Raw genomic sequence first — 113,007 nt, forward strand, 5'->3', positions numbered from 1 at the left:
GGAAAATGGGAGAAAGGCAGTAATGACAAGGGTTTGAGAGAAGGGGGAGAATACACTTTAATTTTGCGACTACATAGAAGGGCAGGGTTTTTTGAAATAAGAATCTAAGGTGATTTGGAACTTTGTAGGGGAAAGGGTTAAGGGATAGTGGAAAATCTAAATGGAAAATTGATACAATGTAAAAAGGTGGGTGAGGAAATGAAAGCCGATGAAAAATTGATTAGGGAAATTGAAGAGTTCGATGATGCATTTCCTGATGGAGTATTTGCAATCCCAAGAAATCATAATGACCCAAGAGTAAAAGTTAGAGCGTTATGGGATTACTGTAAAGAAAATAGTGTTGACCCAGAGGATTTAAATGAAGAAGAAATGAAACAATTCCTTCAATACTAAACAGAGAGTTTGATAAGTCTTTTATCGGATTTTCTTTTGAAGAGGGGGAATGTGGGATGAATCAAGTAATTGAGGCATTGCATCGCAATTTAGATTCCATTCGAGACTATAACGTTCAAAAGTTAGCAATTTTCGGCTCATACGCTCGTAATGAAGAAAGTGAAGATAGTGATATTGACATTTTAGTAGCCTTTAAAGAAGGACATACAACATTCCGCAACTTCATGGGATTAAAACTGTACCTTGAAAGTTTACTTGAAAAAGAAGTGGATTTAGTCTCTGAAAAAGCGGTCAAAAATGAACGACTCCTTTACATTATGTAGGATGCGATTTATCTTGAAGGACTATAATATTTTTTTGAAAGATATTTTAAAAGAAAATTTGAACTAAAATTCAATCTGAACAAAGTTGTGTCTAATAAGCATCAGTGTAGAAAAAGTGAAACGATTTCTTGCTTACTAAGTTAAATGCCTATAATATACTTAAAGAAACAGGGGGATAACATTCCTCCCTGTTGTAGTAGTAAGTCAGTTAATGAATATCCTTATGGATTCATTCAATTAACCTCTTGGTGGGTAAGGGTCATTTCCGTAGCTGTTTTTTTCTCGGATTCTTCCTTTTAGATTATGAATAACAAGTTCTGATTGCTGATTTTTTGCAATACCCCTACCATATGCGATAGCTTCACGCTGGGTATCGAAAATTTTTGTAGCTCTTGAATTTCCTGCACCCTTTACTTGAAATCCACCACCAGAATGCGGTGTAACATGCTGATTCTTCCTCATTTTTACATCACCTCATAAGTTGATATGGTGTGGGAGGCGAACGTAAGGTCCTCTTTTATGAAAATAAAATTTGTTGTAATATAAACTTGGATATATAACACTATGGCTCTTATTTGTTCTGCAAAACAAATAAGGGCTTTTCTATTTTAGCTTTCTCTTTAACTCTCGTTCGAGCTTCTGCATTTCTCTTTTTACTTGTTTATCTACTTCTCTATTTAGCTCTCTAATTGTTCTATTAACTTGTGAAGTATTGATTTTCACCCTTACCATATGGTTCACCTCCTCTTATGTAATCCTTTTTCGTTTGTTCCCCCACAATATAGAATTATAGCACCTTATCCCTTTGTTAACAATATATAGTTATTTGTAGGTTTAGTTAATACTATATGTTGTGTTTTGTTGGGTATTATTATAATTTATTAAACATGAAAATATTAGAATATTTAAGAATGCTCAAGAATAAGGAAGGAGATGATAGAGTTTCAATAATTTCTACTCAATTTCCTCATTTGCCATAGATGTTCCAATCATTTCAGCATAGCTCTATATTTTTGAACATCTCCTTAATCATTCATTTTTTGTATTTGTCATCTTTACTTACTTGTTTAACCCTGTTCTATCATCGAATATTCTTTCAAGAGAAATCTATAATATATCATTCTTAATAAAAACAAGGAATTCTATTAAGAAGAGTTAAAACAGGATGTTCTAATCTATTAAACGGATTAGGCAGATTAAACAGGAGGCACATATCATATGAGTAAAAATGGAGATGACCGTACAGTAAGTAATAATTTTGGGGCTACCCTTAAGTTCTGGAGAGAAAAAAAAGGATTAAGTCTCCAAGAACTATTTGAAAGAACAGGTGTATCAAATGGCTACATTTCTCGTTTGGAAAGAGGAGAACGTAAAGCTCCAAGTGTTCCTATTTCTGCTAAACTCGCAGATGCTCTTGGAATTCCACTTTCGTTGTTATTAGACATTTCAACGTCTGACACTCCGATTGATGAAGCTCCCTTAGTAGCGGAGTTGATTTTGTATAATGATTGTAAACGGGATGCTGATAATCTTTTTAGTAAAGACGAGAAGGAATCTTTTATTCAAATCATTGAATTTATTCTCGAAATGAGCTGGGATGAAGATAACCGAATTAAACAGTTATTCGACCTCTCAGAACTGATTGATGATTTTAAAGAGGTAAGTAAATAAATTTGGAAATTAGGGGACTCTTTTAGGGTCTCCTATTTTTAACAGGAGGAAGAAAAATATGAGTTTTAATGGGTCAGAGAAAGAGTTCTTAATGACGTTGTTTTTAGGTCGGAAGAGAATAATCGAAAAGGAACTTGGTTTGGAATTAGAAAGTGTCCAGTTTGAAAAACATTATGAAGGTCTTAAAATTGATATGTATGCTATAAGCAGTTTAGGGGTAGAAGTATTTGTGGAAAACCTATTGCTTAAGAGTAATAAGACACATCAAAACAAGATATTAAAAATTATTGAGATGATTGAAAGTGGCATTATCGTTTACATTGCTTCAGCATTTCATAGTAAACACCTAAAAGAATTACAAGATGTAGTCAAGAAGTCTGGTAAACCGATTACTCTATACTTTGCAGAACTAAATCCCGATATATTTGCACCCCTACAAAGATTGAACCATATGCACAAGCTAAAAGTTTACGAAAATCTAAACTTGTTAAATATAGAGAATCCTATTCGGCTTTTAAGAAAGGAAAGTATTGTACAACCGTTTGTTGCTAAAAGATTGGAACAACAGCAACAGGAAACCCTTAGTGACCTTGAAGCAATGAGAAAAAAGGAAAATGAATTTCTGTTAAATTCACTGAGAAGTCGTATCAAATACTTCTTGCCTTTTCATCGAGAGAAGGCACACTTACAAAAATTACGTATTATCAGTTTTGGAGCTGGTCGTAGTGATTGTAATTATTATGTATCGTTGAGTGATAGAAGAAATATCGCTTTTGTAGAGTTAAGATTTAGTGATAACAATAGAAAAATATACGATTCTATCAAGGAAAAAGAAAATGTTATTCAAGAGAGATTTGATGGAGCAGTTCGATTTAAGGATAACTGTATATCAGTGACGATTAAGCCTTCAGAAAGTATTGAGAAGACAGTTGAAAAATTGGTGGATATTTTTGAGAAAATGATTATCGCTTTCTCGAACTATACTTATTATTTCTATCAGGACAAAAAGGAGATGTGGCAATATCACGAGCAAGGGATATAAAAAATTGTTAAGGCATTGGGTAATCCAGTGCTTTTTTATATACCCTTAAATCTTTTGATAAATTCCCTACCAAATTCTCTCGTATTTAACTTAATGCGGTCATTGGGTTCATATTCAACCCCAAAAGAAAACTCTTCATTTAATCTTTTAAGCTCCCTGTACATGTTTTTCACAAGTATTTCATTTCCATCGGCTACCTGATAAATGACAAGTTTAGGTAGGGCGTTGCCATCATCATATTGAAAAATCTGATAAATTCCATTAATAGATTTTACCTCAATTACTTCCAGCAATTTATTCATGCAATAGCCTCCGAACGAATTCCATTTGTATCCATATTATATCATGTATTTTCTAAACTTTTCTTTAATTATGTAGGTTCAAATAGCGTTTGTTACATAAATATATCTGAAGATTTGCCAAAGAAGTACCTACCAATTTCATAATAGTGCTTAAATTCATCATACCTTTTCGGCAACAGTTCCGAATAATTTGCACAATAGTTATGAAAATGTTCATACCTTCCTTTATAGGGAGGGGGCTTTTATTTTCCTGAAATTATCTTTTTAGTAATTTGAGGTGTTATCCGTTCCACAATACAGGGATACAACAATGTCGGGTGTTATTAAACCAAGGATTTAGAATTAATTACGTTACATCCATCTATAATATAAGACTAATAATTGAAAGAGAGGGAATCGTAGCATGGACTTAAAATTAAAAGACAAAGACACTCTAATTGAAAGTGTTGGTCTTCCAATTCCTTTGCAAATTAGCTTGGAGAAAAGGGGAAAGACGGTTGTAAATCATAGATATGTAGAGGATACCAAGGAGCTTCAGATATACTGTTCTTCCTGTAATCGTTGGCATCCTGTTTACAGATTAGTGGATGGGTCATGGATTGATATAAACCTAACGTACAAGTTGTGCAACGCAGGGAAAGAACGAGCTTACTTTGATACCTACTGTAGCCATTGCTATTCTAATCGTCATATTAAAGGTGATACAAGTACAGTAGTGAAAGATGCAGGGGCGAAAGCAGTTGAAGTAAGTAAAGAAAAGGTTACTAAGTCAGTGGAAGAAGAACAGTATCTTCCCTGGAGCGAGAAGGCAGGAGGGATTCAGCAAACTATTTTTCTCGAACCTGGTCTGGATATGTACTTGAAGCTATACGGTGTTTATCACAACAAAAAGAAAAACCAACTACTCAATGAAATCATTGCTGAATTCAAAGCCAAGAACCCAATCAATCTATAAAACTGCACTGCAATCACCTTTCCTAAATTTGTCCGATTAAGGAAAACCTAATAGTTTCTATATCAAATTTTATATCAAAACCCTATCATATCTAAAAACAGGAAGGAGGAGAGAACTTTGAAACGTAAAGATGGGGGGCTTTACTACAAGGTTCAAGAAGTTGCTTATCTATTAAACCTTTCCCCTGCCACCTTGTTCAACCTTATCAGGAATGACCGCCAAATGAAGCAGGAAGGGAAGGAAGGCTTCTTACCAAATGTAACAAAGATAAACAATATCCAGCATTTTAAGAAATCGCAAGTAAAAGAGATTCGAGATGGTATTGCTAATCTAAAAAAGGGAGACTTGAAGCAATATCGAAAAGAAACCACTTATCAAAAGTTAAAGCAGGAAAACGAGAGCCTAAAGAAAAAACTGGCTCAATTAGAAGGGAGAGAGAAAAGGTGAGAATCATTGAAGGGCAAAAATACCTTACCACAGGTGATTTAGGGGCATATGTAAACCGTAGTCCAGCTACAATCGTAAAATGGTGTAAGTACAGCGATAGACTGTCTGACAGTGGAAATGAACGATTGATTCCGAAGCCCCTTGTGGTTAATGGTCAACGATTGTTTACAACAGAACAGGCATTAGCGGTTAAGGAGTTTTCTGAGTCAAAGAAATATGGAAAGATGGCTGAATTTAATCGAAAAAGTCTTGGTAAACGGGGTGCAGATATTGAGAAAAGGATGAAAGCAAGGGAAAAAGAGCAGGAGAAAATGCAGGAAGAAAAGAAAGAAAAGGAACTGGAAGTGACTCTGTCTAAGGTTAATCGAAGAGCGGTTGATTATACAAAACGATTTCAGCATATTAAAAAGAACTTGTAGCAATGATACAGGTTCTTTTGTGTTTTTTGGTTGAATATTAGATGAATTGAGATGAAAATAGAAAGTGGATTTTTAAGGCGAAAAGGGTAGTTAAACTTTGATACATAAGGCTTCACAGCATCTTACAACTTTCGGAAAACATAAACCTATATATAGCAAAGAAAAAAATGAAAAAACTGATTTGAAATGTCGCATACCTTTATCTAAAGTAGGAATAAAGTTTTTTAGGGCTTTACTGTTTTATTCATTTTTTCGGCTTTACAGCCTTCTATTGGAATTCAACAGTTTTTATTTGAAAGGTCGATGGTATTTTAAAAAAATCAAGAGTAACTTTTAACTAAAATCTGTTAGAGGGCAAAACACATACATGAAAATTGTCGTAGTTCCCTTTCCATGAATTGATTATATCTCTTGGGGTTGCTTCTATTGTAAATAATCTAAGTTATTTCAACACAATAATAAATAGGAGCCTCTACAGGCGGTATAATGGATATTTTTCGGTGACTCCCTTTAAAAAAGCAGTTTTTAAAGGTAATACATACGTTTAAAAAGCAAATATCATCCTTTACCTATAAGTCCCCTGATTACCTATAGAACCATTCTAAGACGTTGTAGAACCACTCTAAGCTATTTCTTGATTAAAGCAAAAGATATAATCAAATAGAATTTATTTGCGATAAACAAGCAACATGACATTGCTATATTAGAAATTTTAAGGAAGGAGTAGAGCGAAGTTGTACACAGTAGAAACTATTTTAAATAGAATTAACGATACAGGCTATAGAATCAATCCATTCTATGTCCAGGAAATGTTAAAGCATTCGGTAACGGAAAAGGAAAATATAAGGGTGGACCTTTTAAAATATGCGGAAATTGATTTTACAAGCAATCGTGATGTTATAGGATTTATTAATAACAAGTTATTGAGAAGAGAAGGTATTCAGGGAAAAACGATATCCAATAAAATCTTGGAGGAGTTATTTGAAGAAACAAATAATCTCTTTTTTCAAAAGCTAATTGCTTTCAGAAAATGTCATGATAGATATAAGAAGGGGGTTTCTTTTATCAAAGCTGTCATTGATTCGGAATTTAACAAAGATAATGATGACAGTGTTACTGCGTTTTTAAATAAAGATAAATTTGAAGTAATCTGGATTAGTCCAGAAGCCAAGCTAAATTCGGTTGGCGGAATTAGCCTATCAAATCCTCCTTTACCGTTTTCCACTGAGGATATTAAAAATATATTTGTTAGTGAATACATTGCTATTCCCTGTAATGAAATGGATGGAGTTCTATATATTCTAAATAAATACGGAAACCTTCTGAATGCGGATAATTATATTGTAATTGGAACTACCCTTTATGCTGATTTAAGGTATAGTAAATGGAACGACATTCCTTTTCCACCTTCAGACGAGGAAGAAACAAAGCATATGGAAGATTTCCGTAGGGAAATTGGCATAGATTATCACGGAGATAAAATAAAAGGGGAAACGGAACAGTAGGAATATTCATTCTTCCCAATCCGTCACTTATTGAAATAGGTTTTGAAAACAATCACTATTTATACAAGAATCTGATACGTTTTGCAAAAACATGACCGATAGAATATTCTATCGGTTTTTCCATGCAATCGTTCAATACGAATGATTGCTTATTCCAAAAAGTAAGAATAAAATAATGGTATGGTAAAAATAAAGTATTAGTTTGAGGTGGCACAATTGGAGCTTAAACTTTTTTATAAAACACAGAGGGAACTGGCTTCGGCATTGAACTCCATAATAGATGCATATTGGGAAAATTAAATAGATGAAAAGATTCTTATAAAAGAAGTAGAGGATATTTACAAAAATAATCCGAACAAGGTACTAAAGAACGGTGACTTTACAACTATTCTTAAGCAACAATGCGGAAAAAGGCGACTTGAGATTGTAGATAGAATTTTGGATATGAAAGGCTTTGATAGCAAGTAAGTTCGGTATTTAAAGCATTAGGAGTAAGTTAATATTGAATTATATGAACTGCTGGGGATTAACTTCTCCAGCATATTTTTTAAGGAAACGATGGGAAGTTGGGAGAGGGAACATGAATATCTTTTTAGATACGAATGCCATATATTATGACCCCTTCTTTAAAAAGGGGAAAAATAGAATTCTATTAAACTTTGCAAAACATGAAGACGTAAAAATCAACATATGTAAAACTGTATATATCGAACTTTTTAGAGCACATAAGGTTTTTATTGAGCAACAACTGAAAGCGGCCAATGAATCAATGGTTAAATTAAGCCCTTTTTTAGATAAGACAGCCCAAAATTTTATTATTGATATAAAACTTGATGACATTTTGGATGATTTCCATAAGCAGTTTAATTATTTCCAAGACGAAAGCCAAATCGAAATTATTGAGTACGATGGGGATGTATTAGAAGATATTATTGAAGCTGACATGTATGAGAAAAGTCCATTTATAAAGCAAGGGAACATTACTAATAATAAAGGTCAAAACGTAAAAACCGTAAATAAGGCGATAAGGGATGCGATTATTTGGTATTCGTATCAACGATTTGCAGAGAAAAATAAGTTAGAAGACTGCTATTTTATTTCTAATAATACAAAAGAATTTGGCGATATTGGCTCTAAAAGCAGTCCAAAGGAAATGCCATATCCCCTCCATCCTGAAATTAGTAAGAATAGCAAGATAACTGCATATAAAAATATACATGATTTTCTCGCCCATAATGACGAACAGATAAAGAGATTGTTTAAAGATTTACATACAAAAGTTTTATCGAGTGAGTTATTTGATAAGTTGGTAGAAGAATTAGAAGATGGCATCGGAGAAGAGTTGATTAATCAATATTTTGCAGAAGAAATTTCATCCGAAACTTATAGTTTTCTTTCCAATATGCAACCGAATGGGATACATGAGGATTATTTTATGCCAGGTTACGTTGACCCCTTATTATACGGAAATATTAGTGATATTCGCTTAAGTGAAGTAGATGTATTTGGTGACTCCATTTCCGTTTCAGTAGATGTTGACGTGGAAATGGAAGTAGATATCTATATATATAACCCTGTTCATGATGATTTAGATGAAAAATTTGAAAGTTATGCTACTGATATGGTAAAGGTTACGGAAAATATAGTCTTTTTGCTTCCAGTAGATATAGAAAAGGAATTGGATGTCGATAACTTCTCTTTAAGAAAGTATATTGAAGGGAATGAACCAGACTATCTTAGTATTGAAATAATCGAATGTGAAAATATAGACCATACGGATATGTTTCGTGAGGAAGAATATGAGGAATAAGGTGAGGGAAAAATGATTTTTAAATCGAATCCAGATATCTATAAGAATGCTTATCCAAATTGGCAAAAATCAATGAGAAAGTTTGATGAACAATTTGCTTTGTACTCCGTTCAATTTAAAGATTCTGCGGATAAGTTAATAAATGATGTTGGTGAGAACCGAGGGCATATTGCTGATAGTATTATCAATCCAGCTTTATTTCTTTACCGACATTCAATTGAGTTATGTTTAAAAGCAATTCTCTATAAAGTTTATCTTGATAATGGTGTCGATTACGAAAAACTCAAGGAAAAACTTGAAGGACATAGCTTAGATAGCTTATGGTCGAAGGTAAATAATGAGGTAAGGAATAAATATGGCTTTTTAGATAATCAACAAGCTAAGAACGAACTTAAGAAAATTGGTAAGTTAATAATGGAACTACATAATACTGATGACAGCTCCATGACTTTCAGATATCCCTTTGATAAAAATTTAGAAGAGTATCAGCAGGGGGATGGGAAAGAAAGTTTTGGGATTGACTTCAATCATATGCAGAAGGAAATAGATTACATTCATTCAAGATTGTATTATTGGATTTATGAAAGGATTGCAAATCGGGAGGAGTGGTAAATATGGAGGATACACAACTCTACTTTTGGAAGCCATTAATGGAGAGGTATAAAAAAGAGTTATCTATGGTTGCGGAATATTACAATCGAACGATACCATCATTTGGAGACATTGAGAAAGAGGCTACTGATTACGCTGATTCTATCTATAATAACTTTCCAGCAGACGAAAATAATGACCCCGCCACAGTTGCAGATTTTGCTAATGATGAAGGGATACAACTTTACGAACTTTTGAACACAATGAAAAAGAATCATCTGTTGATGACAATTTCAATGATGTGTCAGATTTGGGAACAGCAATTAATCAAGTTTACTGTAACAGAGATGCGTCACTTTTTATCATTTGATAATAATGCTTTATCTTTCGGTGATGCCAAAAAGATTTTTGAATTACATGGGGTTATATTTAAAGAGTTATTATCCTGGAATAAAATAAGGGAAATGAGGTTACTGGTCAATACAACCAAACATGGTGATGGGGAATCAGCCAGAAAACTTAGGAAGATTAGACCAGATTATTTTGAACTCGATATTATAAAAGGAACAGATACATTGGAACTTGCAGGAGCAGTATTGTTAGATTCATATTCCCTTATGGTGGCGGAACAAGATTTTAGAAGCTACGTAGAAGCAACAGAAACATTTTGGGATGAAATGCCTGAACGTGCTTATTCAAATGTAGATTCTATCATATCAGCATTCAACAAAAAGAGATGAACTAATTTGAGATTTTTGGTAAAGCTGAAATTTATAAAGTTGTATGCAATAAACGAGCCTTTAAGGCTCTTTTTATTTTGGCAAAAATTTAGGTGGATACATGGAAATAATCTATTTCATATCGTTTGGGTGACAAAATAGTCAACCGCCATAGAACAGTTCTACTATAGGCAATGATGAACCACAGAGGTAAAATTATATTATAAAAATAATAACATCTAAGAAGGAGGGTTTTTGATATGAAACCATTTACTGAAACTGAAAAGAATATGAGCAATATGGAGAGCAATAAAAACGATAAGATAAATCGAGAGAGAATAGAGCAAATGGCTTTTGACTACAATCATCAGGAAAGAGTTGAACATGTTAATAAAACGGTTGCACAGTTTGATGCTATGTTTGCAAGATTGAAAGCCTCTAAAAATGGTGAAGACAAGTAATGAACCAAGGGAATTCAAGAAATATAAAAGAAAGGCAGTACCGTAAACAACTTAGAATCGATAGGCTAAAAAACGGAATGAAGGCCAAGGGTGCAACTGGGAAGGAAATTAGAAATGCTGTTTTCAAGTTAAAACAAAACGAAGATAAAAAGATAGAAAATGGAGCACAAACGAAATACGTAAAGTCATCATCAAAAAAGGTAAAAGTCCTTTTGCGACAAGAACTTTTACAAAATAGAAATATTGAAATATTAACCACTACAAACAGTATAGCAGAGCACAAGATAACAATTCCAGAGAAGATTACCAAGCATAAAGAATTTATGGAGTACATGCAGACTTTGGATTTCCGATTTTACTTTGGCGGTTTTCAGAATTGGAATACAAATGAAACAAGAGCATGTATATTTTTTGAAGGAAATAAGGCATGGATAAAGCAAGATGATAAAGGTGTATATAGATACTATTCTAAAGATGCAGAAAAGCATACGGTTCATGGCTTGAATATTTTTGACTTGATTGAAATACGTGAAGGTGTTGAAATCGGCTCTGTATATAGTATGAATAATGCCAGAAGAAGATTGGCTTCCAATTTAGGTATCGTTTATTCAGAGAGACAGTGGGAAATCTTGCAAGAGAAAAAGTATGAAAAAAATATGGATATCATTCAACGAGCAGATATTGAAATACAAAGATATTTTCCAAATTTGTTTAACTTTATTCAAAGTTATTTGCCCTTACTGAAACATTTAAACGAATGGGGATTCAAGCATATCTTGGAAAAGGAACAAAGTTTTCAGGAAGAAAGTGTCTTCTTCCAATCTACTACGCATATGGAAAAGATTGTGGGCAGAGACCAAACAATATGTAGCCGAGCTGTTAATATGTTTGCAGTATTAGGATTAATTAAGAAGATTCGGGAAGAAGATACACCAGGTATCCTTATGAGTGTAGCCCAAGCTATTAAAGGAAGGCGAAATGAGTTTAAATTAGTTAATTTCTATACTGTTCCTGCCCTTAATCATCAAGTTCTTTTGAAAGCAGAAAAACGTGTAGAGCGATTAAATGAACATGGTATTACAAGCACGTGGCTTATTTCAAAAAAGAAAATAGAACAGTGCTTTAGTGAAGGATTTGCGGAGAAAGTATATGTAAAACCCATGTCTATTCGGGAACAATTATTGGAGGAATCCTTAAAAGAACATTTGTATTATGATATTGAACCTGCTGATTGATTGGCAGGTTTTTTGTGTTGGAGAATAGGGGATTCATTAAACACTATGTATATATCGCTGACTGCATAAATAAAACTACTATATTATGTTTTAAACTAAATCTCGGAATCTCTAAACGAACATCATATTTTATTATAGAAAAATTCCAAAAAAACATTCAAGATTTTATATTTATGTCATTCGGCTTCTTTTCGCCTTTAAAGGCTACTATTCGTCTTATTCAACTAAATCTAAGATAACTTAGAAAAGTCAAAAGACAAAAGAAGACTTTTATTCAAAACAGTTTTGGAAGGACAAACCAACAAACAAACTGCTCTATGTCATTAAATTGAAATCGGTTTGCCTCAAATCATATTTTGACAACAAGATTATTCTTATTAAATATTTTGAAGGAATCCCTTAAATCTCGTTAATAATAATTTGCAGTGTTTTGATGAATAACACCAAGTTACTGCTTATGTAACAGACTTTAGTTAATATCCCTTGATTCATTTGGAATTTGACAACTGCATTAAATGGTTTTTGTTGGAAGGTTCTTTTGGTAACAAAAGAACAGTATGTAGCATAAACGGATTATCGAATAGCGGAATTAATTCCATCCAAATAGTATTTAAAACATATTTATATGGAAGCTCAGACTATATAGAACAGCTATGCTATCGTTTTTCCCTTGTATATTTCTTATAATTTATTTATCAAGGAAAAGGTTAATAGCAAAAATATATAAATGAGACTTATCATTTTCAATGAAGGGAGCTTACAGAATTGACAACTGAACAAATTAAATTGGACATCGACCAATTGGAAAGAACGTTCTTTATTCATTCGCTTCAACCACTGGCGACAGAAGAGTTGGAGCAAATGCAGGAGAAAGTAAAGGGGTTAAAAGAAGCCTTTTTAGGAACTTGCTTTATAGGTAGTAGCGTTGAGGAACTGGAAGAAATGCGATTTAAGTTAGCGGAAATTAGTTGCAACATCATTATCACTTTAAAAGAACGGTTGCATCTGAACATAGTAGACGATATTAGAAATCTCGAAAACGTATATAGAACAGCTTAATGAAAAGAAGGAGGCAGAAATAGGTGAAAAAAGATATGAACGGACAGAACTTTTTTGCAAGAGACTTTAAACAATTAGAGGTTTGGAAAAAGGCGGTGTCATTAACAGAAAAGGTTTATAAATTAGCGAAAGGATTTCCGCAACATGAACAGTACGGTCTGAGGTCGCAAATCGAGCGTAGCTCCAGTTCGATTTCATGCAATTTGGCGGAAGGACAAGGATATGCAGGTATCTTTCCTAATCAAGAAATCCACTTCTACGCAATTGCGAACGGTTCTGCATACGAGGTAAGAGCACAGATAGAGCTAATTTATCGGGTCGGCTATGTGAATTTAGAAACCTATGAGGAGTTAGAGAATGAAGTTTGCCAGATTATCAAAATGCTTATTTCTTTAATTAAGAAGGTGAAAAGGGAGATTGCTTAAGTGCTATAAAATATGCTTCCCATGCCATCGCTAATTCACTGCAACTATCTATAGTAAATTGGATTATTAATATTTTTTTAGAAAAAGTATTGACGAATAACTATAATCTATGTATAGTATGTCCATAGGCAATGGAAATAGAGTTGTTGCCTAAAAAAGATTTTTTGAAACTAATTCATACATTTTTAAAAATGTATTATTATCTGATTTCGGTAAGAGGCCGAATCTATCTATTGTAACTTCATATAGGTTTTGAATATATCCTAAAGGATTTTCCTTTAAGGTTATTTATTCCTATGTGTTATTTACAATAAATAGATTCGGTCTTTTTGTCGTTCCTTGAAAAATTGATAATGGAAACTCTTTTATTGTATTGACCGCTATTGGTCAGGATTCAACAAGGAACAGGTCTTTATTTGATAACAACGTATGGAAACTACGGGAATTTTAAAATTGGAGGAATAAAAAATGGGATATCAAGAATCATTTATTAAATTCAAAGATGAAAAAACTTTGGTACAAGAATTGAGAAGATATGAGAAATATGAAAAGGATAGCGACCTTGTTCGCATTGTATGCGTAGATAGGGTTAAGAAACAAGTTTTCCCCTTTAATGAAGGTGAATTGGTAGCGGTGGTTGGAGGAGATAGAGGTCAACAAAGAGATAAGGAAAGATTACAAAAAGAATTAGGCATTAGAAATATTGTGGATATAGTATTTGTTGATAATCCGATTTATTGGGAAATGGCGGAGGATAAGGGCGTTAGATTTACAGATTTTTTGAAGGAGCACTTTATACAACTGTCAAAGGGTGAATATGAAGAAATCTTAAAATAATCTATGGGATTCAATAATAAAGAATTTTACTAATATGAGGAGGAAATAATTATGCAAAACCAAGTAATCACAAAAGGAAATGATTTTCAAACTTATTCAATTGGTGGGGGATTAGAATTCGATGAAAAACAGATGTCATTTTTCATCGGTAATCAATACGAAGCGGCCAAGTTAGAATTGCAAGGTCTTTTTACTACGAGTGAGTTATGGATTATTGTAGATAGTCTTAATGGAATTCCATATTCTCCTGAACAGTCGGCAAAATTCATTGTAAATGAGTTTGTTGAAGACTATATCCAACATGGTATTGCCGAAGGTTTATTAGATTTTGTTCATAGCCTATTACCAAATAAGTTGGAAAAGTTAACGGAATTTCAGGCATTTACCACTTTAAAAATGGTCTCTGAATTCCTTGAAACGGATTTGGATGAAAAGTTAAACCAAGATAGTGAGGAACTATTAAACGGAATCTTCCAGATATCTGATAGGGAAATGATTATTGATGAAGAAGAAGAGTGTTGCGATTGTGGTTGGGATAATTTTGAACTTAGTTGGGAATTAGGGTTTCAAAAACTCCATCATATTGGCACGATATTCGCACTTAAATTCGGTATAGTTATTGCTGTTAGATTTGATGAAGGGGAATTCACATTATATGAAGACTGTGAGAATTGTGGGGAACTTCACTTCTTAGAATCGTATTCAATCCATGAATTAATAGAATTAGATGTGATGGAAGAAGCCAAGTATTTGATTGAAGAAAATTTTACAGATGAAGATTAATAGCAAGAGCAAAGAGTTGGAGATTAACTATCCCCGACTTATAACTGAAACTTTAGTCATAAGTCGAAATGAATTTTAAGGAGGAATAAATTTATGCAAAATGTAGTAATTGAACACGAATTTACAATTGATTTTCTTGATGTTGAACCTGAGTGGTGGGGATTTAATCAATTCCCTATGGAAACAGAGCTTGACGATTATTCTTTCAAAGCTAAACAGATGGTGTATATGTTGAATGAAGTTTATCAAGGTACAAAAAGAGAACTAACAGGAGTTTTTGATTTAAATGAAGCAGGGCTTATAGTCAATGCGTTTAATGGACACTTATATTCTCCTGAATTGCCCAATAAAAAAGTGTTAGTTGCTAATGTAGCAGACGATATTCAAATTAATTTAGCAGATGAAATATTTGGTGTTGATGCCGATAAGCTATTGAAGAAATTGAATCAACTAACAGAGTTCCAGGCTTTTACGGTAATAAGAATGGCCTTTGAATTTTTGTATTCACGATACAGAGAAGCGATTGATACGGAAAATCAGAACGAAAAGCTATTAAGTGCAATTTTTAATGTTGGAGAAGGTGGGGACCTTTAATGGTCTCCAATGATTGAACTTTAATTAGAGAAAAAAAGATTGTTTAAATATTAAATTTAGATTGAAAAGGAGAATTTTGATATGAATAAAGTAAATAAGAAGGAAAACAACATGGGACTTGGGCAAATGAGACAACAATTAGCGTTAGAAAGAATAAATCATCTTTCAGCATTATTATGTTACAAATATGGTTTGGATACTGTAGTCTGCCAACATGTAAACAAAAAAGATTTTGCTATTTTTGTTATCTGTGAGTGTTGCGGTGAAATGGAGCATTTTGTTACGTATTCTTTGGAACAGCTTATAAAAATTAATGTACAAAGTGAAGTTATGAATCTATTAGAGAACTCCAATAAGGTTAAATTAGCTGTGGAATAAATCCCTTGAAAATTAAAGTAACTGAAATCCCCCGTTTATAAATTTGCTTCTGACCACTTGCAGTGATTTTAAATACACTGGGAATCATGATTTTTATTGCAATTCTAATAAATCAGCTATAACTTATAAATAAAGGTCTGATATTAGCAATTTTATAAAGGGCATCTTGTTATAGATATTTTTCACTTTTAAAAAAAGGGGAGAAATATTTTATAAACAAGATGCCTTTTGTTTTTGCCTATAAACAAGAAGGAACAGCGTTAAGAAGGTGCTGTATGCTATGTATTTGTGTTAGGGAAGCAAAGTTATTGTGTACACCAATAAAAAGGGAGAGAAGCTAATGGCATTCGAGAGGAATAAAAAGAGCAGTAATCCGAATTTCGGGAAAAAGATGTCCGTTGTTGATACGGGTCATCCCATTCTAAGGGAAAATGAAAAAGCCCTGGCATTATTAGACGAAATGGATAAAAAGAAGTGTGGATTTTTTAGAAGGAAAGGAGAGAAAAAGGTATGAGAGTAAAATCGATATTTACTGGCACATTTAAAATAATTTTGGCATTTGATAATGGGGAGTATCGACTCTTAAATATCAAGCAATTCTTACAAAATGATAATATGGGGAAGTTAGCAGAGATTCGTGATGATATAGATATGTTCCGAACAGCAACTATTAATAGAAATTCTGGTACGGTCACTTGGGAAAATGGGGTAGATTTTGACAATGAAATTTTATTTCAATCCAGTACCTACATAGGCAAAATAATAGGGCATGGAGCAGAAGGGACAATTGATAGTGTTGAAAGATATGAAGCGGAAAAGGGGTTACGAGATACTGAAGAATATAAAATAGGCTACTGCGAAGGGCATGAAAAAGATGCTGATTGCATATATAGAGGAGCAAGAAAAGGCAAGTAGCGAGGGTGAAGGAAAAGGAGAGATATAATAATGGGACAATATCTTCAAATGGGAATTTGTTATAGATTGGAAGTAGATAAAAAAAGATTGGACAAGTTAGAGGTTACATTAGAAAGATTGATAAAAGAGTTAAATAAACACTTGGATATTACCTTGTACGAAATAAATGAAACTCATGAAGAAGTCATTTTTGAGATTAAAGAATCGGTAGTATTAGAATTGCAGGGGTTTATGGAGTTTCAGTATTCGATGTATCCCCAAGAACAGCAATATATTGATTGTTTTAAATCGGCTGTGGAAACAATCGGTGGTTTATCGTCATTTCAAGAAATAGTACAAGTGGCAGAAGAGGGGAATTTCCCTTGCTTTCAATCGAATGTTATTATCGATGAAATTAAGATTTCAGCTTGGAATTGGTTGGAGATTGAAATAGCTATGTTCGTATTCTTTGTTGAAGGAAAGATATTTATGGAAGGATATAATTTCTTCTTGAGATATATTGAAAATAATGTAAGAGAATCAAGTAGAGAATGGGGAATTGCTGGAGCATTTAGATGTTACATAGATTGATACTTACTAAAGAGAATTCGTATATTTCTCAACTTGTTTTCGAGAGTAATTTTTGCAGTTTGTACAGGCTATCTATTTGTTAATTTTAGGTTAAGCAAAAGAATTGGAACAAGAATTGAGGTAAACTTGGATTAGAGTAACAGGTTATCCTTAGAAAGAACTTCATATCAAATGATGCGGTTCTTTTCTTTTTACCTGTTATTTGTATAGTTCTCATTTATAATATTGAGCTGGAATACCTAATTAGAAAATGTGGTTCAATTTGAAGAACCTGGATGTTGAATAGATTAACACAATTTTATAAAATATATAACACATATAATAGAAGAAACTAAGAAAAAGGATGAATATTAATGGAAAAGAATTGGGCAGTTGAAGTTTGGGGCGATTGGCCTCTTGAAGTGACAACGGAGACTTTTTATTCCAAATCCCTGGCTCAAAAATATTTCTTAGACATAAGACGTAAGCTCGATAGTAGTAAATATATCATTACCAGGGATTCTATTGTAGATGTAAATGATAGTAGTAATGCTGTTTACTTAACTAATCTGGATGAACTTGAGTGAATGGTAGACTAATCATCTAACATGTTTACCATTACAGAAATAGATTTTTGTTATACTCAAGCCGAACGGGAGTGTCAATGATGGTGATAAGTGCTTCATAATTCCAGTAATAATTAAGATATGAAATGATAAAGAACTTTTCAATTGAGCAAGATATTGAATCTTAAACTTATTAGGAAGCTGGAATCCAGCTTCCTAAGTTATAAAGTTTTTTGGTGGTCATAACAATAAACTTTTCCTTGGAATTTCTTATTAGATAAACAGAATGATTTTACTTTATCAGACACAGCTTTCTGACATACTGCACACTTGTTTTCGTCAGTTGTCTTATCAATATTATTCTTCTTTAATTGTATGCTCTCAATATGTTGTTTTCTAATTGATTCGTCTAAAATATTGGAATTAGAGAGAGAGTTATATATAAGTTCAATATCATCTTCCATTAAAATAGGATTTTTGTATTGTAATTTAAGGACAGCGACTTTTCTATTAATAAATTCAGTCAATTCCACATCATAAATTACTAATTGATTAGAATGTATCTTTCGTAATTCTTCTTCAATTTTAAAAGTACATCTCTTTGTAAAGGAAACCATTGAAACAAAGTATTGATGGTATTTCCCATCGATAAAATTTTTAAGTGCTTGAATGTGACCGTAATTTTGCATTAATGGATTCATCATTTTGAACTTGCCATTAATCAACCAGGCTTTTCTATCTTTTCCTCCATAAATAGTTCCCTGATAATTCTTTGTCTCGATTACAAATAATCCATACGGAGTAATGATAACGTGGTCAATTTGGGAGAATCCTGTTGATGATTTGGGATTTTTGATTAGTAAATCACTTAAATGCAAATACTCTTTGGGCAGTTGGGATAGCTGTATGTCGATTTTGTATTCTCCCAGTTCACCTTTTCTAATTGCAGTCCGTTCATTCTTTATTTTTTTTACCTCATCGTTTGTCCTTGTTACAGTGCCTGGGACTTCTTCCACAACATTACTTGTGCTGTTTTTCTTCTTATTTTTAAATAGAAAATCTAAAAACATGATTTGCCTCATTCCTACTGGAAATAAACTTCTATATTTTTATATCGGCATAAATAGAGCCATTTGAATAAGTATTTCCCTTATAAGAAACGTTAGTCAAATTTAAAATTCAATGTTAGTCGGATTAAGAATGAATATGACACAAAACATTAATTCATCGAAATTATCTACTTTTAGTTTACGAAACAATTTTTGGGTAGAAATGAAAATAAAAAAGGGCTTGAGTTATTTCCACTCTTAAGTTAAGATGCAAAATAAAGAGTTAAGAATATTCAACTCCCAGCCAATCAATTGTTCAATTTGTTAATTCATATTTTAAAAGCCAGTCAAAAATAGCATTTAGTTTCTATTCAAAAAAAATTTTGGATAGTGACTAAATGCTATTTTTTTGTCTGCAATTCATATTGTCAATGACCCATATTGCTTTTAGATAAAGGGGGTGATGCCGAACAGGATTTTGCAACTAACTAATGAGATGACCAATTCATTAATAAACGACTTTAAAAGCGACTGGACATTGATAGTCCTATATTTTTTCAGCTTTTAAGTCAGATGTTATGAATAATAATTGACTACATATAAGTGGGGGAAGAACAAGTTGGATGTTTTTGGATATATAAGGGTTAGTACAAAAACTCAAATGGATGGGTATGGGTTAAAAACGCAGGAATCAGCAATTATAGACTTTTGCCAAAAGAATGGATACGACTTAATTGAAGTATTTCGAGATGAGGGAATCTCTGGAACGATTGCAAACAGAGACGGATTAAATGATTTAATTAGTTCTTTTGGTGAAGTAAAGAAAGTTGTAGTATTAAACACCTCCCGACTTTGGAGAAGTGATACAGTCAAAGTTTTAGTTCACAGAGAATTTCAGAAGCATTCGGCTGACGTTATCAGCATTGAACAGCCTAATTACAGCGGAATTTACACGAAAAATCCAAATGACTTTTTGGTTAATGGGATGATGGAATTGCTCGACCAATATGAGAGAATGAGTATCGCTATGAAGCTCAACAAAGGCCGTAGAACAAAAATTAAAATGGGCGATAAAGCATGTGGGAATGCTCCTCTTGGCTATAAGTGGAATGATAAAGCAAAGATTATTGTTGATGAAGAAACAGCGGCCATTATCGAATTGATTTTCAAAAAGTATTTGGAGTTACGCAGTCTTGGGAAACTTAAAAAGTATTTAGACAACTCTGGGGTAAGAAGCAGTAGGGGGAACAGATTTAGCAAACAGGCCTTGGTTGGGATACTAAAGAATGATTTTTATAAAGGTGTTTTAAGACACAGTGATTTGATTATCGAGGGGAATCATAAACCGTTGATAAATAAGGTCGTATTTGGGAAAGTACAAGCTCTAATTAATAGAAACAGAAAAGCTGGTGTAAGAAATGAGAAGTGAGTGGAACGAGGAAAAATTACAAAGGTATATAAAGGAAGGTAGAGGACAGGGAGAATTTGAATCCTATAAAGGATTTATTCGAGTGCAGGACTTCGGCTCGGTTGGCAGAAGCAGTCGTTTAAGAACTTGGCGATGTAATCGGATTGTCCACCTACTGTCGGATATAGAAACACGATTCTTCTACCTAACTGAGTTTGACGATTCAATTTTACAAGTGAAAGAGCATGTGCCTTTATACGATTTTGAAGAAGTAGTTGGGGAGCAAGAAGATATAGATATAAGGAAATTTAAGGATAAACAATCGGGATTTCCCTACATTTTAACCACGACCTTTCTAATTACAGTTAGGGGAAATGACGGAAATACCTATGATGTTGCAAGGAGTGTTAAAGCAAGTCATGAATTGGAAAGAAAGGCAGTGATTGAACGCTTCGAGTTAATAAGACGTTATTTTTGGAAAAAAGGTATTGATTGGGCGTTATTAACCCAAAAGGAGCTTCCAATAGTTAAGGCGAAAAACATCGAGTGGATACATCCAGCGAGGTTTTTAGAGGAAACAACGGATTTTACTAAAGGTGATATTTCGTATATTTCAGGAATTCTTTTGGAATCACTCTATAAAAATAAAAGACCAGTTCGGGAGATAACAAGTTCAGTTGATTCTCAACTAAATCTTGAAGCTGGTTCAGGGTTGTTGTTATTTAAACATTTATTAACAACAAAACAGATAAAAATAGATATGAATAAGAAGATTGAATTAAACCAATCGGCAGAAGTTTTAGAGATAGTTCCGCAAGAAAGGCAGGGTGAAATAAAAATTGCTATTGACCGTTAATACGTTAATCGGTTATACGGGAGATTCGTTAAAGGATACCGTTGAAAGAATATTGTGGATTAGCAGTGATTATACAGTTGCAGTTTTGATTGATATTTATGCTAACAAGAGCACTCCAATATATAAAAATGTAGAAGACATTGTTAATGATATTGAGATTAAAGGTGCAACCGTTATTAAAGATGACCCTTTCCAAATTTTTAGAAATGATAATGAGATTAATGAAAAAGAGAAGGAGATTCGGAATAAAGCATGGGAGATAATAAAAGCCATTGCGGAGAAAGAAAATGAACCAGAAGTTTTTAATGCAAAGAAACGTGCAGAACTTGTTAAAAAGGCAAGTGGAAAATTTGGAGTAAGTAATAAAACAGTCTACAAGTATTTAAGGCGATATTGGCAAAGGGGAAAACACATGAATGCCCTTTTGCCAGATTACAAGAATATAGGGAGGTCTCAGGAAAAACAAGCAACAGGTAAAAAAAGGGGGAGACCAAAAAAATATAAAGATATTGTGGGTGAAGGTGTAAATGTCAATGAAGAAACGAAACGGATATTTAGGATAGCACTTAATAAATTTTACTATACAAAGTCTGGTAACTCCTTAAACACTGCATACCAGTTAATGAGGAAGGAATTTTATGCAGATGGTTACAGGATAGATGGAGGCATTAGGAAGCCAATATTAAAACCATCCAGTGAAGTTCCAACCTTTGGACAGTTTAAATACTTCTTTTATAAGGAGCGAAACTTGAAGAAGGAAATATACTCAAGGCAGGGGTCGAAAGAGTATTTGCAAAATCATAGAGCATTATTGGGTAACTCTACAGTAGAGGCTTATGGACCAGGTTATTACGAAATTGATGCCACCATTGCTGATGTTTACTTAGTCTCCAGATATAACAGAAATTGGATAATCGGAAGGCCCGTCATCTACCTCTGTGTGGACAAGTTTTCCATGATGATTACAGGACTATATGTGGGCTTAGAAGGACCTTCTTGGAATGGGGCTATGAGTGCTCTTGCTAATTCGGCAAGTAATAAAGTGGATTTTTGCAAAGAGTACGATATTGAGATTATAGAGGAGCAATGGCCATCCCGCCATCTTTGCGATACTTTGATAGCTGACCGAGAGTTGCAGGGTAAGATGGTTGAGACACTTGTTAGTTCCTTACATGTTAAAGTACAGAACACAAGTCCCTATAGAGCCGATATGAAACCTTTTGTAGAAAGAAAATTTCAAATTATTAATGAGAAATCCGTACAACCATTTTTACCTGGAACTGTGAAAACAGATTTCCGTAAGAGAGGAAGCCGAGATTATCGTCTTGATAGCGTTCTCGATTTGTTCCAATTTACCCAAGTTATGATTTATTCGATTCTCGAATATAACCAAAGTTGGCTTTCTAATTATAATCGTGAAGAAATGATGATTAGCGATGATATAGAGCCTATTCCAATAAAGTTATGGAATTGGGGAATGAAAAATCGTGCTGGTTTATTGCGTTCTGTTTCAGAAGATACTGTGAAATTGTGTCTGATGCCAACTGCAAATGCTTATATAACTGGTAAAGGAATTAAATTCAAAGGGTTATTTTACACTTCTTCAAATCTTATTAGAGAAGGTAGTTTTGAACGTGTTCGTATAAGTGGTAGTGGAGAAAAGATTCATATATCCTATGACCCAAGAAATTTAAACTTCATATATATAAAGAAGGAAGACGGAAAAGAATTTGAGAAATGCCACCTTCTGGATTACCAAGAAGTTCACATAAACAAGAGTATTGAAGAGTTTGAATACTTACAGGAATATGAAAAGTTACTGAAAAAGCAAAAAGAGGATGAACAGTTACAATCCAAAATTGATTTAATTTCAGAGATAGAAAATATCGTTCAAGAAGCAGAGAAAATGACGAGGGAACAGCAGGATGAAACTGAGAGCAAGACACAAAAACTAAAGGGAATTCGTAAAAATAGGCAAATAGAAAAGATGATTAACAAAGAAAATGAGGCATTTGAACTTGATAAGAAAGTGACGAACGAAAAGGGAGAAGTTCTTTCATTTAATAGAATGAATAATCAAGAACCTGAAGAGGGACCAGAAGAGTTTGAAAATGAAATGGCCCTATTAAGAAAGAAGCAGAAGGAGAGAACGTATGGAAAAACAGAATAAAGTAATAATTCCAAACGGTGGAGAAGCTGTAATGGCAAAATATAGAGACCAGGAAGTGATGGAATACAGAAACAATCCTTTTATCGAAGCTCTTCCTCCCATTCTTTCAAAGGAGGAGGTAGTTGATAAATTAGCCTATTATCCACCTTTTAATGAAAATGAACGTAACTTGGATAGTCATATAAGACTGCACCTTGTCCAGCGATTATTCCAATATTACCAGCCAATTTTTCAAACGCTTGATTTGGAGTCAAGGGTCTCCAGGATGATTCGTATGGGTTATGTTCATAAAAATCCTTTTAAACCAGAATTCGCTCAAGGATTGCACGAAAACTACAAGTCGATTCTAAACGCAAACATAGATATGTACAATGGCAATTTAAAAAGCACGTCTTCTGCAATGACGATTTTGGGACCATCAGGAATCGGTAAAAGCCGAATGATAAATGTGGTACTATCAGCTCTACCACAACTTATTGTTCATTCTCGCTATAAGAATAATGATTTTAATATGTATCAGTTGGTCTGGCTTAAATTAGATTGTTCATTCGATGGAAATATTAAAGGTGTTTGTATTGATGCATATAGGAGCTTGGATAGTTTATTGGGTACAAGCTATTATAAGCGGTTTGGTTCAGCAAGAATGCCCATAGCCTCCATGCAACCTGCTTTATCTCAAATGCTTAGGGTTCATGGGGTTGGACTACTGGTAATAGACGAGGTGCAGTCGCTGAGCGTTGCCAAATCTGGTGGAGCAGAAAAAATGATGAACTTCTTTCATTACTTATCTAATATGGGAACTCCTATTCTTTTGATAGGAACACCAAAGGCACTTCCTTATTTAAGAGGCGACCTCCGCCAAGCACGAAGAGGCAGTGGTCAGGGGGATATGGTGATAGAACGCATGAAAAAGGATTTTAATTGGGATTTAATTCTCGAAGGAATGTGGGATTATCAGTGGGTGAGAAAGCCAACTGCTCTTACACAAGAGTTTAAAGATATTTTATATGATGAATCTGGCGGAATAACAGATATTGCGATTAAACTTTTTGTCATGGCTCAAGTAAAGGCAATTTCCAGTGGTAAGGAACAAATAACTCCTGCATTAATAAGAAAAGTGGCAAGAGAGAATTTGCAACTAATTCAGCCGATGATTAATGCTATAAGAAGTGGCGACATTAAAGCTATTTCGAGATACGAAGATATCGCACCTATAGATGTAGAAGGGTTTATTAATCAGGAATTTTCTACTGTTTCTATGAACAATAAAATAAAAGAAATTCAAAAAGCGAAGAAAAAGCAGGAGAAAAATTGGAAGGAAAACGTGAGGGAACAGTCTATCTTAAAGTTAATTGAGTTGGATGTTGAACCAGGCAAGGCAAAAAAGTGTATTGATACTGTGATTGAAAAGCAAGGACAAGAATTTGATATAAAGGGGATTGTAAAAGAGGCGTTTAAGCTGTCTATAAATATAGAAGAAAGTAGCCCTATACCGACTAAATTACCAAAGAAAATGGAGTTGCAAAACAAGCAAGATTTAAGATTGATTGTTTCGGAAGGAAAAGCAAATGGTCTATCTGCCCATGAAGCACTTAAAGAAAAAGGAATTATTAAAGTGATAGAAAATGATTTCTTCAGTGTGGGGTGAGAATAATGGTTGGTTTTTTTCCAACACCGTATCCGAATGAGTTGTTATATAGTACATTAGCACGTTTCCATATAAGAAGTGGGAACATCAGCCCCAAGGCAACCATTGAAGAGTTATTTGGCTCTCGTTCTGTCACTACTGTTGTCGATTTACCAGCCAACATAGATAGCTTGATAAGCAATTTACCGATTGGAAGTGCATATACTGTGGAAAATTTGATAATGGAGAACACTTTATATCCATTTTATAGTGCCTTTCTTCCGCCAGAACGTGCCAAAAGCATCTTGCAATCTATGAAGGGTAACAGCGGTGGAAGCATCCATAATCGAATAGGTGTTATGGCAAGTACAATTGCAGAGAATAGATATATTAGGATGTGCAAAGAGTGTGCGACAGAGTCATTAAAGAAATATGGAGAAGTGTATTGGGTGAGAAGTCACCAAATTCCTGGGATTATTATTTGTTCAAAGCATAAGACCTTACTGTACAACAGCAAAGTATTAGTACATCACTTTAACAAAAATGAGTTTGTTCCAGCAACTGTAGACAATTGCAATTTAACCGAAGAACATACAACCTCAAAGAATATAGAAGATGCTATAGAATCTGAATTTATCCCCAATTATATTCAAGTTGTAGATAATGTGGATAAACTATTAAACAATCGTTATTCCAATAAGCCACCTGAATGGTTTTTCTCTCAATATATAGAGAGGTTAAAGTTGATGGGATTAGCAAATATAAATGGAAGTGTAAAGCAAAAAGAACTTCGAGAGCAGTTTCTTGAGTTTTATGGGGAGAATTTATTAACGATAGTCCAATCATCCGTTACTAATAATGAAAGTTGCTGGTTAAGTATGATGGTTAGAAAACCACGTAAAACTGTTCATCCAATTAGACATCTGCTGATGATTCAATTTTTAGGAATTATGTTGGAAGACTTATGGAATGAGGAAAATGAGTATTTACCTTTTGGCAAAAGTCCTTTTCCATGTTTAAATGCGGGAGCAGACCATTATTTACAGCCAGTAATTACTGAAGTGTCTATACGGTATGACAGTAAAATCAAGCGGCCAGTTGGGACATTTAGCTGTTCCTGTGGGTTTGTTTACGCACGAAAGGGACCCGATAGTAGTGAAGATGATAGGTACAAGGTTGGAAGAGTAAAAGAGTTTGGAGAAGTATGGAAATCAAAGCTAAAAGAACTTTTTCAAATGAATTTAAGTATGAGAGAAATCGCAAGAAGATTAAAGGTAGATGTAAATACGGTAAAGAAATATGGTCAGAATTTAGGAGAAACCGAAGTGGAACTCGGTTATAAAAGAAAAGACAATCTTATTAACAAGGATAGTTTTCGTAATGAATGGCTGGATTTGCAGAAGCGATATCCCGAAAAGAGTAAAACGGAACTGCGGAAGGTTAATAGTGGTCTTTATACTTGGCTATATCGCAATGATAGGGAGTGGTTAAATTCAAACTCTCCAAAAAAGAAGCAAATTACTATGGTAAATAATCGGGTGGATTGGGATAAAAGAGATGTGGAAACTCATGAGTCCGTAAAGGAAATTGTAGAAGAAATACTTAATTCCCCTAATAAGCCTGAAAGAGTAACGATAAGCAGAGTTGGGAAGAAAGTAGGCAAATTATCCTTGCTGGAAAAGCATCTATTCAAGTTGCCTCAAACCAATGAATACTTGCTACAACATATTGAATCGGTAAGAGATTTTCAAATTCGCAGAATCAAATGGGCGATTAAAGAATGCCAACGAGAAGGATATGATGTGCAATGGTGGAGAGTAGCGAGGGTAGCTGGTATTCGGGGTGAATGGATAGAGGAATTAGAAGTGGAGTTTGAAAGGATAAGTAGCATTATTTCATAAGATTAGTTTAGCAAGGTTTGGCTTGATATTGGGAAGAGCTGTAGGTATCATAAATTTATAGAAAATAATAATTATTTGAAATGAGGAAACAAAATGGCGACTTTTTATATTAATCGCAAAAGTCCATATTGCATAAATTAACGCTCAGTCATAGGACTGGGCGTTTTTAATTGTGTTTGTTTCCAAACTGTATCGAAAGGAGGAGAGAGAATGTTGTTGGAAAAGTTGAAAGGGTCTTTACAAAATCTTTCTATTGAATTAATTGGAGACGCACTTACTATTGCTGTTTCTTTAGTCATTGGCTACTATGTGAAAGTTTTCTTTCTTATGTAGTTAGCTTTATTAAAGACTGTAATCAAAAGGAGATGACTAATTTGTGAATGAAATGAGTTTCGTGGATGTTATAAACAGGTCAGATTACAACTTAAAGAACGATGATGAATAGGAACAAGGAGGATATAAGAATGAATAAGGGATTTAAGCAGGAAAAGGAAATTGATATTACCGAATTGATGGAGGTGTTATCATTTAATGCTGAATTAGAATTGGATAATGATATTCGAGAATGGTTACAAACACCGCCTGTTAAATTGCAGAATTATGGATATGAGGTGGAAAGGGAAGAGGAGTATTTTGCAACACTAAACGAGATTTCAGAATATCTATTGGAGAGATGATGAAATAAGAATCGCAAATAAAGGAGGGAAGTCTTAATGGAACAAGATTGGATGGAAAAGTTTAGAGCAGAACTTCTGGAGGATATGAAAAAGGAAGCAAGGCAAGAGATAGCGGAAGAAATGGCAAGAATTTATCTGGAGACCACTGATTATGATGATGAACCAATATCTGAAAGGTTTGGAGTGCCTATTTACAAAATAGAGCAATTTAGAGAAGACCATAAAAAGTGGCAGTTCGCAAAACAATTAGAGATAACAGAAGAACCAGCTTTTCTTGAGGACAATGTGATTTCATTGTGCTTACCAAAAGACATGTTTCTAAAGAAGGGAAAACTGGATGGGGCTGAAAATATGCTTTTGCTCGGTTTACATGCCACAGGATTAAAGCGATTTTTAGAACTCATCTCCGATGATACAAGGAAGACATTGCGAAAGATGCTAACTGAACAAGATTTAGACGTTAAAGAGGAGGGGGAAGAGTGAATTACTATCAAATGTTAGAGAATTTGCATGTTGTTTCCAATAATAAAGATAGAGATGATGAGAACTTCTGGTCACAAGAGGTATATAGCCAATCTGATTTTTCCAGTGCGTGTTTAGATGCCCATCTACTGGTAAGGAAAAATATTTGTAAACAAGTTGAGTGGGGAAAAGAACAAAATGAAGAATGAGCAAGAAATACCAAAAGAATATTGTCCGTATTGTGGCAAGAATTTGATAAGAATTCTTTCGGAACAAGAGCAAAAGAAATACAAACTTCGATACGTAAGTGAGAAAATTGGCGTTTCCAATTGGGATTCTATCTTTGCATGGAAATGTCCTTATTGTACTAAAACCTGGAGGAGGTAGTTATGACCTTATGTTAATCCCAAAGATAGAAGCTCAGCTTATTAATTATAAGATTTACGAAGAATATACTCCTACATTAAACAAGTTAGAATTCTTTCAAGGAGTTTTCCTCCCTTTTAACAATGAAAGACAAAAAATGTTGATGTTGTGCTTATTCAATATGGGCATCAGAGAATTTATCAGTATTCTTCCACAGGAATCAAAAGAAGAATTATTGTGTTTGCTTCAACAAGATTTGAAAGAATGATTTAATTTACACAACTTTCCTGCATTTACTTTCTGTTTGTTTAGAGTTTTGGTAAAATATGATAGCGGAGCTTTGGGTTTTCGTGCATCGAAAGGATATTTTTATGAGAACGAGCACCCTTTTTGCTTTACGAAACAACCACCTTTTTTGCGGAGCTTAAAGGTGGTTGTTTTCATTACTGTGTGTATTAATGCAGGAAGGCAAAAATTCCCTTTTTGACATAAAAATAGGGAGAAGTATTTATTTTACCAAATTGAGTAAAGTTGCTAAGGTAACTCTTTTCTTCGATAGTCTTAATTGAAATATGTAAAGAGTACGGTAAATGTCATTGACGAGATTACTAAACCATAATAAGCAGATAAAAGAACTTTTCAAGTCAATTCCAAATATGAAACAGTTTTTTCAGACACTTAATGAAGGTCCTGCCTTTCCTGTGAAAGCACCAATTATTGTGAAATCAGATGGTAGAGCAAACCCCATTGTAGGACACGCATATGATTATTGGTTAAGAGCGTTTATACAACGAATAAATAACCGCTTACAAGAAAATGATAATTTAGTTGCTTATCAGGGTCTATCCTTGCTTTTTACAGAGAAAAAATTTTTCGATAAAGATGCTTACAAATATCACCTTCCATTCATAAAAGAAGAAGAAAAAGAGTTCGGTAATTATTATTATGAGACCTATTTGAAATGAAAGAAGAGAATAAAACAACTGATGAATGGTTTGAAGCAGTCCTTGATTAAATACATGAAAAATACACGGATGAAATCCTTGAAAATATGGAGCTAAAGTTTTTTGGGGACTTTACAATAACTACCCATTATTCTGAAGGGGAAATTATTTATGATAATATTATTGAAAGAAGAAATTCTTACATTTTAGGGGAATCAGTTGATGATACTCAACTGATGGAAGATTGTATGATACTGGGGAATTTGGATGCTTTCTATCGTTCTAATTATATACATGAACAAGGTGTTTTTTATGTGTCAGAAAAGGATATCACAGACTTGTTAAATTTAACAAGAGAGACTCAAAAGTTTTCTTCTCTTTTCATAATGAACCATACTCTTATATGTAATCCTTCATTTGAAAAAGCATCTATTTTAGTAGGAGGAGCAGATGCTGATATTTTAATAGATAGCACGTTGATTGAGATAAAAACTGAGTCCCAGTTTGGATATAAAGCAGACCATATGAGGCAACTTATCGGATATTATATTTTATCTCTCTTTACACCTTCCTTTCCTAAAATAGATAAGTTGGCTATTTATAATTCAAGATTTTGTCGATATGTTTACATCAATATTGATGATATATTTGATTACTTTGATTTGATTGGTTTTGCTAAAGAATTTATTGAGATTCTCCTTGAAAGAAATTCGCTGTTAAACAAAGATAAAGACGTAATTCAGCAGTCTTTTGTAACCAAAACGAAAGATTTCCAGAAGTGAAAATAATATTATTTCATTTAAATATTTTTCAACAGGGATTTCAAAACTTCCTTAAAATAGGAAGTTTCTATAAATATTCAAGTAACTGGGAATGTTAAAAGGTTATTATTCATTAAATTGTTCAAGGGAGTGTTTATATTTGTTTTATACAATCGCATTATTTCTGTTTGCAGGAATTGCTGAGATTGGAGGAGGTTATCTTATTTGGCTGTGGCTAAGGGAAGGTAAGCCGTTTTATTGGGGTATATTTGGAGGTGTTGCATTAGCTTTATACGGTGTTATTGCTACATTTCAAACCTTTCCATCGTTTGGAAGAGTCTATGCGGCCTATGGAGGAGTATTTATAATACTTTCCGTATTATGGGGATGGGGTATTGATAAAAAGACACCAGATTTATATGACTGGGTGGGTGCAGGTATATGTTTAGTTGGTGTTTCAGTGATGTTGTTTGCACCACGCCAATAACAATTCCTTTAATAGAAGGGTATTGCTTTTTTAGTCTTAAGAAAAATGTATAACACTATCCTTGACCGTGTACTATAGTACACGGTTTATACTTTTATATGGGGTGAATAATTTGAGTTATCGTATTAGTGAATTTGCGGATAAGTGTAGGGTTAATAAAGAAACCATTAGATACTACGAACGAAAGAATTTATTACAAGAACCTTCTCGAACAAATTCAGGTTATCGGACATATTCAGAGGATGATGTTAAGCGTGTAGGGTTTATTAAACGAATGCAAGAGCTTGGTTTTTCTTTGAATGAAATTTATAAATTACTTGGGGTTGTAGATAAAGATGAAATTCGATGCCAGGACATGTTTGAATTTGTATCAAAAAAAGAAGAAGAAGTTAAAAAACAAATAGAAGATTTAAAGCGTATTGAACGCATGTTGAAAGATTTAAAGAAAAGATGTCCAGATGAAAAGGAGTTACATGAATGCCCCATTATTGAAGCGTTGATTGAGGACTAATAAGAAGGGAGATTTTTATGAAACATAAAAAGAGCTTTATTGTAGGAATGGTAGGGATATTTGTTGTTCTACTATGTTGTGCTACACCTATATTAGTTATTTTATTAAGTGCTATTGGATTAGGGGCGATAACTGGCTATTTAGATTATATTCTAATTCCAGTTTTAGCAATTTTTCTTGCCTTAACTCTCTACTCTTATAATAAGTTGAATAAATCGAATTCTAAGAATGATTCTTGTTGCTCTTAAGATATAGGTGGTGATAGTGATGAAAGAGAAAGTTTCACAAGTAGCAACACTATTTTCTGGATTTCTGATGGCAGGTTGTTGTTTAGGACCTGTAATTTTGATTCCTCTTGGTTTAACAGGTTTTGCTGGAGGATTAGCAATTTATGCAACGAAATATCAAACGATGCTAATAACGGTTACGTTGGTTTTATTAGCTTACTCATTTTATTTGATTTATGGGCGAAAGTGTAAAAAGAAAAGTTCTATTATTGGATTATGGATTACAACGGTTTTGGTATTTGGGATGTTTGTTTATACGCTAATTTCCAAAGGGTACTTGTAGGAAAGGGGTATTTATTGTGCGGGTTCAACAGGTTTTAGCCATCATTTTATTGTTGTTTTTACTTTTTCTTTCTGCGTGTAGTAATGAAAAAGAGATACAAACTATTACAAGTAATAATAGTAACTCCGTATCGTTTACAGTAACAGATATGTATTGTGCAAGTTGTCCATTTGTCGTAGAAAGTGCGATAAATAAAGTGGATGGGGTAAATAATGTAATTATTGAAACAAAAGGAACAGAGGGAACTGTAACGGTTTCTTATGATGATGTAAAAACAGATATTAAAATCATTCAAGAGTCCGTTTTGGATTTAGGTTACGGTGTAAAATAAAGGAGGATAAAACACATGAAAAAATATCGGATAAAGATTGAGGGAATGACTTGTACAGGGTGTGAAGAGCATGTAGCTGTCGCACTTGAAAATATAGGAGCTAAAAACATAAAAGCTAATTTTAGTCGTGGTGAAGCTGTATTTGAATTACCTGATAATAAAGAGATTGAAACTGCCAAAAGAGCTATCAATGAAGCAAAATATCAACCTGGTGAAATAGAAGATGTGTTATCAAAGGAAGATGTGGATTTAGGTAATGAAGGTGATTATGACCTGCTTATTATCGGTTCTGGTGGAGCGGCCTTTTCGGCCGCCATTAAAGCAATAGAATATGGGGCAAAAGTTGGGATGATTGAGCGTGGAACGGTTGGGGGAACATGCGTAAATATTGGTTGTGTTCCTTCAAAAACCCTTTTACGAGCTGGGGAAATCAATCATTTAGCAAAATCAAATCCATTTATTGGGTTACAAACATCTGCTGGAGAAGTAGAATTAGCACCGTTAGTAAAGCAAAAGAATGAATTGGTTAGTGAACTCCGCAATCAAAAATATGTTAATTTAATTGATAAATATGGATTTGATTTAATTGAGGGTGAAGCTAAATTTGTTGATGAAAGTATAGTTGAGGTAAATGGAAGAAAACTTTCAGCAAAACGCTTTTTAATCGCAACAGGTGCTTCTCCATCTTTACCACCGATTGCAGGACTTGAAGAAGTAGATTATTTAACAAGTACAACGCTACTTGAATTAAAAAAAGTTCCAAAACGCTTAACGGTAATTGGTTCAGGGTATATTGGAATGGAACTTGGGCAACTTTTTCATCATTTAGGTTCGGAAGTTACACTTATGCAAAGAAGTGAGCGTCTATTAAAAGAATATGACCCTGAGATTTCTGAAGCAGTGGAAAGAGCTTTAACAGAACAGGGTATAAACCTAATAAAAGGGGCAACTTTTGAGCGTGTGGAACAAGAAGGAGAAATAAAAAAGGTTTATGTAACGGTTGAAGGAAAACGAAAAATAATTGAATCAGAGCAACTCCTTGTTGCAACAGGTAGAAAACCAAATACAGATTCTCTAAATTTAAGTGTAGCAGGTGTTGAAGTGGGAAACCGCAAAGAAATAAAAATAAATGAATATGCTCAAACAAGTAATGAAAAGATTTATTCTGCTGGGGATGTAACACTTGGACCACAATTTGTGTATGTAGCGGCCTATGAAGGTGGAATTGTCGCTGATAATGCAATTGGTGGGTTAAATAAAAAATTAGATTTATCGGTTGTACCAGGTGTTACATTTACAAATCCTTCGATTGCAACCGTTGGTTTAACAGAAGAACAAGCAAAAGAAAAAGGATATGATGTCAAAACATCTGTATTACCTTTAGAAGCTGTTCCAAGAGCAATTGTGAATCGTGAAACCACAGGTGTATTCAAAATAGTGGCAGATGCGAAAACATTAAAGATATTAGGAGTCCATGTTGTATCTGAAAATGCTGGTGATGTAATTTATGCAGGAACATTAGCTGTGAAATTTGGTCTAACTGTTGAAGACTTAAAGGAAAGCCTTGCACCATACTTAACAATGGCAGAAGGGTTAAAGTTGGCTTCTCTTACGTTTGATAAAGACGTTTCAAAATTATCTTGTTGTGCAGGATAGAAGGTCTGTACATGTTCTTCTTAAACAAATGGTGCTTTACTTCAATAAGGAGTAAAGCATTTTTTATTCAATTAACCTTGAGTATTTAATTCCTTACTTTTTTATCATTTTGGATTTTAATTCCAATAATTTTTCTGTACATACCATTTAGCATAATTGGTGAATCCATTTGTATGGATAATTGCTTAGAAAATGGATTAGCCACTTGTTCAAATCTCAATCCAATATCTGTACCCAACAAGGAGATAAGCGGTCTTATTCCCCTTTTGAAAAGGGATAGTTCTTGGTTCTCAGGAACGAATTTATCAAATATCAATATTCTCCCTTTAGGTTTCGTTACTCTAATCATCTCTTCCATACACTTATGAGGATTTGGGACAACAGAAAGAAGTAAACTTGCTATTACAATGTCAAAAGATTCATCAGGAAATGTTAAATCCTGTGCATCCATTTGCAGGAATGTAATATCTGTATGATGAAACTTTTCTCTTGCTTTATCCAGCATGTCACTGGAAAAATCAATGGCTGTTATGTCGATATCATTATGAGGGACATACTCTAAATCTGCACCTGTACCACAACCTACGAAGAGTACCCTTTCCTCCTGAACCCATTCTATATCCTTAAATACCTCTCTTCTTGCTTTTAAAAAAATTCCTTTATTGAAAAATTGGTCATAAAATGGCGACCATACTTTATAGATAATTTGATTCCATGTGCTATTCATTTTAGAACTCCTCGTTTAAAAACTTTATTGTGTATCTGTATTCTTTGGAATATTAATAAAATCCTTTAATTTGTGGGATTTTCATAAAGATAAGAATAATTTTTCGTTTCATTCAAATATATATTTGAATAACAAAGGGGTTAGAGTTATAATATATTCAAATAAACATTTGAATGAGAAAGGAGAAGTGAATGTGAGTAAAAAAGATACATGTGAAATTTATTGCTACGATGAAGAGAAAGTAAATCGAGTTCAAGAGGAAATCGAGAAGGCAGATATCAGTAATATTTCCAAAGTATTTAAAGTAATAGGTGATGAAAATCGTACTAAGATTGCGTATGCTCTTTGTCAAGAAGATGAACTATGTGTTTGTGATGTTGCCAATATCTTAGGTACATCTGTAGCGACAGCCTCCCATCATCTTCGTACTCTTCATAAACTTTCTATATTAAGGCATCGAAAAGAAGGGAAATTGGCTTTTTATTCATTAGACGATGACCATATTAAACAGTTAATCCTTATTGCATTGGAACATAATCAGGAGGTGAAAGCACATGTCTGAACAACAACAAACGAAAACTTATAGAGTACAAGGTTTTACTTGTGCAAATTGTGCATCAATATTTGAAAACAACGTCAAAGCACTTGAAGGAGTTCAAGATGCGAAAGTAAATTTTGGTGCATCGAAAGTTGATGTTATTGGAAATGCAACTATTGAAGAGTTAGAAAAAGCAGGGGCATTTGAAAATTTAAAGATAAGAAATGAAAGAGAGCAAGTTGTTAAGCAAGAATCTCTTTGGAAACAAAAAGAAAATATAAAAGTATATATATCAGCAGTCTTACTATTGATAAGTTGGATGATGACCAAACAATATGGTGAGGAAAGTCTAATTCCGACTATAGGCTATGCACTTTCTATTTTGATTGGTGGCTATTCCCTATTTATCAAAGGACTTAAAAATTTAGTTCATTTAAAGTTTGATATGAATACCTTGATGACGGTAGCCATATTAGGAGCATCTGCTATTGGAGAATGGGGCGAAGGAGCAACTGTTGTTATCCTGTTTGCAGTTAGCGAAGCATTAGAAAGATACTCAATGGATAAAGCTCGTAATTCTATCCAATCCCTAATGGATATAGCACCAAAAGAAGCTCTTATTCGTAGAGGAAATAAAGAGATTACGGTTCAAGTTGATGACATTCAAATAGACGACATTATGATAGTAAAACCAGGTCAGAAACTTGCAATGGATGGGATTGTTGTAAAAGGAACATCTACTATCAATCAAGCGGCCATTACGGGTGAATCTGTACCAGTAGTAAAAAAAGTCAATGAAGAGGTATATGCTGGTACGTTGAATGAAGAAGGATTATTAGAGGTAAAAGTTACGAAACGTGTTGAGGATACCACTCTTTCCAAAATCATTCATATGGTGGAGGAAGCACAAGCGGAAAAAGCACCATCCCAGGCGTTTGTAGACAAATTTGCAAAGTATTATACACCAGGAATTATTATTATTGCCCTATTACTGGCAGTAGTTCCTCCCCTATTCTTAAACGGAGATTGGCAGGAGTGGATTTATAGAGGTTTGGCAGTTCTTGTTGTAGGTTGTCCTTGTGCGTTGGTCATTTCAACACCAGTATCCATTGTAACTGCCATAGGAAATGGAGCGAAAAATGGTGTTTTGATAAAAGGTGGAATTCACTTAGAAGAAACAGGGGCATTAAAAGTTATTGCATTTGATAAAACTGGAACACTTACAAAAGGTCTTCCTTCTGTTACAGATATTGTCGCTTTTAATGAAGAAGAACAAAAAATAATGACGATTACATCTGCAATTGAAAAGGGGTCACAGCATCCGTTAGCTTCAGCCATTATAAGAAAAGCTGAAGCCGATAATTTACCTTATAAAGATGTGAATATAGAGAACTTCCAGTCGATTACAGGAAAAGGTGTAAAAGCAGATATCGATGGAACGACTTATTATGTAGGTAGTCCAAATTTATTCGAGGAATTATATAGCATAGAAAAGAATATTAAACAACAGATAACTAATATGCAAGAGCAAGGAAAAACAGTGATGGTCTTAGGAACTTCTAAAGAGATTATGTCTCTTATTGCAGTGGCAGATGAAGTAAGGGAGAGTTCTAAAGAGGCAATTCGTAAACTTCATCAAATTGGCATTGAAAAGACGGTCATGCTTACAGGAGATAATGAAGGAACAGCTAAAGCAATCGGTAAAGAAGTTGGTGTCATGGAGATACAAGCTGAACTTTTACCAGAAGATAAGTTAGTCTATATTAAACAGCTTCGTAGTAAATATGATAAAGTAGCAATGGTCGGAGACGGAGTAAACGATGCACCTGCCCTTGCATCTGCAACAGTGGGTATAGCAATGGGCGGAGCTGGAACGGACACAGCATTAGAGACTGCGGATATTGCTTTGATGTCTGATGATTTAAGTAAACTTCCATATACAATCAAACTAAGTCGAAAAGCGTTGGCAATCATTAAGCAAAATATTACTTTTTCATTAGGCATTAAGTTACTTGCCTTGGTACTTATTGTTCCAGGCTGGTTGACATTGTGGTTAGCCATCTTTGCAGATATGGGAGCAACATTGATTGTTACCCTAAACAGTTTAAGATTATTGAAAGTAAAGGAATAATGGAAAAATGTTAGCACTCAATCCCTAATCCCTTTTTTCCTATCACCTGCTTCTATGTTATAGCAAAAAGAAGTTTTACCCAAGGCAAATAAACTGTTCCCTTGGTTAAATAAGTTGTTCCCTAAAACGAGTGAAAATTGGAGGATAGCCTCCAGTTTTCCTCGTTTTTTTGTGTCCAGAAGCGGAGAAAAAGCCAGTAAAAAGCATGAGAAAGGCATGAATAAAGGCAGGAGGAAACGTCTGATAAAGCCCGATAAATCAACGATTTCAAGATAAAAACCAGAGGAAAAGAGAGAAAAAGGGCAGGAGAAAAAGCAGGAAAAACCCTTAGCCCTGACCCATTTTTATCCCTGTTCCTACGGAACAACTTATTTTCCTAAAAAATCAGGATTCTGACAAAAAATAGGAGAAAAAAGGAGCGAACGGGGGAACAACTCATTTGCCTACAGAAAATGGGAAAATCGGAGAAAGGCAGGAATGACAAGGGTTTGAGAGAAGGGGGGAGAATACACTTTAATTTTGCGACTACAGAAGGTCGTGGTACAGGAACAGGTACAGACTACCGGCCATGGCTAAAGATTCAAGATGTTTCCTCATTAGTGTTATAGCAAAATGACGTACGTCCCAAGTCAAATAAATTATTCCCTTGGGTGAATGAGTTGTTCCCTAAAACGAGTGAAAATCGGAGAATTCCCTCCTGTTTTCCTCGTTTTTTTGTATCCAAAAGCAGAGAAAGATACATGGGTAAAACATGAAAAAAGGCCAGAAAAAAGCGGGGAAACGTACCGTTGGTATGTCAGAAAAAGTTAATCAAACGATTGACTGAAAGTACGATAATCCTTGTTAAATCAAGGATTTCAAGAAAGAAAGCATGAGAAAAAGAGTGGAAAAAAGCAGGGGGAAATGCAGGAGAAAAACAAGAAAAAGAAGGGTTAAAGCAAGAGAAAAAGCAGAAAAATCCCATCATTTATCATTCCTTCACCCTGATTTTCAGGGAACAACTATTTTTCCTAAAAAAACAGGATTCTTACAAAAAATAGGAGAAAAAAGGAGCGAGTTAGGGAAGAACTAATTCGCCTACAAAAATTGGGAAAATGGGAGAAAGGCAGTAATGACAAGGGTTTGAGAGAAGGGGGAGAATACACTTGAATTTTGCAACTACAGTTGAAGCTATGCCAAATGGAGGCATTATTAAAATTCAAATACTCTTAGACAGTACGGACTATATCAAGTTTAGATTTATTGACCAAGGTCATGGTATATCAGAAGAACGGATTAAAAATATTGGAGAACCTTTTTTCAGTACAAAAGAAAAGGGAAAGGGATTAGGTTTAATGATTAGTCATAAAATTGTTCGGGAACATGGCGGGACAATTAACATTGAAAGTGCAGTGAACCAGGGGACAGCGGTTGAAGTTGTGTTACCAATTAAATAATCCTTGTTAATAAAGAGTGGAAATTGGATGATAACCCCAGTTTTCACTTATTTTTGTTTTCTAAAAAGCATGAAAAAACAAGGATAAAGTAGGAAATTGCATATGTATAGCAATTGAAAATAGGTAAAATAAAACACGTTTGAGAATCTGTACCCAAGCGTGTTTTTGTGCTATTGATATATTTTATTTATTTTTATCGAATAGACTTAGAAATACGTCAACAATTTCAGGGTCAAATTGTGTCCCTTTATTTTTACGAATTTCGTTAAGAGTATATTCCAAATCAAGCCCCTGTCTATAAATACGTTTGGAAGTCATGGCATCAAATGTATCGGCAATAGCCACAATTCGGGCTACTAATGGTATTTCACTACCTTTTAACCCTGAAGGATAACCTTTCCCATCATATCGTTCGTGGTGATATAGAACAATATCTAAAACGCCATTTTTATGAAAACTTTCAACATGTTTTATGATTTCATACCCAATCTTTGGATGTGCTTTAATTAGCTCATATTCTTCCTTCGTTAGCCTTCCAGGTTTTGTCAATACATACTCTGGAATACCAATTTTTCCTATATCATGTAGCAACCCTCCTATGCGAATGATATTGCATAAGTCTTTAGACAACTTCATTTTTTTAGCTATTTCTACAGAGTATCTTGCTACGTTTTCAGAATGATGCAATGTATAAGCATCTCTGGAATCTAAGGCGTTCGCAAGAGCTGTGGTTAATTCTAAATTATCCTTTTTTACTTTTTGAACATTTCTCATTAATCCAGCCGATATAAAGGTGATTAGAATATAGGTAAAAAGATAAATGATAAACGTAACTGCGTTATCTTCTATTTCTGATATGAGAAAGAATCTACATAAAACCACCAAAAAGGTAAAAAAGGTCAAAAACCAGGTAGGCTTGTTATAATAGCCGATTCCTAAAAAGATGACGGTGATAATGTAGAGGATAAAAAAATTACTTTCATCCCTTAGAATAAAGCTATTTATAAGGACACTTGATATAAAAAGTATAAAAAAACCGTAGCGAAAGTAAGAAGGGTGATTCAACCAATTATTTAATATATTCATCATAATCCTTTATACTCTCCTAATAATGTTTATTTACTATTGAAACTAAATTGTGAAAATAAGGCTTAACTATAAAATCTTTTGCTCCAATTTTTAACGCTTTTTGAATTATAGATTGTTGACCACCCAATGCTGTACACATAATAACTTTTGCTTTTGGGTCTATTTTTTTAATTACTTTTAGGGCATCAATTCCATTAAGTATAGGCATTGTTATATCCATTATTACAATAGAGGGTAGATATATCTTGTACATGTCAATTGCTTGTACACCATTGTCAGCTTCAATTATTTCTTTAAAGTTGGATTCATTTAAAATCTTTTTTAAATAACTCCTCATAAAACGAGAATCATCTGCAAGAAGAATACTGCTCAACAGAAAACATCCTTTCACTAAATTCAGGCAATTTAGGAAAGTTCAATATATTTTGATACAGGAATTACTTCTGGCAACCAGGCTACCATGATGATTATATACATTTTAGGCCCTCGGCTATAATCATATAAAAAGTGGTAATTATTTAGATATTTAGTTGTATTTGGAAATTTAAAAATGCTATAAATGGCAGTGTCTTTTATGAATGTAAAAGAGCCAAAATACGCAAGTAGTGCATAAAAACTTGCATATTTTAGGCTCTTTAATTTTATTCCTTATTGTATTAAACTGCCACGTTAGCTCAACAAGCATTGGTTGATGGTATCAAATTCGAGTTATTAAGCAAACTTGAAAGGAACTTTGAAGTATAATATCAAAAAAATGATAACAAATACGGATAAGATATATGCTCGGAATGGATAATACTGATGTAATGCAATGACCGAGAACATAACGATATCAAATAAAAAAAAATATACAAATTCCCATCCATTCTGATATGAAATTCTCTTAAACACATATAATATCCACTCAACGGAAATGTAAATTCCAGACCAAAGCAATATGTAAAGCAGTCGATAAAACCATCTTTCGGGAAAATGGGAGAGAAATAAAAAAATACTAACAGGCATTGTAATAAGAGCATATACAATTATTGTCATATCATGTCCATATAGTAAATCAGGATGATACTTCCATAAGGTAAAGTCTTTTACAATGAACTCATAAAGCAAACCGCCTGTAGCAATAAAAAACATACTTGCATGATATTCCCTCCAGCTCCTCCAATTCCCCCTCCCCATTTACCAGTTATTTATTGTTTAAAAATCAAGAAACTATCTAAGAAACCAATAAAATACAAAGAGAAGGATTAATTATGTCATTTTTATTCTACAATCCCTACTTCAACTAAATTTCAAACGATAGTGGAACAAATAAAACAGGCTACCATAGCATCCGAGCATTGTTGAACTCAAGCCCCCGTTAATTGAATAAGGAAAGACACATAACTTCCTTTACTACATAGTTTATCTCCCATGGGTAATACTAAAACTATTACAAATTATAAGGACAATATGATTATGACTGATAAGTTAGAAGCTATTCTATGGAGTATAGCTCTCCCAGGCTTTGCTCAGTTATTAAACAGAAAATTTTTGAAAGGAATAGTTTTAATTTTTTTAGAGTTCCTTGTTAATGTTAATAGTCATTTTAACATGGTGATTTTATATAGCTTTCAAGGAAACATTAGGGAAGCAATCGAAGCAACAAATTACCAATGGCTAATGTTCTATCCCTGTCTTTATATGTTTGCTATGTGGGATGCATATAGAGATGCCAAAGGAGAAACTCCTCCTTATTCATATTTTCCTTTTGTATTTGGAGCTTATTTTGTAACCATTGGGCTTATGTACTCACCTTCACTAAAATTAGGACAGATATTATTTGGCCCTGTGTGGCTTCCAATTTTGTCTTTATTCCCAGGTTTATTGATTGGATATTTTTTAAAGTGTCTGTTAATGCGAATGAAGGTTCAATGAAAGTGGTTTTTTTGTATTAAATATAAATGGAGGCTTATACTATGACTCAAAAACAGGCTTTAAGTTCAAGTGAATTAGGAACATTATGGATGACCTATCAACAAAAAACAATGACACAGAGAATACTTGAATATTTTATAGAACAAGCGGATGATATTCGAGCTAAAGAGATAATGCAAAATACTCATAAGAAAATTATTAACTATCTTGAAGATATAAAGAACATCCTTAAAAATGAAGGTGCTGTTATTCCTATTGGATACACAGAGCAAGATGTTAATATTGGTGTGCCTAAGTTGTATGATAATATGTTTGATATTATGTTTCTTCGTCTTCTCAAAGAAATAAGCATGGGATTACATACGCTCCATATAGGTATGGCATATCGCAAAGATATCGTGCTTCTTTATAAAGAATTAACTGCATTTACCCAAAGTGTTTACGATGAATGCGTGGACTATTTGCAAGAGAAAGATGTTTTACCACGCCCTCCTGCTTTAACTATGCCAAAAACAGTTGAGTTTGCTGATGGAACTAATTATATGAGTGGTTTTAATTTATTTTCTGAAAAACGAGCATTGAATACTGTGGAAGTAGCTCATTTATACCATGCAATTGAATCGAATATTATTGGAATGCAATTGATAACGGGGTTTGCACAGGTGGCAAATGAACCAGAAGTAAAAAAATACTTCATAAAAGGAAAAGAATTGGCAAAAAAAATTGTAACCGATAATACGCAATTATTTCTTCAAAGTGATATTCAACCGCCTTCAACGTGGGGGGCAAATGCAACAGACTCAAAGGTCGCTCCTTTTTCAGATAAACTAATGTTGTATTGTACCAGTATGTTTTGTAGCTTTGGTTTAGGAAGCAGTGCATTAGGAACAGCATTTAGTTTACGAAGTGACCTCCCATTAAAAATGGTTAGTGAAGCAAAAGACATATTAACTTATGGGCAAGACGGTGGAAAAATCATGGCGAAAAATGGTTGGCTTGAAGAACCACCTTCAATGCAGGATAGGAACGATTTAACTAAATAATCAAGATGCGATTACTGAAATAATACAGGCTCTCCTTACTATTTAGGAGAGTTTTATTATTTTACTTATAAAAAATACTACTTCTTCTTACACTAAATTGCCCGTTAGTAACGTATGTACACATGCACAAATATGAATAAAAATTAGCGTATATACAGTTTTCCCCTGATTAATGATGCATAAAGATTAATAAACATACTGCCAAAACATAGATTAGTAATTGCCAGATACAGTACGAATGCATAAGATGTTCAGTATAAGATTGCGACTTCAACAGACTTTGAAATTTAATGATTATTTAAAATACCTTATATAGTAGCGACTTGTATTAACTTAACCCTTTAATCTCTAAGACCTGCCTTTCTATGTTATAGCAAAATGACGTACGTCCCAAGTCAAATAAATTATTCCCTTGGGTGAATGAGTTGTTCCCTAAAACGAGTGAAAATCGGAGAATTCCCTCCTGTTTTCCTCGTTTTTTTGTATCCAAAAGCAGAGAAAGATACATGGGTAAAACATGAAAAAAGGCCAGAAAAAAGCGGGGAAACGTACCGTTGGTATGTCAGAAAAAGTTAATCAAACGATTGACTGAAAGTACGATAATCCTTGTTAAATCAAGGATTTCAAGAAAGAAAGCATGAGAAAAAGAGTGGAAAAAAGCAGGGGGAAATGCAGGAGAAAAACAAGAAAAAGAAGGGTTAAAGCAAGAGAAAAAGCAGAAAAATCCCATCATTTATCATTCCTTCACCCTGATTTTCAGGGAACAACTATTTTTCCTAAAAAAACAGGATTCTTACAAAAAATAGGAGAAAAAAGGAGCGAGTTAGGGAAGAACTAATTCGCCTACAAAAATTGGGAAAATGGGAGAAAGGCAGTAATGACAAGGGTTTGAGAGAAGGGGGAGAATACACTTTAATTTTGCGACTACACGTTTGTCTAAGGAGGCTCCTTTCTGGATGCCTCCTTTTTGCATAGTTGGAGAAAAGTAATTGATCAAATGTTTAATCAAGGGCAGCAATTATATGCTGCCACCGTATACAAGATTTTAATTAAACGTTTGATTAAGGAAAGCAAATGGACGGCTGATGCAAAGTGTATAAGTCTTTAATCAAACGTTTGATTAAGGGTAATAATTGGACTGCTGATGCGAGGTATATATGGCTTTATCAAACGTTTGGACAATAGGTCCTGGGTAAAGAAACAATCTTAATTTATCTGCTGGCAACCCTGTTTATTCCGTTTTACATTATTCCGGCCATAGTGAAGAAATTTTAAGGAGATGGAATGAATGAATCAGGATTTGATTATTTTTGGGACTATTTTTCTTGTGCTTGGTTTTTTGGTAGGAGTTAAGAAAATGACGTGGCTTTTATCAGGGTTTAATGAAAAAAGGGTGAGGGATAAAAAGAAACTGGCCCATTTGGTCGGAGGAACGGAAGCGGTTCTTGGCATTGTTCTCCTTATCGGCGGCATTCTGGGTGTGGGTTCACCGAAATTCCTAATCATGCTCTGTATAGCCATTATGATGGGGCTTGTATATTATGTGAACAACAGGATGGCAGAGTGAATAAGGAGGGAAGCTGCCCCTCCTTATTCTTCTCCTCCGTTAAACCATAGGAGAGCATCATCATCAGGATCGCCGTTATAGTTGATCATGATTTCTTCATCTTTTTTTATATCCTTGTAAGCATAGAAATCAAAAGAGTGATTCTCGAAACTGATTTCATAATCGGCATTCGGCTCATAGGAATGGTTGAACAGCATTCCATACCCAAGGAGAAGGGCAGAATGGTTTGTCCCATACTCAAATACATAGTCGGCGAGCCTGGTTTTCTCAATATATTTATGTTCTTCATTTGGATAGGCAAGTACCGGGGCTCTGTGGATCAGCTCTCCCTTTTTGATATCACGGGTAGCGAACACACCTTTATTGGTTTCGTCATCAGTAATGTTTGAGATTCTAACTTCAATCAAGCTTTTCACCTTCGCCTTCATAATCTGTCAATCCTAGTCTGACAGTCTTGGGGCAAAAATGCAATCGCAGGAATCAATTGGATGGCAGTCTTAGGGTGGTGCAGAGGCTGATTTGATACCAGCCCGGGTGTTTGTATGGTAAAGTAATATTAACAGCAAAGGAGGAAATGCAAATGCAAATCACTGATCAGGCACGCGATATCCTAAAGCAGATGTTTGAAAAAGAAAATGCCCGGAATATCCGCATATATTTCGCAGGCTATGGCTGAGGACAGCCAAAAGTAGGACTGGCTCTGGATGAGCCGGAAGAGGACGATAACGTATCCACAATCAATGAGATCAAAGTAGCAATCGATCCAATCATTGAACCGAATGTAGAGGACCTGGTCCTTGATCTGAGCGGAGACAAGAAAGGACTTGTACTGCTGGGGAATACGGGCAATTGCTGCTAGAATAAGAAAGCATGGAAATGGGCTTCTGCTCTTTCCGTGCTTTTTTTTGTAGCATTTAATCCTGATCAGTTCCTCGAGACGGAAAGGGGAAGCAGAGGGCATCTTCCCTGTTCATATGAAAAAATCATGCAAATACACTCGAATTGTACTATAATGGATACCAAAATCAGGATAATCGGGAGGTGGATATAATGGCAGAAACATTCTGGCTGCCGGATACTGGAGCGGCTCATGCAAAGCCTGTAAGAGGAAAGGCGATACTTTGCATGGGGAGAAGATTCATATAATCGCCCTTACAATGTGATCTCATTTCTATTACTGGCTTTGCCCCTTATTTAGAAACCATTAAAATAAGGAGCTGGCCGAAATGAGCTATGTAAAAGCAGCCGCTGTTTTGCCTGAAGAGCTGATAGCGGAGATCCAGAAATATATTCAAGGTGAAATGATTTATATTCCAAAGCCTGAGGCTGCCCGGCGAAAATGGGGGGAAACCTCCGGGGGCCGGAAGCAGATCGATGCACGCAATGAGGAGATCAGGAAGGCATTCCGGAACGGAAAGCCGGTCGAAGTGCTGGCGGGCGAATACTTCCTGGCCAATGAAACAATCAAAAAGATAGTCTATTCAAAACAGAAAAGCAGGCAGTAGGTACACTTTGGTTCAGAGTCATTCTCTGCCTATTCCCGGCTGCTGATTTTATCTATAATTATCTTGAGAAGTCAACAGCCTGATCCGGGACAAAATAGGAGTGAATGCAATGGAGCCGTTTATCCGGAACGACCAGTATAATTTTATAAAAGAACAGGCAGCCCACCTTGTGAACGGGCACAGCTCTGTAAATGATAAAGGGGTTTTGAATGCACTGAGAGCCATCACCTCTGAGAAGGCTAAAGCACTGTTTCCAGAGCTCACTGCTGAACAGGAGGAGCTTCTTGCCCCTTTGCCTGATATAAAGGACAGGACAGAGGCAGACCGGTACCTGGAAGGCCTGCAGGATTATATCATTCCATTTCCGGCAGTGAGCGAACAGGCAGCCAGGAAGCTGTTTCCCAAGGCTAAAAAGCTGAAGGTGCCTGAAGTAGGGCTGGAAGAGCAGAAAGGCATTTCCTACTTTTCCTGGGACGACAAAGGCACTGGGAGAAGGTATATGGCCGTGCTGAATAAAAATAAGCTTGCCGGCTTGTCAGGAACCTTCAAGCCGATCAGCCAAAAAGGGATTTGTTCTATTTGCGGCAAACATGGAGAAGCAGGACTGTTTGTTTCCCAAAAGAAGGGCGCCGTTCAGGGGACTTACGTAAGAAAAGGCAATTATATTTGCAGCGACACCATAAAATGCAACCAGAACCTGACCAGTCTTGAGAAGCTGGAGCAATTTGTTGAGCTGGTGAAATAGCACAAAAGAAAGACAGGGGCCTGGTTGCAGGTCCCTGTCTTTGCAGTAAAGCCCGCGCTGGGGCAGTTCTGAAGATCTTCGCCTCCGGTTATTGAAGCTGATCATCCTTATAGTCAACGTAAAGGGTGCCATTCTGCTGGACTTCAGCGTAGAAGACATCAGACAGGGAGGCGCCGCTTTGCTGGAGCTGGTCTTCAATCCATTCCTGGGAAAGGTTTAAGCCGTCAAGATTCTGGGAGACAAGCTGGCCATCGGAAATGACGGCGGTGCCGACCGGATAGGCATCTTTGGGCACCGGGTTTCCCTGGGCTGCATGGCTTTGTGTCAGCGGGCGCTTTCCTTCTTTTTTGAGCACCGACAGCTTGCCGTCCGTCTCAAAGACCGCATAGTCTGCATCTGAGATGGAGAAGATATTTTTTTGCCTGAGCAAAGCGCTTAAGGCATCAATATCCAGTCTGGCTTTGCGGAGGGAGTCTTCCATCACCTTGCCGTCTTTTATGACGATCAGCGGCTGGCCCTCCAGGAATACCCTTGCTTTCCTGGATTTGATATCAAGATAGCCCATGAGGATGGTGAACGCGGCCCAGCCGGCCAGGGCAATGACCCCATTTCGAATGGTCACATTCGGGCTGAGGACAAGGTTGGCTGCAATAGAACCGATGGCAATGGCTGATACAAAGTTAAAAAAGGTCATTTGGGCAATTTCTTTCCGCCCCATCAGTCTGGCAAGCGCAAAAAGCACAAGAAAAGAAACGGTAATCCTTATAAGCACTTCTGGAATATTCATGTTCCACCTCAATCAGGATTATTTTTATAGAGAAATTGAATCTCTTAGTAAGAATGCATCCTTATTTTGGCAGGGTAATATCTTTTTATACATAAAAAAGAAAGAGAGTTGGAGTGGATGCTTGAATTATTGCTGATCCGCCATGGCCAGTCAGAAGCTGACCTGCTGGACGTACACGAGGGCAGGGCGGATTTTCCGCTGACCGTTTTGGGAAGGAGGCAGGCGGGACTCCTTGCTGAATTTATCACTGAACACTATCCTCCTGATATCATCTGGGCAAGTACGCTGAAAAGGGCCTATGAAACAGCGGCTATTACAGCTGATAGAGCAGGGTGCAGGCTGAGGAAGGATGAAAGGCTGATGGAATTCAATAATGGCGTTCTGGCCGGGATGTCCCGGGAGGAAGCGGGCATCCGTTATCCAGAACCGCCTGAGGGCAGAAAGCCGCATGTGCGCATCGAGAAGGGGGAGTCGATGCTTGAAATGAGATTCCGGGCCGAGACCGTTCTATCAGAGATCCTGGATGATGCTGAACAAAAAGGGTATAAGAGGGTTGCTGCAGTTTCGCACGGCGGATTGATTTCCATGCTGATCCTGGCGCTGCTTGGGCTGCCCAATACAAGCCGCCAGCTCTTTGCTACAGGAGATACCGGAGTTCATTTGTTCAGGCTGGATCATAAAAGAAGGGTGGCCATGTTTTTGAACTGCCAGCGGAACCTGCCTGTTTTAGGATAGGAGGGGACAGGATAGCCTGTCCTTTTTCTTTTTTCCATAAAAAGGGGATTGGTTATTGATTTTCAGTCTTTCCAAACCGGGGCGGACGAAGTATGATAATTCTATCAAACTGAAAGGGAAGACAATATGGCGGGAATGAATCTCCTTTTCCTATTTGCAATCAGTGTCTATAGTCTATGGGGATTAGGGCATGATCCTTTCTCGAGCCTGCTTTCGGGTGATGAGAAGCGCTTTGAAATGCTGGTCCTGGAGGACGGCAAGGTTTTTTCGAAAGAAAAGCCTTTTGAGCGAAAAGGAAAGCTCCTTGGGACGGCCGCGTATCTTCCATTGTTGGCATCGCCGGCCGGCATGCTGCTTTTCCGAAGGTTTTTCCGGATGGATATTATGCTGGAAAAGCTGAGGATCCTGCTTACACCGGTCTTTTTTCATTCTAAGTTCTTTATCTCCTCCTCTGGTAGTAATAAATAAAACTAAACTGAAAAAAGAGGTGCAGAGATGAGGAATTTAGGCTTTGGGGAAATCATGGTCATTGTTTTTGTTGCGCTGCTTATATTTGGACCGCAAAAGCTTCCGGAGCTTGGCAGGGCTGCCGGCAATACGCTGCGTGAATTCAAAAAGGCAACAAAAGGCATCCTGGAAGATGATAAAGAGAAAGAAAAATAAATAGATGGCAGGACTGCTCCGCCGATGAGAGCTCATATTAGCAGCTTTTGCGTGCGGGGCAGCTGTTTTGTTCTGGAGGAAAATAATGAAAGAGATGATTGTTGCCCTGATATTGGGCATTGTTGAAGGTCTTACTGAATTTGCACCCGTTTCGTCTACCGGCCATATGATTATAGTGGACGATATTTTATTAAAGTCAAAAGAGCTTTTCTCAAAGGAAGTAGCCAATACATTCAAGGTTGTCATTCAGCTTGGGTCGATCCTTGCGGTGGTGATTGTGTTCAAGGACCGGTTTATCCAGCTCTTAGGGCTGGGTAAAGGGGGGAAGGAACAATCGGATGGACCGAAGCTGAAGCTCACGCAGGTGATTGCAGGCCTGCTGCCTGCGGCGGTTCTGGGGCTTCTGTTTGAGGATTATATAGATGAGTATCTGTTTTCGGTTAACAGAGTGGTAATCGGCCTGGTGGCTGGCGCCCTGCTTATGATTGCAGCTGATTATTATTCAAAGAGGAAGCCGGCCATCGAGACGGTGGACAAGATCACTTACCGGCAGGCAATCCTCATTGGATTGTTCCAGTGCATCGCCTTATGGCCGGGCTTTTCACGGTCAGGCTCCACAATCTCGGGCGGGGTGCTGCTCGGCCTCAGCCACAGGGCAGCCTCTGATTTTACCTTTATCATGGCGGTGCCTGTCATGCTTGGGGCAAGCGGGCTGTCGCTTCTGAAAAATTGGGAGTACTTCACGCCTGATGCCATCCCATTCTTTATAGTCGGCTTCATCAGTGCCTTTGTGTTCGCCCTGGCATCAATCCGTTTCTTCCTGGCGCTCATCAACAGAATCAAGCTGGTGCCGTTCGCCATTTACAGGATTATCCTCGCGGCTGTCATTTATTTTGTTTTTCTGTGAGGGAAAAAGTACAGTTCCAGTATTTAAATATTTACAGACGATAGGTTCATAGAGTAAAATTAAAAAAAATTATCGAAAGATGCGCTTAATCTTTTTAAAGAGCGGGGGATCCAACGGGCATATATCTGCCTCGGGGTGAATCCTTTACAGGTAGGGCACTCTCAAAGCCCGAATCCGACAGCTAACCTCGTAAGCGTTATTTGGGAGGACAAGTCTGCGTTCAAACACAGAGACTCGCTCTCTGTGTTTTTCTATGCTAAAAAATCAGAATTTGACAAGGAGGCTTGCAGCATGAAACTTTCAACAAAGATTATCATCGCTCTGATTGCAGGGGGCATTGTCGGCTTATTGCTGAATCTATATTCCCCGGATTTATTTGAAACATTGAATATTTATCTGTTCACTCCGCTGGGGAAAATATTCCTCAACCTGATTAACATGCTCGTGGTGCCAATCGTGTTTTTCTCCATCACTCTTGGCACAGCCGGCCTCGGGGATCCTAAAAAGCTCGGAAGGATCGGCCTGAAGACAATCTCTTTCTTCCTGGCTACTACTTGTATGGCCTTGATCATCGGGATCGTCTTCGCGTACATCTTCCAGCCGGGGAATGTCGGGACCTTCGATACCACTGGTGCAGAGTTTGAAGCACAGGAAGCTCCGCCTGTATCTGAAACCCTGCTGAATATCATTCCGACAAATCCTATCAAGGCATTTACAGAAGGTAACATGCTTCAGATCATTACATTCTCTGTTTTCGTCGGCTTTGGTCTTACTATGCTTGGCGAGAAAACCAGAGGCGTCCTGAAGCTGTTTGACCAGGGGAATGAGCTGATGATGTACCTTGTGAACCTGATCATGCGTTTTGCGCCATATGGAACCTTCGGCCTGATCGTATCGGCAGTCGGCACCCAGGGAGTTGATGCGATCAAAGCGATGGGGCTGTACATGGGTGTGGTGCTTGCGGCACTTATCGTCCATACGCTTGTGACGTACGGAGGATCGGTATACTTCCTGGCCAAGCGCAGCCCTATCGAATTCTTCAAGGGCTTTGCCCCGGCCATGAGCGTGGCCTTCAGTACATCGAGCAGTAATGCCACACTTCCGGTTTCCATGAATGTGGCACAGAAGAACCTGAAGGTCCCTGAATCGGTGAGCAGTTTTGTTCAGCCGCTTGGTGCGACAATCAATATGGATGGAACAGCGATCATGCAAGGTGTCGCAACCATCTTTATCGCTCAGGTATATGGCCTTGACCTGACGTTCACGCAGCTAGTGACGGTCGTCCTGACTGCCGTCCTTGCGAGCATCGGTACAGCAGGTGTGCCGGGCGTCGGCCTGATCATGCTGGCGATGGTCCTTCAGTCTGTTAACCTTCCTGTTGAAGGGATTGCCCTGATCATCGGGATCGACAGGCTTCTGGATATGACCAGAACAGCGGTTAATATTACAGGTGATGCTGCTTGTGCAGTCATCGTCGGTGAATCCGAGAAAAAGAAAAACAGGGAATTAACCTGATAATAGAGTAAAGCAAAACACCGTCCGGATAAGGACGGTGTTTTTTGATGGACCGGGTGAACGCGGGACCTTCTTAAGCAGTCGGCTCGGCCGCTTCTTCTATTTTTTTCTGCAGGAGAAGCTTTTTGAGCTGCGGCTTGCTTTTGCGGCTTGCCAGGATATACAGAACATCCCCTGGAAGGATGATGGTGCTGCCGGCCGGTGTGATCAGTTCATCATTGCGGATGATGGCATTCACAAGTGCACCTTTTGGAAACGGGATATCAATCAGGGTCTGCCCGATGATCTGGGCATCATCCTCCATTTCGTATTCAATCATCTCTGCATCGGCTTTTCCGATGGACACAAGCTCAAGCGAATGCATGGGCGTCGTTTTTTTCGGTCCGGTCAGCTTCAGTTTAGCTGCGAGCGCTGTAATCGTTGAGCCTTGTATGAGGCAGCTGGTCAGGACGACAAAGAACACGACATTGAAGATCTGCTGGCTTCCCTCGATTCCTGCAAGAAGGGGGAAGGTGGCCAAGACGATAGGGACAGCTCCCTTTAGTCCTGCCCAGGAAAGGAAGATGAGTTCATTCGTTTTATATCCCATCCTGACGGTAGACAAGAAGACGGCTGCAGGCCTTGCGATCAATATGAGGATCGCAGAAATGGCAATGCCTTTCAGGAAGATATCCAGGCTGAACAGCTCTGAAGGGAACACCAGCAGGCCGAGAATCACAAACATCATGATCTGCATCATCCAGGCAAATCCTTCAGAAAAACGGAAGATGGTATGCTTGTAGGCAAGTTCCATGTTTCCGATGATAATGGCAGCGATATAGACGGCCAAGAGTCCGCTTCCGCTTGCAAAGGCTGTAATACCATAGGTTAAGAGTGCAAAGGCTGTGGCAAAAACAGGATAGAGGCCGCCAGAATCAAGATTGATGCGGTTAAGGGCAAAGACGGCCAATCTGCCGAAAATCAGGCCAAACAGAAGGCCGATGCTCATCTGAAGGAAAAAGGTTCCGATCAGCGACCAGATGCTTGCTTCCGGAAGGGTGATCAATTCAATCATGGCGACTGTCAGGAAGACAGCCATCGGGTCATTGGAGCCTGATTCTGCTTCTAAAGTGGCACCGATCCGTTCATCGATATTCTTATCCTTAAGAACAGCGAAAACGGCAGCGGCATCTGTTGATCCGACGATGGCACCGAATAAAATCGATTCGAGCCAGCCTGTCCCCAGAATGAACTTCGCTGCGGCTGCGACGATTCCGGATGTGAGGATGACGCCGAGGGTGGCGAGTGACAAGGATGGGAGGACGACAGGGCGAAGTGTTTTCCACTTAGTCTGCAGGCCGCCCTCAAACAGGATAATGATTAAAGCAAGGACACCGATCATCTGGGCTGTGCTGGCATTGTCGAAATAAATGATGCCCAGTACGTCACTGCCCATCAGCATCCCGACTGCCATAAATAGCACGAGGGAAGGAACGCCGAGGCGTGAGGAGAACTTAGTTGTCAGCACGCCGGTAATGAACAGGATGGCCGCAAGCAGGATGAATGTATCTGTATGCAAAACATTAATCATTGATATCAGCTCCTTTTCTATAAATTGACGTCGAGAGTGACAGATGGAGGGTTCTTAGGTGAAATCCCCAGATAGCTATAGGTTTCTGAAGGGGAGGATTGCTGGAGCCTCTTTTGAATGAGCGACACGGCAATACCTTTTGAATAAGCATGATAGCCAAAGGTTTTTCTTAGTGTGTGTGTGCCGACAGGCTCTTCAATGCCGGCGGCCTGGGCAGCCTCATTAATGATCCGGTACGCCTGTACCCTCGTGATTGAATTTTTGGACTTCCTTGACTTAAAGAGCGGGTCTTCCCAGTTGAGGCCATTCTCCTGGATGCATGTGTGGAGGGCTTCACGGACCTGCAGATTGAAATAGATAGGGGGAAAGCAAGCCTCAGAGGTATGCAGATAGGAAAGGATATTTCCGCTTTCATCTGCTGCGTCCTTTACCTGCAGGTGAAGCAGGTCATTGATGCGTATTCCGGTGTTGATGCCAAGCAGAAACAAGCAATAGTCGCGGGAAGAGCGGGATTGGAGCCATTCCTTCATCATCAGGATCTTTTGTTTGTCAGTTATTGCACCGACTGTTTTCATTTAATCACCTCCAATGTAACTTAATCCTATTATAGCATATGGTTATGTAACATGAAAAAGACTAGCATCACGTAGGGCTTAGATTAAAGTCTTTTTACCCTGAAAAAACATGAAATGGCAAAGTGATTTTGTTACGATAGAAAGAAAACAGCCTGGCTTATAATCAATGGAGGAACTATGTTAAAGAAGCTTATTATGCCTATTATTTATATAAGTGAGTGGGTGGTGTTTTTTTATGCTGTCCTCTTTATGATTGTTTTTAATCTAACTTATTACGTAAACATGGTCATAATTGATATGCCTTGGGAAGAACGTACCTCCCTGCCTTTTATAAAGACTGTGCTTATCATGACAGGTGCATGCATAGTTTGTTTCCTTTATATCAAATACGTGAAAGGAAGAAGGATCTATAAGTATGTAAAAGATATCCTTTGGGGTATTCTGTTTGGAGTAAATGGCCTGCTGTGTATCCTTTTGCTGGGTATAAGCCTTATTTTTGAGCTGCCTATCAATGAACGGGTTCTACTGGCATTGGCCTTCATTGCAAGTGCAGGATTTTTTTTGCGGTGTATCAGAAGCCTGTTGCTTTCTTATATAGGACGCCCTTTTTCATCCAGGTAACAGTACAGCCAACATGGTGATCAGGACCATATAATAAGCGCATGGATGTTAACATCCATGCGCTTATGAATACTTTGATAACAGGGCATATCCCTTTTTAAAAGCTTTTTATAAGAATTTCACACATACAGGGTAAGGAACTGAAACATCCTTCTGCAGCAGGGATAGCCTGCCGCTTTGTGCGTCACGAGCAAACAAAGTGAGGTTTCCGGTTTCCTGGTTGGAGGCAACGATATATCTTTCTGAAGGATCGAGCACAAAGTCGCGCGGCCAGTTTCCTTCAGTGGAGGTATGCTCGATGAACTCCAGCGTGCCGGTTTCTTCATTTACAGAGTACACGGCAATGCTGTCATGTCCGCGATTGGCAGCATAGACAAAGCGGCCGTCAGAAGAGATATGGATGGCACTTCCCTGGTTATTTTCCCGGAATGTTTCAGGGATGGCCGGTACTGTCTGCATTACCTTGAAGCTGCCGTCATTCGGGCTGTATTCGAGCACGATCACCTCGGAGCTCAGCTCTGTCATCACATAGGCAATATTCCTTTCCGGGTGGAAAACAAGATGCCGCGGCCCGCTGCCAGGCTTTACATCCAGTTTGGCCGCTTCCTTCAGCTGCCCATCATTTAACGCATAGGTAATGATTTCATCTGTACCCAGGTCAACGGCGGCAATATAATTCTCATCTGGCGAAAAGCCTGCATAATGGGCATGCGGCTTTTCCTGGCGGTCTGGGTTTGGTCCTGTGCCCTCATGCTGGGCAACAGATGAAGCTGAAAGCAGGGAACCGTCCCCCGTCAGTCCGTAGGCTTCAATCGTACCTTTATGGTAGTTGGCAGTCACTGCATAGCTCGAGTCTTTATTTACGCTGATATGGCATGGGGAGGCACCGTCAGACAGCTGGCGGTTCAGTTCTGTAAGCCCGCTGCCATCACTGATGGAGAACGCGGCGGCGCCGCCCTGCGTCCCTTCCTTTACGACAGAATAAAGTCGGGTTTTATCTTCGCTGATTGTCACATATGTAGGGTTTTCAAGCTCTGCGGCGAGCTTGACGTTTTCAATCCTGCCGTTCTCTGTATTCAATTCAAAAGAATAGATGCCTTTGCTGTCGCCTTTTGTGTAGGTGCCGATAAATCCGGAAAAAATATGGTCCCTCATTACTATTTCTCCTTTCAACATGCGGATTGCCTCTATTATATCATGAACCTTTTCAGTGTATTCAGCAGGGCAAAAATGAAAAAGCCAAAGGACCTGGCGGGTTAGTCTGCCAGGTCCTTGTTGGCCAGCTGAGACCTTATCCTTTAGGATAGTCTGAATTAGGCTGGCGCGGGTCAGTATAATCGCGGTTCACTTCATCTCTCAGCCTGTCTTCATCTGCAAAGGGATTGCTTACCACCTTGTCACTGAGAGGGGTGTTTGGATCTATATTTTCATCCGTATACGGGCGGTTTTGATCATTGTGGTCCTGGAATGCATTTTCGCCTTTATCCAGTTCGCCCGGGTTAAGCGGATCGACTATATAGTTGTCATACCTATCTTCCTGGTCCGTAGCCCGGATGGCTGTATTCCTGTCTGTTGTGCCAACGAAATCTTCGTCAGTGCGGCGGGCGTCATTGACAGCTCCTCCGGTGAAGATCGTTTCATCATCCGTCAGGCGGTCGCGGTTCCGGTCGTCAGGATCGACGAGGATCAGGATTCTGCCCTCTTTTACCTCTGCTTCATAACGGTTGGCTTCTTCTTCCGGAATGCCCATGCCGATCAATGCGCCTGCAAGTCCGCCTGCCCCGGCGCCAACCGCTGCCCCGGTCAGTGTTGCAGCAATCGGACCCGCCGCAACGATCGGTCCAATTCCAGGGATTGCAAGGGCGCCGATGCCCACGAGCAGCCCTGTGAGCCCGCCCAATGCTCCGCCGGCAGCTGCGCCAGCCGCAAGTCCTTCCTCTGTTTTCGTTCCGGTTTCTTCGCTCACAGCGTCAAGATCATCACGGTTCTTGCTGATGACCGAAATGTCCTCAGCCCGGTAGCCTTCCGCTTTCAAACGTTCAATTGTTTCAACCGCTTCATCCTCTGTTGCATATGAGCCTACTACGCGTTTATTATCATCTGCCATGTTCATTCCTCCTTAATCGTTTAAAAATGTTTCTACTAGAGTACATACCCTCAGGTGAAAATGGCCTAAACCTCAGCCGGCCTGTAATATATGTCACAAAGTGCCTCCATGCCGGGGTTCAGATGAGGTCTGCGTTGCAATACTGCACGGAAATGCTATGATATAATTGTCAGACTTTTTCACAGGGGAAGGGATTGCTTTGAAAAACGAATTGATTAAGATTGGCACAAGGATAGTAGAGAGCAAAGAGCAGCTCGTCAAACATATATTTGAAAGGGAATGCCCTTTTTATAAGGAAAAGCTTAAGAAATCGACTGTCGCCAGAGATCAGATAGCTGAATGGCGCAAAGCCCTGATTCAAATCCTGGGTGAATCATTGTATACGGATCGGGAGGAAAGCGGGCGCAGAATTGAAAAATGGGCGCGTGAAACAGGAGAAACGGCGATAGAAAACGGCGTTCCCCTGGACGAATCCCTGCGTGTGCTGTCCCTGTTCAGATCGGTTATTTGGGACGTTTTCACTGAGGAGCTGGAGAAAAATCAATTTGCTGCAGTCACGATGCTTGATGTCAGCAAAATCATCAACCCGCTCCTGGATGAGGTCGCATATATATTCAGCAATATTTACATGAACCACAGCACCAGGAAAATTGAAGTCGCCCAGACTGCCCTGCAGGAGCTGTCCGTTCCGGTTGTCCCGATTTCAGCGGATATAGCAGTTCTTCCGCTTGTTGGGGAAGTGGATACAGAGCGCGCAAAATTCATTATGGAAAAATGCCTGAAAAACAGCACAGAGCTTCAACTAAAGCAGCTGTTCATTGATGTATCCGGCGTACCGATGATAGATACGATGGTCGCCCATAATCTGTTCCAGATTGTAAAGTCATTAAACCTGATCGGTGTGAAGGCAACTATGACCGGAATACGGCCGGAAATCGCCCAGACGATTGTGGCTCTCGGAATAGAGTTCCGGGAAATCCCGACAAGGGCAAATCTTAAGCAGGCGCTGATGTCAGCGGGATTCGAACAAACTAAAAGGTGATATTTGTGTGAAACTTATATATAAAAGGGGAACGAATTAAATATAAAGTGATACACTAATCATATACAGTTGAAGGGAAATCTATTAAGCAGCCTTCTTAAAAAGCGGGGAGTCGAACATGAAGCTGGGATTAATCATCGTTATCGCCATTATCATTCTTTCTTTAATTTTTACCCTTATGCTGGCCGGCAAAAGTGATGCTGACTACTCGAAGTCAGCGAGGAAAAATACGGTCAACCTGACTGTAATTTATGCAGTAGTCATTCTGCTTTCCATCGTCGCACTGGGTGTTTATATTAAATGGGGAATCTAAAAAGTGAAGCGCGCACGCTTCACTTTTTTAATTTACAGTCTGCCATTGCCTCTGCACCTGTTCCTGTGCAAGGCGGGCAATTTCCTCTTCTTGAGTTCCTCTATGTGCGATTACATTTGTCATATAGTTTTTTCCGCCGTGATTAACGGTTACAGTTACTTGTACCATGCTTTTTTATTCCTTTCTTAATGATATTTTAATATAGTGATACCATTTTAAAAGGAAAATGAAACCTGTTTGCATAAATTATTGACCCATTCTATCACTTAGAATGGAAGGGGCATTTCCCTTCGATTGGCTCGATGTCATCGCCGATGAAGTATTGCTTCCATTCCCGATGCTCAGGGTCCCCGTAATGGCTGATATTCGGGTGCTTTGGCAGTCCATCCCACTTTTCCACTCGTTCCCTGACTTTTTCCCTGGACATGATTCCTCCTTTAGAAGTGCCTTCAAGCCCCTCAAAGATTCTCCGCGGCTGGAAGCCCAGCACAAGGCTGTTTCCGAGATCCCTCGTTTTCCGCTGTTTATAGGCAGGCGCGTTTCCAAACACAAAGAATGGCTCTTCTGCAAATGAGAATGCCCATAGATGGTGGTCCGGGTCCTCTGGATAATCCTTCGGCCAAGGCTTTTCATCCTGATCATGAAGATACTGCAGGATGTTCCAGAAGTATTCGCGGTAGTAAGGGATATCCTTCTCTTCTTTTTCCGGCTCCACAAACACAAACAGGCCATGGCGGATAAGCTTGGGAGCATCAAAAAGGTCAATGAACTGTTCCAGCGCCTTTGGAAGCTGTGACCAGTCATCCTGTGAAATATATGCATAGCGCAGCTCCCCGCGGTTTTCAGCAGTCATGCCGAAATAGCATGGGAAGGTCTTGTCTGTGACAGTTTGATGGAACGTCTTATATTCTTCAATGACCCAGGCAGGCACAATGTCAGGGTTGGTCATATCTTCTTTTTTCAGCAATGCTTTTTGAATTGTTTTCATAATCAGCTCTCCTAAAATGATTTTTAGAAGCCGGCTTCCCGCAGGAGGCCGGCTTCATCCCGTGCTTCAAAATATCTCTCGTGCGCGGCTGCTATTCTTCTCTGTTTTCATTCATGCGATTATGCTCCGGATTTATCGGATCAGCGTTATCAGGCGTCATCGGCCGGGCAGGACCGGAATCACCAGCTTGATTGCCCATAGAGGCATCTGGAGTCATTGATTCTTTAATCTGGGCGGTGCGGGCATCTTTATTGATGCTCGTCTGCTCAATTTTACGGTCAAGCTTTTGCAGGTACTTAGCAGCAAAGTCCCTTCCGCCCAATCCGAAGGCAAGGCCAAAGGCGAGAGCCAGTCCGCCGAGTATAAGGATAAAGGCAGAATTGACGATGGAATGGGCGACGCCAAGCTGGTCCAGGGCCATAAAGATGGAAACGGCTACGATCGCATATTGCGCCACAGATGATAGAAGGCGGAAATGAGGGCCTTCCAGCAGGCTTGAAAGCAGCTTCTTTACCAGGGTTCCGAGCCATAATCCTGCGCCAAGAATGACAAGGGCTGCAAGAACATGAGGCAGATAGGCTATGACACCGGTTGCCAGTGTGACAAGGAAGTCGAGCTTCAGCAGGTTCAGAGCCTGTACAACAAATAAGAGGACAACAATGATCTGGGCAATATAGCCAATCAGCTGGGAAATCCCGCTTTTTGCAGCCCTGGTTTTATTTTTTGTGAATCCTATGCTATTAAAATATGAATCTGCGCCGATTCGTTCAAGAAGGCCGGCAACCATCCCCCTGACCCATTTTCCGAGCCAGATGCCCGCAAGGATAAAGGCGATGGCGACAATGATATTCGGGATCATGGTGAGGACATCGTTCAGCATGGCAATCGCAGGCTGTGATATTCCTTCCAGATCCAATTCTTCGAGTGCCGCGATTACGACCGGGATCATAATGAAGACAAAAACGATATAGCCGGCAACAGATGAAAGGGTGGTCCCTTCAAACAGCTTGGACAGGCCGAAACGCCCGACAAGCTTTTCCGTACCGATGCTCTGCAGGAAGCTCGTGACAATATCACGGACCAGCTTGGCGATGAACCAGCCGATAAACAGAATAAGGGCAGCGGCAAGGAGTTTAGGAAGGAAAGCCAGAATATCATTGAGCATGCCGGCAAACGGTCCGGAGACTCCCTCGAGATTCAAGGCTGACAGCACGGCAGGAAGGGAAATCAGCAGAACCAGATAGAATACGATATTGGCGGCTTTATCGACGATATTGGAGGAGTCGTGATCTCCTTTAATGAATTTATATTTGTTCAGTGTTTCATGGACGCGAAGCGTTCTGCCTCCACGCTTGATGAGAAACTTGAGCGCGGATGCCACCAGCCAGGCAACCAGCAGGATCAAAGCAGCCTTTAGAATACTTGGGATGGCACCTGTAATAGTCGAGAACATGCCTACTAGCGGAGTAGCCAGGAAGCTTAAGTTTAGGATATTGAAGAACCAAATAAAGACAAAAATGAGGATGAGAATATAAACGATTTTGCTTATGATTTTCTCAGGGGAATACTTTCTGTTTCCCGACTCGGCAAACAGTTTGTTATCAAGATTGGTTTTGCGGAGGCCTTTCAGGACCGCCTTTTCAACCGCCTTTGCAATGATCCATCCCAACAGGAGGACGACTAATGCCAGCAGAAGGTCGGGAAGCTGGTTCAGATAGCCATTCCAGCCATTCCAAAATGCATAATTATTATCCAACTAGATCCACTCCTTATCATAGATATTTACATTTACCCAGTGAGTTAGCAGATAAACAGACTGCAGGCAGCTGAATTGGAAAATAAAGTTTGAAAAAGCAAAACCTTTTTCCTAAGGAGCAGTCTAATATTCAGGAAAACAAGAGGGGGATCGATCAGCTTTGGAGCATATTGTCCGCAAAGCCATAAAAGGGGATGATGAAGCTTTTCTTGATATCATCCGTTCCTGTAAGGCGGATTTGTACAAAACCGCACTTGCCTATATGCGAAATGAGGAAGAAGCTCTTGAGGCCGTGCAGGAAGTAACCTTCCGGGCTTACAGGAGCATAAAAGATTTGAAGCAGCCTGCCTATTTCAAAACGTGGATCATCCGGATTATGATCCATTACTGCTGCGACAGGCTCAAGAAGCAAAACAGGCTTGTATATAACGAACAGCTGCTCCTCGCAGCAGGCGGGGAAGAGAATACTCTTCTATTCGAAGTCCAGGATGCGATGGAGGCGCTCGATGACCGCTCCCGTGAACTGCTGACGCTCAAATACTTCCATGATCTGAAAATCAGGGAAGTGGCTGCCCTGTACAACCGTCCGGAAGGAACTGTAAAAACATGGCTCAATAAAGCGTTGAAGTCATTAAGAGAGAAGCTCGAGGAAAGCGGGGGGAAGATGGATGTTTGAGAAGGAAGAAAAAAAGCTTGAGGCTATACGAGAGCGGTATCAGGAATTTCCTGTGCCGGATGAACGGCTGGAAGAAGCGATCATGAAAGGGTTCCAGCAAGCCAAGGCTGCTTCACCGAAGAAGCGATTGATCAAAAGGAGCTGGCTGCCCGGTATTGCGGCCGCCCTGCTATTGCTCGGATTTTTGACCAGCATCAGAGTTTCCCCGGCCTTTGCCCACTATGTAGCAGAAATGCCGGGTATGGAAAAGCTGGTAGACCTTATCCGTTTTGACAAGGGATGGATATCCGCTGTGGAGAATGACTATATGCAGCCGCTCGGCATATCCCAGGAGAAAAACGGGATCCGGGTTACGCTTGATGGTGCTATACGGGATGAGCGGGGGCTGGTGGTATTTTACACAGTTGAGTCAGAGGAGAAGCAGGTGCTGCATACAAATAGTATTGAAATCACTGGCGGTGATGGGAAGGAGCTTCCTGTCAGCTTTTCCGGTTCTGGTGATAGCTCTTACACAGATGAACCAGTAAAGTCTGTAAATGGAACAGCTGACTATCTATTCAGTGAAGACTTGAAAGGGAAAGAGTTCAAGGCAGAGGCAGAGGTCAAAACAAAGAATGGCACAGAAACATTCGAAATTAACTTTTCGGTTGAAAACCCAAAAGTGAAGAAAAAGGTATATCCCTTAAATGAAACTGTTTCAATAGAAGGGCAGAAAATCACATTTAAGGACATTGCCATTTATCCATTGCGCGTGGCCATCCATGTGGTGTTTGATCCGGAGAACAGCAAGAAAATCTTTGCTCTGGAAGATTTGCGGCTTGTTGATGAGAATGGAGAAGCCTGGTCTGGCATTGCTAATGGTGTTACATCACAGGATATTAAAGAAAATGAGAAGATCATTTATTTGCAGAGCAACTATTTTAAAGAACCGAAGGAGCTGTATCTGGTACTGAATAAAGTGATGGCCGTGGATAAAGAGGATGCGGAAGTGGTCATTAATACCGAAACGAAAGAGATTGTGAAGCAGCCAAAGGGTGATAAATTATCAGGACTGGTTTTGGAAGGGGGAAGCCTCTCATTTCAAGTTCGTGCAGAGAAGGAATACAATCATCAGCTCTTTACGACTGCAAAAGATGCAGAAGGCAGAGATCTGGATGGCGGAAGCTCCTTCTATCGATCCGGGGGCGATGGTCTTTATAAGGAGTTTGGCGTTTCCTTATCTGAAACAGACCCTGCTAATTATAAGAATCCTATCAGTCTGGAGTTATCAGCCTTTCCATCCTGGATAGAGGGAGAAGTGAAGATTAAGCTGGAGTAGAAGACGGCTGGTATTGTCTAAGCAGGGAAATTCCGATTATTTGAAATTAAAAAACAGCAGCAATCAGCTTGTAAAAGATCAGGCCAGAACGGTAAGTTCTGGCCTGGTTTTATGGAATGAAAATGGCTGCTCAAATTAAATCTGAGCAAGCGTCCACCGTATTCCCCTACCCCAACAAAACATCCTCACCAGGATACCGAATTTTCTCCGGTTTTTGTTTGGCAAAGGAGAAGGCGAGTGTGAGCGGGCCGAGTTTGCCCAGGAACATGATGAAGATGATGATTTCTTTTCCGATTTCCGACAGGTCGGCAGTGATGCCCATGGACAGGCCGACCGTTCCGAAGGCGGATACTACTTCGAAAATAATTTTAATAAATGGCAAATCCTCCGTGATGCTCAGGACAAAGATGGCGATAAAGACGAACAGGATGGAAATCATTGAGATGGCCAACGCTTTTGTCAGATAGTTGACGCTGATGGTGCGGCGGAAAATGACAATGTCTTTTTTGCCGCGTATGAATGTAATGACAGCCATGATAATGATGATAAAGGTCGTCAGTTTAATTCCGCCGCCGGTGGACGCGCTCCCCGCACCCACAAACATTAACAGCAGCATATACAGGACAGTTGCATCCTCAAGCCCGCCGATGTCCACTGAATTGAACCCGGCAGTCCTCGGCGAAACGGCCTGAAAATAGGATGCCCAAAGCTTTTCCCAGCTGGTCAGATGGGCGAGGGTCTGCGGATTATTATATTCTAGGTAAAAGATGACGGCCATTGATACAATATTGACCGCAAAGGTGCCCACAATCATCATTTTGGAATGAAGCGACAGCCTTTTGAATTGCTTTGATTTCCACAGATCGGCCAGTACGGTAAAGCCAAGACCGCCAATGATAAAGAGCATGGAAATGACAATATTGATGACAGGATCGCCGACAAACCGGCTGAGTCCGTCCGGCCAGAGCTGAAAGCCTGCATTGTTGAAGGCGGAAACAGAATGGAACAGGCTGTAATAAAATCCATCCTGCCACCCATACAGCGGAACCCATCTCAGGCAGAGGAAGAACACAGCAATGGCCTCGATCGTAAAGGAAAAAATAAACAGGTAGCGGACGAGGCGTATGACTCCGCCGACCGACGTCTGGTTCAATGCCTGCTGCAGGACAAGGCGCTCCTTGAACCCGATTTTCCTTCCGAGCATCAAGTAAATCAGCACAGCGAAGGACATGATTCCAAGGCCTCCGAGCTGGATGAGGCACATGATGACAATCTGGCCGAACAAGGTATAGGTAGACGCCGTATCAGCCACTGTCAGCCCTGTCACGGTCATAGCCGAGGTGGCTGTGAACAGGGCATCGATCCATGAAACACCATGAACGGTTGAAAAGGGAAGCTTCAGCAAGGCGACCCCCAGCAGGATGAAAAACAGGAATATAAGGGTCAAAAGCTGCGGCGGCGTGATATTCAGGTATTTTCGCTTCATGATCGATAAAGCTCCTTTTTCCTCAAATGGTGAAAAGCAAATTTAATTTTGGCCATAAAAAAACCATTCTTATCCACGGAAAAGAATGGTCAATATGTCTATTGGCCTTTCTCTCAATATGCTTACGGAGTTAGCTGCCGGATTAGGAATTGAGAGCTTCCTTCCTGGCCTGAGCCAGGATTCACCCCGGGCAGGCGCAACAGCCTCCTGCCATATTGGTTCCCCCGTTCTTAAAATAAGATTCAGCAAAGGTATTAAATTCAAGTGTGATTATAATCTATAAAATACTCCCGCTCATTCGCAAAGTCAATCAGGAAATTGTGAATTTTTCCTCTTTAAAAAACCGTGCAGGTTGCACGGACTTGCAGGTCTATTTTTCCTCCAGATGAATTCTGCGGTAATCATCCTCCAGAATGCTCATCATGATGGAATCATGGTACTGGTGATCGTAAAATAAAGCCTCGCGCTGGACGCCTTCCTGCTTGAAGCCAAGCTTCTCGTAGACATGGAGCGCCCGGTCATTATAGACAAAAACATTCAGCTCAACCCTGTGCAGATTCAGCACACCGAAAGCATAGCCAAGCATAAGCTCCATTGCTTCGCTTCCATAGCCGCGCCCCTGGTTCTCTTCCTCACTGATGTTCACACGGATATTGGCATTGCGGTTGGTGGCATCTATATCCTGAAGGGCAATATCACCAATCACTTCATTCGTTCCATCAAGGACAATCAATAAGAGGATGGAAGATGAATCCTCCGCTTTGTCTTTAATATAAGAGAAGATTTGATCTTTCGAAAAAGCTTTTTTCAGCCCAGTGAGCTTTCGTGACTGTTCATTATAGAGCAGCTTCACATATATATCCGTATCTTCTGTACTGATGGGCCGCAGATAAATCCGCTCTCCCTGCAGGAACCGTATTGCATCCATTCGTACTCCTCCTTGGCTTTTCCTAATTACAATATAATCCAATACCGCTCATTTAAAAATAGATATTTTATCCCTTTCAGCAATTTAAACATCAAGAATAATTGAAACATCAAAAGTTGGGTAAATGTAAATGTAATAGCAGTACACTGTTCGGAAAAGGGGGCCTTGGCCAGGATGGAGTTTAAAAAAGGAATGCTTGTTTATAATGGAAATGCCGGGCAAAAAAATATGGAAAAGTCCCTGGCAGCCTGTGTTCCGATCTTGTCTGCAGAACTGGATTCACTGGTTCTGCTGCCAACGAAAAGGGAAGGGCATGCAAGGGAGCTTTGCAGGGAATATGGATCTGAAGTGGATGTTGTTTTCATCCTGGGCGGAGACGGGACGGTACACGAATGCATCAATGGACTGGCGCCGCTTGAGACCCGGCCGGCCATCGGCATATTGCCTGGAGGTACTTGCAATGATTTTTCAAGAACATTGAATATCCCCCAGAATATCCGTGATGCGGCGCTCAGCATGGTTGCAGGAGAAATGGAGCGGGTTGACGTCATGCAGGCCAATGAAGATTACTTCCTCAACTTCTGGGGCATCGGCCTGGTGGCAGAGGCCTCGGAAAATATCAAGGCAACAGAAAAAAACTTGTTTGGGCGGATCAGCTACTTCCTGAGCGCCTTGCGGACAATCAAGGAAATGGAGCCATTCCATGCATCCATTATAATCGATGGGAAGGAGATAGAGGAGGATGCTGTCATGATCCTGCTGGCCAATGGCCAATATATAGGGACCAATGCATTGCCTTTCAGGAATCTCGAATATAATGACGGACTGGCTGATTTATTTATTATAAAAGATGCCAATCTTTCTTTAATGAAACAAGCACTTACAGAAGACAGCATGGAAGCGAACGAGAACATCCTTCATTATAAAGGGAAGGAAATACTAGTAAGCACAGACAAGAGGATGGAGGCAGATATGGATGGGGAGGTGTATTCGGCAACTCCCTGCCGGATAAGCGTCCATGACGGACATCTGCAAATGATAAAGCCAGGGCAGCTCTAAGGGCTGTCCTGGCTTATGGTTGTTTCAGGAGGCTCGTTCAGCGCTCCGATTTCTTTCAGGATAAAATAAAAACCGCCTGCGGATACAATGGTAAAACCCCAGTTCAGGATCTGCCTCAGCACGATTCCCTGGTCAAAGGCATCTACGCCGTATTTTCCAATGAGCCAGACCTTAATGGAGGCAAGAAGAATAAACTTCAGAGCAAAGCCCGCCGTGATCAGGCTGAAGATCATCAAGGTTTTGCTTTTAAAGAAAACTTCCTTCATGCTGCCTCTGTCTTTTCCCTGCAACTCCATAAAATCGAGAGTGAAATAGAGGAAGACTGGCTTTTTCAGGACAATCGTCAATAAAAACAGGCAGCCCAGCACATAAGAGTAAATCACATTATTCCAAAGAAGCTGAAGGGCTGACCCGGCAAGCACATCGATCATGGTGCCGATCACCAGGTTAGAAAGAAGGAAGAGGCCGAATAAATTGACCTTTTTCAGCTGAAAGAAGCGGTACAGTGTATAGATGATGCCAGGTACAGATGACAGGATCATCGCCAAGTAATCACCGAGCATGTCCCGGCCGTAATTCCAAACAACAAGAGGGAGCACAACATAAAAGAGAATGTCGAGCACCATTGAATTTTTCTGCATTTATTTTGTTCCTGCCTTTACAAAAGATTTCCTTTCATAAATATTCCCCATAGAAGGGAGAACTCCTTTATTTTCTTATAGGAGTATACAAAAAAAGAGCCGCTGGGCTCTTTTTTTAGGCTATGAAGGCTTTCAGCATCCAGATTTTCTTTTCCAAGTCTTCAATCAGTCCGATAGCAAGATCTTCTGTTACAGGATCTCCTTCCTGGTCCGCAATGCCGGCCAGCTGCTTAAGTTCAGAGCTGATTGTGCCGTAGTCCGAGATGAGGGAAGCGACCATCTCTTCTGCTGTTTCTTCGCTGCCGTTATCTGCGATGGACGCCTGCTCAAGGAATTGGCTCATGGCAGCAATCGGCTTTCCTCCTGCTGCCAATGTCCGTTCTGCAATTGTATCTACATTCGCCGCCGCTTCATTGTAAAGCTCTTCGAATTTCCCGTGCAGGGTGAAAAATGCCGGTCCTTTTACAAACCAGTGAAAACGGTGAAGTTTTGTGTAAAGGACGCTCCAGTTGGCAATTTGTTTATTCAGGCTGTTTGTCAAAGTCATAAATATTCCTCCTCGTTTTGTCTGTAGTTATATTATATCAAATATTATTTTATAATCAATACTTATTTATAATTATTATAAATAAAAAATAAGTATAAAAAAACGGCCATCCAAGGGCCGTTTTCGATCAGACAGTTTTTTTCTTTTTACGCATAACCAGATAGATGATATACACGATGACGATCAGGGCGCCGCCTACGAGTGTAAGCATCCCGAAGTTCTCTTCAATGAATGGACGCGCCTGGGCGCCAAGCACCATAATAAGGGCAGCTTCAAGAAAGAAGCGGGCGCCTCTGCCTATGATGGACCAGATGACGAGGGTCCGGAGCCGCACTGTTGTAATGCCAGCAAAGATGGTGAACACTTTATAAGGAATTGGGGTAAAGCCTGCGATAAGGATGGCTACTGGCCCGTATTTATTGAAATAGTTCTCGACTTTCTGGATTCTTTCTTCAGAGATGATGAACCGCAAAACAGGGCGGCCCAGTTTTTTTCCAATGATCCATCCGAGAATGGCGCCCAGGACGGATGCCACGGTTGTAATGAACGCATACCAGATGACGCGGTCCGGATTGGAAATGCCCATTGGGATTAAAAGTACATCCGGAGGGATAGGGAAGAAGGATGAGTCGGCAAAGGATACAAAAAACAATCCAAAGATACCATACTCCATAAGCCATTCTTCAATCGTGTGAATCAGTTCTGACATAACGGATCTCCTTTAGCAGCTTCGTTAAATATCCTCAAGCCCCCTTGTACAGAGCTGAAGGACAGCACACGAGAAGTATATCATTTACTGTCTGCCAAGTCATGCAGGAGTCCGATAATTACATTAATTTTCATAAATAGGCAAGGGGGCTTTACCGCTGGCCGGCTGATCCGGCTTTTCTTTTAGTGGTTAAGAATAATAGGGTATACAGCTGCCTTGCAAGAAGATAAATGAATGCCCCGATAAGGATGGCGAACAGGTCGAGCCAGAGCCCATTCTGGTATCTTTCAGGCTGCTTGAACCAGTCAAGCGATGTCAATCCCGAGATAAAAGCAGCCGGGACGAGGATGACCACCCAGGGGCTCTGCAGCCACTTCACTTTATAAGCCTGTGACACAGCTTCATACAATATCTCTGCGGTCCCTGCCAGGAAGAACACAAGCATATAAGTGGTAAAAAGGTAGCCTGGTTCCAGGCCGAACTCATACTGCGGGTTATAATACACCATAGCCTCGTATGATAGGAGATGAAGGGCAGCCGTCAAAAAAATCGTGCTGAAGAGGAACCTGACTATTTTATAAAAAGGAAAAACAGCTTTCTTCAGCTCAGAGCTGATCCTTTTTTCATTCCCGAAGCATCTGATAGCTTCCCCGGCTGCTTCTTCCTCGGACCAGCCGAAGGCCATCAGCTCTTTTGCATGTTCTTCAAGATGAGAGGTCATCTCAAGCCTCAGTTCTTCCCGTTCAGTATTGTCCATTGGCAGCCCATCAACGATATTATCAATATATTGATCGATTTTCTTCATGAGTAGCCCTCCGAAAATTTGTGGATCAAATCACTGATTTTGTTCCAGTTTTTGAGCTTTTTGCGTAATTCTTTGCGGCCGTCTTCGGTAATGCTGTAATACTTCCGCCTGCTGGCTTCAAGCTCCTGATGCCAGTAGGAAGTGATAAACCCTTTTGCCTCCAGCCGCTTGAGAGCCGGATAGAGAGTTCCTTCATTCATGCTGTATGCTTCATCGCTTTTTTTGCGGATTTCCTTTGTCATTTCATAGCCATAGCTATCTTTTTCAGAAAGAAGGGATAATAAAAGTATATCGATGCTTCCTTTTAAAAGTTCTTTATCCACGAAGTGTACCCCCAGGTTCATTTATATACATTGTACTTCAATGTACATTGTAATACAAGGTAAAGGGCAAAGGGTAATGAAATCAGTTACAATGGGTATAGAGATAACCAAAGGAGTTTTTATATGGAATATTTACTTTTCTTATTGCTGGGCGGAGTGATCAGCGTCCTGTCCGGCTTCTTCGGAGTAGGAGGAGGATTCATCCTGACGCCTGTACTGCTATTGATCGGGTTTGCGCCCCTTGAAGCGATTGCTACCAGTCTTTTTTTCTCGATTGGCACTTCTTTGTCAGGGATCGGCGCCCATTTCCGGCTGAAAAATATACTATGGAAGGAAGGGGCAATACTTGGGGTGAGCGGTATGCTTGCCACCCAGGCCGCCAAGCCGCTGGTGCTGTTACTGAGTGAAAAGGGGCTTGATGCAACCGTTATTCCGGCATGCTATATTATATTGCTTTCCTATTTCGCGTTCACCATGTTCCGTCAGGGCAAAAAGTCAAATGAACAGTCCCATGAGGGCAGGCCATCCCTTGCGCGAATGCTGCTGATCGGATTTTCAGGCGGTTTTGTTTCGGCAGCTCTAGGTGTTGGGGGAGGATTCATCATGGTTCCCCTGTCGATTGCCTTCCTGGGACTGCAGCCGAGAAAGGCAGTAGGGACAAGCCTGTTTGCTGTCCTGCTGATTGTAAGCACTGGATTCCTATCGTATGCATCTGCTGTGGAGATCAGCTATCTGACTGCCATCCTGCTAGTTGCCGGCGGCCTTGTCGGATCACAGGCTGGCGCATGGCTGACCAATTTTTATAAAAATAAGGACATCAGTCTGCTGCTTTCAGGATTGTATATCGCGACTCTCCTAAGCGTCGTTTTCAAGCTGATCCATCACAATCTGATCGGAATAGTCCTGCTAAGCCTATTTATTGCTTATTTCTTTTTCCTGTCCCTGTCGAAGATCATCAGGAAGAAGGAAGCAGAAGCATAAAAGCAGGAGGGGGAGGGCGTTTTGCCCTCCTCTTTTTTTACATTTTCTTTGGCGCCGCAATCCCAAGCAGCCTCAGTCCTTCCTCCATGACAAGAGAAGCAGCCCGGACAAGGCTTAGTCTTGTCTCAAGCCCCGGCGTATCGTCCAGTATCCGGATCTGCCCATAATATTTATTAAAGCTCTGGGCCACATTGGTGATATATTTGGCAATCACTGAAGGCGAATAATGCTTATGGGCTTCTTCAATCTTCCCGGGAAAAAGGCTGAGCTGCTTGAGCAGATCCCAGCTGTATGGGTCGCTGAGCCCCTGCTCCATTTTGCCGGCTGTCCCGGCCTTTTGAAGGATGGAGTGTGCCCTGGCATTTGTGTACTGGATATAAGGACCGGTTTCACCTTCAAAGGTGAGCATCTCATCCAATGAGAATTCGATATGGTTGAGGCGGTCGTTCTTTAAATCATGAAAAAGGACAGCGCCGATGCCGACAGCGGCAGCAGTTTCTTCCTTCTGCTCATGCGAAGGATTTTTAAGGCAGATATTTTGATAGGCCAGATCGACCGCTTCTTTCAAAACATCTTCGAGCAGGACAACTCTTCCTTTTCTCGTCGACATTTTCTTTCCGTCTTTCAGGTAGAGGCCGAAAGGTATATGATGCATATTATCTGCCCACTGGAAGCCAAGCTTATTCAGAACCAGCTTCAGCTGCCTGAAGTGAACTGACTGCTCCTGGCCGACGATGTACAGGCTTTCGGAAAAGTGATAGGTTTCTTGCCGGAAGATCGCAGCGGCCAGGTCGCGGGTTGCATACAGGGTCGCTCCATCCGATTTCTTGATCAGGCAGGGAGGGAGGCCGTGTTCTTCCAAGGGAACCACCTCTGCTCCATGGGATTGGGTGAGGAGGTTTTGGGACTGGAGGAGCTCTACGGCTTTTTCCATTTTATCGTTGTAAAAGGCCTCTCCGTTATAGGAATCAAAAGAGATGCCCAAAAGATCATAGATCCGGTTGAACTCTTTCAATGATTCCTCCCTGAACCAGCTCCATAGCGCAAAAGCCTCTTCATTACCCTGTTCAAGCTCCCGGAACCAGCGGCGCGCTTCGTCTTCGAGAACAGGATCTTTCTCTGCCTCCTCATGGAAACGGATGTAAAGCTTAAACAGCTCGGCGATCGGCTTTTCTTTTACAGTGCCGGGGCTGCCCCATTTCTTATAGGCGGTAATCAGCTTGCCGAATTGGGTTCCCCAATCGCCGAGATGGTTGATCCTGATGACTTCATAGCCGCATTTTTCAGCAATCAGGCTGATGCTGTTTCCGATGACTGTTGAACGCAGATGGCCCATTGAAAACGGCTTGGCGATATTGGGGGCTGAGAAATCGATAGTGATAGTCTTTCCTGTGCCGGTGGCGCTATTGCCGTAGAGGGAGCCGGCTTCAAGAAGGACCTGCAGGATCTTCAAGCCAACTTTCTCCTTCGATAGAAAAATATTCAGGTACGGGCCATGTGCCTCTGCCCGGTCAATGAGGCTGTGCTGCAGCTTTCCAGCGGCTTCAGCAGCTATCACTGCAGGCGCCTGCTTCATTTTTTTTGCAAGGGTGAAGCAGGGAAATGCGAGATCGCCGTGCGCCGTATTCTTTGGCACTTCAATCAAGCCGGCAAGCTCAGCAGCTGTGAACCGGCCTTCAAACAGTTCCATAAGCGCTTCAGTAAAAATGGCTTTCAGTTTGATCATGGATCTTTCTCCTTCCAGTTGTTTTGATTGAACGCAAAAAAGCCCGCCTCTTATAAAAGAGACGAGCCTGTTATACCCGCGGTGCCACTCTGATTGTCCATAGGACCTCTTGAAATGATAACGGGGGATTTCCCCGGCAGGACCTACTTTGACTTTCGGCCCGGCATCTCCGAAGTGCGCTTCATAAAAGGGTCCCTGCAGGCTTTCACCATCCCTGCATCGCTTCAGGGGACCGCCCTTTACTACTCTCTTCATCATTGATTGAATATATCGCTGCGTTGAATATTAAACGTATTATAACCCATAGTATTAAAATTGCAAGACTATTGTGAATCAGATGAAAACATATAGGTTTTATGATGGAATCGGGTGCTGAAGATCAAGCCCATTGCAAACATATTGCCCATCAGCGAGCTTCCGCCATAGCTGATGAATGGAAGCGGAATCCCTGTGATCGGCAGCAGCTGTATGGTCATGCCGATGTTCTGGAACACGTGAAAGGTGATCATACTGATGATCCCTGTACAAATATAAGTATTATAAGGATCCTTGGTTTCCATGGCCGTCTTGGTCAAATGATAGATTAATAGGAAGAAAAGGCTGATGACGACGCTTGCCCCAAGGAACCCATATTCCTCTCCGATGACACTGAAGATGAAATCGGAATGATTATCGGGAATATTGACCTGCCTGTCGCCGACTCCTTTTCCGGTAATAAGGCCGGAGCCAATTGCCTGGAGCGAGCGCAGCAGCTGGAGGCCGGCAGACTGCCCGTAGCTCTCGGGATCGAGCCACGAATAGATCCGGTCAAACTGGTAAGGATCGACCTTCAGATATTTCTCGATGATACTTGGCGCCCAAATGACCAGATAAAGGACGCTGGCGGCAAAACCGATGCCTGCGCTGTAAATGGGCAGCAGAATCTTCCATGAGATCCCGGAAACGAAGATGATCCCGAGCATGATGGCAATGATGACGAGGGCAGTCCCCAAATCCTCGACAAGGATGAGGCCGAGCGGCAAAGCGGTCACAGCGCCAATCTTGATCAAAAGATAAAAGTCGGTCTTCAGTGTTTTCTGGATGAATTTCTCGTGATGGGAGGCGATCAGCTTGCTGAGCGCCATGATCAGGAATACTTTAACAAACTCGGATGGCTGGATCGAACCGACGCCGGGGATGACAAACCAGCTTTTTGCCCCTTTAATGACAGGGGCAATCTCTTTCGGAGCAAGAGCCAGTGCCACAAGCAGGAGTATGCCGAAAGCATAAAGAATCCAGGAAAGCTTCCTGAACTGGTCGCTGTCGAAATACATGGTCACACCCGCGATAAAGGCACCGACACCATACCAGAAAATCTGCATGAGCAAGAAGTTTTTATCATATTGCTGCAAGGTTTGGGCGCTGTAAATCGCTGTACAGCTGACTATGGCAAATAACAGCAGCAGAAAGCTCAGCGTCCAGTCAAAACGGTCGGAAGGCTTAAGTGAACGATCCATTATAAAATACACCCTGTTTCATTTCAGTTTGGCCATTGTTATATAAGCCGCCCCTCTGCAGAGGGAGGCGAGTGGATTCTGGCAAAAGTCCGGATTAGTTTTTTGAACAAGTAAAGTGGTTAATAGTATAGACGTTTCTGCCAGGTATATTGTTTCCTTAAAAGGGGAATTTTTCAATTTAGTTAGGGGAAATAGAATATTTATGATGATCAAACTTTTCTGCTCTATCTGCTGATGCTTTATTGTTAAATGAGTGAGTGCCGTTATTCTTGCATTGTATCGGTCACCATAAATTGGAAATAGTCTGCTGATTTATATTTTTATTAAAACTAAGAAATTTTCAATGTTTTTTGCTAAAATAGGGATATTGTATCCGGACGGGCATGGCAGCTGAAGCGTGAAGAAAGGCTGTGCACTATAATAGATCAGAAGATGCTTAAAAACTTCGACAACTGTTCAGTACCGCGCTCCATCGGCTCAGAAATCATCTTTTTTATTTTTATTCGGAGGTTCTGCTATTGAAAAAGAATCATAACAGCTCGCGTGATCTCATATATGTCCACTTAAATGAACAGGAAAATTATGTTCTGTCATACGGCATTGAATTTGAAGAGTTTGCCCGTTCACTGTCAGATGTAATGGCGAATCTCCTGCTGCTGAAGCACGGATTTGATGATGGGGAATTCAACCGGCATACGCTCCTGGAGTATGTTCCGTATGAAAAGCTGAATAAGCTGCTTTCTGATGAAGTCTATAACTATGGCGACTTCTGCTGGATTGATTTTGAAGAACTTGACGGGCTGAACGAGCTGCCGGGCCAGACCATTGCAGAGCTATTGTATCTGGGACATCTGAAGGAGCACCTGAAAGCGCCATTTTATAACTATCTTGGCAACCGCTTTGTCTATCTGGCCCATGATGACGGCTGGTATAACAAAACCTATTACCGGGATATGGCTGATTTTTACCGTCTGCTGAGCCAGCTGATCCCTGAAAAGCTGAGCGAAATCAAGCCGGAAAAATCACTTCTCGGCCTGCGGAAGAAAGGTTCATTCCCGCCGGTGCCGCAAGAGGCCATTTCCTACATGAAGGATATGATGAGGGAAGGTGCAGTCATCTCCATCAGACAGACCGATCAAAACCGTGCGCGGATTGAGATCCCCATCTGGGTAATCGGCGATTTTGCCAATATGGACGACATGTACGAAGAATACGAAAGCATCGCAAAAGAAAAATGCGAAGCCAAGCTCGTTTTTGATAAAAAAACACGAGAATGGAAGCTGTATGCGAGATGAGGAAAGCCCGGCAGACGTGCCGGGCTTTTTTTTGAGGGATGATGGGGTGCTGGTGAGTGTGGGTGAGGCCTTCTGGAAAGTATTTGAAGAATAGAGGGTGTTAGTGGTCGCGACTAGAGCCGTCTAGAAGAGATTTTGCTAAACAGAGGGTGTTAGTGGTCGCGACTAGAGCCGTCTAAGAGAGATCTTGAAGAACAGAGGGTGTTAGTGGTCGCGACTAAAGCCGTCTAAGAGAGATTTTGCTAAACAGAGGGTGTTAGTGGTCGCGACTAAAGCCGTCTAAGAGAGATTTTGCTAAACAGAGGGTGTTAGTGGTCGCGACTAAAGCCGTCTAAGAGAGATTTTGCTAAACAGAGGGTGTTAGTGATCGCGACTAAAGCCGTCTAAGAGAGATTTTGCTAAACAGAGGGTGTTAGTGATCATGACTAAAGCCGTCAAAAAGAGATTTTGCTAAACAGAGGGTGCCAGTGAGAACAACTAGGACCCTCTAAAAGAGTTTTTTCCAATCAGAGGATGCCAGTGGATCCGTTGCAAGCATCTGAACCCCAAATCCCCTCCGTTTTCCAAAAAGCACCAGCACTCCGCCACGCCCCTAATACCGCAATTTCAAAAGAACATCCCGGATCGCTTTATCCTCCATGATGGTATCTTTATATTTCTGTGTAATTTCGGTAAGGGCGACATCATGGTAGAAGAACTCAGCGAAAAACTTCACGAGCGGCCTTGAACGGGTTGTGATGGCATTCCACTTGCCGGCTTCCATGCCGGCGAACAGCATCTCTTCCTCGTCAATGATGGCAATCCTGCTTCTTTCAAGGGTTTCGTGATGCTTGTCCGGAATCAGGACCGAGACGGACGGAAGGCTTGTTTCGATTTTTCCGATAGAGTGGACATGGATACTGACGCCGCTTTCGTGCTTTTCCTCCAGCAGCTCCGCATACTTCTCCAATTCATCTCCCCAGGCAGAGAGGATGATCTTTCTTTCCGCCCTGCCGAGCATTTCCTCCAGCAGGGAGAGGATGGAGTGATTATCCTTCAAGGTCCACACCCGGTCATCCGCGACAGGCTTTTTGACGGCTGCCTCCCGCAGCTCCTGGACGCTGGTTTCGAAATCTGCTTTCAGCCTGCTGATCACCGATTCCACGGGAAGGGCGGTGTACAAACGCTTTTTTTCGACCGTCGTTTCAAGGATGATGCCTTTCTCTGCGAGGCGGTGAAGCACTTCATACACCTTTGAGCGGGGGACGGCAGAGAGCTTGACGATCCCTGTGGCGTCCAGCGGCTGGTCCGCGGAAATAAGCGCCTGATAAATTTGGCTTTCATATTGGGTAAACCCGAATTGCTGCAGCATAGACAGAACTCCTGAGTCAGTTTTTTCTTAATAATATCATATCTTTTCCGCTAAATCGCACTGGGAAAATTAACACTTGCACCTATCCCTATAAAAAGTTACCATTGTGGTGGTAACTAATTGAGAGGTGTATAAAATGGATAAACGTGTGTATCTTTTGACGATCGTTTCCTTTGTAGTCGGGATGGTCGAGCTTATAATAGGAGGAATCATTGATCTGGTTGCGGCCGATCTTCATGTCAGCATCGGCAAAGCCGGCCTTTTGATCAGTGTGTTTTCGATTGTATATGCTGTCGCGGCACCGATTCTGCTGACAGCAACCGGGGGAGTGGAAAGGAAAAAACTGACGCTCATAGCCTTGCTCGTTTTCCTTGCAGGAAATATCCTGGCTTTCCTGAGCCCGAGTTATAGTATTCTTTTTCTGGCAAGGGTTATATCAGCGGCAAGCGGATCTTTGCTTGTTGTGCTGTGCATCACGATCGCATCGAATATAGTGCAGGAAAAATACCGCGCACGGGCGATTGGCATCGTGTTTATGGGCGTGAGCGCTTCCCTTGTTCTTGGTATCCCGGCGGGGCTTATGCTTGGAAATGAATTTGGCTGGAGGGCACCGTTCCTGCTGATTACAGTCCTGACATGTTTGTCGATAGCAGGGGTGTACTTTTTTATGGACCGTATTGAACCGAAAGCTGCCATATCCATCAGGCAGATGTTCGCTGCGTTGAAGAACCGGAAAATCTTATTTGCCCAGCTGGCATCATTCTTATTTTTAGCAGGGCACCTGACGCTGTATGGATACTTGACACCTTTCCTAAAAACTGTACTCGGCATGGATGGAAACTGGGTAAGCATCATGTATCTGCTGTTCGGTATTGCCGCGGTCGCCGGCGGCGGTGCAGGCGGATATCTTGCCGACCGCTTCGGGACAAAACCGACAATCCTAGCCATTATCATATTGTTTGCAGCTGCACTGTTTTCAATTCCGCATACTGCTTTTTCCCTGCCGCTGTTCATTGCGGTCATGATTATCTGGAGCATGCTGAGCTGGGCGATCACACCGGCATTGCAGAGCTATTTGATAGAGTCTTCGCCGGAAACATCGGATATCCAGCAAAGCTTGAATAACTCAGCCCTGCACTTTGGGATTGCCTTTGGATCTCTGATCGGGGGCATAGTAATTGAGCAGGCTTCAGTCGAGTGGAACGCTTCGGCAGGGGGAGTTTTCATCCTCTTCGCGCTTGGAGCTGCCACTGTTTCGATGGCAGGATTGAAGAGCAGGCGGTCAGCAAGAAGCAGCAGTCCGACCGTCTAGCAAAAAGGGTCCGCCCGGTCTTCTTCCGGACGGCCCTTTTTCTGCTAGTTTTAAAGAAGAAATAGTGTATAATGGCGATAGCGGAAAATTTCATACATATGCAGAAACAGGTGTTTTTCTTTGAAAGACTTAAAAGGGAAGTTGGTGCAATTCCAACGCGGTCCCGCCACTGTAAATGGGAGCAAGCTGCAGAAGCCACTGTACGGGATGTATGGGAAGGCGCAGCGAGCATTGACCATGAGCCAGGAGACCTGCCTGATTCTTATGCACCCATAAACCTACGAGGATAGGGAGGTGTACGGCAGCCTTTTGGAATCTTTTATTTTGAATCTGCACACGCCGTGCCAAGCATCCCCATGTTTATTGGGGATGCTTTTTTTGGTTCCGAAGGATGCTGGTCCCGTTTTGGGCATAAGACCTTTGCAGCATGAATTTTGCGACACTTATTTCTACAGGGGGATTTACCATGAAAAAGCTTTATTCATTATTATTCAGCATGCTTTTGGCAGCGGGTATTCTGTCAGGCTGCGGCGATTCAGCGGCAGAGCCTGAAAAGGACAATGGCAGCAGCACTGAACAGACAGAGACAGAAACAGAAAAAGCAGAATTTCCGGTTACAATCACAGATGCCGCCGGTGAAGAAGTTGTCATTGAAGAAAAGCCGGAGAAGATTGTTTCCCTGATTCCAAGCAACACGGAAACAGCGTTTGCACTCGGTCTGGGAGAAGAAGTTGTCGGGGTATCTGATTTTGATAATTACCCGGAAGAAACAGCAGATAAAGAGAAGATCGGCGGAATGGAATTCAATGTTGAAAAAATCATTTCCCTTGCTCCGGATCTGGTTCTTGCACACGCTTCAAGTGCGCATAATGCAACAGCAGGATTGCAGCAGCTGAAGGATTCAGGCATTGCTGTGCTGGTTGTCAATGATGCCCAGAGCTTTGAACAGGTATATGAGTCGATCGAGATGATCGGGACCGCTTCAGGTGCAAAGGAAGAAGCTGAAGAAGTGATTGCCGGCATGAAAGAGAAGATAGAGGCAATCAAAGAAAAAGCTGCTGCAGTAACAGAAAAGAAGAAAGTGTTTGTAGAGGTGTCTCCAGCGCCGGAGATTTATTCGCCTGGGAAAAATACATTCATGGATGAAATGCTAACGATGATTAATGCAGAGAATATTGTAAAAGAAGAAGGCTGGCCAAAGGTAGATCCTGAAGCCATCATCAAGGAAAATCCGGACGTGATTATTTCCACTTCCGGTTACCGCAATGAAGATGCTGTGGCAGAGGTGCTCGCCCGTGAAGGCTGGCAGGATGTAAATGCCGTTAAAAACAAGCAGGTGTTCAGTGTGGATTCAGACACAGTAAGCCGCTCCGGCCCAAGGCTTGCTGAAGGAGTAGAGGAATTTGCCAAAGCTGTCTATCCGGACGTATTTAAGTAAGAATAAGCTGTCAGCCTATGTGCTTGCAGCCGCTTTTCTTGTCATATGCATGCTGGTGGGGATTTCAATCGGTACAGTCTCTGTGCCGATCCCTTCTATCATTAATATAGTTGGATCTAAGCTCCTGCCGATTCAGCTTGATGCTTCGGTTGACCCGATGCACAGCAATATTGTGATGAATATCCGCCTGCCCAGGGTCATTCTTGCCGGGCTTGTAGGAGCTTCCCTCGCCATTGCGGGGGCAGCCTTCCAGGGCCTCTTGCGGAATCCGCTTGCAGATCCTTATACACTTGGGGTTTCATCCGGTGCGTCCGTCGGTGCAGTGCTGGTGCTGTTTTTTCAAATATCGATCCCGTTTGCCGGACTGTTTACGCTTCCTATTCTCAGTATGGTATTCTCATTCTTAACCATTTTTGCCGTGCTGTTTTTTGCAAGAAGGATTGACAGGGCCATGAAGGTGGAGACTATCATCCTGACAGGGATCATTGTCAGCTCCTTTCTGGGCGCGCTTATTTCGCTTATGATTGCCCTGACTGGCGAAGAGCTCAGGCAGATCATCGGCTGGATCATGGGGAGCGTTTCGATGAGGGGATGGGCATATATCCGCATTATCCTGCCGTTTTTCATAATAGGAAGCCTGCTGTTAATGATAAATGCGAAAGAGCTGAATGCTATGTCATTTGGAGAAGAACGGGCCCAGCATCTTGGCGTAAATGTGCAGAGAAGAAAAATGATGGTCCTTGTGGCGGGGTCCATATTGACAGGCGCCGCCGTCGCGGTGTCAGGCACCATCGGCTTTGTCGGCCTTGTAATTCCGCATTTGACAAGGCGGCTTTGGGGGCCTGACCATATTCATCTGCTGCCTCTGTCAATGATGACTGGCGCCGGCTTCCTGATTCTTGCTGACCTGGTCGCCCGGACGGTCATTTCGCCCACAGAGCTGCCGATCGGCGTCATTACGAGCATCATCGGAGCGCCTGTGTTTGCGCTTATTTTGCTGAAAAGAAGAAATAGGAGGGCGGTCTGATGCTGAACATACAAGGATTGACCGGCGGCTACGGGGATGAGAGCATCATTCAAGAGGTCAGTTTTTCAGTGGGAAAAGGGGAGCTGTTCGGCATCCTCGGGCCAAATGGCAGCGGAAAGACGACTCTTTTAAAAATGCTGAGCGGCATCCTCTCCTATAAGAGCGGAAGCATTTCTGTAAAAGGCAGGCCTTTGCCGGAGTTCTCAGTGAAAGAGCTGGCTAAGGTCATTGCGGTGCTGCCGCAGCATTCATCACAGTCTTTTTCTTATACAGTCAAAGAAACAGTTTCTTTGGGCAGGTATGCCCATCAGAAAGGCTGGTTCCAGACCTGGTCGGAGGAGGATGAAAAGACCGTCCAGCGCGTGATGGAACAAACGCGGGTCGCAGAATTCAAGGATCATTATATCCACGAGCTGTCCGGCGGGGAGAGGCAGCGGGTATTCCTTGCCCAGGCGCTGGCCCAGGAGCCCGAGATCCTGCTTCTGGACGAGCCGACCAACCATCTTGATCTATCTTTCCAGAAAGAGCTGCTTGACCTGCTGCGGACATGGGCGAAGGAATGCGGGATGACTGTTGTTTCCATTTTCCATGATCTGAACCTTGCAGCACTGTATTGCGACAGACTGCTTTTAATGGAAAACGGGAAGGTAGTCGCGGCGGATGTCCCGAATGAGGTACTCCGCGAGGACCGGATCCGCACAGTCTATCAGACGGATATCATGAAGCATGCCCATCCTGCCGTCCCTGCCCCGCAGATGGCAATCCTGCCAGGGGACCTGAGTGCTGAACCGGCCGCTATTGGCGAAAATGATGTCCAGGTATACGAGGACCATGTGCTTGTGAAATCTCCCTTCCCGCTCCGTACGATGTCCTCCGGGGTGGCAGGATCCGGGGTCGGCTGGCACAGACTGTTTGTTAACCGCCAGGTGCCGAACCATTATGACTGCAGCGACCACCGGGCAGAAATGAAAGAATATTTGCGGGAGAACGGCTATGAGCCAGGCGAGACGGTAGGCATGATGACAGCCGTCCAGGTGGCAGACGCTAGCTATAGGCTCTATGAGTCCGATGGCTTTTCTCTCCTCGCAGTTGTCACCGCAGGAACAGGGAATGCTGTTGACGCTTCCCGCAGCGGCCTGCACAGCTTTGAATTTTCTCCAGGCACGATCAACACATGGATCTTCATCAACGGAAACCTGACAGAGGAAGCCTTCATTCAAAGTATCATGACAGCCACAGAAACAAAGGTGAAGGTGCTTCATGACCATTATATTGAGGATAAGGTGTCAGGCACTCTGGCGACAGGCACAAGCACAGACAGCATCCTGATTGCTGCTGCCCAGTCAGGGAAAAAGCTGGAGTTTGCAGGAACAATTACACCGCTTGGCAAGCTGATCAGCAAAGCCGTATATGACTGTACAGCTGAAGCGCTCCGCAAATACCGGAAGAGGGTGTCATCATGATTGTCCATCATCTGGCTGCCCTTACCCTTGCATTTCTGCTCGATCAGCTTATTGGAGATCCGCCTAAATGGCCCCATCCAGTCCGGTGGATCGGGTCATTTATTCTATTTTTGGATAAAAAGTGGAACCGCGGCGAAAAGCGGAAGCTGAAAGGGGCAATGATGGTCCTGGCTGTCCTTGGTGCTGTATTCCTTGCTGCAAGTGCCATCACATACACCGGCTATTACATCCATCCTCTGGCAGGAATCATAATCGAAGCCATCCTCATTTCCACCGCAATCGCGCAAAAAAGCCTGAAGGAGGCGGCGCTTGAGGTCTATAGTCCGCTTCATAGAGAAAACTTATCTGAAGCACGCCTGAAGCTTTCCTATATTGTCGGCCGTGATACAGAAAAGCTGGAAGAGCCGGAAATTGTAAGAGGAACAGTAGAAACGGTTGCGGAAAATACGAGTGACGGGATCACCGCTCCTCTATTTTGGGCGCTCATCGGCGGAGCACCTTTGGCTCTCCTGTACCGTGCAGCCAATACCTGCGACTCTATGGCAGGCTATAAGAACGAAAGGTATCTTGAGTTTGGCTGGACCTCTGCGCGGCTCGATGATCTGCTGAATTTCATTCCTGCCCGGCTGACCGGCCTCCTGATGCTGCTCGGGAAAAAGCCGGAGCATTCCAGCTTTAAGGAAGCATGGGACATTCTCCTCCGGGACAGCAGGAAGCATCCGAGCCCGAACAGCGGCTGGGGAGAAGCGGCAGCCGCAGCCTTGATGGGCGTCCAGCTCGGGGGCATCAATTACTATAAAGGGATCGTTTCTGACAGGGCAAGAATGGGCGACCCTATTGTTATCCTTGAAAAAGGCCATATATTGTCCGTCATTGAGATTATGAAAAGGACCTCTTTATTATTTCTATTATTCTTATGGCTGGGGGGAATGCTCTTTGAATTGGCCGTCGCATGGATCCAATCCGCAGCATTTATTTAAGGCACTTGGGCTGCGGGAGCCATCGGAGCTGCTGGACTTCAGTGCCAATATCAATCCTATGGGGCCGCCTGAACGGCTAAAGGCAGGCTGGCATCAATTTTTCGAGAAACTGCCGGTTTACCCTGATCCTTTTGCAGCAGACCTGACTGCAAGGCTGGCTCAAAAGGAAGGCGTCGGGAAGGAATATGTACTCGCCGGGAACGGTGCCTCTGAACTGATCAGCCTGGCAGCGAGGCTTCTGGCCGGTAAAAAAGTCATCATCGTGCAGCCGGCTTTCTCTGAATATGAACAGGCCTGTGAGGTGAATGATTGTGAAATCAGCTATTTTCAGCTGGATGAGGGGAGCTGGGAGCTGGATGCAATGAGGCTCTGCGAAGACGCCAAAATAGCGGATGCCCTGTTTCTCTGCAATCCTGCCAACCCGACAGGCAGATACTATGGCCGTGAAGATATCGTTTCATTATTAGAGGGTTGCCCTGAAACGCTCGTCATCGTAGATGAGGCATTTTATGACTTTCTGCCGGAATATGAACCTCTCGTGCCGCTGCTTTCAGAATACAAGAACCTCATCCTGCTCCGCAGCATGACGAAAATGTTCAGTATCCCGGGCCTGCGGCTGGGCTATGCACTGGCAGACCCTGAGCTGATCAGGGGGATGGCCCGCTTTCAATACCATTGGAGCATCAACTCCGCTGCCCAGCAGGCAGGGCTGATTTGCCTGGAAGAAGATCTATACATAGAGGAAACACAGATTTATATGGAAAAAGAAAGAAGCAGGCTCTTTAGCTTTTACAAGGATAAAGGCTTGCACGTGTCCGAATCGAAAACCAACTTCTATCTTCTCCGTGACCCGGAGCTTGGTGATCAGGAAAAGCTGTTTTACTTTTTGCTTGAAAAAGGGTTTGTCCCCCGCCATACCTATAACTTTCCCGGGCTTTCCGGACGCTGGCTGCGGTTTGCCGTCAAAGGGACAGAAGATAACCAGAAGCTGATGGAGGCGATCGACGAATGGACAATGCAAAAGGACTGATATTTATTACAGGAGGCGTCCGCAGCGGCAAAAGCACCTTTGCGGAAAAAACAGCAGCGTCCGCCGCCTCCACTGGCCGTCTTCATTATATTGCTGCAGGGAAGAGCTTGGACGAAGAAATGGCCGAGCGGATCCTGCTGCATCAAAAGCAGCGGGATGAAAGCGGAAGCGGTTGGAGAACCTGGGAACAGCCTGCAGGAATAGGGGAGCTGGCTGCCGCTTTTACAAAGCAGGATGTGCTGCTTCTGGACTGCCTGACCACTCTATTGAATAATGAATTATTCGGCACAGGCGGCAGGTGTGAGAGTCCGGAATTCCAGGAAGCGGTCAAGGAGCGGATCCTTGCTGATATCGACTCCCTGAATGAGAGTGCGGGAGCATTGATTATTGTCAGCAATGAAGTCCAGTATGAAACGTTTGAAGCAGGGAGTGTGTCCCATATATACGCCAGGCTGCTTGGCCAGCTCCATCAGAAGATTGTGGGGATGGCAGTCCAGGCTTATCTTGTGGAAGCGGGAATCCCGCTTCTTATGAAAGGAAGGAAACCATGAAAGGCATCATGATACAGGGAACGGCTTCAGATGTGGGGAAGAGCTTTATTGCTACTGCTCTCTGCCGGCTGCTGTCCAATGAAGGCCTTAGGGTGGCGCCGTTCAAGTCTCAGAATATGTCCAATAATTCCTATGCGACGGCGGACGGCAGGGAAATCGGCCGGGCACAGGGCATTCAGGCAGAGGCGGCGAGGGCTGAAGCAACAGTCTGGATGAACCCGATCCTGCTGAAGCCGAAATCTGATATGAGCTCAGAGGTGGTTCTGCTCGGAAAAGCTGTTCGAACCTATTCCGGCCGCAGCTACCGTGAGAATTTCTATGAAAAGGGCCTGGCTGTGATCCAGGAATCATTGAAAAAGCTTGAAGCCGATTTTGATGTCATTGTTGCGGAGGGTGCCGGGAGCCCGGTAGAAATCAACCTGAAGGATCGGGAGCTGGTCAATATGAAGGTGGCCGATCTGGCTGACATCCCGGTCATCCTGGCAGCGGATATCGACCGCGGAGGCGTGTTCGCAAGCATCATCGGCACCCTTGAGCTGCTCACTCCTGAAGAGAGGCTGCGGGTGAAGGGTTTGATCATCAATAAGTTCAGGGGCGACCCGGATTTGTTTGCGGACGGCATCTCCTGGCTGGAGGAGCGGACAGGGATTCCTGTTCTCGGCGTTCTCCCCCATCTTGAAAACCATATGATTGATGGAGAAGATTCCCTTTCACTCGAGGGCAGTTTTTACAAGAAGGCTGGAGGGAGGATTGACATTGCTGTGATCAGGCTGCCATACATTTCGAATTACAGTGATATTGAACCCTTTCTCTGCGAAGAAGATGTGTCGGTGCGCTGGGTGAAAGATGCAGCGGAGTTTGGAGAACCGGATGCCGTCATTATCCCCGGGACGAAAAGTACGATCCATGACCTGCAGTTTCTGAGGTCTTCCGGCCTGGAACGCTCTATTGCCTGTTTTGCTGAGGAAGGCGGCAGGATTGCCGGAATATGCGGCGGCTACCAGATGCTAGGGGAGCAGCTGTATGATCCTGAAGGGACTGACAGCGGTACGATAGGTTTGAAAGAAAAGGGAATGGGCCTGATAGCGGCTGATACGACCTTCTTCCGAGACAAATTAACCGTCCAGGCGAAGGGTTCATACATAGCATCCGCCGGGTTTGGCAGCGGCAGTGTTGAAGGCTATGAGATTCACCTTGGCCAAACAGCCAAAAAAGGCATAGATGCAGGCAGGAGTTTATTTTTGATGGAAGATGGCCGAGAGGAAGGCTATAGCGGCGGAAAAATAATCGGGACCTATCTGCACCATGTTTTTCATAATGACACCTTCAGAAACAGATGGCTTGAGAGCATCCGGAAGGAAAAAGGCCTGCCGCAAAAGGAGCCTGTACGGATCGGAGACATGAAGGACGAACGCTTTGAGAAACTTGCCAGTGAGGCAAAGCAGCATCTTCAGTGGGACAAAATCAAAGAAATAATAGGATATAAAAAAGCATATGAAAACCATTAAAGGACTGCTGATCAACATTCAATTTTTCACAAGCATCCCGGTGCCGATGCAGATTCCTATGGATAAAGCACATTTGAAAAGAGCCGTGATCACTTTTCCAATTCTCGGGCTTCTCCAGGGACTCTTTTACAGCCTGGTGCTGTATGGATTCCTGGAATGGACCCCGTTTTCGCCGCTCGCCTCGGCATTTGCCCTATGGCTTGTGATGATCATCCTGACCGGGGGAATCCACCTTGACGGCTGGATGGATGCAAGCGATGCCTTCTTCTCTTATCAGGATCGGGAGAAGCGGCTTGAGATCATGAAAGATCCCCGTACAGGTGCGTTTGGCGTTCTTTCTGTCATTGTGCTTCTTGCCGCGCGCTTTCTGTTCATCTATGAAATTGCGCTGCAGCGGGAGCCGGAGACATATTGGCTCATTGCCCTGATTCCCTTTCTCGGAAAGCAGATCATGGGCGTCCTCCTGATGCAGGTGCGCCCGGCAAAGCCTGAAGGACTGGGGGCACTGTTTCAAAAAGCTGCCAGTGCCAGGGATTTGGCCTTTTACCCGGCAGCAGTGCTGCTGGTGTTCGTGCTGTATGCTATGGCGGATATCAGCCTTGCAGTCCAAGCGGCGATCCTGCTCTTGGCTGCAGCAGGCTTTCTCGCATTTGCCGCTGTAAAGTCGGTTAAATGGTTTGGCGGAATTACAGGGGATGTACTTGGTGCATCTGCAGAAGGAGCTGAATGCTTTTTATGGATGGTACTGTGGCTGTTACATTATTTCGCCATGTCCTGACAGAAGAAAACAAGCGGCATGCCTATCTCGGCTGGACAGATTCTCCTTTATGCCCTGAAGAGAAGAAGCGGTTTGAAGCCTGGGCACAATCCCTCCCAGAGTATCCCTTCACTTTTTCAAGCGATCTGGGACGCTGCCTCGAGACTGCCAGCCTTTTGCCCGGAGGGGAAGCCCGAGAGCTGAAGGAGCTGCGGGAAATGAATTTTGGCAGATGGGAAGGCAGTGTCTATGAAGAGCTGAAGAATGATCCTGCCTACCAGGCCTGGCTCAATGATCCTTTTATTGCCCCGATACCGGAAGGCGAGGATTATGGGCAGTTTTCTGAAAGGGTCATGTATGGCTGGGGAAAAATCAGGACCAGCCTGATTCGGGATAAAGGAACAAGAGCTGCTGTCGTCACGCACGGCGGGGTGATCCGTCAGCTGCTGACCAGGCTTGCGCCAGAGGAAAGGCCATTCTGGGAGTGGAAAGCCCCGCATGCCGGCGCCACCACATTGGTCTGGGAAAACAATGGTTTCAGGAGGGGTGGAAGATGCACTTTATTATTGGAGGAAGCTTCAATGGGAAAGCTGCCTGGGTGAAAAGACAGTATGCAGAGGAAGAGGCTTCCTGGCATAGTGCCTATAAGGGCGAGTGTTTTCCTGAAGGTGCTGGTGCAGCGACAGACTGCGTCATTCTGGAAGGAATCGAACAGTGGATCCGCGAAGATATAAAGAGAATGGATAAGGGCCAGGCAAGAGCCCTGTGGAAGGAGCGGCTGGATGATTGGCTCCGCTGGGAAGCCGGCGTGCAGGAGAGAAAACTGGTGCTGATAGGAACAGATATCACCAAAGGGATTGTACCGATTGAAAAAGAAGACCGGGACTGGCGGGATGCCTCCGGGTGGATATTCCAGGATGCTGCTGCAGCTGCTGAAAGGGCAGATCTGATCTGGTATGGCATCAGCCGGAGATTAAAATAAAAAGATAGGGGAAATGAAAATGAGGATTTATACAAGGACAGGCGATAAGGGACAGACAAGCATCATTGGCGGCCGGGTGGACAAAGATGATGTCCGGGTTGAGGCGTATGGCACAGTCGATGAGGTGAACTGCTTCGTCGGACAGGCCATGACTGAGCTGGATGGGGAAGTATTCAAGGATGTGCTTGATGATCTGGAAAAGATTCAGCATGAGCTGTTTGACTGCGGAGGAGACCTGGCCAATGTATCGGCTAAAAGGGAACTGAAGCTTGGGCAGGAAGCCATCGATTATCTGGAAAGCAGGATCGATGAATTCATTGAAGAGGCGCCCGAGCTAGAACGCTTCATCCTCCCTGGAGGTTCAAAGCCTTCTGCTTCCATCCATATAGCAAGGACGGTATCCAGAAGGGCAGAGCGGCTCATCGTCACACTCATCAAAACAGAAGAAAAGGTTCCTGAGGTTTGCCTGCAGTATATGAACCGCCTCTCTGACTATTTCTTCGCACTGGCAAGGGTGATCAATTTCCGCCTTCAAGTGAAGGATGTGGAATATGTTCGGAGCGCGAAGGTTTTCCGCGGCGGAAAGCGCAAGGAGAACTGATTGTGAAAAATAAAAAGATGATGCTGGCTGCCTTGTTCATAGCTTTTTCAGCCATTGGGGCAGCAGTCAAGATTCCGGCGGTCATAGGGAGTGTGGCACTCGATACCTTTCCTGCCTTAGCTGCCGCTGCCCTGCTGGGGGGAGGGGCCGGCAGCGTGGTGGCCGGGCTCGGCCACCTCTTGTCTGCACTTGTCGGCGGTATGCCGCTTGGCCCGCTTCACTTTCTAGTTGCAGCCGAAATGGCCGTTCTGGTTTGGGTGTACGGAAAACTGTGGGGAAGCGGCCGGAGGAAGGCTGCTTTCGCCGTTTTTGCAGCAGGCAACACATTTGCCGCGCCGCTCCCGTTCTTTTTTTTAATGGGGACTGGTTTTTATATCGCGATTGTCCCTTCCCTTCTGATTGGCTCGCTTCTAAATGGGTTGCTGGCTTTCTGGGCAGTCCCGCGCATCAGCCGGGTGCTTGGTGAGAGGCAGAGGGAAGGGAATGTGCCGGAATGAGGGACGTATTATACATACCAGGCGGAAACGGGGAAACACTGGTCATCAGCAGCGACAACAGCGGCGGCATCGGCCTGAAGGAGGCTGACCATGTAAAGGTCCCGTATGAAACGGTTGCTTACTTTGCTTTTCGTACGGCTGTCATGGAAAATCTTTCAGCCGGCGGTGCTCCTTTTGCAGCCGTCCTGCACAATTTTGCTGGGGAAGAGCATTGGAATGCCCTTGCAGGGGGCATTGAGAATGGTGCACAGGAAGCGGGGATTGAAGGCTTGGCTGTCACAGGAAGCACCGAAAGCAATTTTGATCTCCTCCAATCAGCGGTCGGGCTGATCGTTATCGGAAAAAAGACAGGCAGCCCTGAAGGTCCTCCCCTTTACACCGGCCGGGAGAAGCTGGCTGTCATCGGGCTGCCCCTTGTCGGTGAGGAGGTCCTGAGCAAAAAAGAGGCAATCGCACCGCTTTCTCTATTTAAGGAAATCGGCAGGATGGATGGGATCCGTACACTGCCTGTCGGCTCGAAGGGAATACTTTATGAGCTGAACCAGCTTTTTTCCAATAGGGAGTTCACTGGAGATGAAGTTTCCTGCAAGGGCGTGGACCTCTTAAAATCAGGCGGGCCTTCCTGCTGCTTCATCGCCTCCTATTCCAGAGAGCTTGAGCAGGAAATACTGGTGAAGGCGGGAAGCTTTTATCATCAGCTGGAGATCAACTAGAGGAGGAATGAAACTTGCTTGATTTATATTTTGTAAGGCATGGAGAAACGGAATGGAATAAAGCCGGACGGATGCAGGGCAGGCTCGATTCAAATTTGACCGAAAAGGGCCTGAGGGAAGCTGAAAGGCTCGGAGAACATTTACAGGAAATGCAATTCGACGAAATCATCTCAAGCCCGAGCTCACGGACCATCCAGACTGCTGAAAAGCTTGCCGGAAGCACTGCGGCCATCCGTACGGACGAAAGACTGATGGAAATCCATCTTGGCCAGTGGCAGGGAAAAACGGGCGATGAAATAAAGATGCTCTTTCCTGAACAGTACGGTTATTACTGGAACGAGCCGGCAAAGTTCGAGAACCCGGAGGGAGAAACCTTTCCCGATGTGAAAACCAGGCTGGCCGGGTTCCTGCAGGAGCTCGGGGACAGCCGGAGCACAGGGAAAATCCTGATCGTCACCCACGCGGTTGTCATCAAAACAGCGGTCATGCTCGCCAATAAGGTGACAGTTAATGAAATATGGGAGCCCCCGTTCATCCATGGCACAAGCCTCACCCATATGAAATACAGGGACGAAGTGCTCGAGCTTGTACTCGCCGGCGATCTTTCCCATATCGGAGTGCCAGGCTGAATGCTCGTGAAATATATCAGGTGCGGGGTTGAGTCAGGTTACAGGGAAAAATTCAGCTTCGCCCAAATGGGATGGGAGCCATTAAAGCACGTCCCCGGATTTATCCGGCAGTTCGGCGGCTGGACCAGACCGGAAGGGGATGCCGATGCCGTTATCTTTGGTTTATGGGAGAGCAGGGCCAGCTACGATTATTTGATGTCTAGTCTGCATGATAGTCTGATAGGTGAATCATCACAAGAGCGGTATTTCCAATCTATTTCCGTGGTACTTTATGAGGTGGATGAGGGTATGATTCATGGGACGGCCGCTAGCAAAGGGCTTCTGGACATTTTGGGGGAGAAACTGGGCATAGAAACCCGTGAAGTGGAGCTTGCCGGGGAGTGGGAAGTGCGCACGGCAATCAGCTGAGAGTCTAGGACCCTCAGCTTTTTTAGTGGAAATTTAAAGTCATGTACAGAATGGAAGCTAATCTATACATGACTGATAGGAAAAGAAGACGGTCATGTATAGAAAGAGGGTTAATTGATGCATGACTGGCAGGAAAAGAAGACGGTCATGTATAGAAAGAGGGTTAATCGATGCATGACTGGCAGGAAAAGAAAGTAGTCATGTATAGAAAGAGGGTTAATTGATGCATGACTGGCAGGAAAAGAAGGTAGTCATGTATAGAAAGAAGGTTAATCGATGCATGACTGTTAGGAAAGAAGGTAGTCATGTATAGAAAGAGGGTTAATCGATGCAAGACTGGTAAGAAAAGAAGGCGGTCATGTATAGAAAGAAGGTTAATCGATGCATGACTGTTAGGAAAAGAAGGTAGTCATGTATAGAAAGAGGGTTAATCGATGCAAGACTGGCAGGAAAAGAAGGCGGTCATGTATAGAAAGAAGGTTAATCGATGCATGATTGGCAGGAAAAGAAGGCCGTCATGTATAGAAAGAAGGTTAATCGATACATGACTGATAGGAAAAGAAGACAGTCATGTATAGAAAAAAGTTTACCGATGCATGACTAGAGGATATGCCGGTGAGGCAGCAGAAACAATATTCTCTATTGAATATAGAGATTGATTTTGCTATACTTCTAACTAACGATAGTTAGGGAGGCTGAGGAAGGATGACTTCACAGCAGATCAAACAAGCAGCACTAAAGCTTTTTGCTGAAAAAGGATACGAGGGAACGCCGCTTTCTGCCATCGCCAAGGCGGTTGGCATTAAAACCCCTTCTTTATATGCGCATTTTCCTTCAAAAGAAGAGCTGTTCCTGTCGGTTTTCCGGGATACTGTTTCCCTGGAGCTGCTCACAATTAAGGAAGCCATGGAAGATCAAAGCTCTGATAATGCTCTTGATACGATCAAGGCGATCTTTGATGCGCTGACCAAGTTGAGGGAAGAAAATGAGAATATCCAGTTTTTTAAACGGGCGATATTCTTTCCGCCGGCTGATCTCGGGCCAAAGCTGAAAGAAGAATTTTTTGAATATGAAAAGCATTCCACTGACATGCTGCAGGGCCTCTTTGAGCACGGTAAAAAAGAGTCGATGTTCACGGCGGCCGGAAGCGGCGAAATGGCTGCTGCTTTTTATTGCCTGATTGACGGGCTTCTGGTTGAACAGCATTATTACAGCCGGGAGGAATACAACAAACGGAGAGAATCGGCATGGAAGATCTTCCTGGCCGGAATCATCATGAAGAAAGAGGGGTAGCATCAATGCCTTGGGTATATTTATTTGCAGCAGGATTATGCGAAATAGGCTGGGCTTTCGGGCTTAAGTATTCAGAAGGATTCACAAAGCCATTGCCCGCTGCCATCACGGTTATATTGATCATCATCAGCTTTATGCTGTTCTCAAATGCGATGAAGACCATCCCGATCGGAACAGCTTATGCAGTATTTACTGGGATTGGAGCGGCAGGGACTGTAATTGTCAGTATGATGTTCCTTGGGGAGCCGGGCGGGGCTGTGAAGCTTTTATTCCTGGCGCTGCTGCTCGGCGGCATCATCGGGCTGAAAATGACCTCCAAAGAAGAAGAGACGGAAAAGGGGGCTGAGTAGGTATGTCGTGGTTTTATTTAGTATTGGCGGGCTTCGGTGAAATAGGCTTTGTCATTTTCATGAAGCTGTCAGAAGGCTTTACCAGAAAAAAGTATACAATCTTATCCGCGTTATCAGGCTTCATCAGCTTTTATTTTCTTTCCCGGGCACTGCTGGAGATTCCGATTGGCACCGGCTACGGGATCTGGACCGGAATCGGTGCAGCCGGAAGCGTGCTGCTTGGCATGCTGTTTTTCGGTGAATCCCGGGACTGGAAGCGGGTTGTATTTATCGGGATGATCATCGGCGGTGTTATTGGCTTAAAAACAATCAGCTAAGCAGAGGCAGCAGCTCTAAAATTTAGAGCGGCTGCTTTTTTTCGGCTGTTTCTACCTGGTTTCAGAGTTATTCTACCTGAATTTTTGTTTTTTCTGCCTGAAATCGGCTGGATTCTACCTAAAAATAGTGATAATTTTTCCGTGTAACATTTATTACCAATTTACCTCATAAAAAATTCGAAAAATTATAAAAAAACACAACATAAATGCTAAAATATAAGTAAAAAGGAGCCATAACCAATGTACTGCCAACTAACCGACAGCTAGCAACCCGAAACGGGGGCCGCCTTCCTTCTATTTTGCCAAGTTAATAAACAATAGACAGGAGGAGACGGAATGAACAGAGCATATTTTGATTTTTTAGTAAAACAAGCTGAGAAGGAATTTACAGGATGGGACTTCTCTTATCTGACGGAAACAGGGAGGATGGCCTCTGAGCCACTGGGCTGGAATTATACGAACTGGGTGCTGCCTGAGATGTTGGATGCGGCATCCATGCTGGATATGGGCACCGGCGGGGGAGAGTTTCTTTCCTTATTATCCCCGCTTCCGTCCTATACAGCTGCCACAGAAGGTTACGGGCCAAATATAGAGATTGCAGCAGAACGTCTAAGGCCGCTGGGAATAGAGGTTTATGAGGTAAAAGATGATTCGGGACTGCCTTTTGGTGACCGTTTGTTTGATCTCATTATTAACCGCCATGAATCATATGATCCGCAGGAAGTAAACCGCATCCTGAAGCCCGGCGGGGTCTTTGTAACCCAGCAGGTTGGCGGAACTGATAACTTAGGATTGAACCGTATGCTTGGCGCTAAAGAGGACTTCGGATATGCCGGCTGGAACCTTGAGAAGTCCATTCACCAGCTTGAAGATGCCGGCTTCCATATTGCCGACTCTTATGAAGCATACCCTTATACAAGATTCTATGATGTCGGCGCTATTCTCGACTATTTGAAGGCCATTCCCTGGCAGATAGAAGGGTTTACTGCCGCAAGATACGAAAAAAAGCTAAGGGAGCTGCACGGGGAAATCCAGCGGACGGGCTATGCGGAAGTCCGGTCGCACCGGTTCATTATAAAAGCGCAAAAGAAAAGCTGACAGATCAGCCGGCCGGAAGGGCCGGCCTGTTGAAAGGGGCGGAAAGATGAGTTTGAAGCTGGGCTATATCATTTTATATGTTGAGGATTTGGAAAAGACGAAGCGGTTTTATGGCGAACTTCTCGGTCTCGAGCTGAAAAATGAATTTGGCACCTACATAGAATATGACACAGGCAGCACGATCCTCTCCATGAACACAAGGGAAAATGGGCGTGAACTGACAGATCTTCCAATACCAGCAGGTTTCCGGGAAGAGCAGACGATGGAGCTGGGCTTTGTGACGGAGGATGTGGAAGGGACAATCGAAAAGGCACGCAAGGCAGGAGTCCGCATTTTGCTGGAACCCGTGAAAAAGCCCTGGGGGCAGACTGTCGCCTATATGGAAGATCCGGATGGGCATTATATTGAGATTTGCACACCCATCGGCTAAAAATGCCTGGCCCTCTTTTTAGAGGGCTTATTTTTTTGCGTGAACAAGATTTATCCGGTTAAGTATTTCGAAGAAAATCGAAGGGAAACAGTGGAAACCCATTAATTCGGCGCTTACACCAGCTCTTGTAAATTATCTGGAATATGGTATGATACTCTATGTTTTTGTCGGCCCGGACTTTGATGAGAGTTCAAAGTCACACTATAAATCCAATAAACTAAGGGGTGTTCATTTGAAAGGTTTATCAATTAAAGAACAATGGTTTGGCAATGTCAGAGGAGATATCCTGGCCGGGATTGTCGTAGCGCTTGCGCTCATTCCCGAGGCGATTGCTTTCTCCATTATTGCAGGTGTGGACCCGATGGTCGGTCTCTATGCTTCTTTTTGCATTGCGGTCATTATCGCATTTGTCGGGGGACGGCCGGGGATGATTTCAGCGGCAACCGGGGCCATGGCCCTGCTGATGGTTACGCTTGTTGCAGACCACGGGCTTCAGTACTTGTTTGCTGCCACCATCCTGACCGGGATCATTCAGCTGCTGCTGGGTGTCTTTAAGCTGGCCAGGTTTATGAAGTTCATTCCAAGGTCCGTGATGATCGGGTTTGTAAATGCGCTCGCCATCTTGATTTTTATGGCACAGCTTGAACAGTTTGTCGGTGCTACATGGGTCATGTATGCCATGGTAGCCGGTGCGCTTGCCATCATTTATTTGTTTCCGCGCATTACAAAGGCTGTCCCATCGCCGCTTGTTGCCATTATTGTCATTTCTATCATTGCGATAACGACAGGTTCGGATGTACGGACAGTAGGAGACATGGGAGAGCTGACAAGAAAGCTTCCGGTCTTCCTGATTCCGGATATCCCGCTGAACCTGGAAACACTGAAGATTATCTTCCCTTATTCCCTCGGACTAGCCATTGTCGGCCTGCTTGAGTCACTTTTGACTGCTTCCATCGTCGATGATATGACCGACACGGAAAGCAACAAAAACCGTGAAGCCAGAGGGCAGGGGATTGCCAATATCATTAACGGATTTTTCGGCGGGATGGCCGGCTGTGCGATGATTGGCCAATCCGTCATTAATGTGAAATCTGGGGGACGAGGAAGGTTATCTACCTTAACAGCAGGTGTGTTCCTGATGTTCCTGATTCTGGTCCTCGGCGACCTGGTCGTCCAGATTCCGATGGCTGCGCTGGTCGGAGTCATGATTATGGTATCCATTGGTACATTTGACTGGACTTCTCTCCGCAATATGGCAAAGGTTCCTGCCACCGATTCGATTGTAATGGTCGTAACGGTTGTAACGGTTGTCTTTACCCATGACCTGTCTAAAGGCGTCTTTGCGGGAGTGCTCCTGAGTGCGATATTCTTCGTTGCCAAAATCTCAAAGGTGAAGGTGTCAACAGTCCTAGATGAAAAAGCAGGCAAACGCACCTATAAAGTGACAGGACAACTGTTCTTCGCCTCTGTCACTGATTTTGCCGGCAGTTTTGATTTGAAGGAAACGGCGCAGGAAGTAGTGATCGACCTCTCTGAAGCACATGTCTGGGATGACTCTGCTGTAGCTGCCATTGATAAAATTGTGATGAAGCTCCGGGAAAATGGAACAAGCGTCCAGCTGATCGGCCTCAACGAGCCGAGCCTGCATCTGGTTGATAAGCTGGCTGTCCACAAACAGGATGGAGCCAAGCTTTCCGGCCATTAAAATAGAAACAGGGAAGACATCCTAAATGGTGTCTTCCCTTATTTTATTCTAAGCCTTTTTAATCCTGACGAATTTCCGCTTTCCAACTTGCAGGATCAGCTCTGCCTGCAAAGAAACCTTCGTGTTGATATCCTCAGCCTTTTCGCCATTCATCCTGACACCGCCGTTTAGAACCATCCGTCTTGCTTCGCTTCTGGAAGAAAAGAGGCCGGCAAACATCAGCAGCTCCAGCAGCTCTGGTTCATCACCGCCAACCCATGTAAGGACGGGCATGTCTTCCGGTATGGAGCCTTGCTGGAATACGCTTTTAAAATGGGATTCTGCCTTGCTGGCAGCTTCATGTCCGTGGTACATGCTGACAATGGTTCTGGCAAGCTGCATTTTAGCATCCCGTGGATGAAGCGACCCTTCTTCAAGCATTTCCTTAATGGACCTTTTCTCAGCGAGCGGCAGGCTTGTTGCAAGGTGGAAGTATTTCTCCATCAGCTCATCTGGAATCGACATGGCTTTGCCGTACATGTCCTCCGGTTTTTCGTCCACCCCAATGTAATTGTTCTTGGACTTTGACATTTTCTCCGTTCCATCGAGCCCTTCCAGTAGTGGAACAAGGATTACCACTTGTTTTTCTTTGCCATAATGCTCCTGCAAATGCCTTCCCATGAGGACATTGAAATGCTGGTCATTGCCGCCGAGTTCAATATCGCTTTCGAGCATTACTGAATCATAGCCCTGCATGAGCGGGTAGAAAAACTCATGGAGGGAAATGGGCTTCCCTGCCCCAAGCCGTTCAGAAAAATCATTCCGCTCTAGCAGGCGGGCCACAGTGATTTTGCCGGCCAGCTCGATGACATCCTGGAGATGGAGGGAGGACAGCCACTTGGAATTATAATGAAGCTCGGCCTTGCCCATATCAAGCACTTTGCCGAATTGCTGGAAGTAGGTTTCCGCATTATGCTTTACCTCTTCGTCGGTCAGCTGCTTTCTTGCTGAAGATTTCCCAGTCGGATCGCCGATTTTTCCGGTAAAATCGCCGATGATCAGCTGGATGGTATGGCCATTTTCCTGGAATTGCTTCAGCTTATTCAATACGACCGTATGGCCCAGGTGGACGTCAGGTGCGGACGGATCAAGCCCGAGCTTCACCTTCAGCGGCTTGCCGAGAAAGAGTGATTTGGCGATTTTATTTTTCAGCTCCTGAGGGGGCACCACATCCTGAGTGCCGCTGGTGTAAAGCTGATATTGCCTTTCAAGCTCCTTTTCCTGATTGGGGTTCAGCTTTTCTATAAAATTCTCCACGATATATCCTCCTTATGTTTTTTTGTTTGCGGCACTTCCTGATGAGTTTTGAATGCACAAAAAAACCACATCCCTGTAAAAAGGGACGTGGTTTTGCACGCGGTACCACCCTTGTTGAAGACATTTGTCTTCCGCTCGTTCGGATAACGGACCGTCCGTCCTTTGCTACTAAGGTTCACAAAGAATGTTCCAGGAGGTAATTCACGTTTGCTTTTGTACCGGTTCGCACCAAACACCGGCTCTCTTCAAACAGGGAAGCAAACCCTACTGATTCCTGTCATAACTCATCTATTTAATTACTGTTTACTGAATGTTAGAAACAGTTTAGATGATTATCCAGGAGATGTCAAAAGTAATTTTCAGGCTATACAGCTTTTGCTTCATTTTTGAGCGGAACGGCTTTCTTTCCACTTGCTTTGTCTGCCAGGATTGTGATGGCGCCATCACCTGTTACGTTGCAGGCAGTACCGAAGCTGTCCTGGGCAAGATAGAGGGCAATCATCAAAGCAGTCATTGTCCCATTAAAGCCAAGCATAGATTCCAGCAGGCCTAGCGCAGCCATGACGGCTCCCCCCGGGACGCCTGGCGCGGCAATCATTGTAATCCCGAGCATCATAATAAACGGGAACATCTGCCCGAAGGATACTGCTTCACCCTGGAGCATAAGAACTGCAATGGAACAGCTCACTAGTGTGATGGTGCTTCCGGATAAGTGAATCGTTGCCAGGAGAGGTACAGCAAAATCAGCTGTTTTCTCCCGTGCGCCCAGCTTTTTGACCTGTTTTAGTGTCACAGGGATTGTAGACGCAGAAGACTGAGTCCCGAGCGCAGTGAAATAAGCAGGAAGCATTGACTTCAGCAGGTAGAAAGGATTCTTCCTGGCGGCAGCCCCTGCTGCTGTGTACTGCAAAAGCAGGAATAAGAAATGAAGGGCAATAATCATGATAAATACTTTTGCGAATACACTGATGATGCTTCCCACTTGTCCGCCGTACGTCATATTCGCAAAAATTCCGAAGATATGAAATGGCAGCAAAGGGATAATGATTTTTTCGATCAGCATTTCGATGATGCCGCGGAAATCATCCATCACATTTTGCAGGGCATTGCTTTTCAGGCCGGCAAGTCCAAGCCCGATTGTAAAAGCAAGCAGAAGTGCTGTCATCACGCCCATGACCGGCGGCATGTCCACCTGGAAAAAGGGGGCAGCGAGCGCTTCCTCTGGATTTCCGAATTCCTTTAAGCTCTGATTCTTAAGCAGGGCAGGGTACAGGCTGACAGCGGCAAAATAGGCGGCTGTTCCCGCAGCGATGGTAGAGGCATAAGCAAACCCTGTCGTAATGCCGAGAAGCTTGCCGGCACCCTTTCCCATTGTCCCGATCCCGGGAGCAATGAACCCGATGATGATTAAAGGGATGGCAAAGCCGAGAAAGTTTCCGAACAGGCTGTTGAATGTAGCGAACAGCCTAATGGCTCCTTCTGGAGAAAAAGAACCAATTAAAATGCCTAAAGCTATTGCAAGAATAATTCTGGGGAGTAGTCCTAGCCGTTTCATCATTGTCCTCCTTAAAAATACATTTGTTTGTATAACGTGGATTATACAGTCGTATACCTTTCTTGTTAAGTGGAAATTTTTAAAAGTGAATAAATAAAAATATTCTATAAATTCTAACAATAACATCTAAAAAACTATTCGAGAATAATTCCTTAGAACCAGTTACCCGGGAGGCTGGAGGAATTAAGGGGAATGGGTTGCAAATGGGCATAGGAAATCATACATATATAGAAAGCAGGGCAGACTGGGAAAGAAAAAAATTCCTGCAAATAACAATAGTCAATCACGCCTTTTTCGCTTTTGGAGTGGTAAAATGAAACATGTGATTGAATAAATGGAGGGTTCCTTTTGATGAAAAAGAAGCTTGGATTATTATACGGCGGAAAATCCGCAGAGCATAAAGTATCAATGCAGACGGCCCTTGCTGTCATTAAAGCCTTGGATTTGGAGAAATTCGATATATATCCTGTTTACATAACCGAGGAAGGGGAATGGGTGAAGGGCCCCATGCTTGAAGCGCCGGCAGAGAGCGTCAAGCAGCTGGAATTCTCCCAGGGAGAGGCTATGTCGCCTGCAGCCCTCGCTCCGGCAATGTTCAAGTCAGCTGAAGAAAGCAGCTTTGACGTTATCTTCCCGCTTCTTCACGGACCGAATGGTGAAGACGGCACGGTTCAGGGGATGCTTGAGCTCCTTAACCTTCCTTATGTCGGCAATGGTGTGCTTGCCTCATCTGCAGGCATGGATAAAGTCATCATGAAGAATATCTTTGCCCAGGCTGGCCTGCCGCAGGTCAAATATGTATGGTTCGTCCGCAGCGAATGGCAAAAGGCTGGAGAAACAGCTTATGAGAAGGTAGAAAATGAACTTGGCTATCCTTGCTTTGTCAAGCCGGCCAATCTTGGGTCCAGTGTAGGGATCAGCAAATGTTCAAACCGGGAAGAGCTGGCAGCAGCATTTGAAGAAGCGTTCCAGTTTGACCGGAAGATCATTGTGGAGGAAGGCGTAACAGCGAGAGAGATTGAGCTCGGCGTCCTTGGAAATGATGAGCCGGAGTGTTCTGTGGCCGGCGAAATCGTACCGAAAAAAGACTTCTATGATTATAAAGCCAAGTATGAGGATGGCGATACAGCCATGATCATTCCTGCTGAAATCACAGAAGAGGAATACAGCACACTGAACGAGATGTCGATCAGGGCTTTCAAGGCTCTTGACTGCTCCGGACTCGTAAGGGCAGACTTCTTCCTGACACGTGACGGCAAGGTCATGATCAATGAGGTCAATACAATGCCTGGCTTTACACCGTTCAGCATGTTCCCGCTTCTTTGGAAGCATACTGGCGTGGAATACCCGCAGCTGATTGAAAAGCTGGTAAATCTGGCTATTGAAAGACATACGGAAAAACAGAGCATAAAACATACAATGTAAACTTTTAGATAGAGGCACGGCTATGTGGGCCGTGTCCCTTTTCTATTAATAGAATCAGTTAGGAGGCGCAGCAGATGATTCAGCGTACAATCGCTCAGATTGCCGGGATGATCCCCGTTTTAAATGACCACTCGGCTTTTTCTGATGTCAGCATCAAGGGAGTTTCTATAAATTCAAGGACAATGGAGCCCGGCAACCTGTTCGTTCCATTCAAGGGGGAACAGACTGATGGGCACCGTTATGTAGAGGATGCCCTTCGAAAGGGGGCGGCAGCTGCACTTTGGCAGAAGGATGTTCCGAATCCGCCGCTCCATTTGCCGATCCTTATGGTAGAGGACACGCTCAAGGCGGTGCAGCAGCTGTCAGAGGCGTACCGGAATGAGCTGGATATTAAGGTGGCCGGGATAACAGGCAGCAATGGAAAGACGACAGTGAAGGATATGACTGCCCGCCTTCTGTCTTTAAAATACAAGGTCCAAAAAACAGAGGGGAATTACAATAACCATCTTGGCCTGCCCCTTACCTTGCTATCTTTGGAGGAAGATACTGAGGTTGCGGTCCTTGAAATGGGGATGAGCGGCTTTGGGGAAATTGAGTTCCTGACAAAGCTCGCCCGTCCGGACGTGGTCATGATTACCAATATTGGGGAATCGCATCTCCAGGATCTCGGCTCAAGAGCGGGCATTGCAAAGGCCAAGCTTGAAATCATTGAAGGGCTGAAGGACGATGGAATGATCATCTATCATGGGGATGAGCCTCTCCTGAAAGACAGGCTTGCCGGCTATAGCGGCCCGGCAGAAATCCGTTCGTTCGGCCAAAGCTCTTCTAATAGCATCTATCCTGTTAAGATCAATCAGGAAGAGAAGGGGAGCGTCTTCCAGACGAATCTTTCAGATATGGAGTATCATTTGCCGGTGCTCGGTGTCCACAATGTTATGAATGCCCTCTGCGCCATGGAGGCTGCCCGTTTCCTCGGAGTCCCTTATGAGCAGATGAATGAAGGGTTTGCTTCCTTGAAGCTGACAGCGATGAGAATGGAGCTTTCGGAAGGAAGCAGAGGCGAAAAGATCATCAATGATGCCTATAATGCCAGCCCGACTTCAATGAGGGCGGCAATCGATCTCGTGTCAGAGCTTTCAGGATATAGCAGAAAGGTGCTTGTGCTGGCTGATATGCTTGAGCTTGGAGATGATGAAGTGAGATTTCACCGCGAGATTGGCCAAGCGATCGACCCGGAAAAGATTGATTATGTGTTAACGTTCGGATCCCTCGGCCGCGTTATCGCGGAAGGGGCACAAGAGGCGTTTTCAGAGGACCGGGTTTTTGCTTTTTCTGAGAAAGGCCCATTGATCGAAAAGCTGCAGAGCCTGACGAGTGCTGAAACAATTGTGCTGTTTAAAGGCTCCAGGGGAATGAAGCTGGAAGAAGCAGCTGAAGCACTGAAATGATATAAGGAAAAAAATCCCTGTTTCACATGAAACAGGGATTTTCTTATAACTATATGGGTCAAAGACGCAAGAGCTGGACAATAGCCAATACTGCGCCGACGGCTATAGGGGAAGCGGTCAGAAGGGTTAAGCTTCCCCCTTTATTAATATAATTTTCAAGCGGATTGGCCGCAGGTGATGCCAAAAAAGAGAGAATTCTGTCGAAACTGCTCTTTTTCCTGGGGATTTCCGGTGTATCTACATGGTAGGAATCCAGATGCATTTTTAAAAACGGATTCTGTTTTAATAATTCTTCTGCATCATTGGCTTTTTCTTTGTTCAATTTCATCCACCTCCAGGACAGTTTTCAATGTTTTTATGGCATGATGGAGCCGTGACTTCACCGTGCCGACAGGGATGCCGACAACCTCTGCAATCTCTGACTGAGGCATATCATGATAATAGCTTAAAATAATGACTGCCCTCTGTGCCTCAGGGAGGCTGGAGATGGCTTCCCGAACCGTCATCTTATCTGCCTGGTCCATCTGCCCTTCAGATGAGGGGAGCAGGAATGGCATCAGCTTCTGCCATTTTTTCCGCCTATTCAGCTTGGTGATCATTAAATGATAAGCGATTTGAAAAAGATAGGTTTTAACGCCTGCCTTCTTTGGGTCATAGCTTGCTTTTGACTGGTGGAGCTTCAGGAAAGCATCCTGGACAAGATCGATGCTGAGCTGCTCTTCTTTCGTGAAGCGGAACAGAAAAGCATATAAGGGGGATTTAAGCGAAAGATACAACTGGTCAAATGCCTCTTCGCTCCCTTCCTGGAAGGCTATCATGAATTGATTGGCTCTTCCGGCATGCTCAGTCATCCCGCTGAAGCTCCTTGACCCCTTTGATGACCATGGCCAGCCGTGAAATAAGATAGGCTGTCCCGACAATCACCCAGGCCTGGCCCTGGTTTGTGAAAAATTGGACAAAAGGATTTTCGATGGTGCTTCCTCCGGAAATCATGAAGTTTAAAATCTGGATGCAGATGATGCTGTAGGCGGCCACTCCGATCGCGAGGCCGTCGAAAACATTCCAGCGGAGCAGGACAGGCGACTTGCGAAAATTGATCTTGCCATTTTCTTTGACGATATATTTCCGCTGAAACGGAATGGCGATAGAGAAGATAATGATCATGATAAATACTGTGACAATCATTGAAACGATGAATCCAGTCCCCATTTGAGACACTCCCTTGCTTGCATTGTATCTATTATACAAATGAAGGGGGAGGGAGGTTCAATGGAAAAATAAAAAAACGGCGGAGGCCGTTTTTTTGAAGATATTGCAGAAAGAGGCAAAAAGAGTTTGAAAACCTGTTGATTGGAGTGCAAGGCACGTAGACTCCTGCGGGAGATAGCGGCAAGGCTGAGACCCCGCAAGAGCTTGCTCTGAGGAGGCTCAGCGTCGCCCCGCGGGAAGCGAAGTGCCTGGAACGGAAATCAACATCCCCGTTTAAAGCAGGAGATAATTCTCATAACAATTAAAAGGTTTACCTATCCCTTTAAACAATTCCCGAGAAAAATATTTTCCCGGCTAAGTAAGAAGCTCATAAATTTCATTCAGCTTATTGGCTCTTTTATAATCCAGCTCTTCTTTGGCGTGCTGGATTTCAGGGGGGAGTATGCTGTTCAGGAAAGCGGCTTCCTGCTCGGTAAGTCTGCTTACAAACGCATTATCTCCTTCTGAAAGATCGTCAGTGATTTTATGGTACAGCTCCCGGCATTCATGGGAGCGGTCCGTGTAATTGGACAGCAGTTCACGCAGATAGCCCAGCGATTGGTTCATGATCCTCACCTCATTATTGTAGTCCCTTACTAGGATGGTGAGTGGGTAAATGAAATATGTGCTCCGAAAGATAAATGTTTAAAAGAATTTTTAAGGGGTAAATAAAATGAAAAATCCGGCCGACCCCCATAATCCGATTTGCTGAAGAGAATGTTATACTAGAGATAGAAAAGCCTGGCCTGAAAAAGGCGCATATAAGAGGCATAGGAGGTTTCGTATGAGAGCGCATTATCTGGATATTGACCGGCTGCTCGATGAAACCAGTGAATTACAAGAAGAGAATATATTTTATGCGATAGGCCAATTCGAGATAGACAAGCTCCTGGAGAGCACCCGGGATTGGTGAATTCATTGGTTCAGCCTTTAAGGCAGCACTTATGACAGCATAAAGGATTATATAAACAGGGGAAAGATAGATACAAACAGAGGCTGCCATTTTTCAGGCAGTCTTTTCTTTTATGGTGACTGCCTTTGCGGGCGGATAATTTTGTTGGAATAATACTCATGGCAAAGTGTAAAATAAAGGAACTGTGAGAGCAAATCATACAGACGAAGGTGATGGACATGATCGGGTGTCTTTGTATACATGGATTTACAGGTGCTCCGTTTGAGCTCGAGCCGCTGACGGAGTATCTCAGGAAACATACTGCGTGGGAGGTTGCCGTCCCTACCCTGCCTGGACATGGGGACAGGCTGCAGCTGAAAGGCATTGAGTATAAAAAGTGGATAAGCCATGCTGAAGATGAGCTGCAGAAGCTGATGGAGAAGTGTGATGAAGTCTATGTGATCGGTTTCTCCATGGGCGGAATCATTGCCAGTTATCTGGCGGTGCATTACCCGGTGAAAAAGCTGATCCTCTTAAGTGCGGCCGCCTATTATGTGAACCCGAAGCAGCTTGTGAAAGATATAGGAGAAATGATAAAGGACACCGTTAAAGGGAATCTTTTCAAGAATGAAATGTTCCTGAGATATAACCGGAAAATCAGGGAAACCCCGATTGCAGCCACGCTGCAGTTCAGGAGGCTGGTGTCTTCTGTAAGGCCGATCATTAACCAGATCCGGATTCCTACCCTGATTGCCCAGGGAGAAGTGGACGGAGTCGTCCCGCCGCGCAGTGCCACATACCTATATGAAAATATAGGTGCATCGTCCAAAAAGCTTATTTTTCTAAAAGAATCGAAGCACCTGATCTGCCACAGCGGCGAATGTGAAGGGCTGTTCCAGGATATATTGGAATTTCTGCAGCATGAGGCATAATTGCCAGGGTGGGCACTTTATTGCAAAGCGCCCTTAAAAATGGTAAGATAAACCCTAAAGTGCCAAAGAGAAATTTCTTTGAAACCCGGACATACTCCACCTGGAGAATGTCTTTTTTCACTTTAATATATAGGTATGACTGCAAGGGGCTTTATTATAAAAATTGTTCAAATACTGAATGAAATATAGCCAGCTAAATAAGCTGCCATCTCCTTTACCGGGTTTCAGCCAGGATCCCTCCACTTAGATCCCGGCAGAGATACAAGATCTTCGGTCCTCTTAGAACACTCCAAAACGCTTGCCTGCCAAGTCTTGTGCAGGAAAGCATGTTTTGCCATGTATTGTCCGAGCGGCAGCTGACCCTGCTGATCTGACGCTAATCACCATAAATAATTGCCAAGAAACAAAGGAGAGAATACATTGACAAAGTTTCAAGATTTAGGCATCAGTCCTGCTACAATGAAATCACTAAAAAGAATGGGGTTTGAAGAAGCTACCCCAATCCAGGCGGAAACAATCCCTTTGAGCCTTGCTAATAAAGATTTGATCGGCCAGGCACAGACCGGTACGGGAAAAACCGCTGCATTCGGGGTTCCGCTGATTGATAAAATCGACACAAGCAAGGATGTTATCCAGGGGATCATCATTGCTCCGACCCGCGAGCTTGCGATCCAGGTATCTGAAGAGCTTTATAAGATCGGCTACGGAAAAAGAGCGCGCGTGCTTTCCATCTATGGAGGCCAGGATATCAACCGTCAGATTCGCGCCCTTAAAAAGCCACCTCATATCATCGTCGGAACACCTGGAAGGGTCCTTGACCATATTAACCGCAAAACGCTCCGCCTGGACAATGTCCACACAGCGATCCTTGACGAAGCAGATGAAATGCTGAACATGGGCTTTATTGAAGACATCGAATCCATCCTGTCAAGCGTTCCTGTGGAAAGGCAGACCCTCTTGTTCTCTGCCACCATGCCTGCACCAATCCAGAGAATGGCAGAAAGATTCATGAGAGACCCGCAGGTCATCCGTGTCAAAGCAAAGGAAATGACGGTTCCGCTTATTGAGCAGTTCTATGTAGAAGTACAGGAAAGAACCAAGTTCGACGTACTGACACGCCTGCTGAATATCCAGTCCCCGGAACTTGCCATCATTTTTGGGCGCACCAAAAGGCGTGTTGATGAGCTTGCAGAGGCGCTGAATCTGAGAGGCTTTCTTGCAGAAGGGATTCACGGAGATCTCAGCCAGGCGAAGCGTATGTCTGTACTGAGGAAGTTCAAGGAAGGATCCATCGATGTTCTTGTTGCGACTGATGTTGCTGCAAGGGGCCTTGATATTTCAGGCGTAACGCATGTTTATAATTTTGACATCCCTCAGGATCCTGAAAGCTATGTTCACCGCATCGGCCGTACAGGGCGCGCAGGAAAAGAAGGAATGGCGATGACTTTCATCACGCCACGCGAGAGATCTTATCTTTCTGTCGTTGAAAGAACAACAAAGCGCAAGATGGAAAAAATGGTTCCGCCAACGCTTGCTGAAGCCCTTGAAGGCCAGCAAAAGGCTGCAGTCGATAAAATTTCACAGGCCATTAGTGCCAATAACCTGGAAAGCTATAAAGAGGCAGCAGACGAGCTTCTTGAGCAGCATGATGCTTCTGACGTTGTGGCAGCTGTCCTGAAGCTGTTGACGAAAGAGCCGGACGACACTCCTGTCAAGCTGACAGAAGAAAAGCCGCTTCCATCCAAAAGGGACAGAAAGCCTTATGACCGCAGAAGAAGCAATGATAATAGAAGAGGCAGCGACAACAGAAGAGGCTATGATTCCAAAAGGAAAGACGGCCAGTATAAACCAAGGCAGGGTCAGGGCGGCGGACGCCGTCAAGGCAATTATTCCAACCGTACGTCCGACAGCAGCCGTTAATAGAATATAGAAAATGGGCACCATGAGTGCTTTAAGCAAAAGGGGTACGGAATTTATATCATTCCGTACTCCTTTTTGCTGTTTTATTGGATTTTTGGCGTGCGGAGGCCTGTTATTGCCTTATCCATCCCGTTTTCGGGAGTATTCTACATAAAATTTGCTTTTTTCTACATAAAAAGAGATGGATTCTACATAAAAGCAAACTGATTCTACATAAAATACATATATTCCCAAATACCTCATAGAAACTAGCTCCCCTTTTTTTAAAAAAAATTGGCGCATACTAAGCGGGATAAGGATCATTAAAGGGGGTTGCTCATTGACGATCATAAAGCTTGGATATGTGGCGATGAGCGTGCATCTGCAGAATTGCTCGCCTTCGCAGACCATGACCTATAAACAATTTTCCGGCATTAAGGACCGGGAAGCAGCCATCAGGAGGCTTGAGAGGATTGCGATTTCCAATCTGGAAAACTGCCTGCGCCTCCTGAAGCATAATGCTGCCCATGATATTTCTTTCTTCCGGCTCAGCTCCAAGCTGATCCCGCTCGCCAATCATGAGGAGCTGGCTGATTGGAAATACATGAGGCCGCTGAAGCCGGCTCTGCAGGACCTGGCGGACTATATTAAAGACCATAGAATGAGGGTTGATTTTCACCCGGACCATTTTGTCCTCCTGAATGCCCTGAAGCCGGAAATCCTGAATGTGTCGATCAAGACGCTTTCCATGCATAAGGCTTTGCTGAAGGGGATGGGGATTGAACCGGAGCACCGCTGCGTCCTGCATGTTGGCGGGGCTTACAATGACAAGGAGAAGGCGCTGGAGCAGTTCATCCATAACTGGGGGCTGATCCCGGCAGCCATCCAGCAGATGGTCATGCTCGAGAATGATGACACGGCCTTCACATTGGACGATACATTGTATCTGTGCGAAAAGCTTGGCATTCCGCTTGTCTTTGACTATCACCATCATTTGGCCCATTTCGAAAATGAAGACTGGATAAGCAATTGGGAGAGGGTCACCGCGACCTGGAAGCATGCAAAGCTTCCCATCAAGATGCATATATCCAGCCCCCGTTCCGCCAAGGACTTTCGGGCTCACGCTGATTATGTTGATCCGGTGATGTTCATGGACTTCCTGAAGAACATCAATGGGAGCGTACCGGAAATACATTGCATGATTGAAGCGAAAAAGAAGGATGATGCCCTTTTCCAGCTGGCGGACTATCTCCGGAATGAGGCGGGTATGGAAGAGGTGGACCAGGCAGCGTTTAAAATGCAGCAATAATTTCCTCACGGGCTGCCTGAAGTCCTGTATACTGGAAGGTATGAAGCCTGAAGGACGGCTTATATCCTAAAGTGCCTTTTCAGGAGGAATTATTTATGAGCACCGGACCAAAAAAATGGATTTCAAAAAGGGCTCTCCCTGTATGGAGGATATCAGGGGCAATCCATTCAGGCATTTTTGTGCTTGCAATAGGAGGGGCTGCGGCACTTGCCTTTATTTTTGACGGGCCTGGATGGATCATCCCGGCAGCCGTCATCCTGGCATGCGTGTATATGTATTTTTTTATTATACTTTTCCCTTCGCTGAAGTGGAAAAGATGGCGCTATGAGGTGCGGGAGCAGGAGATCGAGCTTCAGCATGGCATATTCATTGTCAAAAGGACGCTGGTCCCGATGGTCAGGGTGCAGCATGTTGATACAAGGCAGGGGCCGATTCTCAGGAAATATGCGCTGGCCACTATCGCTGTGTCTACGGCAGCTACTGTCCATGAGATACCTGCTCTTGATATGGACGAAGCAGAAGAATTGCGCCTCTCCATTTCAAAGCTGGCAAGGGTGGCTGATGAAGATGTCTGAGCCTAAGAGGCTGCATCCGATTTCTGCGGCAGCCAACTTTTTTAAGCAGCTTAAAGAACTTATTGTACCGTTTTTGGTATTCATTGTTTTCGGGTTCAAAAATTCAAACTGGGACCTTTTCTACCTTATTGGCTCTGCAGCCGTTGTCCTCCTTGTACTGGCGGGCGGCATCCTGAAGTGGCTCCGCTTTACCTACCGGGTGGAGGAGGGCGAGCTCCGGATCGAATATGGGGTCTTTGTCCGCAAAAAAAGGTATATCCCCTTTGAAAGGATTCAGAGCCTTGATTTTTCCGAGGGCATCCTGCACCGGCCGTTCGGGCTTGTGAAGGTTAAGGTTGAAACAGCAGGGACGAGCGGGACCCAGGAGGGAGAGGCTACCCTTACAGCCATTACCAAGGCGGAGGCTGCCGCCATCCAGGCTGAGCTTACAGCGGAGAAGGCCGTCGGGGACTTAGAGAAGGAAAAGACCCTCAAAGCCGGGCAAGACATCTATAAGATCTCCCTCGGACAGCTTCTGCTGCTTGCATCCACCTCGGGCGGGGCGGGGGTGGTCATTTCCGCAGTGATTGCTTTTTTCTTTCAGTTTGAAGAGATTATTCCCTATAAAGCTCTTTTTCACCGTTTTGAGCATTTCGCAGAAAATGGCGTGATTTTCATCAGCGGCGCTGTGTTTCTTCTCCTGTTATTGGCATGGATCATTGCTGTCATCGGGACGATGCTGAAGTATGCAGGCTTTACCGTCAGAAGAGAGGAAGATGACCTGGTCATCTCCCGGGGGCTCTTGGAGAAAAAGCAGCTCACGATTCCCCTGCACAGAATACAGGCGCTCCGCTTCAGTGAAAATCCTGCCAGGCAGCCGCTCGGGTTCGGTACTTTATATGTGGAAAGCGCGGGCGGGTCAGCTGTAGATAGGGATAGTGCCAAGGTAATGCTTTTCCCGCTTATCCAGAAAAAAGACTTGCAGGAACTGGTTGGTCGTCATCTTACAGATTATAATGCTGGAATTCAGCTTGCGGGGCTCCCGAAAAGGGCACTGCCCCGGTACCTTTTTAGGGGGCTTCTTGCCGCAGCTTTATTCATTATTGTTCCGCCGGCCATCTTTCGTCCATGGGGATTCCTGTCCCTTTTGCTGCTCCTGCCGGCTGTGGCTTGGCCCTTATTGAAATTCAGGGCGGCGGGGTGGCATATAAGCGGCAGCCAGCTGACACTCCGTTATAGGGCGTTCAGCAAGCATACAGTCTATATGATGAAAAATAAGGTGCAGTCACTCAGCCTGAAGGAAAGCCGCTTTCAAAAACGGAAGCAGCTTGCGACAGTGGAAGCTGCCGTCAAGTCCGGCTCGGGCGGGTCTGGCGGAAAGGCGGCTGACCTGGATATAAGTGATGCAGAACAGATTTACAGATGGTACTCCAGAGAAAAATGACAGCCATAAAGAAAAGCGCCAGCCGGCGCTTTTTTTGCATTATCTATTCCTTTTTAATGAAAGGGCTCCTATAAGAAAACCGGAGATGAATCCGAAGATATGCGCCGAAATATTGATGTTTGGCTGGATGAAGGTCATAATAAGCCCAATGACGGCTATAGTGATGATAATCTGTGAGTTTTCGCGTGACATCAAGTCTTTCCGGAAGTATGCGACCGCTGCAAAGAAGCCAAACAGGCCGAAAATGGCCCCGCTCGAGCCGACATGCGTGTAGGTGAGCGGCTCAAGCAGCAGGGTGGCCACATTGGCAGAGATGCCGGTGATAAGATAGATGCCGGCAAATCTCGCTTTTCCTGCAATACTCTCCAGGGCAGGGCCGAACAGGACAAGGGAAAAGCTGTTAAACAGGACATGGGCAAATCCGCTGTGCATGAACATCGGGGTGGCAAGCCGCCATACCTCGCCTTCCCTTATGAATAAATTGACTCCGGCGAGCCTTTCAAATATGTAGGAATTCGGGAATACAGGCAATACAGTCAGCAAATAGAATAGTATATTCAAAAGCAAAATGATGGAGACAATGGGATAGAAGCGGATGAATTCTTTAAAGCTCTCTGTCCTTGTGAACATAACAGTCCCCTTTCTGTTTTTATCTGTAATGGAAGGTTAATTATACTATAGCTTGAAAGAGCCGGAAATGGCCACTGCTTGTATACTATTGTGTATGCGAGATGCAAACCAATTAGAAGGATGATGCATGTGATTGAAGGGATCGGCATTGATATCGTTGAAATCGAAAGAATCGGCAGGATGGCCAATCGGGCTAAGTTTTCAGAACGTATTCTGACAGAGCGGGAAATGGCTAAATACATCATGCTGAACGAAAAGAGGCAGCTTGAATTCCTTGCAGGCCGGTTTGCGGCAAAGGAAGCTTTTTCAAAGGCTAATGGCACAGGGATAGGAAGCGAGCTGTCTTTTCAGGATATTGAGATATCAAATGACAGCAAAGGGAAGCCATTCTTCAGCAAGCCTGAAAGGGATGGCCTCCATCTTTCCATATCCCACAGCGAAAGCTATGCTGTTGCCCAGGTTGTCATTGAAACCCCGCTGCCGGGAATGCGGTACTAAAAAGCTGTCATAGGCCAAGTCATATTCCCGGAGGTTGTCTCATATATTCATAGTGCGACAGGAGAGACAAGGCTATGCCCCGAATTGCCAGCCGGCATTTTCATGCGGAACCAGCTGTCCGGGCTTGCCCTGTCTCTCCTTCAGAAAGCGGAATGTCTGTATGCAGGCAGGAAGCGCACAATTGATGAAATGAGACAGAAGGGGTTGAAGGAATGAAGAAAAGATTGTTCATGCTTCTCGCCGGGCTTTTGGCCATCTTTGCCTTAACTGCCTGTGGAACTAAATCACAAGAGGATGTGGTGAAGGAGCTTGGCGGAAAAGTGGAGGAACTGAAGGGATATAAAGCAGAAGCGAAAATGACCCTTCAGATGGGAACTGAGCCACAGACTTATGCAATTGAGATCTGGCATAAAAAACCTGATTACTATCGCGTCAGCCTGAAGAATCCTGAAAAGAACCAAAGCCAGATGATCCTCCGCAATGAGGAAGGCGTTTTTGTCCTGACACCGGCCCTCAACAAGAGCTTCAAGTTCCAGAGCGACTGGCCGCAGAACAGCAGCCAGGCATATCTGTATGAGTCCCTGCTGCAGGATATCCTCGAAGATAAAGAGGCGAAATTCAACGCTACTAAGGAACATTATGTTTTTGAAACAAAGACGAGATACCAGAACAACAAGATGCTTCCTTACCAGGAAATCACCCTTGATAAAAAGGATCTTGCCCCCGTGAGCGTCAAGGTTATGGATTCAGACAGAAATCCGCTGGTGACCGTCGACTTCTCCAAGGTTGACTTCAAGGCTGCCCTTGATAAAAAAGATTTCGACACCCAGAAAAATATGACCGGGGCCCAGATTGAGGTTCCAGTCATGGCAGAAGAAGCGGCCAGCGAGGAATTCTCTGTCAAATATCCGCAGGCCGAGCTTGAAAATGTCAGCCTGATCGATGAAAAAGAAATCAGCATGGAGGACGGCAAACGCTTTATCCTGACTTACGGCGGCGACAAGTCCTTTACGCTCATCCAGGAAAAAGCAAATGTCATGCCGGCAAACACCTCCTATACTTCTGAATCAGGGGAGCCGGTAGACCTAGGATTTACAATTGGGGCGATTGACGATAACAAAATCAGCTGGACCCACGGCGGGGTTGAATATATCATCGCATCCAGCGACCTGACAAGGGAAGAAATGGTCATGCTTGCACAATCAGTGCAGGGAGATGCAGTGAAATAATGGAAAGGCAGTTGCCCGGGGACGGGCAGCTGCCTTTTTTGTCATTCGTGTTTCTTGTTGTCCAGGTGCTAGGTGCTCGATTCATAAGCCAATCAGGCCAGAAGGTTAAAGAACAACCTTCCGTCCTGCTCGTATTATGCTTGAGGCCCGCAGGACGCGGGTCATGCAGGCGTTGCCACAGGACGTGGCGTTCTTAGCCTGCGTTCCTTAATTCTAGGCAAGCGCCCTCCGCATTTCGAATTGTCCAGCTCCGGCGGCTAGAGCCTCGAGTCATAAGCCACCCAAGAATTAAAGGCAAAGAACGCCTTTTATTCTTGTGCGTCTTATGCTTGTCGGCTCTGGGCAAGCCGCCTCCGCATTTCGTATTGTCCAGCTCCGGGCGCTAGCCCCTCGAGTCATAAGCCAAGCAGGCCAGAAGGTTAAAGAACAACCTTCCGTCCTGCTCGTCTTATGCTTGTCGGGGCTGAGCAAGCGCCCTCCGCATTTCGTATTGTCCAGCTCCGGCGGCTAAAGCCTCGAGTCATAAGCCACCCAAGAATTAAAGGCAAAGAACGCCTTTTATTCTTGTGCGTCTTATGCTTGTCGGCTCTGGGCAAGCCGCCTCCGCATTTCGGTTGACATTAAGATTCGAGAGTTTGATAATCGTATTTGTATACTTTTTGCACGGAAGGAAAAGGACGTGAGTTGCAATGGATTATCCCACAGGTTTTTACCGGGATACATGGGCTGAAATAAATCTTGATCATATAAAAGAAAATGTGAAATCAATGAAGAAGCTTCTTCCTGGAGATGTGAAGCTCTTTGCTGTGGTAAAAGCAAACGGATACGGGCATGGAGATTTCCAGGCTGCCAGGGCAGCCCTTGAGGCTGGGGCGGACTGCCTGGCTGTTGCCTTTATGGATGAAGCTCTTTCCCTCAGACAGAGGGGAATTGAGGCCCCGATTCTGGTATTAGGTGCCAGCAGGCCTGAAGATGCATCCCTGGCTGCATCTGCGGACATAACCCTGACTGTTTTCCAGGAAAGCTGGCTCGAGAAGGCACTCCCTTGTCTGCAGGGGAAAAGACTGGCTTTTCACGTGAAGCTCGATACCGGAATGGGTCGGATCGGCGTAAGGGAGAAGGACGAGCTGCTTGCCATTGAAAAGCTTGCCGGGCGGGAGGATGCCTTTGAGCTGCAAGGCATCTACACCCACTTTGCAACAGCGGATGAGCTGGACGATTCTTATTTCCAGGAGCAGCTCAGCCGATTCAGGGAAATGCTGTCGTGGCTCGGCGAGGTGCCGGAGATTGTCCATACCAGCAACAGTGCTGCTTCGCTCAGATATCCTGAAGCCCGCTTTAATGCCGTCAGGATGGGAATCAGCATGTACGGCCTCACCCCATCGCCGGAAATTGAGCATGAGCTTCCATTCCCGCTAAAGGAGGCTTTCTCGCTTCATGCCAGGATCGTGCATGTGAAGAAGCTCCAAAAAGGGGATAAAGTCAGCTATGGCGCCACCTATGAAGCAGAAGGCGACGAATGGATAGGTACCCTCCCGATCGGTTATGCCGACGGCTGGATCCGCAGGCTGCAGGGACAGGAAGTGCTGGTGAACGGGAGGAGAGTCCCCATTGTCGGACGGATCTGTATGGATCAATGCATGATACGCCTGCCATACGAGGTGGAGCCTGGAACAGCCGCGACCCTGATAGGTGAGCAGGAAGGCAGTATGATCTCTGTCAATGAAATTGCGGCAAAGCTTGAGACCATTAATTATGAGGTCACCTGCATGATCTCCAGCCGGGTGCCGCGCGTATATAAGCAGAAAGAAATGACTGTGGATCTGAATAACCCGCTTCTTGGCAGGCAGAGCAGGCATTGAGCGGGGGAGATCCCTGCTTATCCCGTTCCAGCTCAGCCATTTCATTCATATTTCAGGAAATAAATGCGTATTAATGCATAAAAGGATATTTTTTTGGCCGATAATACAGAGGAATTGCTGATTAGTCCTTTGCACAGCAGCTGAATAGTGGTAATATAAAAAATGGTAGAGATAAAAAATGGTGTGTAGTGATGGTGGAGGTGTATGTTTGTGTCTGAGTCCAGCGCAACAACAGAGATCATGGTAAAGTTACCGCAGCATCTTTTAACCGAGTTAGAAAGCTTTGTTAAGCAGGAGAATGTCAATCGGAGCGAATTCATTTATCAG

At 42.6% G+C, this 113,007-nt stretch carries 132 protein-coding genes, 3 riboswitches and 2 other annotated features (1 of these 137 only partly in view); of the genes, 98 read left to right on the top strand and 34 right to left on the bottom strand.

Annotation, left to right across the window (positions count from 1 at the left end; translation table 11 throughout):
- Positions 1 to 198: 198 nt before the first annotated feature.
- Both CYJ37_RS23995 and CYJ37_RS24000 read left to right on the top strand, forming a co-directional pair.
- A complete protein-coding gene (locus CYJ37_RS23995; RefSeq protein WP_101552463.1) occupies positions 199 to 393 on the top strand; it encodes a hypothetical protein in 195 nt (64 codons plus the stop codon).
- A 56-nt stretch (positions 394 to 449) separates the two neighbouring features.
- Positions 450 to 716, top strand: coding sequence for a nucleotidyltransferase family protein (locus CYJ37_RS24000; RefSeq protein ID WP_101552464.1), 267 nt, complete (start codon positions 450 to 452; stop codon positions 714 to 716).
- A gap of 237 nt (positions 717 to 953) precedes the next feature.
- Here CYJ37_RS24000 and CYJ37_RS24005 read toward each other — a convergent pair whose 3' ends face one another.
- Positions 954 to 1,178: a DUF2188 domain-containing protein gene (locus CYJ37_RS24005; RefSeq protein ID WP_101552466.1), complete on the bottom strand. Its 225-nt coding sequence runs from the start codon at positions 1,176 to 1,178 to the stop codon at positions 954 to 956.
- A 141-nt stretch (positions 1,179 to 1,319) separates the two neighbouring features.
- Positions 1,320 to 1,448 (bottom strand): hypothetical protein, encoded by a 129-nt coding sequence (locus CYJ37_RS27860; protein WP_257964302.1) that lies wholly within the window; start codon positions 1,446 to 1,448, stop codon positions 1,320 to 1,322.
- A gap of 486 nt (positions 1,449 to 1,934) precedes the next feature.
- On the opposite strand from CYJ37_RS27860, the gene CYJ37_RS24010 reads away from it, so the two are divergent.
- Positions 1,935 to 2,387 (top strand): helix-turn-helix domain-containing protein, encoded by a 453-nt coding sequence (locus tag CYJ37_RS24010; RefSeq protein WP_101552468.1) that lies wholly within the window; start codon positions 1,935 to 1,937, stop codon positions 2,385 to 2,387.
- A 58-nt stretch (positions 2,388 to 2,445) separates the two neighbouring features.
- Entirely contained in the window at positions 2,446 to 3,429 is a 984-nt protein-coding gene (locus tag CYJ37_RS24015; RefSeq protein ID WP_101552470.1) for a hypothetical protein, read from the top strand.
- A gap of 35 nt (positions 3,430 to 3,464) precedes the next feature.
- Here CYJ37_RS24015 and CYJ37_RS24020 read toward each other — a convergent pair whose 3' ends face one another.
- On the bottom strand, positions 3,465 to 3,731 hold the full coding sequence (locus CYJ37_RS24020) for a hypothetical protein (RefSeq protein ID WP_101552471.1): 267 nt from the start codon (positions 3,729 to 3,731) through the stop codon (positions 3,465 to 3,467).
- Positions 3,732 to 4,134: 403 nt separating this feature from the next.
- Between CYJ37_RS24020 and CYJ37_RS24025 the strand changes: the two genes are divergently transcribed.
- From CYJ37_RS24025 to CYJ37_RS24115, 20 genes are all read left to right on the top strand, one after another.
- The gene (locus CYJ37_RS24025; protein WP_101552473.1) at positions 4,135 to 4,686 is read left to right on the top strand and encodes a hypothetical protein; all 552 of its coding nucleotides are present in this window, start codon (positions 4,135 to 4,137) and stop codon (positions 4,684 to 4,686) included.
- Positions 4,687 to 4,803: 117 nt separating this feature from the next.
- Entirely contained in the window at positions 4,804 to 5,133 is a 330-nt protein-coding gene (locus CYJ37_RS24030) for a hypothetical protein (RefSeq protein ID WP_101552475.1), read from the top strand.
- A complete protein-coding gene (locus CYJ37_RS24035) occupies positions 5,130 to 5,552 on the top strand; it encodes a hypothetical protein (RefSeq protein ID WP_101552477.1) in 423 nt (140 codons plus the stop codon). Before CYJ37_RS24030 ends, CYJ37_RS24035 begins: the two co-directional genes overlap by 4 nt.
- A gap of 734 nt (positions 5,553 to 6,286) precedes the next feature.
- Entirely contained in the window at positions 6,287 to 7,057 is a 771-nt protein-coding gene (locus CYJ37_RS24040) for a hypothetical protein (RefSeq protein WP_101552479.1), read from the top strand.
- A 312-nt stretch (positions 7,058 to 7,369) separates the two neighbouring features.
- Positions 7,370 to 7,525 carry a TIGR04540 family protein gene (locus CYJ37_RS27865; RefSeq protein WP_257964305.1) on the top strand — a complete coding sequence of 52 codons (156 nt, stop codon included), beginning with the start codon at positions 7,370 to 7,372 and terminating at the stop codon, positions 7,523 to 7,525.
- A 112-nt stretch (positions 7,526 to 7,637) separates the two neighbouring features.
- Positions 7,638 to 8,867: a PIN domain-containing protein gene (locus CYJ37_RS24050; RefSeq protein ID WP_101552481.1), complete on the top strand. Its 1,230-nt coding sequence runs from the start codon at positions 7,638 to 7,640 to the stop codon at positions 8,865 to 8,867.
- A gap of 12 nt (positions 8,868 to 8,879) precedes the next feature.
- Positions 8,880 to 9,479, top strand: coding sequence for a hypothetical protein (locus CYJ37_RS24055; protein ID WP_101552483.1), 600 nt, complete (start codon positions 8,880 to 8,882; stop codon positions 9,477 to 9,479).
- Between the two features lie 2 nt (positions 9,480 to 9,481).
- Positions 9,482 to 10,198: a hypothetical protein gene (locus CYJ37_RS24060; RefSeq protein ID WP_101552485.1), complete on the top strand. Its 717-nt coding sequence runs from the start codon at positions 9,482 to 9,484 to the stop codon at positions 10,196 to 10,198.
- A gap of 239 nt (positions 10,199 to 10,437) precedes the next feature.
- Complete coding sequence (locus CYJ37_RS24065) at positions 10,438 to 10,638, top strand: hypothetical protein (protein ID WP_101552487.1); 201 nt, start codon at positions 10,438 to 10,440, stop codon at positions 10,636 to 10,638.
- On the top strand, positions 10,638 to 11,873 hold the full coding sequence (locus CYJ37_RS24070; RefSeq protein WP_101552489.1) for a hypothetical protein: 1,236 nt from the start codon (positions 10,638 to 10,640) through the stop codon (positions 11,871 to 11,873). The genes CYJ37_RS24065 and CYJ37_RS24070 overlap by 1 nt, the downstream gene beginning before the upstream one ends.
- 765 nt (positions 11,874 to 12,638) lie before the next feature.
- Positions 12,639 to 12,932, top strand: a complete 294-nt coding sequence (locus CYJ37_RS24075; protein ID WP_101552491.1) for a hypothetical protein — start codon at positions 12,639 to 12,641, stop codon at positions 12,930 to 12,932.
- 23 nt (positions 12,933 to 12,955) lie between these two features.
- Positions 12,956 to 13,357 carry a four helix bundle protein gene (locus CYJ37_RS24080; protein WP_101552493.1) on the top strand — a complete coding sequence of 134 codons (402 nt, stop codon included), beginning with the start codon at positions 12,956 to 12,958 and terminating at the stop codon, positions 13,355 to 13,357.
- A 468-nt stretch (positions 13,358 to 13,825) separates the two neighbouring features.
- Positions 13,826 to 14,194 (top strand): hypothetical protein, encoded by a 369-nt coding sequence (locus tag CYJ37_RS24085; protein WP_101552495.1) that lies wholly within the window; start codon positions 13,826 to 13,828, stop codon positions 14,192 to 14,194.
- A gap of 51 nt (positions 14,195 to 14,245) precedes the next feature.
- Positions 14,246 to 14,977, top strand: a complete 732-nt coding sequence (locus CYJ37_RS24090) for a hypothetical protein (RefSeq protein ID WP_101552497.1) — start codon at positions 14,246 to 14,248, stop codon at positions 14,975 to 14,977.
- A gap of 93 nt (positions 14,978 to 15,070) precedes the next feature.
- The gene (locus CYJ37_RS24095; protein ID WP_101552499.1) at positions 15,071 to 15,571 is read left to right on the top strand and encodes a hypothetical protein; all 501 of its coding nucleotides are present in this window, start codon (positions 15,071 to 15,073) and stop codon (positions 15,569 to 15,571) included.
- A gap of 81 nt (positions 15,572 to 15,652) precedes the next feature.
- Entirely contained in the window at positions 15,653 to 15,949 is a 297-nt protein-coding gene (locus CYJ37_RS24100; protein ID WP_101552502.1) for a hypothetical protein, read from the top strand.
- Between the two features lie 340 nt (positions 15,950 to 16,289).
- Positions 16,290 to 16,463 carry a hypothetical protein gene (locus CYJ37_RS27485; protein WP_180827440.1) on the top strand — a complete coding sequence of 58 codons (174 nt, stop codon included), beginning with the start codon at positions 16,290 to 16,292 and terminating at the stop codon, positions 16,461 to 16,463.
- On the top strand, positions 16,460 to 16,864 hold the full coding sequence (locus CYJ37_RS24105; protein ID WP_101552504.1) for a DUF2442 domain-containing protein: 405 nt from the start codon (positions 16,460 to 16,462) through the stop codon (positions 16,862 to 16,864). The genes CYJ37_RS27485 and CYJ37_RS24105 overlap by 4 nt, the downstream gene beginning before the upstream one ends.
- Before the next feature lie 30 nt (positions 16,865 to 16,894).
- Entirely contained in the window at positions 16,895 to 17,434 is a 540-nt protein-coding gene (locus CYJ37_RS24110; RefSeq protein WP_101552506.1) for a hypothetical protein, read from the top strand.
- Positions 17,435 to 17,787: 353 nt separating this feature from the next.
- Positions 17,788 to 18,000, top strand: a complete 213-nt coding sequence (locus CYJ37_RS24115; protein WP_101552508.1) for a hypothetical protein — start codon at positions 17,788 to 17,790, stop codon at positions 17,998 to 18,000.
- A gap of 200 nt (positions 18,001 to 18,200) precedes the next feature.
- Here the strand turns inward: CYJ37_RS24115 and CYJ37_RS24120 are convergent, their stop codons facing one another.
- The gene (locus CYJ37_RS24120) at positions 18,201 to 19,049 is read right to left on the bottom strand and encodes a nuclease-related domain-containing protein (protein WP_101552510.1); all 849 of its coding nucleotides are present in this window, start codon (positions 19,047 to 19,049) and stop codon (positions 18,201 to 18,203) included.
- A 598-nt stretch (positions 19,050 to 19,647) separates the two neighbouring features.
- Between CYJ37_RS24120 and CYJ37_RS24125 the strand changes: the two genes are divergently transcribed.
- From CYJ37_RS24125 to merA, 18 genes are all read left to right on the top strand, one after another.
- Positions 19,648 to 20,457 carry a recombinase family protein gene (locus CYJ37_RS24125; protein ID WP_052126233.1) on the top strand — a complete coding sequence of 270 codons (810 nt, stop codon included), beginning with the start codon at positions 19,648 to 19,650 and terminating at the stop codon, positions 20,455 to 20,457.
- Entirely contained in the window at positions 20,447 to 21,292 is an 846-nt protein-coding gene (locus CYJ37_RS24130) for a heteromeric transposase endonuclease subunit TnsA (RefSeq protein ID WP_036178215.1), read from the top strand. Before CYJ37_RS24125 ends, CYJ37_RS24130 begins: the two co-directional genes overlap by 11 nt.
- Positions 21,282 to 23,462 carry a Mu transposase C-terminal domain-containing protein gene (locus tag CYJ37_RS24135; RefSeq protein WP_197414230.1) on the top strand — a complete coding sequence of 727 codons (2,181 nt, stop codon included), beginning with the start codon at positions 21,282 to 21,284 and terminating at the stop codon, positions 23,460 to 23,462. The genes CYJ37_RS24130 and CYJ37_RS24135 overlap by 11 nt, the downstream gene beginning before the upstream one ends.
- The gene (locus CYJ37_RS24140; RefSeq protein WP_101552512.1) at positions 23,446 to 25,110 is read left to right on the top strand and encodes an ATP-binding protein; all 1,665 of its coding nucleotides are present in this window, start codon (positions 23,446 to 23,448) and stop codon (positions 25,108 to 25,110) included. Before CYJ37_RS24135 ends, CYJ37_RS24140 begins: the two co-directional genes overlap by 17 nt.
- A gap of 5 nt (positions 25,111 to 25,115) precedes the next feature.
- Positions 25,116 to 26,990: a TnsD family Tn7-like transposition protein gene (locus CYJ37_RS24145; protein ID WP_062686386.1), complete on the top strand. Its 1,875-nt coding sequence runs from the start codon at positions 25,116 to 25,118 to the stop codon at positions 26,988 to 26,990.
- A 210-nt stretch (positions 26,991 to 27,200) separates the two neighbouring features.
- A complete protein-coding gene (locus tag CYJ37_RS27870; RefSeq protein WP_255475359.1) occupies positions 27,201 to 27,323 on the top strand; it encodes a hypothetical protein in 123 nt (40 codons plus the stop codon).
- 131 nt (positions 27,324 to 27,454) lie between these two features.
- Positions 27,455 to 27,667 (top strand): hypothetical protein, encoded by a 213-nt coding sequence (locus CYJ37_RS24150; protein WP_036178223.1) that lies wholly within the window; start codon positions 27,455 to 27,457, stop codon positions 27,665 to 27,667.
- Between the two features lie 36 nt (positions 27,668 to 27,703).
- Complete coding sequence (locus tag CYJ37_RS24155; RefSeq protein WP_062686384.1) at positions 27,704 to 28,150, top strand: hypothetical protein; 447 nt, start codon at positions 27,704 to 27,706, stop codon at positions 28,148 to 28,150.
- Positions 28,147 to 28,338, top strand: coding sequence for a hypothetical protein (locus CYJ37_RS24160; protein WP_036178230.1), 192 nt, complete (start codon positions 28,147 to 28,149; stop codon positions 28,336 to 28,338). The genes CYJ37_RS24155 and CYJ37_RS24160 overlap by 4 nt, the downstream gene beginning before the upstream one ends.
- Positions 28,339 to 28,526: 188 nt before the next feature.
- Entirely contained in the window at positions 28,527 to 28,763 is a 237-nt protein-coding gene (locus tag CYJ37_RS24170) for a hypothetical protein (RefSeq protein ID WP_036178235.1), read from the top strand.
- Positions 28,764 to 29,085: 322 nt separating this feature from the next.
- On the top strand, positions 29,086 to 29,460 hold the full coding sequence (locus tag CYJ37_RS24175; protein WP_062686382.1) for a hypothetical protein: 375 nt from the start codon (positions 29,086 to 29,088) through the stop codon (positions 29,458 to 29,460).
- A gap of 86 nt (positions 29,461 to 29,546) precedes the next feature.
- Entirely contained in the window at positions 29,547 to 30,221 is a 675-nt protein-coding gene (locus tag CYJ37_RS24180; protein WP_062686381.1) for a hypothetical protein, read from the top strand.
- A gap of 139 nt (positions 30,222 to 30,360) precedes the next feature.
- A complete protein-coding gene (locus CYJ37_RS24185) occupies positions 30,361 to 30,687 on the top strand; it encodes a YnfA family protein (RefSeq protein ID WP_062686379.1) in 327 nt (108 codons plus the stop codon).
- Positions 30,688 to 30,799: 112 nt separating this feature from the next.
- Positions 30,800 to 31,198, top strand: coding sequence for an Hg(II)-responsive transcriptional regulator (merR, locus tag CYJ37_RS24190; RefSeq protein WP_062686376.1), 399 nt, complete (start codon positions 30,800 to 30,802; stop codon positions 31,196 to 31,198).
- A gap of 17 nt (positions 31,199 to 31,215) precedes the next feature.
- Positions 31,216 to 31,446 carry a mercury resistance system transport protein MerF gene (gene merF, locus CYJ37_RS24195; RefSeq protein ID WP_036178241.1) on the top strand — a complete coding sequence of 77 codons (231 nt, stop codon included), beginning with the start codon at positions 31,216 to 31,218 and terminating at the stop codon, positions 31,444 to 31,446.
- A 19-nt stretch (positions 31,447 to 31,465) separates the two neighbouring features.
- Positions 31,466 to 31,768, top strand: coding sequence for a mercuric transport protein MerT (gene merT / locus CYJ37_RS24200; RefSeq protein WP_062686373.1), 303 nt, complete (start codon positions 31,466 to 31,468; stop codon positions 31,766 to 31,768).
- Positions 31,769 to 31,784: 16 nt separating this feature from the next.
- A complete protein-coding gene (locus tag CYJ37_RS24205) occupies positions 31,785 to 32,099 on the top strand; it encodes a heavy-metal-associated domain-containing protein (RefSeq protein ID WP_062686372.1) in 315 nt (104 codons plus the stop codon).
- A gap of 15 nt (positions 32,100 to 32,114) precedes the next feature.
- Complete coding sequence (merA, locus tag CYJ37_RS24210; RefSeq protein WP_062686370.1) at positions 32,115 to 33,755, top strand: mercury(II) reductase; 1,641 nt, start codon at positions 32,115 to 32,117, stop codon at positions 33,753 to 33,755.
- A gap of 85 nt (positions 33,756 to 33,840) precedes the next feature.
- On the opposite strand, the gene CYJ37_RS24215 is transcribed toward merA, so the two are convergent.
- Positions 33,841 to 34,482, bottom strand: a complete 642-nt coding sequence (locus CYJ37_RS24215; RefSeq protein WP_044394568.1) for a class I SAM-dependent methyltransferase — start codon at positions 34,480 to 34,482, stop codon at positions 33,841 to 33,843.
- 193 nt (positions 34,483 to 34,675) lie between these two features.
- Here CYJ37_RS24215 and CYJ37_RS24220 point away from each other — a divergent pair, with 193 nt between their 5' ends.
- From CYJ37_RS24220 to CYJ37_RS24235, 4 genes are all read left to right on the top strand, one after another.
- On the top strand, positions 34,676 to 35,044 hold the full coding sequence (locus CYJ37_RS24220; RefSeq protein ID WP_044394569.1) for an ArsR/SmtB family transcription factor: 369 nt from the start codon (positions 34,676 to 34,678) through the stop codon (positions 35,042 to 35,044).
- Entirely contained in the window at positions 35,037 to 37,151 is a 2,115-nt protein-coding gene (locus CYJ37_RS24225) for a heavy metal translocating P-type ATPase (protein ID WP_101552514.1), read from the top strand. The genes CYJ37_RS24220 and CYJ37_RS24225 overlap by 8 nt, the downstream gene beginning before the upstream one ends.
- An 871-nt stretch (positions 37,152 to 38,022) precedes the next feature.
- Positions 38,023 to 38,223, top strand: coding sequence for a hypothetical protein (locus tag CYJ37_RS24230; protein ID WP_101552516.1), 201 nt, complete (start codon positions 38,023 to 38,025; stop codon positions 38,221 to 38,223).
- Positions 38,224 to 38,296: 73 nt separating this feature from the next.
- The gene (locus tag CYJ37_RS24235) at positions 38,297 to 38,587 is read left to right on the top strand and encodes an ATP-binding protein (RefSeq protein ID WP_101552518.1); all 291 of its coding nucleotides are present in this window, start codon (positions 38,297 to 38,299) and stop codon (positions 38,585 to 38,587) included.
- A gap of 183 nt (positions 38,588 to 38,770) precedes the next feature.
- Here the strand turns inward: CYJ37_RS24235 and CYJ37_RS24240 are convergent, their stop codons facing one another.
- The 3 genes from CYJ37_RS24240 to CYJ37_RS27930 all read right to left on the bottom strand — a co-directional run bounded on the left by CYJ37_RS24240 (position 38,771) and on the right by CYJ37_RS27930 (position 40,852).
- Positions 38,771 to 39,676, bottom strand: coding sequence for an HD-GYP domain-containing protein (locus CYJ37_RS24240; RefSeq protein WP_257964303.1), 906 nt, complete (start codon positions 39,674 to 39,676; stop codon positions 38,771 to 38,773).
- Between the two features lie 16 nt (positions 39,677 to 39,692).
- Positions 39,693 to 40,049 (bottom strand): response regulator, encoded by a 357-nt coding sequence (locus CYJ37_RS24245; protein WP_101552520.1) that lies wholly within the window; start codon positions 40,047 to 40,049, stop codon positions 39,693 to 39,695.
- Positions 40,050 to 40,387: 338 nt separating this feature from the next.
- A complete protein-coding gene (locus CYJ37_RS27930; RefSeq protein WP_101552522.1) occupies positions 40,388 to 40,852 on the bottom strand; it encodes a CBO0543 family protein in 465 nt (154 codons plus the stop codon).
- A gap of 273 nt (positions 40,853 to 41,125) precedes the next feature.
- Here CYJ37_RS27930 and CYJ37_RS24255 point away from each other — a divergent pair, with 273 nt between their 5' ends.
- The 4 genes from CYJ37_RS24255 to CYJ37_RS24270 all read left to right on the top strand — a co-directional run bounded on the left by CYJ37_RS24255 (position 41,126) and on the right by CYJ37_RS24270 (position 44,200).
- Positions 41,126 to 41,590: a hypothetical protein gene (locus CYJ37_RS24255; protein ID WP_180827441.1), complete on the top strand. Its 465-nt coding sequence runs from the start codon at positions 41,126 to 41,128 to the stop codon at positions 41,588 to 41,590.
- Between the two features lie 41 nt (positions 41,591 to 41,631).
- Entirely contained in the window at positions 41,632 to 42,633 is a 1,002-nt protein-coding gene (locus tag CYJ37_RS24260) for a DUF3231 family protein (RefSeq protein WP_101552523.1), read from the top strand.
- Between the two features lie 637 nt (positions 42,634 to 43,270).
- Positions 43,271 to 43,471 (top strand): hypothetical protein, encoded by a 201-nt coding sequence (locus CYJ37_RS24265; RefSeq protein WP_101552516.1) that lies wholly within the window; start codon positions 43,271 to 43,273, stop codon positions 43,469 to 43,471.
- Between the two features lie 450 nt (positions 43,472 to 43,921).
- Positions 43,922 to 44,200 (top strand): DUF3784 domain-containing protein, encoded by a 279-nt coding sequence (locus CYJ37_RS24270; protein WP_101552525.1) that lies wholly within the window; start codon positions 43,922 to 43,924, stop codon positions 44,198 to 44,200.
- A 23-nt stretch (positions 44,201 to 44,223) separates the two neighbouring features.
- On the opposite strand, the gene CYJ37_RS24275 is transcribed toward CYJ37_RS24270, so the two are convergent.
- Complete coding sequence (locus CYJ37_RS24275) at positions 44,224 to 44,607, bottom strand: SET domain-containing protein (RefSeq protein ID WP_035403454.1); 384 nt, start codon at positions 44,605 to 44,607, stop codon at positions 44,224 to 44,226.
- A gap of 819 nt (positions 44,608 to 45,426) precedes the next feature.
- Here CYJ37_RS24275 and CYJ37_RS24280 point away from each other — a divergent pair.
- Both CYJ37_RS24280 and CYJ37_RS24285 read left to right on the top strand, forming a co-directional pair.
- On the top strand, positions 45,427 to 45,705 hold the full coding sequence (locus CYJ37_RS24280; protein WP_101552528.1) for a CD3324 family protein: 279 nt from the start codon (positions 45,427 to 45,429) through the stop codon (positions 45,703 to 45,705).
- A 109-nt stretch (positions 45,706 to 45,814) separates the two neighbouring features.
- Positions 45,815 to 46,450: a FusB/FusC family EF-G-binding protein gene (locus CYJ37_RS24285; protein WP_101552530.1), complete on the top strand. Its 636-nt coding sequence runs from the start codon at positions 45,815 to 45,817 to the stop codon at positions 46,448 to 46,450.
- A gap of 88 nt (positions 46,451 to 46,538) precedes the next feature.
- On the opposite strand, the gene CYJ37_RS24290 is transcribed toward CYJ37_RS24285, so the two are convergent.
- The gene (locus tag CYJ37_RS24290) at positions 46,539 to 47,237 is read right to left on the bottom strand and encodes a DUF421 domain-containing protein (RefSeq protein WP_101552532.1); all 699 of its coding nucleotides are present in this window, start codon (positions 47,235 to 47,237) and stop codon (positions 46,539 to 46,541) included.
- A 117-nt stretch (positions 47,238 to 47,354) separates the two neighbouring features.
- On the opposite strand from CYJ37_RS24290, the gene CYJ37_RS24295 reads away from it, so the two are divergent.
- The 5 genes from CYJ37_RS24295 to CYJ37_RS24315 all read left to right on the top strand — a co-directional run bounded on the left by CYJ37_RS24295 (position 47,355) and on the right by CYJ37_RS24315 (position 51,057).
- Positions 47,355 to 47,972 carry a histidine phosphatase family protein gene (locus CYJ37_RS24295; RefSeq protein ID WP_101552534.1) on the top strand — a complete coding sequence of 206 codons (618 nt, stop codon included), beginning with the start codon at positions 47,355 to 47,357 and terminating at the stop codon, positions 47,970 to 47,972.
- A 126-nt stretch (positions 47,973 to 48,098) separates the two neighbouring features.
- Complete coding sequence (locus CYJ37_RS24300; protein ID WP_101552536.1) at positions 48,099 to 48,440, top strand: hypothetical protein; 342 nt, start codon at positions 48,099 to 48,101, stop codon at positions 48,438 to 48,440.
- A gap of 27 nt (positions 48,441 to 48,467) precedes the next feature.
- Complete coding sequence (locus CYJ37_RS24305; RefSeq protein WP_101552538.1) at positions 48,468 to 48,635, top strand: twin-arginine translocase TatA/TatE family subunit; 168 nt, start codon at positions 48,468 to 48,470, stop codon at positions 48,633 to 48,635.
- Between the two features lie 85 nt (positions 48,636 to 48,720).
- Positions 48,721 to 49,542: an undecaprenyl-diphosphate phosphatase gene (locus CYJ37_RS24310; protein ID WP_101552539.1), complete on the top strand. Its 822-nt coding sequence runs from the start codon at positions 48,721 to 48,723 to the stop codon at positions 49,540 to 49,542.
- A 72-nt stretch (positions 49,543 to 49,614) separates the two neighbouring features.
- Positions 49,615 to 49,754, top strand: a riboswitch (cyclic di-AMP (ydaO/yuaA leader).
- Between the two features lie 79 nt (positions 49,755 to 49,833).
- Positions 49,834 to 51,057: a dicarboxylate/amino acid:cation symporter gene (locus CYJ37_RS24315; RefSeq protein ID WP_101552541.1), complete on the top strand. Its 1,224-nt coding sequence runs from the start codon at positions 49,834 to 49,836 to the stop codon at positions 51,055 to 51,057.
- Between the two features lie 73 nt (positions 51,058 to 51,130).
- On the opposite strand, the gene CYJ37_RS24320 is transcribed toward CYJ37_RS24315, so the two are convergent.
- From CYJ37_RS24320 to CYJ37_RS24340, 4 genes are all read right to left on the bottom strand, one after another.
- Complete coding sequence (locus tag CYJ37_RS24320) at positions 51,131 to 52,627, bottom strand: potassium/proton antiporter (RefSeq protein WP_101552543.1); 1,497 nt, start codon at positions 52,625 to 52,627, stop codon at positions 51,131 to 51,133.
- A 17-nt stretch (positions 52,628 to 52,644) separates the two neighbouring features.
- Complete coding sequence (locus tag CYJ37_RS24325; RefSeq protein WP_101552545.1) at positions 52,645 to 53,202, bottom strand: tyrosine-type recombinase/integrase; 558 nt, start codon at positions 53,200 to 53,202, stop codon at positions 52,645 to 52,647.
- A gap of 729 nt (positions 53,203 to 53,931) precedes the next feature.
- Entirely contained in the window at positions 53,932 to 54,978 is a 1,047-nt protein-coding gene (locus CYJ37_RS24335) for a lactonase family protein (protein WP_101552549.1), read from the bottom strand.
- Positions 54,979 to 55,114: 136 nt separating this feature from the next.
- A complete protein-coding gene (locus tag CYJ37_RS24340) occupies positions 55,115 to 55,930 on the bottom strand; it encodes a general stress protein (protein WP_101552551.1) in 816 nt (271 codons plus the stop codon).
- 199 nt (positions 55,931 to 56,129) lie between these two features.
- On the opposite strand from CYJ37_RS24340, the gene CYJ37_RS24345 reads away from it, so the two are divergent.
- Positions 56,130 to 56,972: an STAS domain-containing protein gene (locus CYJ37_RS24345; RefSeq protein WP_253615993.1), complete on the top strand. Its 843-nt coding sequence runs from the start codon at positions 56,130 to 56,132 to the stop codon at positions 56,970 to 56,972.
- Positions 56,973 to 57,090: 118 nt separating this feature from the next.
- On the top strand, positions 57,091 to 57,285 hold the full coding sequence (locus tag CYJ37_RS24350) for a hypothetical protein (RefSeq protein ID WP_009795711.1): 195 nt from the start codon (positions 57,091 to 57,093) through the stop codon (positions 57,283 to 57,285).
- A gap of 27 nt (positions 57,286 to 57,312) precedes the next feature.
- Here CYJ37_RS24350 and CYJ37_RS26945 read toward each other — a convergent pair whose 3' ends face one another.
- From CYJ37_RS26945 to CYJ37_RS24360, 3 genes are all read right to left on the bottom strand, one after another.
- A complete protein-coding gene (locus tag CYJ37_RS26945) occupies positions 57,313 to 57,453 on the bottom strand; it encodes a BA3454 family stress response protein (protein ID WP_142385315.1) in 141 nt (46 codons plus the stop codon).
- A 94-nt stretch (positions 57,454 to 57,547) separates the two neighbouring features.
- On the bottom strand, positions 57,548 to 58,273 hold the full coding sequence (locus CYJ37_RS24355) for a YqcI/YcgG family protein (RefSeq protein ID WP_101552555.1): 726 nt from the start codon (positions 58,271 to 58,273) through the stop codon (positions 57,548 to 57,550).
- A gap of 91 nt (positions 58,274 to 58,364) precedes the next feature.
- Positions 58,365 to 60,029, bottom strand: a complete 1,665-nt coding sequence (locus CYJ37_RS24360; RefSeq protein WP_101552558.1) for a mechanosensitive ion channel — start codon at positions 60,027 to 60,029, stop codon at positions 58,365 to 58,367.
- A 160-nt stretch (positions 60,030 to 60,189) separates the two neighbouring features.
- On the opposite strand from CYJ37_RS24360, the gene CYJ37_RS24365 reads away from it, so the two are divergent.
- Both CYJ37_RS24365 and CYJ37_RS24370 read left to right on the top strand, forming a co-directional pair.
- Positions 60,190 to 60,705: a sigma-70 family RNA polymerase sigma factor gene (locus CYJ37_RS24365; RefSeq protein ID WP_101552560.1), complete on the top strand. Its 516-nt coding sequence runs from the start codon at positions 60,190 to 60,192 to the stop codon at positions 60,703 to 60,705.
- On the top strand, positions 60,698 to 62,023 hold the full coding sequence (locus tag CYJ37_RS24370) for a DUF4179 domain-containing protein (protein ID WP_101552561.1): 1,326 nt from the start codon (positions 60,698 to 60,700) through the stop codon (positions 62,021 to 62,023). Before CYJ37_RS24365 ends, CYJ37_RS24370 begins: the two co-directional genes overlap by 8 nt.
- Before the next feature lie 166 nt (positions 62,024 to 62,189).
- On the opposite strand, the gene CYJ37_RS24375 is transcribed toward CYJ37_RS24370, so the two are convergent.
- Together CYJ37_RS24375 and CYJ37_RS24380 are read right to left on the bottom strand one after the other, a co-directional pair.
- Positions 62,190 to 63,509, bottom strand: coding sequence for a TrkH family potassium uptake protein (locus CYJ37_RS24375; protein WP_101552563.1), 1,320 nt, complete (start codon positions 63,507 to 63,509; stop codon positions 62,190 to 62,192).
- Positions 63,510 to 63,614: 105 nt separating this feature from the next.
- Positions 63,615 to 63,767, bottom strand: a riboswitch (cyclic di-AMP (ydaO/yuaA leader).
- A 112-nt stretch (positions 63,768 to 63,879) separates the two neighbouring features.
- Positions 63,880 to 64,437 carry a GNAT family N-acetyltransferase gene (locus tag CYJ37_RS24380; RefSeq protein WP_101552565.1) on the bottom strand — a complete coding sequence of 186 codons (558 nt, stop codon included), beginning with the start codon at positions 64,435 to 64,437 and terminating at the stop codon, positions 63,880 to 63,882.
- Positions 64,438 to 64,611: 174 nt separating this feature from the next.
- Between CYJ37_RS24380 and CYJ37_RS24385 the strand changes: the two genes are divergently transcribed.
- Complete coding sequence (locus CYJ37_RS24385; RefSeq protein WP_101552567.1) at positions 64,612 to 65,496, top strand: diacylglycerol/lipid kinase family protein; 885 nt, start codon at positions 64,612 to 64,614, stop codon at positions 65,494 to 65,496.
- Here the strand turns inward: CYJ37_RS24385 and CYJ37_RS24390 are convergent.
- From CYJ37_RS24390 to CYJ37_RS24410, 5 genes are all read right to left on the bottom strand, one after another.
- Positions 65,493 to 66,137 (bottom strand): VC0807 family protein, encoded by a 645-nt coding sequence (locus CYJ37_RS24390; protein ID WP_253616001.1) that lies wholly within the window; start codon positions 66,135 to 66,137, stop codon positions 65,493 to 65,495. The genes CYJ37_RS24385 and CYJ37_RS24390 overlap by 4 nt on opposite strands.
- A 115-nt stretch (positions 66,138 to 66,252) precedes the next feature.
- Positions 66,253 to 66,684: a Dps family protein gene (locus tag CYJ37_RS24395; protein ID WP_101552569.1), complete on the bottom strand. Its 432-nt coding sequence runs from the start codon at positions 66,682 to 66,684 to the stop codon at positions 66,253 to 66,255.
- Between the two features lie 127 nt (positions 66,685 to 66,811).
- Positions 66,812 to 67,393, bottom strand: coding sequence for a YqaA family protein (locus CYJ37_RS24400; protein ID WP_101552570.1), 582 nt, complete (start codon positions 67,391 to 67,393; stop codon positions 66,812 to 66,814).
- A 151-nt stretch (positions 67,394 to 67,544) separates the two neighbouring features.
- Entirely contained in the window at positions 67,545 to 68,198 is a 654-nt protein-coding gene (locus tag CYJ37_RS24405) for a permease prefix domain 1-containing protein (RefSeq protein WP_101552572.1), read from the bottom strand.
- Positions 68,195 to 68,521 carry a PadR family transcriptional regulator gene (locus CYJ37_RS24410; protein ID WP_224905198.1) on the bottom strand — a complete coding sequence of 109 codons (327 nt, stop codon included), beginning with the start codon at positions 68,519 to 68,521 and terminating at the stop codon, positions 68,195 to 68,197. Before CYJ37_RS24410 ends, CYJ37_RS24405 begins: the two co-directional genes overlap by 4 nt.
- A gap of 123 nt (positions 68,522 to 68,644) precedes the next feature.
- Between CYJ37_RS24410 and CYJ37_RS24415 the strand changes: the two genes are divergently transcribed.
- Entirely contained in the window at positions 68,645 to 69,502 is an 858-nt protein-coding gene (locus CYJ37_RS24415; RefSeq protein ID WP_101552576.1) for a sulfite exporter TauE/SafE family protein, read from the top strand.
- 37 nt (positions 69,503 to 69,539) lie between these two features.
- Here the strand turns inward: CYJ37_RS24415 and argS are convergent, their stop codons facing one another.
- Positions 69,540 to 71,225, bottom strand: a complete 1,686-nt coding sequence (gene argS, locus CYJ37_RS24420) for an arginine--tRNA ligase (RefSeq protein ID WP_374703168.1) — start codon at positions 71,223 to 71,225, stop codon at positions 69,540 to 69,542.
- Between the two features lie 57 nt (positions 71,226 to 71,282).
- Positions 71,283 to 71,495: a binding site (T-box leader), on the bottom strand.
- Positions 71,496 to 71,551: 56 nt separating this feature from the next.
- Positions 71,552 to 72,724, bottom strand: coding sequence for an FtsW/RodA/SpoVE family cell cycle protein (locus CYJ37_RS24425; protein WP_101552580.1), 1,173 nt, complete (start codon positions 72,722 to 72,724; stop codon positions 71,552 to 71,554).
- A gap of 518 nt (positions 72,725 to 73,242) precedes the next feature.
- Here CYJ37_RS24425 and CYJ37_RS24430 point away from each other — a divergent pair.
- Positions 73,243 to 74,019: a hypothetical protein gene (locus CYJ37_RS24430; RefSeq protein ID WP_101552582.1), complete on the top strand. Its 777-nt coding sequence runs from the start codon at positions 73,243 to 73,245 to the stop codon at positions 74,017 to 74,019.
- A gap of 592 nt (positions 74,020 to 74,611) precedes the next feature.
- On the opposite strand, the gene CYJ37_RS24435 is transcribed toward CYJ37_RS24430, so the two are convergent.
- Positions 74,612 to 75,370: a TrmB family transcriptional regulator gene (locus CYJ37_RS24435; RefSeq protein ID WP_101552584.1), complete on the bottom strand. Its 759-nt coding sequence runs from the start codon at positions 75,368 to 75,370 to the stop codon at positions 74,612 to 74,614.
- 136 nt (positions 75,371 to 75,506) lie between these two features.
- On the opposite strand from CYJ37_RS24435, the gene CYJ37_RS24440 reads away from it, so the two are divergent.
- The 22 genes from CYJ37_RS24440 to CYJ37_RS24545 all read left to right on the top strand — a co-directional run bounded on the left by CYJ37_RS24440 (position 75,507) and on the right by CYJ37_RS24545 (position 94,459).
- A complete protein-coding gene (locus CYJ37_RS24440) occupies positions 75,507 to 76,682 on the top strand; it encodes an MFS transporter (RefSeq protein ID WP_101552586.1) in 1,176 nt (391 codons plus the stop codon).
- Positions 76,683 to 76,773: 91 nt separating this feature from the next.
- Positions 76,774 to 76,955, top strand: a riboswitch (cobalamin riboswitch).
- Positions 76,956 to 77,148: 193 nt separating this feature from the next.
- Positions 77,149 to 78,120, top strand: coding sequence for an ABC transporter substrate-binding protein (locus CYJ37_RS24445; RefSeq protein WP_101552588.1), 972 nt, complete (start codon positions 77,149 to 77,151; stop codon positions 78,118 to 78,120).
- Entirely contained in the window at positions 78,086 to 79,147 is a 1,062-nt protein-coding gene (locus CYJ37_RS24450) for a FecCD family ABC transporter permease (RefSeq protein ID WP_101552590.1), read from the top strand. Before CYJ37_RS24445 ends, CYJ37_RS24450 begins: the two co-directional genes overlap by 35 nt.
- On the top strand, positions 79,147 to 80,610 hold the full coding sequence (locus tag CYJ37_RS24455; protein WP_101552592.1) for a heme ABC transporter ATP-binding protein: 1,464 nt from the start codon (positions 79,147 to 79,149) through the stop codon (positions 80,608 to 80,610). Before CYJ37_RS24450 ends, CYJ37_RS24455 begins: the two co-directional genes overlap by 1 nt.
- Entirely contained in the window at positions 80,607 to 81,590 is a 984-nt protein-coding gene (gene cbiB, locus CYJ37_RS24460; RefSeq protein ID WP_101552594.1) for an adenosylcobinamide-phosphate synthase CbiB, read from the top strand. Before CYJ37_RS24455 ends, cbiB begins: the two co-directional genes overlap by 4 nt.
- A complete protein-coding gene (gene cobD, locus CYJ37_RS24465; protein WP_101552597.1) occupies positions 81,547 to 82,620 on the top strand; it encodes a threonine-phosphate decarboxylase CobD in 1,074 nt (357 codons plus the stop codon). Before cbiB ends, cobD begins: the two co-directional genes overlap by 44 nt.
- On the top strand, positions 82,599 to 83,171 hold the full coding sequence (locus CYJ37_RS24470; protein ID WP_101552598.1) for a bifunctional adenosylcobinamide kinase/adenosylcobinamide-phosphate guanylyltransferase: 573 nt from the start codon (positions 82,599 to 82,601) through the stop codon (positions 83,169 to 83,171). Before cobD ends, CYJ37_RS24470 begins: the two co-directional genes overlap by 22 nt.
- A complete protein-coding gene (locus CYJ37_RS24475) occupies positions 83,168 to 84,679 on the top strand; it encodes a cobyric acid synthase (protein ID WP_101552600.1) in 1,512 nt (503 codons plus the stop codon). Before CYJ37_RS24470 ends, CYJ37_RS24475 begins: the two co-directional genes overlap by 4 nt.
- Positions 84,666 to 85,457 carry an adenosylcobinamide-GDP ribazoletransferase gene (gene cobS, locus CYJ37_RS24480; protein ID WP_101552601.1) on the top strand — a complete coding sequence of 264 codons (792 nt, stop codon included), beginning with the start codon at positions 84,666 to 84,668 and terminating at the stop codon, positions 85,455 to 85,457. Before CYJ37_RS24475 ends, cobS begins: the two co-directional genes overlap by 14 nt.
- On the top strand, positions 85,406 to 86,038 hold the full coding sequence (locus CYJ37_RS24485; RefSeq protein WP_101552603.1) for a histidine phosphatase family protein: 633 nt from the start codon (positions 85,406 to 85,408) through the stop codon (positions 86,036 to 86,038). Before cobS ends, CYJ37_RS24485 begins: the two co-directional genes overlap by 52 nt.
- A complete protein-coding gene (locus CYJ37_RS24490; protein ID WP_101552605.1) occupies positions 85,990 to 86,418 on the top strand; it encodes a bifunctional adenosylcobinamide kinase/adenosylcobinamide-phosphate guanylyltransferase in 429 nt (142 codons plus the stop codon). Before CYJ37_RS24485 ends, CYJ37_RS24490 begins: the two co-directional genes overlap by 49 nt.
- 19 nt (positions 86,419 to 86,437) lie before the next feature.
- A complete protein-coding gene (locus tag CYJ37_RS24495) occupies positions 86,438 to 87,019 on the top strand; it encodes a cob(I)yrinic acid a,c-diamide adenosyltransferase (protein ID WP_101552607.1) in 582 nt (193 codons plus the stop codon).
- A gap of 2 nt (positions 87,020 to 87,021) precedes the next feature.
- A complete protein-coding gene (locus CYJ37_RS24500) occupies positions 87,022 to 87,516 on the top strand; it encodes an ECF transporter S component (protein ID WP_101552609.1) in 495 nt (164 codons plus the stop codon).
- Positions 87,513 to 88,229, top strand: coding sequence for an ATP-binding protein (locus CYJ37_RS24505; protein WP_101552610.1), 717 nt, complete (start codon positions 87,513 to 87,515; stop codon positions 88,227 to 88,229). Before CYJ37_RS24500 ends, CYJ37_RS24505 begins: the two co-directional genes overlap by 4 nt.
- A gap of 14 nt (positions 88,230 to 88,243) precedes the next feature.
- A complete protein-coding gene (locus tag CYJ37_RS24510; RefSeq protein ID WP_101552613.1) occupies positions 88,244 to 88,858 on the top strand; it encodes a histidine phosphatase family protein in 615 nt (204 codons plus the stop codon).
- Positions 88,859 to 89,266 carry a YdbC family protein gene (locus tag CYJ37_RS24515; protein ID WP_101552615.1) on the top strand — a complete coding sequence of 136 codons (408 nt, stop codon included), beginning with the start codon at positions 88,859 to 88,861 and terminating at the stop codon, positions 89,264 to 89,266.
- A gap of 705 nt (positions 89,267 to 89,971) precedes the next feature.
- Complete coding sequence (locus CYJ37_RS24520; protein WP_101552617.1) at positions 89,972 to 90,559, top strand: TetR/AcrR family transcriptional regulator; 588 nt, start codon at positions 89,972 to 89,974, stop codon at positions 90,557 to 90,559.
- A gap of 5 nt (positions 90,560 to 90,564) precedes the next feature.
- Positions 90,565 to 90,909 (top strand): DMT family transporter, encoded by a 345-nt coding sequence (locus tag CYJ37_RS24525; RefSeq protein WP_101552619.1) that lies wholly within the window; start codon positions 90,565 to 90,567, stop codon positions 90,907 to 90,909.
- Between the two features lie 2 nt (positions 90,910 to 90,911).
- A complete protein-coding gene (locus tag CYJ37_RS24530; RefSeq protein ID WP_101552621.1) occupies positions 90,912 to 91,226 on the top strand; it encodes a DMT family transporter in 315 nt (104 codons plus the stop codon).
- 336 nt (positions 91,227 to 91,562) lie between these two features.
- Positions 91,563 to 92,324 (top strand): class I SAM-dependent methyltransferase, encoded by a 762-nt coding sequence (locus CYJ37_RS24535; RefSeq protein ID WP_101552623.1) that lies wholly within the window; start codon positions 91,563 to 91,565, stop codon positions 92,322 to 92,324.
- A 46-nt stretch (positions 92,325 to 92,370) separates the two neighbouring features.
- Positions 92,371 to 92,754: a VOC family protein gene (locus CYJ37_RS24540; protein ID WP_101552625.1), complete on the top strand. Its 384-nt coding sequence runs from the start codon at positions 92,371 to 92,373 to the stop codon at positions 92,752 to 92,754.
- 232 nt (positions 92,755 to 92,986) lie between these two features.
- On the top strand, positions 92,987 to 94,459 hold the full coding sequence (locus tag CYJ37_RS24545) for a SulP family inorganic anion transporter (RefSeq protein WP_101552628.1): 1,473 nt from the start codon (positions 92,987 to 92,989) through the stop codon (positions 94,457 to 94,459).
- A 48-nt stretch (positions 94,460 to 94,507) separates the two neighbouring features.
- On the opposite strand, the gene tyrS is transcribed toward CYJ37_RS24545, so the two are convergent.
- Entirely contained in the window at positions 94,508 to 95,755 is a 1,248-nt protein-coding gene (tyrS, locus tag CYJ37_RS24550) for a tyrosine--tRNA ligase (protein WP_101552630.1), read from the bottom strand.
- A 78-nt stretch (positions 95,756 to 95,833) separates the two neighbouring features.
- Positions 95,834 to 96,045, bottom strand: a binding site (T-box leader).
- A 74-nt stretch (positions 96,046 to 96,119) separates the two neighbouring features.
- Positions 96,120 to 97,310 (bottom strand): dicarboxylate/amino acid:cation symporter, encoded by a 1,191-nt coding sequence (locus tag CYJ37_RS24555; RefSeq protein ID WP_101552633.1) that lies wholly within the window; start codon positions 97,308 to 97,310, stop codon positions 96,120 to 96,122.
- A gap of 351 nt (positions 97,311 to 97,661) precedes the next feature.
- On the opposite strand from CYJ37_RS24555, the gene CYJ37_RS24560 reads away from it, so the two are divergent.
- Complete coding sequence (locus CYJ37_RS24560) at positions 97,662 to 98,735, top strand: D-alanine--D-alanine ligase (protein ID WP_101552635.1); 1,074 nt, start codon at positions 97,662 to 97,664, stop codon at positions 98,733 to 98,735.
- 74 nt (positions 98,736 to 98,809) lie between these two features.
- Positions 98,810 to 100,183, top strand: coding sequence for a UDP-N-acetylmuramoyl-tripeptide--D-alanyl-D-alanine ligase (locus CYJ37_RS24565; RefSeq protein ID WP_101552637.1), 1,374 nt, complete (start codon positions 98,810 to 98,812; stop codon positions 100,181 to 100,183).
- Positions 100,184 to 100,241: 58 nt separating this feature from the next.
- On the opposite strand, the gene CYJ37_RS24570 is transcribed toward CYJ37_RS24565, so the two are convergent.
- From CYJ37_RS24570 to CYJ37_RS24585, 4 genes are all read right to left on the bottom strand, one after another.
- On the bottom strand, positions 100,242 to 100,505 hold the full coding sequence (locus CYJ37_RS24570) for a hypothetical protein (protein ID WP_101552639.1): 264 nt from the start codon (positions 100,503 to 100,505) through the stop codon (positions 100,242 to 100,244).
- Entirely contained in the window at positions 100,483 to 101,001 is a 519-nt protein-coding gene (locus CYJ37_RS24575) for an RNA polymerase sigma factor (protein WP_129614063.1), read from the bottom strand. Before CYJ37_RS24575 ends, CYJ37_RS24570 begins: the two co-directional genes overlap by 23 nt.
- 25 nt (positions 101,002 to 101,026) lie before the next feature.
- Complete coding sequence (locus tag CYJ37_RS24580; RefSeq protein ID WP_101552642.1) at positions 101,027 to 101,392, bottom strand: group-specific protein; 366 nt, start codon at positions 101,390 to 101,392, stop codon at positions 101,027 to 101,029.
- A 354-nt stretch (positions 101,393 to 101,746) separates the two neighbouring features.
- Positions 101,747 to 101,998, bottom strand: a complete 252-nt coding sequence (locus CYJ37_RS24585; RefSeq protein WP_101552644.1) for a sigma-G-dependent sporulation-specific acid-soluble spore protein CsgA — start codon at positions 101,996 to 101,998, stop codon at positions 101,747 to 101,749.
- Positions 101,999 to 102,215: 217 nt separating this feature from the next.
- On the opposite strand from CYJ37_RS24585, the gene CYJ37_RS27875 reads away from it, so the two are divergent.
- The 6 genes from CYJ37_RS27875 to CYJ37_RS24610 all read left to right on the top strand — a co-directional run bounded on the left by CYJ37_RS27875 (position 102,216) and on the right by CYJ37_RS24610 (position 108,461).
- Positions 102,216 to 102,344: a hypothetical protein gene (locus CYJ37_RS27875; protein WP_257964304.1), complete on the top strand. Its 129-nt coding sequence runs from the start codon at positions 102,216 to 102,218 to the stop codon at positions 102,342 to 102,344.
- A gap of 218 nt (positions 102,345 to 102,562) precedes the next feature.
- Positions 102,563 to 103,255 (top strand): alpha/beta hydrolase, encoded by a 693-nt coding sequence (locus CYJ37_RS24590; protein WP_101552646.1) that lies wholly within the window; start codon positions 102,563 to 102,565, stop codon positions 103,253 to 103,255.
- A gap of 420 nt (positions 103,256 to 103,675) precedes the next feature.
- Positions 103,676 to 105,175 (top strand): DEAD/DEAH box helicase, encoded by a 1,500-nt coding sequence (locus tag CYJ37_RS24595; protein WP_101552648.1) that lies wholly within the window; start codon positions 103,676 to 103,678, stop codon positions 105,173 to 105,175.
- A gap of 319 nt (positions 105,176 to 105,494) precedes the next feature.
- On the top strand, positions 105,495 to 106,463 hold the full coding sequence (gene uvsE / locus CYJ37_RS24600; RefSeq protein ID WP_101552650.1) for a UV DNA damage repair endonuclease UvsE: 969 nt from the start codon (positions 105,495 to 105,497) through the stop codon (positions 106,461 to 106,463).
- A 95-nt stretch (positions 106,464 to 106,558) separates the two neighbouring features.
- Positions 106,559 to 107,038 carry a PH domain-containing protein gene (locus CYJ37_RS24605; protein ID WP_101552651.1) on the top strand — a complete coding sequence of 160 codons (480 nt, stop codon included), beginning with the start codon at positions 106,559 to 106,561 and terminating at the stop codon, positions 107,036 to 107,038.
- Positions 107,031 to 108,461: a PH domain-containing protein gene (locus CYJ37_RS24610; protein WP_308302739.1), complete on the top strand. Its 1,431-nt coding sequence runs from the start codon at positions 107,031 to 107,033 to the stop codon at positions 108,459 to 108,461. Before CYJ37_RS24605 ends, CYJ37_RS24610 begins: the two co-directional genes overlap by 8 nt.
- A 39-nt stretch (positions 108,462 to 108,500) precedes the next feature.
- Here CYJ37_RS24610 and CYJ37_RS24615 read toward each other — a convergent pair whose 3' ends face one another.
- A complete protein-coding gene (locus tag CYJ37_RS24615) occupies positions 108,501 to 109,091 on the bottom strand; it encodes a rhomboid family intramembrane serine protease (protein WP_101552655.1) in 591 nt (196 codons plus the stop codon).
- A 129-nt stretch (positions 109,092 to 109,220) separates the two neighbouring features.
- Between CYJ37_RS24615 and acpS the strand changes: the two genes are divergently transcribed.
- The 4 genes from acpS to CYJ37_RS24635 form a co-directional block, all read left to right on the top strand.
- Positions 109,221 to 109,589, top strand: coding sequence for a holo-ACP synthase (gene acpS, locus CYJ37_RS24620; protein WP_101552674.1), 369 nt, complete (start codon positions 109,221 to 109,223; stop codon positions 109,587 to 109,589).
- A gap of 212 nt (positions 109,590 to 109,801) precedes the next feature.
- Complete coding sequence (locus CYJ37_RS24625; protein ID WP_101552657.1) at positions 109,802 to 110,818, top strand: LolA family protein; 1,017 nt, start codon at positions 109,802 to 109,804, stop codon at positions 110,816 to 110,818.
- A 689-nt stretch (positions 110,819 to 111,507) separates the two neighbouring features.
- Positions 111,508 to 112,680: an alanine racemase gene (alr, locus tag CYJ37_RS24630; RefSeq protein ID WP_101552659.1), complete on the top strand. Its 1,173-nt coding sequence runs from the start codon at positions 111,508 to 111,510 to the stop codon at positions 112,678 to 112,680.
- Between the two features lie 210 nt (positions 112,681 to 112,890).
- On the top strand, positions 112,891 to 113,007 hold the beginning of the coding sequence (locus CYJ37_RS24635) for a CopG family ribbon-helix-helix protein (RefSeq protein ID WP_009795786.1). Its footprint extends 165 nt past the window's final position; only the first 117 of its 282 coding nucleotides appear in the window; it begins with the start codon at positions 112,891 to 112,893; the stop codon falls past the right edge of the window.

Origin of the sequence: Bacillus sp. UMB0728 (assembly GCF_002858875.1) — a bacterium.
In the GTDB taxonomy this organism is placed as follows: Bacteria; Bacillota; Bacilli; order Bacillales; family Cytobacillaceae; genus Bacillus_AB; species Bacillus_AB infantis.

Coding starts and splice junctions, on each gene's coding strand:
- CYJ37_RS23995 (WP_101552463.1), top strand. CDS start 199: ATGAAAGCCGATGAAAAATTGATTAGGGAAATTGAAGAGTTCGATGAT.
- CYJ37_RS24000 (WP_101552464.1), top strand. CDS start 450: ATGAATCAAGTAATTGAGGCATTGCATCGCAATTTAGATTCCATTCGA.
- CYJ37_RS24005 (WP_101552466.1), bottom strand. CDS start 1,178: ATGAGGAAGAATCAGCATGTTACACCGCATTCTGGTGGTGGATTTCAA.
- CYJ37_RS27860 (WP_257964302.1), bottom strand. CDS start 1,448: ATGGTAAGGGTGAAAATCAATACTTCACAAGTTAATAGAACAATTAGA.
- CYJ37_RS24010 (WP_101552468.1), top strand. CDS start 1,935: ATGAGTAAAAATGGAGATGACCGTACAGTAAGTAATAATTTTGGGGCT.
- CYJ37_RS24015 (WP_101552470.1), top strand. CDS start 2,446: ATGAGTTTTAATGGGTCAGAGAAAGAGTTCTTAATGACGTTGTTTTTA.
- CYJ37_RS24020 (WP_101552471.1), bottom strand. CDS start 3,731: ATGAATAAATTGCTGGAAGTAATTGAGGTAAAATCTATTAATGGAATT.
- CYJ37_RS24025 (WP_101552473.1), top strand. CDS start 4,135: ATGGACTTAAAATTAAAAGACAAAGACACTCTAATTGAAAGTGTTGGT.
- CYJ37_RS24050 (WP_101552481.1), top strand. CDS start 7,638: ATGAATATCTTTTTAGATACGAATGCCATATATTATGACCCCTTCTTT.
- CYJ37_RS24055 (WP_101552483.1), top strand. CDS start 8,880: ATGATTTTTAAATCGAATCCAGATATCTATAAGAATGCTTATCCAAAT.
- CYJ37_RS24060 (WP_101552485.1), top strand. CDS start 9,482: ATGGAGGATACACAACTCTACTTTTGGAAGCCATTAATGGAGAGGTAT.
- CYJ37_RS24065 (WP_101552487.1), top strand. CDS start 10,438: ATGAAACCATTTACTGAAACTGAAAAGAATATGAGCAATATGGAGAGC.
- CYJ37_RS24070 (WP_101552489.1), top strand. CDS start 10,638: ATGAACCAAGGGAATTCAAGAAATATAAAAGAAAGGCAGTACCGTAAA.
- CYJ37_RS24085 (WP_101552495.1), top strand. CDS start 13,826: ATGGGATATCAAGAATCATTTATTAAATTCAAAGATGAAAAAACTTTG.
- CYJ37_RS24090 (WP_101552497.1), top strand. CDS start 14,246: ATGCAAAACCAAGTAATCACAAAAGGAAATGATTTTCAAACTTATTCA.
- CYJ37_RS24095 (WP_101552499.1), top strand. CDS start 15,071: ATGCAAAATGTAGTAATTGAACACGAATTTACAATTGATTTTCTTGAT.
- CYJ37_RS24100 (WP_101552502.1), top strand. CDS start 15,653: ATGAATAAAGTAAATAAGAAGGAAAACAACATGGGACTTGGGCAAATG.
- CYJ37_RS27485 (WP_180827440.1), top strand. CDS start 16,290: ATGGCATTCGAGAGGAATAAAAAGAGCAGTAATCCGAATTTCGGGAAA.
- CYJ37_RS24105 (WP_101552504.1), top strand. CDS start 16,460: ATGAGAGTAAAATCGATATTTACTGGCACATTTAAAATAATTTTGGCA.
- CYJ37_RS24110 (WP_101552506.1), top strand. CDS start 16,895: ATGGGACAATATCTTCAAATGGGAATTTGTTATAGATTGGAAGTAGAT.
- CYJ37_RS24115 (WP_101552508.1), top strand. CDS start 17,788: ATGGAAAAGAATTGGGCAGTTGAAGTTTGGGGCGATTGGCCTCTTGAA.
- CYJ37_RS24120 (WP_101552510.1), bottom strand. CDS start 19,049: ATGTTTTTAGATTTTCTATTTAAAAATAAGAAGAAAAACAGCACAAGT.
- CYJ37_RS24130 (WP_036178215.1), top strand. CDS start 20,447: ATGAGAAGTGAGTGGAACGAGGAAAAATTACAAAGGTATATAAAGGAA.
- CYJ37_RS24140 (WP_101552512.1), top strand. CDS start 23,446: ATGGAAAAACAGAATAAAGTAATAATTCCAAACGGTGGAGAAGCTGTA.
- CYJ37_RS24145 (WP_062686386.1), top strand. CDS start 25,116: ATGGTTGGTTTTTTTCCAACACCGTATCCGAATGAGTTGTTATATAGT.
- CYJ37_RS27870 (WP_255475359.1), top strand. CDS start 27,201: ATGTTGTTGGAAAAGTTGAAAGGGTCTTTACAAAATCTTTCTATTGAA.
- CYJ37_RS24150 (WP_036178223.1), top strand. CDS start 27,455: ATGAATAAGGGATTTAAGCAGGAAAAGGAAATTGATATTACCGAATTG.
- CYJ37_RS24155 (WP_062686384.1), top strand. CDS start 27,704: ATGGAACAAGATTGGATGGAAAAGTTTAGAGCAGAACTTCTGGAGGAT.
- CYJ37_RS24170 (WP_036178235.1), top strand. CDS start 28,527: ATGTTAATCCCAAAGATAGAAGCTCAGCTTATTAATTATAAGATTTAC.
- CYJ37_RS24175 (WP_062686382.1), top strand. CDS start 29,086: ATGTCATTGACGAGATTACTAAACCATAATAAGCAGATAAAAGAACTT.
- CYJ37_RS24180 (WP_062686381.1), top strand. CDS start 29,547: ATGGAGCTAAAGTTTTTTGGGGACTTTACAATAACTACCCATTATTCT.
- merF (WP_036178241.1), top strand. CDS start 31,216: ATGAAACATAAAAAGAGCTTTATTGTAGGAATGGTAGGGATATTTGTT.
- merT (WP_062686373.1), top strand. CDS start 31,466: ATGAAAGAGAAAGTTTCACAAGTAGCAACACTATTTTCTGGATTTCTG.
- merA (WP_062686370.1), top strand. CDS start 32,115: ATGAAAAAATATCGGATAAAGATTGAGGGAATGACTTGTACAGGGTGT.
- CYJ37_RS24215 (WP_044394568.1), bottom strand. CDS start 34,482: ATGAATAGCACATGGAATCAAATTATCTATAAAGTATGGTCGCCATTT.
- CYJ37_RS24225 (WP_101552514.1), top strand. CDS start 35,037: ATGTCTGAACAACAACAAACGAAAACTTATAGAGTACAAGGTTTTACT.
- CYJ37_RS24230 (WP_101552516.1), top strand. CDS start 38,023: ATGAGAAAAAGAGTGGAAAAAAGCAGGGGGAAATGCAGGAGAAAAACA.
- CYJ37_RS24240 (WP_257964303.1), bottom strand. CDS start 39,676: ATGATGAATATATTAAATAATTGGTTGAATCACCCTTCTTACTTTCGC.
- CYJ37_RS27930 (WP_101552522.1), bottom strand. CDS start 40,852: ATGGGGAGGGGGAATTGGAGGAGCTGGAGGGAATATCATGCAAGTATG.
- CYJ37_RS24255 (WP_180827441.1), top strand. CDS start 41,126: ATGATTATGACTGATAAGTTAGAAGCTATTCTATGGAGTATAGCTCTC.
- CYJ37_RS24260 (WP_101552523.1), top strand. CDS start 41,632: ATGACTCAAAAACAGGCTTTAAGTTCAAGTGAATTAGGAACATTATGG.
- CYJ37_RS24265 (WP_101552516.1), top strand. CDS start 43,271: ATGAGAAAAAGAGTGGAAAAAAGCAGGGGGAAATGCAGGAGAAAAACA.
- CYJ37_RS24270 (WP_101552525.1), top strand. CDS start 43,922: ATGAATCAGGATTTGATTATTTTTGGGACTATTTTTCTTGTGCTTGGT.
- CYJ37_RS24280 (WP_101552528.1), top strand. CDS start 45,427: ATGAGCTATGTAAAAGCAGCCGCTGTTTTGCCTGAAGAGCTGATAGCG.
- CYJ37_RS24285 (WP_101552530.1), top strand. CDS start 45,815: ATGGAGCCGTTTATCCGGAACGACCAGTATAATTTTATAAAAGAACAG.
- CYJ37_RS24290 (WP_101552532.1), bottom strand. CDS start 47,237: ATGAATATTCCAGAAGTGCTTATAAGGATTACCGTTTCTTTTCTTGTG.
- CYJ37_RS24295 (WP_101552534.1), top strand. CDS start 47,355: ATGCTTGAATTATTGCTGATCCGCCATGGCCAGTCAGAAGCTGACCTG.
- CYJ37_RS24300 (WP_101552536.1), top strand. CDS start 48,099: ATGGCGGGAATGAATCTCCTTTTCCTATTTGCAATCAGTGTCTATAGT.
- CYJ37_RS24305 (WP_101552538.1), top strand. CDS start 48,468: ATGAGGAATTTAGGCTTTGGGGAAATCATGGTCATTGTTTTTGTTGCG.
- CYJ37_RS24310 (WP_101552539.1), top strand. CDS start 48,721: ATGAAAGAGATGATTGTTGCCCTGATATTGGGCATTGTTGAAGGTCTT.
- CYJ37_RS24315 (WP_101552541.1), top strand. CDS start 49,834: ATGAAACTTTCAACAAAGATTATCATCGCTCTGATTGCAGGGGGCATT.
- CYJ37_RS24320 (WP_101552543.1), bottom strand. CDS start 52,627: ATGATTAATGTTTTGCATACAGATACATTCATCCTGCTTGCGGCCATC.
- CYJ37_RS24325 (WP_101552545.1), bottom strand. CDS start 53,202: ATGAAAACAGTCGGTGCAATAACTGACAAACAAAAGATCCTGATGATG.
- CYJ37_RS24335 (WP_101552549.1), bottom strand. CDS start 54,978: ATGAGGGACCATATTTTTTCCGGATTTATCGGCACCTACACAAAAGGC.
- CYJ37_RS24340 (WP_101552551.1), bottom strand. CDS start 55,930: ATGGCAGATGATAATAAACGCGTAGTAGGCTCATATGCAACAGAGGAT.
- CYJ37_RS24350 (WP_009795711.1), top strand. CDS start 57,091: ATGAAGCTGGGATTAATCATCGTTATCGCCATTATCATTCTTTCTTTA.
- CYJ37_RS26945 (WP_142385315.1), bottom strand. CDS start 57,453: ATGGTACAAGTAACTGTAACCGTTAATCACGGCGGAAAAAACTATATG.
- CYJ37_RS24355 (WP_101552555.1), bottom strand. CDS start 58,273: ATGAAAACAATTCAAAAAGCATTGCTGAAAAAAGAAGATATGACCAAC.
- CYJ37_RS24370 (WP_101552561.1), top strand. CDS start 60,698: ATGTTTGAGAAGGAAGAAAAAAAGCTTGAGGCTATACGAGAGCGGTAT.
- CYJ37_RS24375 (WP_101552563.1), bottom strand. CDS start 63,509: ATGAAGCGAAAATACCTGAATATCACGCCGCCGCAGCTTTTGACCCTT.
- CYJ37_RS24380 (WP_101552565.1), bottom strand. CDS start 64,437: ATGGATGCAATACGGTTCCTGCAGGGAGAGCGGATTTATCTGCGGCCC.
- CYJ37_RS24385 (WP_101552567.1), top strand. CDS start 64,612: ATGGAGTTTAAAAAAGGAATGCTTGTTTATAATGGAAATGCCGGGCAA.
- CYJ37_RS24390 (WP_253616001.1), bottom strand. CDS start 66,137: ATGCAGAAAAATTCAATGGTGCTCGACATTCTCTTTTATGTTGTGCTC.
- CYJ37_RS24395 (WP_101552569.1), bottom strand. CDS start 66,684: ATGACTTTGACAAACAGCCTGAATAAACAAATTGCCAACTGGAGCGTC.
- CYJ37_RS24400 (WP_101552570.1), bottom strand. CDS start 67,393: ATGTCAGAACTGATTCACACGATTGAAGAATGGCTTATGGAGTATGGT.
- CYJ37_RS24405 (WP_101552572.1), bottom strand. CDS start 68,198: ATGAAGAAAATCGATCAATATATTGATAATATCGTTGATGGGCTGCCA.
- CYJ37_RS24415 (WP_101552576.1), top strand. CDS start 68,645: ATGGAATATTTACTTTTCTTATTGCTGGGCGGAGTGATCAGCGTCCTG.
- CYJ37_RS24425 (WP_101552580.1), bottom strand. CDS start 72,724: ATGGATCGTTCACTTAAGCCTTCCGACCGTTTTGACTGGACGCTGAGC.
- CYJ37_RS24435 (WP_101552584.1), bottom strand. CDS start 75,370: ATGCTGCAGCAATTCGGGTTTACCCAATATGAAAGCCAAATTTATCAG.
- CYJ37_RS24440 (WP_101552586.1), top strand. CDS start 75,507: ATGGATAAACGTGTGTATCTTTTGACGATCGTTTCCTTTGTAGTCGGG.
- CYJ37_RS24445 (WP_101552588.1), top strand. CDS start 77,149: ATGAAAAAGCTTTATTCATTATTATTCAGCATGCTTTTGGCAGCGGGT.
- CYJ37_RS24455 (WP_101552592.1), top strand. CDS start 79,147: ATGCTGAACATACAAGGATTGACCGGCGGCTACGGGGATGAGAGCATC.
- cbiB (WP_101552594.1), top strand. CDS start 80,607: ATGATTGTCCATCATCTGGCTGCCCTTACCCTTGCATTTCTGCTCGAT.
- CYJ37_RS24470 (WP_101552598.1), top strand. CDS start 82,599: ATGGACAATGCAAAAGGACTGATATTTATTACAGGAGGCGTCCGCAGC.
- CYJ37_RS24475 (WP_101552600.1), top strand. CDS start 83,168: ATGAAAGGCATCATGATACAGGGAACGGCTTCAGATGTGGGGAAGAGC.
- cobS (WP_101552601.1), top strand. CDS start 84,666: ATGAAAACCATTAAAGGACTGCTGATCAACATTCAATTTTTCACAAGC.
- CYJ37_RS24485 (WP_101552603.1), top strand. CDS start 85,406: ATGCTTTTTATGGATGGTACTGTGGCTGTTACATTATTTCGCCATGTC.
- CYJ37_RS24490 (WP_101552605.1), top strand. CDS start 85,990: ATGCACTTTATTATTGGAGGAAGCTTCAATGGGAAAGCTGCCTGGGTG.
- CYJ37_RS24495 (WP_101552607.1), top strand. CDS start 86,438: ATGAGGATTTATACAAGGACAGGCGATAAGGGACAGACAAGCATCATT.
- CYJ37_RS24505 (WP_101552610.1), top strand. CDS start 87,513: ATGAGGGACGTATTATACATACCAGGCGGAAACGGGGAAACACTGGTC.
- CYJ37_RS24515 (WP_101552615.1), top strand. CDS start 88,859: ATGCTCGTGAAATATATCAGGTGCGGGGTTGAGTCAGGTTACAGGGAA.
- CYJ37_RS24520 (WP_101552617.1), top strand. CDS start 89,972: ATGACTTCACAGCAGATCAAACAAGCAGCACTAAAGCTTTTTGCTGAA.
- CYJ37_RS24525 (WP_101552619.1), top strand. CDS start 90,565: ATGCCTTGGGTATATTTATTTGCAGCAGGATTATGCGAAATAGGCTGG.
- CYJ37_RS24530 (WP_101552621.1), top strand. CDS start 90,912: ATGTCGTGGTTTTATTTAGTATTGGCGGGCTTCGGTGAAATAGGCTTT.
- CYJ37_RS24535 (WP_101552623.1), top strand. CDS start 91,563: ATGAACAGAGCATATTTTGATTTTTTAGTAAAACAAGCTGAGAAGGAA.
- CYJ37_RS24540 (WP_101552625.1), top strand. CDS start 92,371: ATGAGTTTGAAGCTGGGCTATATCATTTTATATGTTGAGGATTTGGAA.
- CYJ37_RS24555 (WP_101552633.1), bottom strand. CDS start 97,310: ATGAAACGGCTAGGACTACTCCCCAGAATTATTCTTGCAATAGCTTTA.
- CYJ37_RS24560 (WP_101552635.1), top strand. CDS start 97,662: ATGAAAAAGAAGCTTGGATTATTATACGGCGGAAAATCCGCAGAGCAT.
- CYJ37_RS24565 (WP_101552637.1), top strand. CDS start 98,810: ATGATTCAGCGTACAATCGCTCAGATTGCCGGGATGATCCCCGTTTTA.
- CYJ37_RS24575 (WP_129614063.1), bottom strand. CDS start 101,001: ATGATAGCCTTCCAGGAAGGGAGCGAAGAGGCATTTGACCAGTTGTAT.
- CYJ37_RS24580 (WP_101552642.1), bottom strand. CDS start 101,392: ATGGGGACTGGATTCATCGTTTCAATGATTGTCACAGTATTTATCATG.
- CYJ37_RS24585 (WP_101552644.1), bottom strand. CDS start 101,998: ATGAACCAATCGCTGGGCTATCTGCGTGAACTGCTGTCCAATTACACG.
- CYJ37_RS27875 (WP_257964304.1), top strand. CDS start 102,216: ATGAGAGCGCATTATCTGGATATTGACCGGCTGCTCGATGAAACCAGT.
- CYJ37_RS24590 (WP_101552646.1), top strand. CDS start 102,563: ATGATCGGGTGTCTTTGTATACATGGATTTACAGGTGCTCCGTTTGAG.
- CYJ37_RS24605 (WP_101552651.1), top strand. CDS start 106,559: ATGAGCACCGGACCAAAAAAATGGATTTCAAAAAGGGCTCTCCCTGTA.
- CYJ37_RS24610 (WP_308302739.1), top strand. CDS start 107,031: ATGTCTGAGCCTAAGAGGCTGCATCCGATTTCTGCGGCAGCCAACTTT.
- CYJ37_RS24615 (WP_101552655.1), bottom strand. CDS start 109,091: ATGTTCACAAGGACAGAGAGCTTTAAAGAATTCATCCGCTTCTATCCC.
- CYJ37_RS24625 (WP_101552657.1), top strand. CDS start 109,802: ATGAAGAAAAGATTGTTCATGCTTCTCGCCGGGCTTTTGGCCATCTTT.
- alr (WP_101552659.1), top strand. CDS start 111,508: ATGGATTATCCCACAGGTTTTTACCGGGATACATGGGCTGAAATAAAT.